Source organism: Maritimibacter sp. 55A14 (genome assembly GCF_003122205.1).
In the GTDB taxonomy this organism is placed as follows: domain Bacteria; phylum Pseudomonadota; class Alphaproteobacteria; order Rhodobacterales; family Rhodobacteraceae; genus QEYE01.
Genome location: NZ_QEYE01000012.1, coordinates 57,672 through 140,514 on the forward strand (window position 1 = coordinate 57,672; position 82,843 = coordinate 140,514).

The 82,843-nt window shown below is 66.4% G+C and carries 82 protein-coding genes and 2 tRNA genes; 29 read left to right on the forward strand and 55 right to left on the reverse strand.

What is annotated here, in order from left to right:
* Window positions 1-64 precede the first annotated feature (64 nt).
* From DDZ14_RS11755 to DDZ14_RS11780, 6 genes are read left to right on the forward strand one after another with little or no spacing between them, the layout of a single operon-like run.
* On the forward strand, window positions 65-1,102 hold the full coding sequence (locus DDZ14_RS11755) for a rod shape-determining protein (protein ID WP_109425177.1): 1,038 nt from the start codon (window positions 65-67) through the stop codon (window positions 1,100-1,102).
* Between the two features lie 51 nt (window positions 1,103-1,153).
* Window positions 1,154-2,092: a rod shape-determining protein MreC gene (gene mreC / locus DDZ14_RS11760; RefSeq protein WP_109425178.1), complete on the forward strand. Its 939-nt coding sequence runs from the start codon at window positions 1,154-1,156 to the stop codon at window positions 2,090-2,092.
* Window positions 2,085-2,624, forward strand: coding sequence for a rod shape-determining protein MreD (locus DDZ14_RS11765; protein ID WP_109425179.1), 540 nt, complete (start codon window positions 2,085-2,087; stop codon window positions 2,622-2,624). Before mreC ends, DDZ14_RS11765 begins: the two co-directional genes overlap by 8 nt.
* Complete coding sequence (gene mrdA, locus DDZ14_RS11770; protein WP_109425180.1) at window positions 2,621-4,567, forward strand: penicillin-binding protein 2; 1,947 nt, start codon at window positions 2,621-2,623, stop codon at window positions 4,565-4,567. The genes DDZ14_RS11765 and mrdA overlap by 4 nt, the downstream gene beginning before the upstream one ends.
* Window positions 4,564-5,715 (forward strand): rod shape-determining protein RodA, encoded by a 1,152-nt coding sequence (gene rodA / locus DDZ14_RS11775; RefSeq protein WP_109425181.1) that lies wholly within the window; start codon window positions 4,564-4,566, stop codon window positions 5,713-5,715. Before mrdA ends, rodA begins: the two co-directional genes overlap by 4 nt.
* Window positions 5,712-6,647 carry a glyoxylate/hydroxypyruvate reductase A gene (locus tag DDZ14_RS11780; protein WP_109425182.1) on the forward strand — a complete coding sequence of 312 codons (936 nt, stop codon included), beginning with the start codon at window positions 5,712-5,714 and terminating at the stop codon, window positions 6,645-6,647. The genes rodA and DDZ14_RS11780 overlap by 4 nt, the downstream gene beginning before the upstream one ends.
* A gap of 16 nt (window positions 6,648-6,663) precedes the next feature.
* On the opposite strand, the gene DDZ14_RS11785 is transcribed toward DDZ14_RS11780, so the two are convergent.
* Window positions 6,664-7,413 (reverse strand): alpha/beta fold hydrolase, encoded by a 750-nt coding sequence (locus tag DDZ14_RS11785; protein ID WP_109425183.1) that lies wholly within the window; start codon window positions 7,411-7,413, stop codon window positions 6,664-6,666.
* A 48-nt stretch (window positions 7,414-7,461) separates the two neighbouring features.
* Entirely contained in the window at window positions 7,462-8,289 is an 828-nt protein-coding gene (locus tag DDZ14_RS11790) for a DMT family transporter (RefSeq protein ID WP_109425184.1), read from the reverse strand.
* A 129-nt stretch (window positions 8,290-8,418) separates the two neighbouring features.
* Between DDZ14_RS11790 and DDZ14_RS11795 the strand changes: the two genes are divergently transcribed.
* A complete protein-coding gene (locus tag DDZ14_RS11795; protein WP_109425185.1) occupies window positions 8,419-8,928 on the forward strand; it encodes a GreA/GreB family elongation factor in 510 nt (169 codons plus the stop codon).
* A gap of 253 nt (window positions 8,929-9,181) precedes the next feature.
* Window positions 9,182-9,787, forward strand: coding sequence for a LysE family translocator (locus DDZ14_RS11800; protein WP_109425186.1), 606 nt, complete (start codon window positions 9,182-9,184; stop codon window positions 9,785-9,787).
* Window positions 9,788-9,870: 83 nt separating this feature from the next.
* Here DDZ14_RS11800 and groL read toward each other — a convergent pair whose 3' ends face one another.
* Together groL and DDZ14_RS11810 are read right to left on the reverse strand one after the other, a co-directional pair.
* Window positions 9,871-11,514, reverse strand: coding sequence for a chaperonin GroEL (groL, locus tag DDZ14_RS11805; RefSeq protein ID WP_109425187.1), 1,644 nt, complete (start codon window positions 11,512-11,514; stop codon window positions 9,871-9,873).
* A 48-nt stretch (window positions 11,515-11,562) separates the two neighbouring features.
* Window positions 11,563-11,850 carry a co-chaperone GroES gene (locus DDZ14_RS11810; protein ID WP_109425188.1) on the reverse strand — a complete coding sequence of 96 codons (288 nt, stop codon included), beginning with the start codon at window positions 11,848-11,850 and terminating at the stop codon, window positions 11,563-11,565.
* Between the two features lie 266 nt (window positions 11,851-12,116).
* Here DDZ14_RS11810 and DDZ14_RS11815 point away from each other — a divergent pair, with 266 nt between their 5' ends.
* The 3 genes from DDZ14_RS11815 to DDZ14_RS11825 all read left to right on the forward strand — a co-directional run bounded on the left by DDZ14_RS11815 (window position 12,117) and on the right by DDZ14_RS11825 (window position 14,571).
* Complete coding sequence (locus DDZ14_RS11815; RefSeq protein ID WP_109425189.1) at window positions 12,117-13,034, forward strand: manganese-dependent inorganic pyrophosphatase; 918 nt, start codon at window positions 12,117-12,119, stop codon at window positions 13,032-13,034.
* 70 nt (window positions 13,035-13,104) lie between these two features.
* Entirely contained in the window at window positions 13,105-13,989 is an 885-nt protein-coding gene (locus DDZ14_RS11820) for a TIGR01459 family HAD-type hydrolase (RefSeq protein ID WP_109425257.1), read from the forward strand.
* Window positions 13,990-14,127: 138 nt separating this feature from the next.
* A complete protein-coding gene (locus DDZ14_RS11825; protein WP_109425190.1) occupies window positions 14,128-14,571 on the forward strand; it encodes a MaoC family dehydratase in 444 nt (147 codons plus the stop codon).
* A gap of 2 nt (window positions 14,572-14,573) precedes the next feature.
* Here DDZ14_RS11825 and DDZ14_RS11830 read toward each other — a convergent pair whose 3' ends face one another.
* The gene (locus tag DDZ14_RS11830) at window positions 14,574-15,035 is read right to left on the reverse strand and encodes a YHS domain-containing (seleno)protein (protein WP_109425191.1); all 462 of its coding nucleotides are present in this window, start codon (window positions 15,033-15,035) and stop codon (window positions 14,574-14,576) included.
* A 208-nt stretch (window positions 15,036-15,243) separates the two neighbouring features.
* Between DDZ14_RS11830 and DDZ14_RS11835 the strand changes: the two genes are divergently transcribed.
* The 3 genes from DDZ14_RS11835 to DDZ14_RS11845 are packed head-to-tail and all read left to right on the forward strand — an operon-like array spanning window position 15,244 to window position 17,697.
* Window positions 15,244-16,185: a bifunctional riboflavin kinase/FAD synthetase gene (locus DDZ14_RS11835; protein ID WP_109425192.1), complete on the forward strand. Its 942-nt coding sequence runs from the start codon at window positions 15,244-15,246 to the stop codon at window positions 16,183-16,185.
* Window positions 16,178-16,642, forward strand: a complete 465-nt coding sequence (locus DDZ14_RS11840; RefSeq protein WP_109425193.1) for a YcgN family cysteine cluster protein — start codon at window positions 16,178-16,180, stop codon at window positions 16,640-16,642. The genes DDZ14_RS11835 and DDZ14_RS11840 overlap by 8 nt, the downstream gene beginning before the upstream one ends.
* Before the next feature lie 2 nt (window positions 16,643-16,644).
* A complete protein-coding gene (locus tag DDZ14_RS11845; RefSeq protein ID WP_109425194.1) occupies window positions 16,645-17,697 on the forward strand; it encodes a low specificity L-threonine aldolase in 1,053 nt (350 codons plus the stop codon).
* Between the two features lie 25 nt (window positions 17,698-17,722).
* Here DDZ14_RS11845 and DDZ14_RS11850 read toward each other — a convergent pair whose 3' ends face one another.
* Complete coding sequence (locus DDZ14_RS11850; RefSeq protein ID WP_199221336.1) at window positions 17,723-18,319, reverse strand: 2-hydroxychromene-2-carboxylate isomerase; 597 nt, start codon at window positions 18,317-18,319, stop codon at window positions 17,723-17,725.
* A gap of 139 nt (window positions 18,320-18,458) precedes the next feature.
* Here DDZ14_RS11850 and DDZ14_RS11855 point away from each other — a divergent pair, with 139 nt between their 5' ends.
* Window positions 18,459-19,490 carry a ribose-phosphate pyrophosphokinase gene (locus tag DDZ14_RS11855; RefSeq protein WP_109425196.1) on the forward strand — a complete coding sequence of 344 codons (1,032 nt, stop codon included), beginning with the start codon at window positions 18,459-18,461 and terminating at the stop codon, window positions 19,488-19,490.
* A 16-nt stretch (window positions 19,491-19,506) separates the two neighbouring features.
* On the opposite strand, the gene DDZ14_RS11860 is transcribed toward DDZ14_RS11855, so the two are convergent.
* From DDZ14_RS11860 to DDZ14_RS11890, 7 genes are all read right to left on the reverse strand, one after another.
* The gene (locus DDZ14_RS11860) at window positions 19,507-19,857 is read right to left on the reverse strand and encodes an H-type lectin domain-containing protein (RefSeq protein WP_109425197.1); all 351 of its coding nucleotides are present in this window, start codon (window positions 19,855-19,857) and stop codon (window positions 19,507-19,509) included.
* A 133-nt stretch (window positions 19,858-19,990) separates the two neighbouring features.
* Complete coding sequence (locus tag DDZ14_RS11865; protein WP_109425198.1) at window positions 19,991-20,389, reverse strand: F0F1 ATP synthase subunit epsilon; 399 nt, start codon at window positions 20,387-20,389, stop codon at window positions 19,991-19,993.
* Between the two features lie 18 nt (window positions 20,390-20,407).
* Complete coding sequence (gene atpD / locus DDZ14_RS11870) at window positions 20,408-21,838, reverse strand: F0F1 ATP synthase subunit beta (protein WP_109425199.1); 1,431 nt, start codon at window positions 21,836-21,838, stop codon at window positions 20,408-20,410.
* Between the two features lie 18 nt (window positions 21,839-21,856).
* The gene (locus DDZ14_RS11875; RefSeq protein ID WP_109425200.1) at window positions 21,857-22,726 is read right to left on the reverse strand and encodes a F0F1 ATP synthase subunit gamma; all 870 of its coding nucleotides are present in this window, start codon (window positions 22,724-22,726) and stop codon (window positions 21,857-21,859) included.
* A 26-nt stretch (window positions 22,727-22,752) separates the two neighbouring features.
* On the reverse strand, window positions 22,753-24,291 hold the full coding sequence (atpA, locus tag DDZ14_RS11880; protein ID WP_109425201.1) for a F0F1 ATP synthase subunit alpha: 1,539 nt from the start codon (window positions 24,289-24,291) through the stop codon (window positions 22,753-22,755).
* Window positions 24,292-24,852 (reverse strand): F0F1 ATP synthase subunit delta, encoded by a 561-nt coding sequence (locus tag DDZ14_RS11885; RefSeq protein ID WP_109425258.1) that lies wholly within the window; start codon window positions 24,850-24,852, stop codon window positions 24,292-24,294.
* A 285-nt stretch (window positions 24,853-25,137) separates the two neighbouring features.
* Window positions 25,138-25,899: a methyltransferase domain-containing protein gene (locus DDZ14_RS11890; protein WP_109425202.1), complete on the reverse strand. Its 762-nt coding sequence runs from the start codon at window positions 25,897-25,899 to the stop codon at window positions 25,138-25,140.
* 63 nt (window positions 25,900-25,962) lie between these two features.
* On the opposite strand from DDZ14_RS11890, the gene gloB reads away from it, so the two are divergent.
* Window positions 25,963-26,730 carry a hydroxyacylglutathione hydrolase gene (gene gloB / locus DDZ14_RS11895; protein ID WP_109425203.1) on the forward strand — a complete coding sequence of 256 codons (768 nt, stop codon included), beginning with the start codon at window positions 25,963-25,965 and terminating at the stop codon, window positions 26,728-26,730.
* A gap of 170 nt (window positions 26,731-26,900) precedes the next feature.
* On the forward strand, window positions 26,901-29,231 hold the full coding sequence (gene clpA, locus DDZ14_RS11900) for an ATP-dependent Clp protease ATP-binding subunit ClpA (RefSeq protein WP_109425204.1): 2,331 nt from the start codon (window positions 26,901-26,903) through the stop codon (window positions 29,229-29,231).
* 107 nt (window positions 29,232-29,338) lie between these two features.
* On the opposite strand, the gene DDZ14_RS11905 is transcribed toward clpA, so the two are convergent.
* The 3 genes from DDZ14_RS11905 to DDZ14_RS11915 all read right to left on the reverse strand — a co-directional run bounded on the left by DDZ14_RS11905 (window position 29,339) and on the right by DDZ14_RS11915 (window position 33,249).
* A complete protein-coding gene (locus tag DDZ14_RS11905; RefSeq protein WP_109425205.1) occupies window positions 29,339-31,369 on the reverse strand; it encodes a peptidoglycan -binding protein in 2,031 nt (676 codons plus the stop codon).
* A gap of 3 nt (window positions 31,370-31,372) precedes the next feature.
* Window positions 31,373-32,584 (reverse strand): biopolymer transporter ExbB, encoded by a 1,212-nt coding sequence (locus DDZ14_RS11910; protein ID WP_109425206.1) that lies wholly within the window; start codon window positions 32,582-32,584, stop codon window positions 31,373-31,375.
* Window positions 32,585-32,694: 110 nt separating this feature from the next.
* Window positions 32,695-33,249 (reverse strand): gamma-glutamylcyclotransferase, encoded by a 555-nt coding sequence (locus tag DDZ14_RS11915; RefSeq protein WP_109425207.1) that lies wholly within the window; start codon window positions 33,247-33,249, stop codon window positions 32,695-32,697.
* Window positions 33,250-33,319: 70 nt separating this feature from the next.
* On the opposite strand from DDZ14_RS11915, the gene DDZ14_RS11920 reads away from it, so the two are divergent.
* Window positions 33,320-34,321 carry a DUF2125 domain-containing protein gene (locus DDZ14_RS11920; RefSeq protein WP_109425208.1) on the forward strand — a complete coding sequence of 334 codons (1,002 nt, stop codon included), beginning with the start codon at window positions 33,320-33,322 and terminating at the stop codon, window positions 34,319-34,321.
* A gap of 8 nt (window positions 34,322-34,329) precedes the next feature.
* On the opposite strand, the gene DDZ14_RS11925 is transcribed toward DDZ14_RS11920, so the two are convergent.
* From DDZ14_RS11925 to DDZ14_RS11940, 4 genes are all read right to left on the reverse strand, one after another.
* The gene (locus tag DDZ14_RS11925) at window positions 34,330-35,226 is read right to left on the reverse strand and encodes an extensin family protein (RefSeq protein ID WP_109425209.1); all 897 of its coding nucleotides are present in this window, start codon (window positions 35,224-35,226) and stop codon (window positions 34,330-34,332) included.
* Between the two features lie 5 nt (window positions 35,227-35,231).
* The gene (locus DDZ14_RS11930; RefSeq protein ID WP_109425210.1) at window positions 35,232-36,155 is read right to left on the reverse strand and encodes a prephenate/arogenate dehydrogenase family protein; all 924 of its coding nucleotides are present in this window, start codon (window positions 36,153-36,155) and stop codon (window positions 35,232-35,234) included.
* On the reverse strand, window positions 36,152-37,240 hold the full coding sequence (hisC, locus tag DDZ14_RS11935) for a histidinol-phosphate transaminase (protein ID WP_109425211.1): 1,089 nt from the start codon (window positions 37,238-37,240) through the stop codon (window positions 36,152-36,154). The genes DDZ14_RS11930 and hisC overlap by 4 nt, the downstream gene beginning before the upstream one ends.
* 115 nt (window positions 37,241-37,355) lie before the next feature.
* Complete coding sequence (locus DDZ14_RS11940; protein ID WP_109425212.1) at window positions 37,356-39,551, reverse strand: primosomal protein N'; 2,196 nt, start codon at window positions 39,549-39,551, stop codon at window positions 37,356-37,358.
* A gap of 102 nt (window positions 39,552-39,653) precedes the next feature.
* Here DDZ14_RS11940 and fsa point away from each other — a divergent pair, with 102 nt between their 5' ends.
* From fsa to DDZ14_RS11965, 5 genes are all read left to right on the forward strand, one after another.
* Window positions 39,654-40,307: a fructose-6-phosphate aldolase gene (gene fsa / locus DDZ14_RS11945; RefSeq protein WP_109425213.1), complete on the forward strand. Its 654-nt coding sequence runs from the start codon at window positions 39,654-39,656 to the stop codon at window positions 40,305-40,307.
* Between the two features lie 39 nt (window positions 40,308-40,346).
* Window positions 40,347-41,063, forward strand: a complete 717-nt coding sequence (locus DDZ14_RS11950) for a DUF484 family protein (protein WP_109425214.1) — start codon at window positions 40,347-40,349, stop codon at window positions 41,061-41,063.
* Window positions 41,064-41,065: 2 nt separating this feature from the next.
* Entirely contained in the window at window positions 41,066-41,980 is a 915-nt protein-coding gene (locus DDZ14_RS11955) for a tyrosine recombinase XerC (protein WP_109425215.1), read from the forward strand.
* A gap of 123 nt (window positions 41,981-42,103) precedes the next feature.
* Window positions 42,104-42,700 (forward strand): cytochrome P460 family protein, encoded by a 597-nt coding sequence (locus DDZ14_RS11960; RefSeq protein ID WP_109425216.1) that lies wholly within the window; start codon window positions 42,104-42,106, stop codon window positions 42,698-42,700.
* A 117-nt stretch (window positions 42,701-42,817) separates the two neighbouring features.
* Window positions 42,818-43,516, forward strand: a complete 699-nt coding sequence (locus tag DDZ14_RS11965; protein WP_109425217.1) for a phosphatidylcholine/phosphatidylserine synthase — start codon at window positions 42,818-42,820, stop codon at window positions 43,514-43,516.
* Between the two features lie 12 nt (window positions 43,517-43,528).
* On the opposite strand, the gene DDZ14_RS11970 is transcribed toward DDZ14_RS11965, so the two are convergent.
* Together DDZ14_RS11970 and ileS are read right to left on the reverse strand one after the other, a co-directional pair.
* On the reverse strand, window positions 43,529-43,990 hold the full coding sequence (locus tag DDZ14_RS11970; RefSeq protein WP_369914943.1) for a methylated-DNA--[protein]-cysteine S-methyltransferase: 462 nt from the start codon (window positions 43,988-43,990) through the stop codon (window positions 43,529-43,531).
* A gap of 6 nt (window positions 43,991-43,996) precedes the next feature.
* Window positions 43,997-46,978 carry an isoleucine--tRNA ligase gene (gene ileS, locus DDZ14_RS11975; RefSeq protein ID WP_109425218.1) on the reverse strand — a complete coding sequence of 994 codons (2,982 nt, stop codon included), beginning with the start codon at window positions 46,976-46,978 and terminating at the stop codon, window positions 43,997-43,999.
* Window positions 46,979-47,195: 217 nt separating this feature from the next.
* On the opposite strand from ileS, the gene DDZ14_RS11980 reads away from it, so the two are divergent.
* The gene (locus tag DDZ14_RS11980) at window positions 47,196-47,606 is read left to right on the forward strand and encodes a group III truncated hemoglobin (RefSeq protein WP_109425219.1); all 411 of its coding nucleotides are present in this window, start codon (window positions 47,196-47,198) and stop codon (window positions 47,604-47,606) included.
* A 188-nt stretch (window positions 47,607-47,794) separates the two neighbouring features.
* Here the strand turns inward: DDZ14_RS11980 and DDZ14_RS11985 are convergent, their stop codons facing one another.
* On the reverse strand, window positions 47,795-48,796 hold the full coding sequence (locus DDZ14_RS11985; protein WP_233252563.1) for a YcjF family protein: 1,002 nt from the start codon (window positions 48,794-48,796) through the stop codon (window positions 47,795-47,797).
* Between the two features lie 44 nt (window positions 48,797-48,840).
* A complete protein-coding gene (locus tag DDZ14_RS11990; RefSeq protein ID WP_369914945.1) occupies window positions 48,841-50,268 on the reverse strand; it encodes a YcjX family protein in 1,428 nt (475 codons plus the stop codon).
* Between the two features lie 130 nt (window positions 50,269-50,398).
* Here DDZ14_RS11990 and truA point away from each other — a divergent pair, with 130 nt between their 5' ends.
* Window positions 50,399-51,166: a tRNA pseudouridine(38-40) synthase TruA gene (truA, locus tag DDZ14_RS11995; protein WP_109425222.1), complete on the forward strand. Its 768-nt coding sequence runs from the start codon at window positions 50,399-50,401 to the stop codon at window positions 51,164-51,166.
* 19 nt (window positions 51,167-51,185) lie between these two features.
* Here truA and DDZ14_RS12000 read toward each other — a convergent pair whose 3' ends face one another.
* The 8 genes from DDZ14_RS12000 to DDZ14_RS12035 form a co-directional block, all read right to left on the reverse strand.
* Window positions 51,186-52,667: an inorganic phosphate transporter gene (locus DDZ14_RS12000; protein WP_109425223.1), complete on the reverse strand. Its 1,482-nt coding sequence runs from the start codon at window positions 52,665-52,667 to the stop codon at window positions 51,186-51,188.
* 126 nt (window positions 52,668-52,793) lie between these two features.
* On the reverse strand, window positions 52,794-53,252 hold the full coding sequence (locus DDZ14_RS12005) for an NUDIX hydrolase (RefSeq protein WP_109425224.1): 459 nt from the start codon (window positions 53,250-53,252) through the stop codon (window positions 52,794-52,796).
* Between the two features lie 92 nt (window positions 53,253-53,344).
* On the reverse strand, window positions 53,345-54,601 hold the full coding sequence (locus DDZ14_RS12010) for a glycerate kinase (protein ID WP_109425225.1): 1,257 nt from the start codon (window positions 54,599-54,601) through the stop codon (window positions 53,345-53,347).
* A gap of 3 nt (window positions 54,602-54,604) precedes the next feature.
* On the reverse strand, window positions 54,605-55,585 hold the full coding sequence (locus tag DDZ14_RS12015) for a D-glycerate dehydrogenase (protein WP_109425226.1): 981 nt from the start codon (window positions 55,583-55,585) through the stop codon (window positions 54,605-54,607).
* Window positions 55,582-56,463, reverse strand: a complete 882-nt coding sequence (sucD, locus tag DDZ14_RS12020; RefSeq protein ID WP_109425227.1) for a succinate--CoA ligase subunit alpha — start codon at window positions 56,461-56,463, stop codon at window positions 55,582-55,584. The genes DDZ14_RS12015 and sucD overlap by 4 nt, the downstream gene beginning before the upstream one ends.
* Window positions 56,464-56,467: 4 nt before the next feature.
* Window positions 56,468-57,643, reverse strand: coding sequence for a malate--CoA ligase subunit beta (locus DDZ14_RS12025; protein ID WP_109425228.1), 1,176 nt, complete (start codon window positions 57,641-57,643; stop codon window positions 56,468-56,470).
* A gap of 10 nt (window positions 57,644-57,653) precedes the next feature.
* Window positions 57,654-58,598, reverse strand: a complete 945-nt coding sequence (locus tag DDZ14_RS12030; RefSeq protein ID WP_109425229.1) for a CoA ester lyase — start codon at window positions 58,596-58,598, stop codon at window positions 57,654-57,656.
* 11 nt (window positions 58,599-58,609) lie between these two features.
* Complete coding sequence (locus DDZ14_RS12035; RefSeq protein ID WP_109425230.1) at window positions 58,610-59,812, reverse strand: aminotransferase class V-fold PLP-dependent enzyme; 1,203 nt, start codon at window positions 59,810-59,812, stop codon at window positions 58,610-58,612.
* Window positions 59,813-60,193: 381 nt separating this feature from the next.
* On the opposite strand from DDZ14_RS12035, the gene DDZ14_RS12040 reads away from it, so the two are divergent.
* Complete coding sequence (locus tag DDZ14_RS12040; RefSeq protein ID WP_158275516.1) at window positions 60,194-60,796, forward strand: response regulator transcription factor; 603 nt, start codon at window positions 60,194-60,196, stop codon at window positions 60,794-60,796.
* 10 nt (window positions 60,797-60,806) lie between these two features.
* Here DDZ14_RS12040 and DDZ14_RS12045 read toward each other — a convergent pair whose 3' ends face one another.
* The 13 genes from DDZ14_RS12045 to DDZ14_RS19890 form a co-directional block, all read right to left on the reverse strand.
* Entirely contained in the window at window positions 60,807-60,992 is a 186-nt protein-coding gene (locus tag DDZ14_RS12045) for a DNA gyrase inhibitor YacG (protein WP_109425232.1), read from the reverse strand.
* On the reverse strand, window positions 60,989-62,035 hold the full coding sequence (locus DDZ14_RS12050) for a ribonuclease E/G (RefSeq protein WP_109425233.1): 1,047 nt from the start codon (window positions 62,033-62,035) through the stop codon (window positions 60,989-60,991). Before DDZ14_RS12050 ends, DDZ14_RS12045 begins: the two co-directional genes overlap by 4 nt.
* A complete protein-coding gene (locus tag DDZ14_RS12055) occupies window positions 62,032-62,613 on the reverse strand; it encodes a nucleoside triphosphate pyrophosphatase (protein ID WP_109425234.1) in 582 nt (193 codons plus the stop codon). Before DDZ14_RS12055 ends, DDZ14_RS12050 begins: the two co-directional genes overlap by 4 nt.
* A gap of 7 nt (window positions 62,614-62,620) precedes the next feature.
* Complete coding sequence (gene infA, locus DDZ14_RS12060) at window positions 62,621-62,839, reverse strand: translation initiation factor IF-1 (protein WP_007205486.1); 219 nt, start codon at window positions 62,837-62,839, stop codon at window positions 62,621-62,623.
* A 74-nt stretch (window positions 62,840-62,913) separates the two neighbouring features.
* Window positions 62,914-63,810 carry a carbon-nitrogen hydrolase family protein gene (locus DDZ14_RS12065; protein ID WP_109425235.1) on the reverse strand — a complete coding sequence of 299 codons (897 nt, stop codon included), beginning with the start codon at window positions 63,808-63,810 and terminating at the stop codon, window positions 62,914-62,916.
* A gap of 3 nt (window positions 63,811-63,813) precedes the next feature.
* Window positions 63,814-64,401, reverse strand: a complete 588-nt coding sequence (locus DDZ14_RS12070) for a GNAT family N-acetyltransferase (RefSeq protein ID WP_109425236.1) — start codon at window positions 64,399-64,401, stop codon at window positions 63,814-63,816.
* The gene (locus DDZ14_RS12075) at window positions 64,398-64,796 is read right to left on the reverse strand and encodes a ketosteroid isomerase-related protein (RefSeq protein WP_109425237.1); all 399 of its coding nucleotides are present in this window, start codon (window positions 64,794-64,796) and stop codon (window positions 64,398-64,400) included. Before DDZ14_RS12075 ends, DDZ14_RS12070 begins: the two co-directional genes overlap by 4 nt.
* A 23-nt stretch (window positions 64,797-64,819) precedes the next feature.
* Window positions 64,820-65,275 (reverse strand): low molecular weight phosphatase family protein, encoded by a 456-nt coding sequence (locus tag DDZ14_RS12080; RefSeq protein WP_109425238.1) that lies wholly within the window; start codon window positions 65,273-65,275, stop codon window positions 64,820-64,822.
* 13 nt (window positions 65,276-65,288) lie between these two features.
* Entirely contained in the window at window positions 65,289-65,777 is a 489-nt protein-coding gene (locus DDZ14_RS12085) for a UPF0262 family protein (protein WP_109425239.1), read from the reverse strand.
* Window positions 65,774-67,087, reverse strand: a complete 1,314-nt coding sequence (gene hisD, locus DDZ14_RS12090; RefSeq protein ID WP_109425260.1) for a histidinol dehydrogenase — start codon at window positions 67,085-67,087, stop codon at window positions 65,774-65,776. The genes DDZ14_RS12085 and hisD overlap by 4 nt, the downstream gene beginning before the upstream one ends.
* A gap of 389 nt (window positions 67,088-67,476) precedes the next feature.
* Window positions 67,477-67,962: a DUF2948 family protein gene (locus tag DDZ14_RS12095; protein ID WP_109425240.1), complete on the reverse strand. Its 486-nt coding sequence runs from the start codon at window positions 67,960-67,962 to the stop codon at window positions 67,477-67,479.
* Window positions 67,959-69,224, reverse strand: a complete 1,266-nt coding sequence (murA, locus tag DDZ14_RS12100; protein WP_109425241.1) for a UDP-N-acetylglucosamine 1-carboxyvinyltransferase — start codon at window positions 69,222-69,224, stop codon at window positions 67,959-67,961. Before murA ends, DDZ14_RS12095 begins: the two co-directional genes overlap by 4 nt.
* A gap of 15 nt (window positions 69,225-69,239) precedes the next feature.
* A complete protein-coding gene (locus DDZ14_RS19890; protein ID WP_199221338.1) occupies window positions 69,240-69,395 on the reverse strand; it encodes a hypothetical protein in 156 nt (51 codons plus the stop codon).
* An 88-nt stretch (window positions 69,396-69,483) separates the two neighbouring features.
* On the opposite strand from DDZ14_RS19890, the gene DDZ14_RS12105 reads away from it, so the two are divergent.
* A tRNA-Thr gene (locus DDZ14_RS12105) sits at window positions 69,484-69,558 on the forward strand.
* 46 nt (window positions 69,559-69,604) lie between these two features.
* On the opposite strand, the gene DDZ14_RS12110 is transcribed toward DDZ14_RS12105, so the two are convergent.
* Complete coding sequence (locus DDZ14_RS12110) at window positions 69,605-71,503, reverse strand: acyl-CoA synthetase (RefSeq protein WP_109425242.1); 1,899 nt, start codon at window positions 71,501-71,503, stop codon at window positions 69,605-69,607.
* Window positions 71,504-71,710: 207 nt separating this feature from the next.
* Here DDZ14_RS12110 and DDZ14_RS12115 point away from each other — a divergent pair, with 207 nt between their 5' ends.
* Complete coding sequence (locus tag DDZ14_RS12115) at window positions 71,711-73,180, forward strand: DASS family sodium-coupled anion symporter (RefSeq protein ID WP_109425243.1); 1,470 nt, start codon at window positions 71,711-71,713, stop codon at window positions 73,178-73,180.
* An 8-nt stretch (window positions 73,181-73,188) separates the two neighbouring features.
* Here DDZ14_RS12115 and DDZ14_RS12120 read toward each other — a convergent pair whose 3' ends face one another.
* Entirely contained in the window at window positions 73,189-74,982 is a 1,794-nt protein-coding gene (locus DDZ14_RS12120; RefSeq protein ID WP_109425244.1) for an ABC transporter transmembrane domain-containing protein, read from the reverse strand.
* Between the two features lie 263 nt (window positions 74,983-75,245).
* Window positions 75,246-75,319: transfer RNA gene (locus DDZ14_RS12125), tRNA-Gly, on the reverse strand.
* 240 nt (window positions 75,320-75,559) lie between these two features.
* Here DDZ14_RS12125 and DDZ14_RS12130 point away from each other — a divergent pair.
* Entirely contained in the window at window positions 75,560-76,186 is a 627-nt protein-coding gene (locus DDZ14_RS12130; protein WP_109425245.1) for a LysE family translocator, read from the forward strand.
* Between the two features lie 176 nt (window positions 76,187-76,362).
* Here DDZ14_RS12130 and DDZ14_RS12135 read toward each other — a convergent pair whose 3' ends face one another.
* The 7 genes from DDZ14_RS12135 to DDZ14_RS12170 form a co-directional block, all read right to left on the reverse strand.
* Window positions 76,363-77,220 carry a DUF5677 domain-containing protein gene (locus DDZ14_RS12135; RefSeq protein ID WP_146193131.1) on the reverse strand — a complete coding sequence of 286 codons (858 nt, stop codon included), beginning with the start codon at window positions 77,218-77,220 and terminating at the stop codon, window positions 76,363-76,365.
* Between the two features lie 364 nt (window positions 77,221-77,584).
* Window positions 77,585-78,634, reverse strand: coding sequence for a DUF4238 domain-containing protein (locus DDZ14_RS12145; protein WP_158275517.1), 1,050 nt, complete (start codon window positions 78,632-78,634; stop codon window positions 77,585-77,587).
* A gap of 487 nt (window positions 78,635-79,121) precedes the next feature.
* On the reverse strand, window positions 79,122-80,024 hold the full coding sequence (locus DDZ14_RS12155) for an EamA family transporter (protein ID WP_109425249.1): 903 nt from the start codon (window positions 80,022-80,024) through the stop codon (window positions 79,122-79,124).
* A 22-nt stretch (window positions 80,025-80,046) separates the two neighbouring features.
* Window positions 80,047-80,190, reverse strand: a complete 144-nt coding sequence (locus DDZ14_RS19705; protein ID WP_158275518.1) for a hypothetical protein — start codon at window positions 80,188-80,190, stop codon at window positions 80,047-80,049.
* Window positions 80,191-80,202: 12 nt separating this feature from the next.
* The gene (locus DDZ14_RS12160; RefSeq protein WP_109425250.1) at window positions 80,203-80,841 is read right to left on the reverse strand and encodes a DsbA family protein; all 639 of its coding nucleotides are present in this window, start codon (window positions 80,839-80,841) and stop codon (window positions 80,203-80,205) included.
* A complete protein-coding gene (gene wrbA / locus DDZ14_RS12165; RefSeq protein WP_109425251.1) occupies window positions 80,841-81,464 on the reverse strand; it encodes an NAD(P)H:quinone oxidoreductase in 624 nt (207 codons plus the stop codon). Before wrbA ends, DDZ14_RS12160 begins: the two co-directional genes overlap by 1 nt.
* A 106-nt stretch (window positions 81,465-81,570) precedes the next feature.
* A complete protein-coding gene (locus DDZ14_RS12170; protein WP_109425252.1) occupies window positions 81,571-82,458 on the reverse strand; it encodes a LysR family transcriptional regulator in 888 nt (295 codons plus the stop codon).
* Window positions 82,459-82,843 lie beyond the last annotated feature (385 nt).

An 82,843-nucleotide genomic window follows, 5' to 3' on the forward strand; every position in this document is an offset into this window, starting at 1 on the left:
CCCTGCGGCGCCGCTCCGGCGCCGCCGGATCGGCGACAGAATCGCATCAGGGACACCAGATCATATGTTCGGTTTATCAAGCCTTTTCTCGGCTGATATGTCTATCGACCTCGGAACGGCAAACACGCTGGTCTACGTCAAGGGCCAGGGCATAATCCTCAACGAACCGTCGGTCGTGGCCTACCATATCAAGAACGGCTCCAAGGAAGTGCTGGCCGTGGGCGAGGACGCCAAGCTGATGCTGGGCCGCACACCCGGCTCGATCCAGGCGATCCGGCCCATGCGCGAGGGCGTGATCGCGGATTTCGACGTCGCCGAGGAGATGATCAAGCACTTCATCCGCAAGGTCCATCGGCGCACCACCTTCACCAAGCCGAAGATCATCGTCTGCGTGCCGCATGGCGCCACCCCTGTGGAGAAACGCGCGATCCGCCAGTCGGTACTGAGCGCGGGTGCGCGCAAGGCCGGCCTGATCGCCGAACCCATCGCGGCGGCCATCGGCGCGGGCATGCCGATCACCGACCCGACCGGCAATATGGTCGTGGATATCGGCGGCGGCACCACCGAGGTCGCGGTACTGAGCCTGGGAGACATCGTCTATGCGCGCTCGGTCCGGGTGGGCGGCGACCGAATGGACGAGGCCATCGTATCCTATCTGCGGCGCCAGCAGAACCTGCTGATCGGCGAGGCCACGGCCGAACGCATCAAAACCTCCATCGGCACCGCGCGGATGCCCGATGATGGACGCGGCGCCAGCATGCAGATCCGCGGCCGCGACCTGCTCAACGGGGTCCCCAAGGAAACCGAGATCAACCAGGCGCAGGTTGCCGAGGCGCTGGCCGAGCCGGTCCAACAGATCTGTGAGGCGGTGATGATGGCGCTGGAAGCCACGCCCCCCGACCTTGCCGCCGATATCGTGGATCGCGGCGTGATGCTGACCGGCGGCGGCGCGCTGCTGGGCGAGCTTGACCTGGCGTTGCGCGAACAGACCGGGCTGGCGGTTTCCGTCGCGGACGAAAGCCTGAACTGCGTCGCGCTGGGCACCGGAAAGGCGCTGGAGTATGAAAAACAGCTTCGTCATGCGATAGATTACGAGAGCTGACGCATACGCCCGCGCGTGCGGCAGCGCGCGTAAGGCGAAAACGGATGGCTCATGGCCCGCGACCGTAACTCCGACGACATTTACACCCGCCCGATCCGGCGCCTGCTGATCGGTTTCCTGGTGGTGCTGCTGCTGGCGGTGTTTCTGGTCTGGCGCATCGACAGCCCGCGGGTGGAGCGGTTCCGCGCCGCGGTGGTGGACCGCATCGTGCCCAGCATGGACTGGGCGATGGTGCCGGTCACGCGGGTTGCGCGCATGGTCGAGAATTTCCAGTCCTACACCCGCATCTACGAACAGAACCAGGAATTGCGGCGCGAGTTGCAACAGATGAAGGCCTGGCGGGAGGCCGCGATCCAGCTCGAACAGCGCAACGCCAAGCTGCTCGATCTCAACAAGGTGCGGCTCAGCCCGCAGCTCACCTATGTCACGGGTGTGGTGCTGGCCGACAGTGGCTCGCCCTTCCGCCGCTCGGTGCTGCTCAATGTCGGGGCCCGCGACGGCATCCGCGACGGCTGGCCGGTGATGGACGGCCTGGGCGTCGTCGGCCGCATCTCGGGCGTCGGGCGCACCACTGCGCGGGTGATCCTGGCCACCGATTCAAACAGCCGTATCCCGGTGCGCATCCAGCCCTCCGGCCAGCGCGCGATGGCTGCCGGCGACAACAGCGACACGCCGCCGCTGGAGTTTCTGGAAGCCCCCGAACTTGTCCGGCCGGGCGACCGGGTGGTGACGTCGGGTGATGGCGGCATCTTTCCCGCGGGCCTGCTGCTGGGCCAGATCGCCACCGGCCCCGATCGCCGCCTGCGCGTGCGCCTGGCCGCCGATTATGAACGGCTGGAATTCCTGCGCGTGCTGCGCAGCCACCCGGCCCGGCACATCGACGAGCCCGGAAACCTGGTGGGGCTCGCCCCCGAGGAGGAGGAGGAGGAAGCGCCCGGTATCGAGGATCTGAGAGCGCCTGCTGCGGCGGGGACGGCACCCGATGATTGATCCCGCCGCGCTGCATGTCTGGAGCCACCGCGTCTATTTCGTGCTGGTCTGCCTGGCACTGATCTTCATCCGCCTGCTTCCCATTGATATCGGTTTCTTCGGCCTGCCCGGCCCCGACCTGATGCTCTGCGTCACCGCGGCCTGGATCATCCGGCGGCCGGACTTCGTGCCGCCCATCCTGATCGCGCTGCTTTTCCTGACGGCCGATCTGCTCTTCCAGCGACCGCCGGGACTGCACAGCGCGCTGGTCCTGATCACCGCCGAATTCCTGCGCCGCCGGGTCCAACGCTATGGCGACATGACGTTCGCGGTCGAATGGCTGCTCGTGTCCGGCGCCTTCCTGGCCCTGACCGTGGCCGAGCGCGTGGCGCTCGCCGTCAGTTTCACGCCCAAGCCCGGATTGGGACCGATGCTGCTGGTCGCGCTGCTGACTGTGCTGGCCTATCCGCTGGTTGTGCTCTTCTCCAACATGGTGTTTCGGGTTAGAAAGGCTGCACCACGCGAGGCCGGCATTCTGGGACACAGGCTGTGAGACAACCGGGCAAGGATACCGAGGAAAGTGTCCGCCGCATCACCCGGCGCGGGCTGATCCTGGGCAGTGCGCAGGCCGGTTTCATCGCGCTCCTGGCCGGGCGGATGCGTTACTTGCAGGTCAACCAGGCCGACGAGTTCCGCCTGCTCGCCGAGGACAACCGCATCCGTATCCGGCTGCTGGCCCCGGCGCGCGGACTGATCTTCGACCGCCAGGGCGTGCTGATCGCCGAGAACCAGCAGAATTACCGCATCGTCGTGGTGCGGGAGGAAACCGACGACCTTGAGGCGGTGCTGACCCGGCTGCGCAAGCTGGTCGATCTCGACGACGCGCTGGTGGACCGCGCGATCGAGGAGATGCGCGCGCGTAGCCCCTTCGTGCCATACACCCTGGTGGACCGCCTCGCTTGGGAAGAGGTCGCCGCGGTGGCGGTCAACGCGCCATCCCTGCCCGGCATCACCGCCGAGGTGGGGCTGTCGCGCCACTATCCGCTGGGGCCGGATTTCACCCATGTCGTGGGTTATGTCGGCCCGGTCAGCGACTACGATCTCGGCCGGATCGAGGATCCCGACCCGCTGCTCCAAATCCCGAATTTCCAGATCGGCAAATACGGCGCCGAAGCCCGGCTGGAGCCGCTTCTGCGCGGCAAGGCAGGCAACCGCAGGATCGAGGTGAACGCCGCCGGACGCGAGATGCGCGAGCTTGACCGGACGCCAGGCACGCCGGGCTCCGACGTCCAGCTCACGGTCGATTATGCGCTGCAAAACTTCGCCCAGGCGCGCATGGCGGGAGAGAGCGCCGCCGCCGTGGTGATTGATGTCCGGAACGGCGATCTGGTGGCTGTGGGCTCGGCCCCGACCTACGATCCCAACCTTTTCGTGCGCGGCATTTCCGTGGGCGACTACAAGGCGCTGACAGAAAACAAATTCCGCCCGCTGGCCAGCAAACCAGTGCAGGGCATCTATCCGCCGGGCTCGACCTTCAAGATGGTGGTCGCGCTGGCGGCGCTGGAAGCCGGTGTGATCTCGCCCGGCGAAACCGTCTGGTGCCCCGGCTTCAAGCAGACCTCCGGGCGGCGCTTCCATTGCTGGAAGCGCGGCGGCCACGGGCACATGAACATGCATAACAGCCTCAAGCAGTCCTGCGATGTCTACTACTACGAGGTCGCCGAGCGGGTGGGCATCGACCGGATTGCGGCGATGGCGCGGCGGCTGGGCATCGGCACACGCCACGCATTGCCGCTGTCGGGCATTGCCGAGGGGCTGGCGCCGGACAAGGCCTGGAAGCAGAGCCGCCACGGCGAGGCGTGGCTGCTCGGCGACACGCTCAATGTCGGGATCGGCCAGGGCTACGTGCTGGCCTCGCCTTTGCAACTGGCGGTGATGGCCGCGCGCATCGCCAGCGGCACGGCGGTCGCGCCGCGGCTGGTGAAATCCGTCGACGGCGTGGACACCGGCACCGAGGCCGAACCGCTGGGCATCTCAGCCGCCGCGCTCAACGCCGTTCGGCGCGGCATGTTCGGCGTTTCCAACGAGGTCGGTGGCACCGCGCGCCGGTCCCGCATCGCCGCCGCGGAGATGGAGATGGCGGGCAAGACCGGGACCAGTCAGGTGCGCAACATCACCGCCGACGAGCGCCGCCGCGGCGTCTTCCGCAACGAGGACCTGCCTTGGGAACGGCGGGACCACGCGCTCTTCGTCTGCTTCGCGCCCTTCGAGGCGCCGCGCTACGCCGTATCGGTGGTCGTGGAACATGGCGGCGGCGGATCGGTGGCGGCCGCGCCGATCGCGCGCGACGTGCTGCTCTATGCGTTGCATGGCGGGCTGCCGCCGCTGGAAGCCTATCCTGCCGAACAGCGCCGCGAAGTGGGCGAGCGGTTCGACGCGCTCGACCTGCGCGGGCCGCTGAAACCGCCACCGACCGATAGCCGGAGCCGCGCATGAGCTATCTGGAGTATCGCGTCACCACGGTTCCGCACGGCCTTCGCAAGGTGTTGCATTTCAACTGGGGCCTGCTTCTGCTGCTGGCCGCAGTGGCAGGATTCGGCTTCCTGATGCTCTATTCCGTCTCGGGCGGCAATATCGACCGCTGGAGCGCGCCGCAGATGCAGCGCTTCGGGCTGGGACTGGTGCTGATGATGATCGTGGCCTTCGTGCCGATCTGGTTCTGGCGCAACATGAGCGTGCTGGCCTATGGCGTGTCGATGCTGCTGCTGGTGCTCGTGGAGTTCATGGGCGCAACGGGCATGGGCGCAACCCGCTGGATCGACCTGGGCTTCATGCGCCTGCAACCCTCGGAACTGACCAAGATCACGCTGGTGATGGCGCTGGCCGCCTATTACGACTGGCTGGACATCCGGAAGGTCTCCCACCCGTTCCAGGTGTTGCTGCCGCTGATCCTGATCGCGCTGCCGATGGCTCTGGTCCTGCGCCAGCCGGACCTGGGCACCGCGCTCCTGCTGGCGATGGGCGGCGGCGCGGTGATGTGGCTGGCCGGCGTCCACTGGCTCTATTTCGCGATGGTCATGCTGGCGGGCGTGGGAACGGTCGGCGCGGTGATGGCATCGCGCGGCACGCCCTGGCAGCTTATCAAGGACTACCAGTTCCGCCGCATCGACACCTTCCTCGACCCGTCCACCGATCCGCTTGGGGCGGGCTATCACATCACCCAGTCGAAGATCGCGCTGGGTTCCGGAGGCTGGACCGGGCGGGGCTTCATGCAGGGCACGCAATCGCGGCTGAACTTCCTGCCCGAGAAGCACACCGATTTCATCTTCACCACCCTGGCCGAGGAATTCGGTTTCCTGGGCGGAATATCGCTGCTGTCGCTCTACGCGCTGATCATCCTGTTCTGCTTCGCCTCGGGGCTGCGCAATCGCGATCGTTTCGCCTCGCTCCTGACGCTGGGTATCGCCAGCGCCTTCTTCCTCTTCTTCGCGGTCAACATGTCGATGGTCATGGGTCTGGCGCCGGTCGTGGGCGTGCCGCTGCCGCTGGTCTCCTTCGGCGGATCGGCCATGCTGGTGCTGATGATCGCCTTCGGCCTGGTCCAGAGCGCGCATATCCACCGGCCGCGCCAGGGGGGAAGATGAGCACGGTCGCAATGTTCGCCGCCGGCGAGGAACGCTGGGCGCAATACGAGCGCCCGCTGCGCGACGCCTTCGCCGAGAAGCGACTCGAGGTGGAGCTAACCCGCGCGCCCGGCGATCCGGCGGAAGTCGATTACATGATCTTCGCGCCGGGCGGACCGCTTACGGACTTCACGCCGTTCACCGGGCTCAAGGCGGTGCTCAACCTCTGGGCCGGGGTCGAGGATATCGTCGACAACGAGACGCTGCGCGTGCCGCTGGCGCGGATGGTCGACGAGGGACTGACCGAAGGCATGGTGGAATGGGTGACAGGCCATGTGCTGCGCCACCATCTGGGCATGGATGCGCAAATCTGCCGGCAGGATGGGGTCTGGCGCCACAATGTGCCGCCGCTGGCGCGCGACAGGGCGGTGGGCATCCTGGGGCTGGGTGCACTGGGGCAGGCCTGCGCGGCGGCTCTGGCGGCGCTGAATTTCCGCGTCGGCGGCTGGAGCCGGAGCCCGAAGGCGTTCGACGGCATCACCAGCCACCATGGCGAGGATGGCCTGGCGGAGTTGCTGGCGGACTCGGATATCCTGGTGCTGCTCCTGCCGCTCACCCCGCAAACGGAGAACCTGCTGGACGCGCAGCGCCTGGCGCTGATGCCCGAAGGCGCGGTCCTGATCAATCCTGGCCGCGGACAGTTGATCGACGATGACGCGCTTCTGGCCGCGCTCGACCGCGGCCATCTGGGCCACGCGACACTCGATGTCTTCCGCGAAGAGCCCCTTCCCGCGGCGCATCCCTTCTGGGCGCATCCGCGGGTAACGGTGACCCCGCATATCGCCTCGGAGACGCGGCCGATGAGCGCCGCGCGCTTGATCGCCGAGAACATCCGGCGGGGCGAGGCGGGGGAGCCGTTCCTGCACCTCGTCGATCGCGCCAGGGGCTACTGAACCGCACCCGGAGCCGTTATTTCGCGATGCCCGGCATCCCCTCCTCCAGCAACTCGCCGAGCGTCAGGTCGTGATCGAAGGCGCCATCCCGCAGGAAGGCCAGCACCTGCGCGATGACCAGCGGGTTGTTCATCATAAAGGTATGCGTCACCGGCATCACGATATGGTCGGCCATCCCGTCGAGGCGGGTGCTCTCCACCGAGACCTTGCCGTCGTCGCGCCCCTCGATCAGGCTGGAATAGACCGGATTGAACGACACGCTGCCCGCGATCACGCCCAGTTCGACCTGCCGGACCGGGCCGAGGCTGTTGGGCAGGCTTTCCGCGCCGGTCCCCAGTTGCAGCCCGGCGGGCCCGTGCAGCATCCTGAAAAGCGCCAGGTCGCGCATCTCGTCGACCAGTTGCGATCCGTGATTGGGCGGGGCCAGCATCACGATGCGCCCCAGCCCGGCGATGGTGTTGGTCTGCAGGAAGGCGCGCACCAGGATGCCGCCCATCGAATGGGTGACGAAATGCACCGGCGTCTCGCCCCCGCAGGCCGCCAGCGCCTCGGGGACCGCCCGCGCGCCGAGTGCCCCGATCGGCCGCTCGGTCGAGGGGTAGGACCGGTTCACGGTGGTGTAGCCCGCCTCGCGCAGCGCCACTTCCATCAGGGTGAAGGACGCCGAACTGCGCGCCAGCCCGTGCAGCAGCACGACGCAATCCGCCCGCGCGGGTGCGGGCAGCGCCAGGCACAGGGTCACAACGAGGATCAGGCGGCGCAACATGGCATCCAGATAGGCAGGCGCGCGCGCGCCGTCCAGCGGATCGCTGCGTCAGCGCCTGAACGCCGAGAGCCCCACCCCGCCCAGCACCAGCGCCGCGGCGATCAGCATCGCGGGCGTCACCCGCTCGCCCAGCAGCACCGCGCCCCCGGCCATCGCGATGACCGGCACCGTGAGCTGCGCCACCGCGGCCATGGAAGAGGCGATGAGCGGTAGCACTTGATACCAGAGCGCATAGCCCAGCCCCGAGGTGACTACACCGGAAATGACGGCGAGCCCGGCCCCGGCTCCGGTCACAGGCAGTGCGTCGGGCCGTATCAGAACCGCGGTGAGCGCGACCGGCGTGGCCAGCGCGAAATTGGCCGCCGTGGCAGCCAGTGGGTCAGCCACCCGCCGTCCGATCAGCGAATAGACGCCCCAGCCCAGCGCCGCCGCAACCATCAGCGCCATGGCCAGCGGCGCGCCGGTGGAGGGCGCGCCGAAGAGCCAGACAAGCCCGCCGAATGCGAGCGCAGCACCCAGCCAGCGCCGCGGCGGCACAGGCTCGCGCATGGCCAGGGCGCCGGCAAACATCGTCACCTGCACGCCACCGAAAAGCAGTAGCGCCCCCAGCCCGGCATCGAGGCTGACATAGGCATAGGAGAAGCCCAGGACATAAAGCGCGAGCGCCGCGACGCTGACCGCCGTGACCTCGGCCAGCAGGACCGGACGCCCGTGCCGCCACCAGACCAGCGCCGCCAGCGCCAGCGCGCCCGAGGCCAGCCGGATCAGCCCGAATCCCGCCGGGCCGATCTGTCCCTCCGCCAGGGCGAGCCGGTTCAGCACGGAGTTCGCCGCGAAGGCGATCATGGTCAGCGCGATCAGCAGAAAGAGCCTCATGCCCACAGGCTTACCCGTCCCGCCGCGCGGTGGGAATGACAATCCCGTGTTCACGGCGCGCACAGCCCGATTGCATCGCCCCGCGGCCCGCGCGATACTGCCAGCCTGTCCTTTCAGCGGAGACCGGCGATGAACAAAGCCTTCACCAAGGAGGATGGCGGGCCGGAGGTCGAGCAACTGCCCGACCTGCCGCTCAGCCCGCATATCAACTACGTCACCCCCTGGGGGCTCGCGGATCTGCAGGCCCGGCTCGCCACCGCGAGGTCGGAACTGGCCCGGCTGCGCGCCAATCGCGACTTTCTGGAAGACACCCATCCGATCGCGGTGGCCGAGCGCGACATCCGCTATCTCGAATCGCGGGTGAAAAGCGCGGTGGTGATCGACCCCGCCGCACAATCCGCAGATACCGTTGAATTCGGCGCCGAGGTAACGGTGGAGGACGAGAACGGGCAACGCCGGGTCTTCCGCATCGTGGGCGAGGACGAGGCCGACCCCGGCAAGGGGTGCATCACCGCCCACTCGCCGCTTGCGCTCGCCCTGATCGGGGAACAACCGGGGCAGATGGTGGACTGGGACCGTCCCGGCGGCGCGCTGGAACTGGAAATCGTCGCGATCCGCTATCCCGCCGGTCCCGACTGACCCCATAGCGGGTTCAGCGGGCGCTGCCCCCTCGGCCTGCGGCCTCACCCCCGGAGTATTTCCGGAAAGATGAAGCCGCAAAGGCGCGAGCCTCTTCATCTTTCCCCAAATACTCCCCGCCGGAGGCGCGCGGCGAGCATCGCCGCGACCTGATCCGGCGTGCCGGGGGCGGCTCTATGCGCAGGATACGGGTCGCGCGGGCCGGGCAGCTTGCCGAAAGTCGCGGCATATACCGGAAATCCGAGTTGCCGCCATGACAGACACCCTGCCCGCCTTGCTTTTCTTCCTGGCTCCCCTGGCTTACAGCCCGGGCCCCGGAAACCTCTTCTTCGCCGCGCTCGGCGCGCGCTTCGGTCCCGGTGCAGCCGTCCCCGCACTGGCCGGCTATCACCTCGCGACCTTCGTGGTGACCCTGGCCATCGGGCTGGGATTTGCCAGGCTGATCGCGGCTGCCCCGGCCTTTCTGCCGACGATCCGCCTTGCAGGTGGCGCCTATGTCCTGTGGCTGGCCTGGCGCTTCGCGGGCGCGGGCGCGGCGGATGCGCAGGAGGCCGGAACCGCGGCGCGCCCTGCCAGTGCAGGGTCAGGCGCGCTGCTGCTGGTCGTCAACGCCAAGGCCTATCTGATCATCGGACTGATGTTCACGCAGTTCCTAGGCCTGCAGCCGGAACGGACGCTGGCGCCGGTTCTCTGGCTCGCCGCGGTCTTCACGGTCAATAACCTGCTGGCTTTCCTGATCTGGACCTATCTGGGCAGTCGGTTGGCGCGCGGTCTGCGCGACGCGCGCGCGGCGCGACGGCTCAACCTGGTGTGCGGGGCGATGCTGGCCGGAGTCGCCATATGGCTGATGGCGGGGTGACCGGGCGCCGCCGGTCTCCGTCCGGCAATGAGAAAAGGGGGCCGATCAGGCCCCCTTCCCCGGTTTTCCGATGCTGGGTAGGCTTACATCATGCCGCCCATGCCGCCCATATCGGGCATGCCGCCGCCGGCGTTCTGGCCTTTCGGCTCCGGTTTGTCGGCGATCATCGCCTCGGTGGTGATCAGCAGACCGGCGATGGAGGCCGCATCCTCGAGCGCGGTGCGCACGACCTTGGCCGGGTCGATCACGCCGAACTTGAACATGTCGCCATATTCCTCGGTCTGGGCGTTGAAGCCGTAGGTCAGATCCTCGCTCTCGCGGATCTTGCCGGCAACCACCGACCCGTCCACGCCCGCGTTCTCGGCGATCTGGCGCAGCGGCGCTTCGAGCGCGCGGCGCACGATGGCGATACCGGCCGTCTGGTCGTTGTTCTCGCCCTTCATGCCCTCGAGCGCCTTGGCAGCCTGGACCAGAGCGACCCCGCCGCCAACCACGATGCCTTCCTGGACCGCGGCGCGGGTGGCGTTGAGCGCGTCATCGACGCGGTCCTTGCGCTCCTTCACCTCGGTTTCGGTCGCACCACCGACGCGGATCACCGCGACGCCGCCAGCGAGCTTGGCCAGACGCTCCTGGAGCTTCTCACGGTCGTAATCGGAGGTGGTCTCCTCGATCTGCTGGCGGATCTGGTTGACGCGGGCCTCGATCTCGGCCTTGTCGCCGGCACCGTCGACGATCGTCGTCTCGTCCTTGGTCAACTCGATCTTCTTGGCAGAGCCGAGCATGTCCATCGTCACCGATTCGAGCTTCATGCCAAGATCTTCGGAGATCACCTGGCCGCCGGTCAGAACGGCGATGTCCTGCAGCATGGCCTTGCGGCGGTCGCCGAAGCCGGGAGCCTTGACCGCGGCGATCTTCAGGCCGCCGCGCAGCTTGTTGACCACAAGCGTGGCCAGCGCCTCGCCTTCCACGTCCTCGGCGATGATCAGCAGCGGCTTCTGCGACTGGATCACCTGCTCGAGCAGCGGCACCATCGCCTGCAGCGACGACAGTTTCTTCTCGTGCAGCAGCACCAGGCAGTCTTCCAGCTCGGCAATCATCTTGTCGGAGTTGGTGACAAAATAGGGCGACAGGTAGCCACGGTCGAACTGCATGCCCTCGACGACTTCGGTCTCGGTGTCGAGGCCCTTGTTCTCCTCGACGGTGATCACACCCTCGTTGCCGACCTTCTGCATCGCGTCGGCGATCTGGCGGCCGATCTCGGTCTCGCCGTTGGCGGAGATGGTGCCGACCTGCGCAACCTCGGCGCTGTCGTTGACCGGGCGCGCGGCTTCGGAGATCTTCTGCACGACGCGACTGACCGCCTGGTCGATGCCACGCTTGAGGTCCATCGGGTTCATGCCCGCGGTGACCGATTTCAGGCCTTCCTTGATGATGGCCTGCGCCAGCACGGTGGCGGTGGTGGTGCCGTCGCCGGCCTCGTCATTGGTGCGCGAGGCGACTTCCTTCACCATCTGCGCGCCCATGTTCTCGAACTTTTCTTCCAGTTCGATTTCCTTCGCCACGGTCACACCGTCTTTGGTGATGCGCGGTGCACCGAAGGATTTTTCGATAACCACGTTGCGGCCTTTCGGGCCCAGCGTCACCTTCACCGCATCGGCGAGGATGTTCACGCCTTTCAGCATGCGGTTACGGGCATCGATTTCGAATTTGACGTCCTTAGCAGCCATGTTGCTTGCTCCTGGTTGTCTTGAGTTTTATTGGGGGTGCGACGCGTCTCAGGCGATGATGCCGAGAATGTCGCTTTCCTTCATGATCAGCAGCTCTTCGCCGTCGATCTGCACCTCGGTGCCGGACCATTTGCCAAAGAGCACACGGTCGCCGGTCTTGACATCGGGCTTCACGCGGTCGCCATCGTCATCGCGGACCCCGGCGCCAACGGCGATGACCTCGCCCTCGGAGGGTTTCTCTTTCGCGCTTTCGGGAATAATCAGACCGCCTGCGGTCTTTTCCTCACCTTCGACACGGCGGACCAGTACACGGTCGTGCAGCGGTGTGAATGCCATCTTAGAACGCTCCTTCGTTCAAGGGTTCCAGTGTTCCGGCGGCGAGTCTGGCGTGATTATCACTCACCGCCGTTGAGTGCTAACGGATGTGAAATAGGGAAACCGCGACATACTGTCAACGGGGCAATCGCCTAAATTTCGCGCCCCCGCGCGACCGCCCGTGTAAAATCGCCTCAGCCCTGTTCGGAGCCGGGTGACATGCCCCCGCGGGCCTGCCTATAAGGGCGGCGAAATTCGAGTCCAAACTGACCACGGGAACGACATCCATGATCAAGGTATTCGGCCACAAGGCCCCCGACACCGATTCCACCGGCTCGCCGATCATCTGGGCCTGGTATCTGAGCGAGATCAAAGGCGCCTCTGCCGAGGCGAAGCTGCTGGGCGAGCCCAACACCGAGGCGAAATTCGTGCTCGATCGCTGGAACCTGGAGCAGCCCGAAATCATCGCGGATGTGGCCGAGGGCGACGAGGTGGTGATCGTGGACACCAACAACGTGGCCGAGTTGCCCGAACACATCAACGACGCCAACGTGCTGGAGGTTATCGACCATCACCTGCTTCAGGGTGGGCTGAAGACCAGGGGCCCGATCAACATCACCGTGCGCCCGGTCGCCTGCACCGCGACGATCATGCACGAGATGATGGGCGAGGACGCTGCGCGCATGCCCGAGGCGATCCGTGGCGCGATGCTGTCCTGCATCCTCAGCGACACGCTGGAATTCCGATCCCCCACAACGACGCCGGCCGACCGCCGGCTGGCCGAGACCCTGGCGGACGAACTGGGCCTCTCGATCCCCGATTACGCCGCCGAGATGTTCGCGGCGAAATCCGACGTGTCGGCCTTCTCGGACGCCGAATTGCTGCGCATGGACAGCAAGCAGTACGAGGTCGGCGGCAAAGCCTTCCGCGTCTCGGTGCTGGAGACGACCGCGCCGGCCATCGTGCTGGACCGCAAGGACAGCCTGATGGAAAGCATGAAATCCGTGGCGCAGGAAGACGGCGTGGATCAGGTCTTGCTCTTCGTGGTGGACATCCTGGAAGAGGCATCGACCCTGCTTGTGCCCAACGATCTGGTGAAGACGGTGGCCGAGAAGAGCTTCGGCGCGAGGGTCGAGGGCGACATGGTGAAACTGCCGGGCGTCGTGAGCCGCAAGAAACAGATCATTCCGAATCTCGCACTCTGAGTGGAAACCGGATATGCGAAAAGGGGCGCGCGCGGCGCCCCTTTTCTTGTTCACTCTGGAAACCGCATCCATGACCACGATCATCGACCGCCTCGACGACATCTCGAACCGCTACGACGCGCTCTATGTCGATCTCTGGGGCTGCGTGCATAACGGGCTCACGGCCTTTCCCGGCGCGACCGCGGCATTGCGGCGGTTCCGGGCCGGCGGCGGCACGGTGGTGCTGGTCACCAACTCCCCGCGCCCGCGCGCCAGTGTCGAGCGGCAGCTTGCCCGCATCGGTGTGCCCGAGGATTGCTGGGACGCGATCGCCACCTCCGGCGATAGTGCCCGCGCCGCGATGTTCCGCGGTCTCGTGGGCCGCAAGGTCTGGCATGTGGGCCAGCCGGGCGATTCCGGCTTTTTCGAGCCGCTTGCGCTGCTGGAAAATCCGGTGGAAATCGAACGGGTGGAGTTGGACGAGGCCGAGGGTATCGTCTGCACCGGTCCCTTCGACCCCGCCGCCGACCCCGCCGGGATGCGGCCGCAATTCCTGGCCGCCAAGAATCGCGGGCTGAAACTGCTCTGCGCCAATCCCGACATCCAGGTGGATCGCGGCACGGTGCGCGAATGGTGCGCCGGTGCGCTGGCGCGGCTCTATAGCGAGATGGGAGGTGAGAGCCTCTATTTCGGCAAACCGCATCCGCCGATCTACGATCTGGCGCGGCGGCGTCTCTCGGCACTCGGTCGCGACGTACATGTCTCGCGCATCCTGGCCATCGGCGACGGTCTTCATACCGACATCCAGGGCGCGATGGGCGAGGATATCGACAGCCTCTTCATCACCGGAGGACTGGCCGCCGGGGACACGGACACTGCCGCCAAAGATGGTGCGCAACCCGACCCGGAGCGGCTGCGCACGCTGCTGCAACGCGAGATGCTGAGCCCGACCGCGGCGATCGGGCACCTGCGCTGACGCGACAGAAACGCCTTGATTTTTCTGCAGCTGCAAAGTAATAAAATTACAAGGCAGGGCGTACACCCAGTCTATTATTACTGACTATGCGATGGCGCGCCGAAGGATTACGCGCCGCAGAAGGACCGAAGGACGATCATGTTGGACAACCTGCCCCGCGGCACGATCTGCATCGAGGATATCGAGATCGGAATGACCCGCTACCTTCAGAAGGTGGTGACCGACAAGGATATCGAGATGTTTGCCGAGGTCTCCACCGACCACAACCCGGTGCATCTGGACGAGTCATACGCGCAGGACACGATCTTCGAGGGCCGGATCGCCCACGGCATGCTTACCGCAGGGCTGGTGTCCGCCGTGATCGGCGAGCAGCTTCCGGGCCACGGCACGGTCTATCTGGGGCAGACGCTCAAATTCCTGGCCCCCGTGCGCCCCGGCGACACGGTAACCGCCGAGGTGGAGGTGACTGCCATCGACATGTCCAAGCGGTGGGTGACGATGGACACGCGCTGCCTGGTCGACGGCAAGCCGGTTCTCAAGGGCGAGGCTGTTGTGCTGGCGCCCAGCCGCAAGTTCGACTGACCCTAGTTTAGAACCCCCGGCCAGTTCGCCTCCGCCTTGCGGATATAGCCGGGAATGTCGGCCTCCCATTTGCGCTGCACGTCTTCGGTGATGTTCAGATAGAGCTTGCCGTCGCGGATCGTCCAGTACATCGGATCGCCCTTCACGGCGGCGTTCTGCGCCACGCCATAGGCGCAATATCCGCCGTATTGAGGAGCGTATTTCTCAGGCGCCGCACGGAAGGCGTCCAGGTTCTCGGCGCTGGCGAAATACCAGTCAGCACCCATCCATTCCATGCTGTGCGCGGCCTTGCCCTCCACCGGCATGCCCTCGCGGAAATAGGCGACCGGGTCATATCCACCCACGGCGGCGTTGGACAGAAAGCCGGTATAGATTCGGGCCTTCTCGGCCGCCGCGGGCGTGGCGGCGACCGGAACGAAAGCCAGTCCGGCGGCGAGTGCTGCGAAAAGCTGGCGGCGGTTCATCTGACGGAATTCCTTTGGTCTGCCGTGCGGCACGGCATGTGCGGCCTCAGCCCTGATCTGGGCCGTGCGCGCCGCAGGTAAAGACCCGCGGCAGGTCGCACTCCCTGAAACCCGCGTGAGGGATGTTTCAATGCAGTTGGATGCGGCCGTCGCGACCGCGGGTCAAGCAACGGCTTGCGCCCCGTATTTGCCAAGGCTATGCGGGGGCATGCGGATTGTTCGGGACTATCAGTATGTCGAGGCCGAGGATCGCGGCGCCGCCGTCGCGATCGGCAATTTCGACGGCGTGCATCGCGGCCATCAGGTGGTGATCGACTTGGCGCGCCAGGCCGCCGGGCGGATAGGCTGCCCGCTGGGCGTTCTGACATTCGAGCCGCATCCGCGCCGCTATTTCGCACCCGAGAGCCCGCCCTTCCGGCTGATGAACGCGGCCGCGCGCGCCCACCGGCTGGAAAAGCTGGGGGTCGATCTGCTTTACGAGCTGAACTTCAACGCCGCCCTGTCGGCGCTCGGCGCGGAGGCCTTCGCGCGCGATGTGATCTGCGGGGGGCTTGGGCTGACCCATGTGGTCGTCGGCGCCGATTTTCGCTTCGGCAAGGGCCGTGAGGGCGATGCCGAGATGCTCGGCGCGCTGGGCCGGCGCCTGGGCTTCGGCGTATCGGTGGCCGAACTCGTGGCCGACGAGAAGGGGGAGTTTTCCTCCACCTCCATCCGCAATGCGCTCAGCGACGGCCGGCCCGAGGACGCGGCGCGGATGCTGGGCCACTGGCACCGGATCGACGGGCAGGTGATCCGCGGCGATCAGCGCGGGCGCGAATTGGGCTATCCCACGACCAACATCTCCATCGCCGAACTGCATCCACCGAAATTCGGTGTCTACGCGGTGCTCGTCGATGTTCTGACCGGACCCTATGCGGGCCACTACCAGGGCGCAGCGTCGATCGGGGTGCGACCGATGTTCGGCGAGAATGCCGCCAACCTGGAAGTCTTTCTCTTCGATTTTTCCGGCGATCTCTATGGCGAGGAGCTGTCCGTCGCGCTTGTCGCCTACCAGCGGCCCGAGATGAAATTCGAGAGCCTCGACGCACTGGTGGCGCAGATGGATGCCGACTGCGAACGGGCGCGGGCCCTGCTGGCGCCCCATGTCTGACGGCAAGCCGGGCTTGCGGCCGCGTTTCTGGGAGCGCTTCCCCCTGACCCGCCTGCGCGACGCGGAATGGGAAGCGCTCTGCGACGGCTGCGGCAAGTGCTGCCTTTTGAAGCTGGAGGATGCCGAGACGGCGGAGGTGGCCTTCACCTGCGTGGGCTGCCGGTTGCTGGACGGCGAAACTTGCCGCTGCGGGCAATACGACATCCGCAAGCAGATCGTCCCCGATTGCGTGGTGCTGACCCCACAGAACATCGCCGAGATCGCCTATTGGATGCCCGCGACCTGCGCTTATCGTCGGCTCTACGAGGGCAAGCCGCTGGCGGCATGGCATCCGCTCGTCTCCGGCGATCCGGAGAGCGTGCACGAGGCGGGGATTTCCATGCGCGGACGGGTCGTGCCGGAATTCGAGGTCGATGAGGACGATCTGGAGGATTACGTGATCGAGGAGGACCTCTGAGGATGGACTTCATCTCTGACAATACCGGGCCGGTCCCGGATGCGATCCTCGCCTCCCTGCGCGACGCCAATGCAGGCCGCGCCATGCCCTACGGCGGCGACGCGCCGATGGAGCGTGTCACGGCGCGGTTGCGCGCGCTTTTCGAAGCGCCGGAGGCGGCGGTCTACCTGGTGGGGACCGGCACCGCGGCAAACGCGCTGGCGCTGGCGACGCTCTGCCAGCCCTGGCAGTCGATCTTCTGCCACCGCGCCTCGCATCTGGAGGAGGACGAGTGCGGTGCGCCGGAGTTCTTCAGCGCCGGGGCAAAGCTGGCGCTGGTCGATGGCGCGTCGGGCAAGATGACGCCCGAAACTCTGGAGGCGACGATCCTGACCAACGGGATCATGGGGGTGCACGGCACCCAGCGCGGTCCGGTCGCGCTGACCCAGATGACCGAGATGGGCACTGTTTACACGCCCGCCGAGATCGCCGCGCTGACCGGCCTGGCGCGGGCGCATGGCCTGCCCGTCTACATGGATGGCGCGCGCATCGCCAACGCCATCGCGGCGCTGGGGTGCGACCCGGCCGATATCACCTGGAAGGCGGGTGTGGACGCGGTCAGCTTCGGCGGTACCAAGAACGGCTGCCTGGGGGTGGAGGCGGTGATCTTCTTCGATCCCGCGCAGGGCTGGGAGTTCGAATTGCGGCGCAAGCGCGCAGGGCATCTCTTCTCCAAGCACCGCTACCTCGCAGCCCAGATGGCGGCCTATCTGGAAGGCGGTCTCTGGCGCGACCTGGCGCTCCGCGCGAATGCGGTGGCAGGGCGCCTCGCACGCGGGCTGGCGGCGCTACCGGACGCCGAACTGATCGCGCCCGCGGAGGGGAACATGGTCTTCGCTGCATGGCCCCGCGCCGGGCACCGCCGCGCGCGGGACGCCGGGGCGAGCTACCTGATGTGGCCACCCAGCCAGCGCCCCGACGGACCGGGCGGCGAGAGGCTGGCCGCCCGGCTGGTCTGCGACTGGTCTATGGACGAGGCCCGGATCGACCGCTTCCTCGATCTGCTCAACGGCTGAGAAAGGCCGCGATCGTCGAGCGGCATCAGATTCGGCCGGCGAGATGCAGATCCAGATCCTCCAACCGGTCCTGCCCCCAGAAGACCTCCTCGCCCACGACATAGCTCGGCGCGCCGAAGACGTTGCGCTTCACGGCCTCCTCCAGGTTGGCGGCATAGGTTTCCGCGCCGCTCAGCAGACCGCTATCGGCAAGATTTGGGTCGAAACCCGCCGCGGCCAGCGCCTCGCGGATCACGCCATCGTCGGCCACGTCCTTTTCCTCGGCCCAGCAGGCACGCAGGAGTCCGTGGACCAGCCCGCCCAGATCGCCGCCGCCGGCGTCCTGCGCGGCGATGATCGCATAGGCCGACGGCGCGGGATTGGTGGGCCAGTGCGCCGGTTGCAGATTGATCGGCATCGACAGCTTGGCGGCCTGACGGCGCATCTCCTGCATCCGGTAGGCGCGGCGCGCCTCGTGCCGGTCCTTGGGGGCCACCCCACCGGTGCGCCCGAAAAGCGCCATCAGATCCACCGGCTTGTAGGTGACGGTCGCGCCATGTTTCCCGGCGACATCCTCCAGCCCGGTGCCGGCCAGATAGCTGAATGGCGATATCGTCGTGAAGAAATAGTCGATATGGGCCAAGTTCCCCTCCTCGTTCCTGCGTTTTACGCAAGGGCGCATGCCCCTTCCGTCTTTGCAAGACGGTACTCCAATGCTAAGCGAAGACAACAGTCACGAAACCGTCAGACTACCTGATCAACGGAACCCTGGGGACACCTTCATGGCGCTCAACGACGAACCGAAACTGATTTCCGGCAATGCGAACCGGCCGCTTGCCGAACAGATCGCCCGGCGCATGACGATGCACCGCGGGAGGTCCATCAAGCTGGTGGACGCACGGGTGGAACGGTTCAACGACCAGGAAATTTTCGTCGAGGTGTTCGAGAATGTCCGCGGTGAGGACATGTTCATCATCCAGCCGACCTCGAACCCGGCCAATGACAACCTGATGGAATTGCTGATCATGTCCGATGCGCTGCGCCGCTCCTCGGCGGCGCGCATCACTGCGGTGATCCCCTATTTCGGCTATGCCCGCCAGGACCGGCGCACCAAGGCGCGCACGCCGATCACCGCCAAGCTGGTGGCGAATATGCTGACCGAGGCGGGGATCGAGCGGGTGCTGACGATGGACCTGCACGCCGCGCAGATCCAGGGCTTCTTCGATGCACCTGTGGACAACCTCTATGCCTCGCCCATTTTCGCGCTGGATGTCGAACACCAGTTCCGAGGCCGAAAGGAAGGCATCACGGTGGTCTCGCCCGATGTGGGCGGCGTGGCGCGGGCGCGCGAGCTGGCGCAGCGGATCGGCTGCGGGCTGGCCATCGTGGACAAGCGCCGCTCGAAGCCCGGCGAAGTGGCCGAGATGACCGTGATCGGCGAGGTCGAGGGACAGACCTGCATCATCGTGGACGACATCTGCGACACGGCCGGCACGCTCTGCAAGGCGGCCGAACTGCTGGTCGACACGGGCGCCAAGGAGGTGCATTCCTACATCACCCACGGCGTGCTGTCGGGCCCCGCGGTGGAGCGCATCACCAAGTCCAAGATGAAGAGCCTGGTCATCACTGACACGATCGAGCCCACCGAAGCGGTAAAAAAGGCCAAGAACATCCGCATCGTGCAGACCGCGCCGATCTTCGCTCAGGCGATCATGAACATCGCGCAAGGCAGTTCCGTCTCGTCGCTCTTCGAGACCGAAACGCTCGATCCGATCTACGAAGGGCTCTATCCCAAGGATTACGCCAAGACCTGAGCGCCCGCAGCCCGGTTCAGTAGAGATCCCAGTCGTCCTCGCCGGCGACCTCGCCCAGCGCCTGCCAGGCGGCGCGGATGCGCGCGATGCGGGTGTCACCCCAGGTCCGGAAGACCAGCTCGAACCCCTCGCAGGTGACGGATTCGGCCTGGATGTCGCCGCGCTGGTTCGTGCCGCGGTCGAAATCCCACATGTCGATGGAGACATAGACCACCGGCGGCGCGCGGAACCGGCCGCTGAAGCGGATTGGGGTGCGAAGCTCACGCGGGCCGGTGCCGGTCCACATCGGCCCGTCATGCTCATAATCCGAGAACAGGATCGACGAACCCCGGTCCAGTCCGATCAGATGATGCCTCAAACGCTGCATGCGTCTATCCAGTCCCGTATCTGAACCCAATCAGCCACGAAAAAGCGGCGAGATTGCGCAACAAAAACGGAAAATGGCCCCGAATTGTCTTCGGAGCCATTCCAGAATTGCGGCTTGTCCGGCGCGCAGACGGTCAATCCATCATGTCGATGAGATGCACCATTTCGCCGATGAACTTCTCGGTGCGGTCGATATTGTCTTCCGGCTTGGCCTTCGCGGCCTCTTCCCGTGCGGCTTCGAGAACCGCGTTGAGCTCCTCCTTAGAGACGCCCTCGCGGGTGAACGCCTTTTCGGCGATCACCGAGACCGAGGTCGCGGTCACTTCAACGAAGCCGTGGGTGACGACATAATCCGTCTGCCCCTTGTCGGAGGTCACGCGAACCAGTCCCGGCCGCAGCGTGGTCAGCACCGGCATGTGGCCGGGCATCGCGGTCATGTCGCCCTCGGAACCCGGCACCGTCACCGCGCTGGCCTCGAACGAGGCCAGCCGCTTTTCGGGCGAGACGAGATCGAACTGCATCATGTCGGCCATTTGGCCCTCCGCTGGTTATCAGGCCGCGTCGGCGGCCATTTTCTCGGCCTTGGCCACCACGTCGTCGATATCGCCGACCATGTAGAAGGCGCCTTCGGGCAGGTGGTCGTACTCGCCTGCGACCACGGCCTTGAACGAGGCGATTGTCTTCTCGAGCGGCACCTGGACCCCGTCGGAGCCTGTGAAGACCTTGGCCACGTCGAAGGGCTGCGACAGGAAGCGCTGGATCTTGCGGGCGCGCGACACGGTCAGCTTGTCCTCTTCGCTCAACTCGTCCATGCCGAGGATGGCGATGATGTCCTGCAACGACTTGTAGCGCTGCAGCACGCCCTGCACGTCGCGGGCCACCTGATAATGCTCTTCGCCCACGACCGCCGGGTCCATCAGGCGCGAGGTGCTGTCCAGCGGGTCCACCGCAGGATAGATGCCAAGCTCTGAGATGGCGCGCGACAGAACGGTTGTCGCGTCGAGGTGCGCAAACGAGGTCGCGGGCGCCGGGTCGGTCAGGTCGTCCGCGGGCACGTAGATGGCCTGCACCGAGGTGATCGAGCCCGCCTTGGTCGAGGTGATGCGTTCCTGCAGCGCCCCCATGTCGGTCGCGAGTGTCGGCTGGTAGCCCACCGCCGAGGGGATGCGGCCCAGAAGCGCCGACACCTCGGAGCCCGCCTGGGTGAAGCGGAAGATGTTGTCCACGAAGAAGAGCACGTCCGTCCCCGACTGGTCGCGGAACTGCTCGGCAAGCGTCAGGCCTGAAAGCGCGACGCGGGCGCGCGCTCCCGGAGGCTCGTTCATCTGGCCGTAGCAGAGCGCCACCTGGCTCTTGGTCAGATCGTCGGGGTTGATGACGCCCGATTCGATCATCTCGTGATAGAGGTCGTTGCCCTCGCGGGTCCGCTCGCCCACACCGGCGAAGACCGAGTAGCCCGAGTGCACCTTGGCGATGTTGTTGATCAGTTCCATGATGAGAACCGTCTTGCCCACGCCGGCGCCCCCGAACAGGCCGATCTTGCCGCCCTTGGCGTAGGGGGCGAGCAGGTCAACGACCTTGATGCCGGTCACCAGGATTTCGGATTCGGTGGACTGCGACTCGAAGTCCGGGGCCGGCTGGTGGATCGGACGGCGTTCATCGGTCTCGACCGGGCCCTTCTCGTCCACCGGCTCGCCCACGACGTTGAGGATGCGGCCCAGCGTGGCGTCGCCCACCGGCATGGTGATCGGTCCCTTGGTGTCGGTCACGTCCTGGCCGCGCACCAGACCCTCGGTGGCATCCATCGCGATGGTGCGCACCGTCGACTCGCCGAGGTGCTGGGCGACCTCGAGGACCAGACGCTTGCCGTGGTTGTCGGTTTCCAGCGCGTTCAGGATCGCGGGCAGATCGCCCTCGAACTGCACGTCCACGACGGCGCCGATCACCTGGGTGACCTTGCCGGTTGCTTTCGCTTTTGCCATGTCGTTTCTCCGGTTCCTCTAGAGCGCCTCGGCGCCCGAAATAATCTCGATAAGCTCGTTGGTGATGACCGCCTGACGCGTCCGGTTGTACTGGATCGTCAGCTTTTCGATCATCTCGCCGGCGTTGCGCGTGGCGTTGTCCATCGCGCTCATCCGGGCCCCTTGTTCGGAGGCGGCATTCTCCAGCAAGGCCGCGAAAATCTGCGTCGTCACGCCCTTGGGCAGCAGCTCGCGAAGGATCTCGCCCTCGTCGGGCTCGTAGTCGTAGAGCGTCGTGTCGGCGTTTTCCTCGTCGATAACGGCGGGGATGATCTGCTGTTCGGTCGGGATCTGGCTGATCACCGACTCGAACGTGTTGTAGAAGATCGTCGCCACGTCGAACTCGCCCGCGTCGAAACGCGCCAGCACGTCCCGGGCGATGTCCTGCGCATTGGCGTAGCCCAGGCGCTTGACCTCGCTCAGGTCCACATGGCCGACGAAAAGATCGCCATGCTCCCGCTTGAGCTGCTCGCGCCCCTTCTTGCCGACGGTCAGGATCTTGACCGTCTTGCCCTGGCCGCGCAGCTTCTCGATCCGGGCGCGCGCCAGACGCACGATGGAGGAGTTGAAGCCGCCGCAAAGCCCGCGCTCGGCGGTCATCACGATCAGCAGTTGCGTCTGGTCGGAGCCGGTGCCGGCCAGCAGTTTCGGACCGGCATCGGCGCCTGCGAAGGCACTGGCCAGGCCGCTCATCACGCCGTTCATGCGTTCCGCATAGGGCCGCGCGGCCTCGGCCGCATCCTGGGCGCGGCGGAGCTTGGCCGCCGCGACCATCTGCATGGCCTTGGTGATCTTGCGGGTCGACCTCACGCTGTCGATCCGCGTCTTCAGATCCTTAAGGTTTGGCATTCATCCAATCCTTCCTGAGGTCGGGGTCAAGCGAAGTCTTTCGCGTATGCGTCCAGCGCGGCTTTGATCTTCTCTTCCAGATCCCCGGCGACCTTGCGGTCGTTATTGGTGATATCCTCCAGAAGGTCCTGGTTGTTGGAGCGCAGGTGCTTGAGGAGCCCCTGCTCGAAACGCACCACGTCCCTGACCGCGACGCTGTCCAGATAGCCATGCGTACCGGCGTAGATGACGCAGACGATCTCGGCATTGGTCAGCGGCGAGTATTGCGGCTGCTTCATCAGCTCGGTCAGGCGCGCACCGCGGTTCAGCAGCTTCTGCGTCGCCGCGTCGAGGTCGGAGCCGAACTGCGCGAAGGCCGCCATTTCGCGATATTGCGCAAGCTCCAGCTTGACCGGGCCGGCCACCGATTTCATCGCCGCCGTCTGAGCCGAGGAGCCGACGCGGCTGACGCTGAGGCCGGTGTTCACGGCCGGGCGAATGCCCTGGTAGAAGAGTTCGGTTTCCAGGAAGATCTGCCCGTCGGTGATCGAAATCACGTTGGTCGGGATGAAGGCCGACACGTCGCCGCCCTGGGTTTCGATGATCGGCAGCGCGGTCAGCGAGCCGGCGCCGTTATCCTCGTTGAGCTTGGCCGAACGCTCCAGCAGGCGGGAGTGCAGGTAGAACACGTCGCCCGGATAGGCTTCGCGGCCCGGCGGGCGGCGCAGCAGCAGCGACATCTGGCGATAGGAGACGGCCTGCTTGGACAGGTCGTCATAGATGATCAGCGCGTGCCGGCCGTTGTCGCGGAAATGTTCGGCCATCGAGGTCGCCGCATAGGGCGCCAGGAACTGCATCGGCGCGGGGTCCGACGCGGTCGCGGCCACGATGATCGAATACTCGATGGCACCGCTTTCCTCGAGCTTCTTCACAAGCTGCGCCACGGTGGAGCGCTTCTGGCCGACGGCGACGTACACGCAGTAGAGCTTCTTGCTCTCGTCGTCGCCTGCGGCGTCGTTATAGGACTTCTGGTTCAGCACCGTGTCGAGTGCCACGGCGGTCTTGCCGGTCTGGCGGTCGCCGATGATCAGCTCGCGCTGGCCGCGGCCGATCGGGATCATCGCGTCCACCGATTTCAGACCGGTGGCCATCGGCTCATGCACCGATTTGCGCGGGATGATGCCCGGCGCCTTCACGTCCGCGACCGACCGGTTCTTGGTCTTGATCGGCCCCTTGCCGTCGATCGGGTTGCCCAGACCGTCCACGACGCGGCCGAGCAGTTCGTCCCCCACCGGCACGTCCACGATGGCCTTGGTGCGCTTGACGGTATCGCCTTCCTTGATGTCGCGGTCGGAGCCGAAGATCACGATACCGACATTGTCGGTCTCGAGGTTCAGCGCCATGCCCCGGATACCGCCGGGAAACTCGACCATTTCACCGGCCTGCACGTTGTCGAGGCCGTGGACACGGGCAATACCATCGCCGACCGACAGCACCCGGCCGACCTCGGCCACTTCGACGTCCTGACCAAAATTCTTGATCTGATCCTTGAGGATCGCCGAAATTTCAGCAGCTTGGATACCCATTTATCCGACCTCTTTCATTGCGTTCTGCAGTTTGGACAGCTTCGAGGAGATCGAGCTGTCGATCATTTTCGAGCCCACTTGGACGATAAGACCGCCGATGAGGCTTTCATCGACGGTCGCATTGATCTTCACATCCTTGCCGACCCGGCTCTTGAGCGTCTTGGCAAGTTTCTCGGACTGCGCCTTGGTCAGCGGTTTGGCGGAGCGGACCTCCGCCGTGACCTCGCCCTTGTGGGCGGCGATCGCGGCACGCACCTGCGAGACGAGCTGCGGCAGCACGAAGAGGCGGCCTTTCTCGGCCATCAGGGCCAGGGTGTTGGCGGTCAGCGGGCCGATCTCCATCTTGCCGGCCAGCGCCTTGATCGCGGATGCCTTGTCGTCCCGCGTGTAGGCGGGGGAAGCGATCATGTCCCGCAGGTCGGCGCTGCTGTCCATCGCTTCGGCGATGGCGGCGATGTCGGATTCGAGCGCGGGCAGTTTCTTGTCTTCCAGAGCCAGCTCAAACAGCGCCGTCGCATATCTGGAGGCGATACCGGTTGAAATCGAAGCAGATTCGGACACAGCCACCCTTCCAATTGAGGTACCCTGGGCAGGGCACGGATAATCATGCAGCAAAACAGGGCGCAGAGCCGCCGCGCCCCGAAGTCCCGCGGGGTCTAGCAAAGGTAATTTAACCTCGCAACTGCTTAGAGCGGCCCTAGCGGAACAAAAGAGTCGCACATGTTGTGCTTTTGTGGACGCTGCCGGACGCGGACGCCGCGTGGCGCCATCCGAAACGGCTGGATTCCAAGGGTTTTCCGGGACCTTCGCGGCGGACCGAACGCGCTTGCAGCATACTGTCGCATATCATTGCGTGTTGCGCCGGGCCGGTTCGGGCTTGGGCCGGGTGATCCCCTCCAGCACGCCGAGCGGGCCGCGCGCCTTTTTCCGCCGGCCATAGGCGCGCGGCGCATAGACCTGCTTGCTGGCCTCCACGAGCAGGACACCACCGGCCAGATAGGCCGGCAGCCGCCGGCCCAGACCTTCGAGCATCGGCGCGGTCCTCAGCCAGAAGGGTGTGCCCGAGGGCGGAGAGTAGAGCGCGGCGCGGTGGCGCTCGGGCTCGAAGCGGTGCTTGATGAGCTGGGTTTCGAGCTGACCCAGACTGTAGGGCCGCCCGAAACCGAAGGGCGTGCGGTCCCGCCGCGACCAGAGCCCGGCGCGGTTGGGCACGATGAAGACGGCGCGGCCGCCGGGGCCCAGCACGCGCCATGCCTCCTCGAGCAGTTCCGACGGCGTCTCCGAGGTCTCCAGCCCGTGCAGCATAACCAGCTTGTCGGCCATGCCGGTGGTCAGCGGCCAGCGGTGATCCTCGCACAGGACCGAGGTATTCGGCAGCCCTTCCGGCCATGCCATCACCCCCTGCTGTCCGGGCATCAGCCCGATCACCCGGCGGGCCTCCGTCAGGTAGGTACGCAGCAGCGGCGCTGCGAAACCGAAGCCCACGACCGACTGGCCCTGCGCCTCGGGCCAGAGTTCCAGCAGCTTGGCGCGGATCGCGCGCTGCGCGGTCCGTCCCAGCCGGGTCCGGTAATAGAAGGACTTGAGGTTCAGCACGTCCAGATGCATTGCAACGCCCCGCCCGTTGGGGAAGACTGGTCCCAAACCTAACCGCGGAAAAGGGAAATCTCCATGCCCATGACACTCGTGACCGTTCCCTGCCTCTCGGACAACTATGCCTATCTGCTGCATGACGGTGCCAGCGGCGAGACCGCGCTGGTGGACGCGCCCGAGGCCGTGCCGATCCGCGCCGCACTGGCGGAACGGGGCTGGACGCTGAACACGATACTGATCACGCACCACCACATGGACCATGTCGGAGCCGTGGAGGAACTGCGCTCCGAGACCGGCGCCGCCGTGCTCGGTGCCCGCGCCGATGCGCACCGCCTGCCCCCGCTGGACCGTGCGCTGGAAGAGGGCGACACGGTTGGGCTGGGCGGCGAATCCGGCCGGGTGATGGATGTCTCGGGCCACACGGTCGGCCATATCGCGTTCCACTTCCCCGAAAGCGGCTATGTCTTCACCGCCGACAGCCTGATGGCGCTGGGCTGCGGGCGGCTCTTCGAGGGCGACGCACCAATGATGTGGGCCAGCCTGTCGAAGCTGGCCGCGCTGCCGCGCGACACGATTGTCTGTTCGGGCCATGAATACACCGCCGCCAACGCAAAATTCGCGCTAACCATTGATCCCGACAATCCGGCGCTTAAATCTCGTGCAGCGGCGGTCGCCGCGGCCCGCGCGAAGGGGCAGCCGACGGTTCCCTCGAAGCTGTCCGAGGAATTGGAGACGAACCCGTTTCTGCGGGCCGCCGATGCCGGGATTCGCGCCCGGCTGGGCATGGAAAATGCCGACGATGCCGAAGTTTTAGCCGAGATTCGGCGTCGAAAAGACGAATTCTGACCCTAAACTATCCTTCCTGAACGGTCCGCATCTGGTGTACTGTGAGGTAAAGTGAAGGGAGATCACTTGAAGCCACCCGGATAAAACCGATCTTTAAACGAGAGGTGGCAAGGTAGGGCGCGACAGCCAAAGGCGTCGCGGTCGTGCAAAGCAGGAAAGGAGCGCTAGGGGTGCCCTCGTTCTCGAACACACTTGAAAAGGCGATCCATGCGGCTTTGGCCCAGGCCAATGCCCGTCGCCACGAACTCGCGACGCTGGAGCATCTGCTCCTGTCGCTGCTCGACGAACCCGATGCTGCGAAGGTCATGAAGGCCTGCGGCGTCGATATCGAGGATTTACGCCAGACCCTCATGACATTCATCGACGAGGATCTTTCGACACTGGTGACCGATATCGACGGCTCCGAGGCGGTGCCAACCGCGGCCTTCCAGCGCGTCATCCAGCGCGCCGCGATCCATGTGCAAAGCTCCGGGCGGACGGAAGTGACCGGCGCCAACGTGCTGGTCGCCATCTTCGCGGAGCGGGAGTCGAACGCCGCCTATTTCCTTCAGGAACAGGAGATGACGCGCTACGACGCGGTGAATTTCATCGCCCACGGCGTCGCCAAGGATCCCACCCAGGGCGAGCAGCGCTCGGTCACCGGCGCCGCCGATTTCGAGGAGGAACCGCAGGCCGCCGAAGTCGAGACAGAGGCCGACGACAAAGAATCCGCGCTGGGGAAATACTGCGTCGATCTGAACGCCAAGTCGCGCAAGGGCGACGTGGACCCGCTGATCGGCCGCGAGAACGAAGTGGAACGCTGCATCCAGGTGCTTTGCCGACGCCGCAAGAACAACCCGCTGCTGGTGGGCGATCCCGGCGTGGGCAAGACCGCCATCGCCGAGGGCCTGGCCTACAAGATCGTCCAGGGCGAAACGCCGGAGGTTCTGTCGGGCTCGACGATCTATTCGCTCGACATGGGCGCGCTGCTGGCGGGCACCCGCTATCGCGGCGATTTCGAGGAACGGCTCAAAGCCGTCGTCAGCGAGTTGGAGGATCACCCGGACGCGATCCTCTTCATCGACGAGATCCACACGGTAATCGGCGCGGGCGCGACCTCGGGCGGGGCGATGGACGCCTCCAACCTGCTGAAACCCGCGCTCCAGGGCGGCAAGCTGCGCTGCATGGGCTCCACCACTTACAAGGAGTTCCGCCAGCATTTCGAAAAGGACCGCGCATTGAGCCGCCGGTTCCAGAAGATCGACGTGAACGAGCCGTCGGTGGACGACTCGGTGAAGATCCTCAAGGGGCTTAAGCCCTATTTCGAGCGGCATCACGACATCCGTTACACCGCGGAGGCGCTGAAAACCGCGGTGGAACTGTCGGCGCGCTACATCCATGATCGCAAGCTGCCCGACAAGGCCATCGACGTGATCGACGAGGCCGGCGCGGCGCAGCACCTGCTCGTCGGCGCCAAGCGGCGCAAGACCATCGGCCCGAAGGAGATCGAGGCCGTGGTCGCCAAGATCGCGCGCATCCCACCCAAGAACGTCTCCAAGGACGATGCCGAGGTGCTGCGCGACCTGGAGCGCAACCTCAAACGCGTGGTCTTCGGCCAGGACAATGCGATCGAGGCGCTGTCCTCGGCCATCAAGCTCAGCCGCGCGGGCCTGCGCGAACCCGAGAAGCCGATCGGCAACTACCTCTTCGCCGGGCCCACAGGCGTCGGCAAGACGGAGGTGGCCAAGCAGCTTTCGGACACGCTGGGCGTGGAGATGCTGCGCTTCGACATGTCCGAATACATGGAGAAGCACGCCGTCTCGCGCCTGATCGGCGCGCCGCCGGGCTATGTCGGCTTCGACCAGGGCGGGCTGCTGACCGACGGGGTCGACCAGCACCCGCATTGCGTCCTGCTGCTCGACGAGATCGAGAAGGCGCATCCGGATGTCTACAACATCCTGTTGCAGGTGATGGACCACGGCAAGCTGACCGACCATAACGGCCGCACGGTGGATTTCCGCAACGTGATCCTGATCATGACCACCAACGCGGGCGCCATGGAACTGGCGAAATCCGCGATAGGCTTCGGCCGCGACCGGCGCGAGGGCGAGGACAAGGAAGCGATCGAGCGCACCTTCACGCCGGAATTCCGCAACCGGCTGGACGCGGTGATCAGCTTCGCGCCGCTGTCCAAGGCGGTCATCCTCCAGGTGGTGGAGAAATTCGTGCTGCAACTCGAAGCGCAGCTTCTCGACCGCAATGTGTCCTTTGAACTGACCAAGCCGGCGGCGGAATGGCTGGCCGACAAGGGCTATGACGACCGGATGGGCGCGCGGCCGCTGGCCCGTGTGATCCAGGAGGAGATCAAGAAACCGCTGGCCGAGGAACTGCTCTTCGGCAAGCTCGCCAAGGGCGGGCTGGTGCGGATCGGCGTCAAGGACGGCAAGCTGGATCTGAAGATCCAGTCGCCGGACAACCCGCGCATCTCGGGCGACCGCCCGCCGCTGCTGACCGCCGACTGATCCGAGCGGGGCGCGTTCCGTCTCCGCCAGAGCGACCAAAGACCCTGCGCGCTGCCCAGCGGCGCGCAGGATTTTTTTGCGCTGCCCGTCCCCGCGAGAACCCGCGCCTATTGTTCGGTCAGTTTCAGCTCGATCCGACGGTTCTGCGCCCGCGCCTGCGGCGTGTCCCCGGTGTTCACCGGCTGGAACTCCCCGAAGCCGGTGGCGGCCAGCCGCTCGGGTGGGATGCCCAGCGCGTCCTGCATGTAGCGCACCACCGACAGTGCCCGCGCCTGGCTGAGCTCCCAGTTGTCGGCATAGCGCGCGCCCGGCGCGATGGGCTGGCTGTCGGTATGGCCATCGACCCGGATGATCCAGTCAAGCTCCGCCGGGATCTGATCGGCCACATCGCGGATCACGCCCGCCACCTTGGCGATCTCCGCTCGGCCATCCGGGGATAGCTCCGCCGAACCGAGATCGAACAGTACCTCGGAGGAGAAGACGAACCGGTCGCCCACGATCCGGACCCCCTCGCGCTCGCCCAGCAGGTCGCGCAACTGCCCGAAGAAATCCGAGCGGTAGCGTTCGAGCTGCTTGTTCTCCGCCTCCAGCCGCTTGCGTTCGGCCTCTTCCAACTCGGCGCGGCGGCGCTGCTCGGACGCCACGCGGGCCAGCGCGGAGTTGAGCTGCGAGCCCAGCGCCTCGATGCGGACCTCCTGTTCGATATCCTTGGCCTCGGCGGCGTCCAGCAGCGATTGCAGGCTGGCGACCTGCCGGCGCAGCGCCGCCGTCTGCTCGTTGAGCACGGCCATGCGGCGCAAGCTTTCCGCCGACGCGGCCTCCTGTTCCCGCAGCTTCCGGTTGGCCTCGGCCAGAAGCGCCGCGCGTTCCTCGGCCTTGCTCAATGCCTCCGACGCCTTGCCCTCGGCGGCGCGGCGCGCGGCGATCAGGGCGGCAACCTGACGCTCCAGCTCGGCCCGGCTGTCCTCCGTCTCCTCAAGCCGTTCCGAAAGCTCGGCGCGCGTCTCGTCAACCGCGCGGGCCTCGGCCAGCTTCTGTTCCAACGCGTCGCGGTCCAGCTCGATCTGGGCGAGCTTGAGGCCAAGTTCCTCTTCTGCTTCGCGCGCCGCAGCCAGAAGCGTCAGCGTTTCTTCCGCCCGGCGGCGCTGCTCCTCCAGCGCCAGGGTCATCGCGGTCAGCTCATCGCGGGAATTGGCGAGCTTGCGGCGCAATTCCTCCGCCGCGGCGGCCTCGGCCAGGCGCTTCTTCTCCTCCCCGGTGAGCGCCGCCTGCGTGTCCTGGAGCCGCTCGCGCAGCGCCTCGGCGGCGGCGGCTTCGGCCAGCCGCGCCTGCTCGGCCTCCGAGAGTTCCGCCTGCAACTCTTCGGTCCGCGCGCCAGCGGCCTCGGCGCGGGCCTGCGCGGCCTCGGCGTTGCCCTCGGCCTCCTCAAGCGCCGCCAGAGTCTGTGCCAGCGTGGCGTCCTTTTGCGCGGCATCCGTCCGCAGCCGATCCACCAGCGCCTGCATCGCGTCGGCCTGCGCGGCGGCCAGGCGGGCCGCTTCGGCCTGCGCGTCGACCTCGTCGCGCGCCCGCGCCAGCGCCAGTTCCAGCTTCTCCTGCGCCGACATCGCGCGCGCGGCTTCGGCCTCGGCCTCCGAAACCGCGCCTTCCAGACGGGCGATCTCGGCCTCATTGGCGCTTTGCGTTTCCTCCAGCGACCGCTGCTCGGCCAGAAGCGAGGCGACCTGTTCCTCGAAGCTGGCGACCTGACCGCGATAGCCCTGGATTTCCTCGGCCTGCGCCTCGATCTGCTGGCGGGCGGAGATTGCCTCGCTGCGCAGCGTTTCGATCAGGCTGGCCTGCGCGGTGGTCGTGGCGCGCTCGCTCGCCAGGGCCTTGTCGAGAGAGCCGACCTCCTCCTCCAATTCGAAACTGCGCTGCTGCGCCATGCCCAGCGCCGCCGCCAGGCTGGCCACCTCCTCGCCCAGCGCGTCCAGTTCGGTGTCCTGATTGGTGATCGTTTCGCTGAGCACGAACTGCACGATCATGAAGATCGTCAGCACGAACATCAGCACCAGCAGAAGCGCGGTCATCGCATCCACGAAGCCGGGCCAGATATTTGCGCTGAAGCGCTGGCCTGACCGGCGGGAAAGCGCCATGGCTCAGCTCCTCTGCCGTCCGGCGTCGAGACCCTCGCGTTCGGCGCTGTCGCGATTGGCCCGGCGCAACGCCTTGGTAAGGGCCGCCAGATCGCCGCGCAGCTCGGCCATGCTTTCCTGCCGCCCGGCCGACATTTCTTCAAGGATGCGCAAGAGCTGCACGTCGATCGAGCGCAGGCGCATCCGCGATTCCGCGTCCACTTGCCCGTCGCCCTGCCCGCCATCGAGCGCCGCGGCGATCTTTTCCTGACCCTCCGCGATACGGGTGAGCGCCGCGCCGGTGCCGGACTCGCCCGATTTGCCGATCTGTTCGACCATCCGCTCCACCGCGTCCGTCAGCTGGCCGATCCGCGCGTCGGTTTCGGCACGGCTGCCGTCGGCGCGCTCGAAGAGCGTCTGCAGGCTGTCCATCTGAACCGCCATATGATCGAGCACGCCGGCCAGCGCGCCCTGATCGAACCCCGCCTCGCCATCGCCGCCGGCCAGCCCCAGCCGGGTGATGGTGGAGACCCATTCCTCCAACTCGCGGTAGAAGCGGTTCTGGCCGTGGCCCGCGAACAATTCCAGAAGGCCGACGACGAGCGACCCCGCCAGGCCCAGAAGCGACGAGGCGAAGGCCGTGCCCATGCCGCCGAGTTGTACCTCCAGCCCCGACATGAGCCGGCCGAAGACTGCGACGCCGCTCTCGCCGTCATGCAGGTTAAGCGACTGGATCGTGTCCACCACCGCCGGCACTGTCGTCGCCAGCCCGTAGAATGTGCCCAGAAGACCCAGGAAAATCAGCAGGTTGACGATATACCGCGTGATGTCGCGCGCCTCGTCGAGCCGGGTCGCCACCGAATCCAGCAGCGATTGCGCCGAGCTGGAGCTGATCTGCATCCGCGCCCCGCGCGAGCGCAGCAAGGCGGCGAGCGGTGCCAGCAGGCGGGGCGCGTGCGTGAACTCGCTGCCCGGCCGGTCCATCGCGAAACTCTCGATCCAGCTCACGCAGGATGTCAGTTGCAGCACCTGCCAGAAACAGGCCAGCACGCCGACCACGAAGACCCCGGCGATCACCCCGTTGAGCCACGGATTGGCCAGGAAAACGGGCGCGACGCGGGGATAGGCGATATAGGCCCCCGCGGCGACGAGGCCCAGGACGATCAGCATCAGCATGATCTGACGGACGGGCTGCGTGAAATGCGCCCTGGCGCCGCTCTGGGGGCCCGGCGCCATTCTTCTGGTTCCTGATGCGGTCGATCCTGTCATCGGCCATACCTTACGTCGTGTCTGTCTACCTGCCAACACGCAACTTCTTGAGGTACGCCACAACCAACGGCCATCCTCTAGCCCGCCGCACCCGCCTGCGTCAACGCGCGCACGCGGGTCGCGAGCCAACTCAGTTCGGCGTCCTCGATGCCAAGCTCGCGCAGGTGATCCGCCGTATTGTAGAGATATTCGGTGTTCGGGCCACGGCCACCCACCGCCCGCGCGATGATGCGTGCCTGCTCTTCGAGATCGAGCGCACCGCAATACTGATCGTGGTCCGGGTCGATCACATAGGCCACGGCCTCCACCCGGCGGCCGTCGCGCAGGTCGAGCGGGCGCACCACCTCCAGATAGGCCGCGGAAATCAGCTCGCGTTCTCGCAGATAATCCAACGTGGCGTCGTGCCGCTCGGGCCCGATCGAGAGCGCGATGCCGTCGCAGGCGGCGCCCTCGGCCGCGTCAAGCGCCAGCACAAGGCCAGGATCTTCCACCGTGCCGCGATGATGGATCGAGCGCATGCAGAAACTCCGGTGATAACCCGACAGCCTGGCGATCTGGCGCTCGGCATAGTCGAAGCCCGGATTCCACATCAGTGATCCGTATCCGAACACCCAGAGCGTTTCATCCGCCATGCGACTGGTCCTCCTGTCCTGCGCCCTATAAACACGACCCGGTGACAGGCTGCAAACGGGGAATCCCAGGATGCGATTTCTGATCGGTCTCGTGCTGGTGCTGACGGCGGGCTGGTGCGGCTACTGGTTCGTGGGTGCGGCGGCCAAGGAACGGGTGCTCTCCCGATGGTTCGAAGACCGCCGCGCCGAGGGCTGGGTGGCGGAACATGACAGGATCGTGGTGCGCGGCTTTCCCAACCGCTTCGACACGACGCTGACCGGCCTGATGCTGGCCGACCCGGAAACCGGCCTGGCCTGGCGCGCGCCCTTCTTCCAGATCCTCGCGCTCAGCTACCGGCCCAACCACATCATAGCGATCTGGCCCGACAGCCAGACCCTCGCCTCGCCGCAGGAGCGCCTGACGCTGGAGGCCACGCAAATGCGCGCCTCGGTCCGGTTCGAGCCCGGCACCGCGCTCACGCTCGACCGGGTGACGATGGAACTCGACGCGCTCGACGTGACCGGCGAGAACGGCTGGCAGAGCGGCGTGGGCTCGGCGATCTTCGCCACCCGCCAGAACGCGGCGCGCGCGGATTTCCACGACATCGCCATCAACGCCAAGGCGGTCCGGCCCAGCGATGCGCTGCGCCGCCGGTTGGATCCGACCGGATACCTGCCCGAAACGGTGGAGGTGATGTCCGCCGACCTGACGCTGGGCTTCGATTCGCCCTGGGACCGCCGCGCGATCGAAGAGGCGCGCCCGCAGATCACCCGGCTGGAACTCAACGACCTGAACGCCGTCTGGGGGCGGCTGGAACTGCGTGCGGCCGGTGAGCTTGACGTGGACCAAGCCGGCATTCCCGAGGGCACGATCACGGTCAAGGCGAAGAACTGGCGCGAGATGCTGCAGATGGCCGTGGATGGCGGCGTGCTTCCCGAAGGCCTGGCCGACACGATGGAGCGTGGCCTTGCGGTGATGTCCAACATGTCGGGAAATCCCCGGACGCTCGACGCGCCGATCAGCTTCTCCGGCGGCACCGTGAAATTCGGCCCGATCCCGCTGGGCCCCGCACCGCGGCTGCGCATCCGCTGATCGGGGGTCTAGCGGCAATAGGGCCCGCTGCGGTGACGGGCCACGTCGAGATGGAAATGATCCTGGTGATGACGGTCCGAATTGGGGCCGAGCACCGTGCCGAACGGGCCACACGCGGCGCGGTGGGCGCGTCTGAGCACATTCGATTCGCGCCGGTTGTGCCATCCGGTCAGGACCGTGATCTCGTATCCGTCGCGCAGGCCAACGCCGGAGATGTCGATGGCGTTGCCCCTGGCGTGTTCCGAGAGTTTCGCGCCCGGCCGGCTATTGCGCGTCCGGCAGGCGTAATGCGCCGCCACGCGCAGCCGCGCCACGCCGCCGCCCCGGTTGCCGACCGCGGGCTTCAGTCCCTTGCCGACCCAGTCGCGCAGGGCGCGCGCGGCCTCGCAATTCATCGTTGCGGGCTGCGACAGGTTGACCCCGTCCACCGACGTGACGCGGACCGGGTTGCGGATGCCGCAGCCCCGCAGGCGGCCCACGATGGGCGAGAGCGTTCTGCCGCGAATGCGGTGGTCGCCGCAAATCCGCCGGTCGGGCCCGGAGCGCCCCTGCACCGGCGCGGGCACCCGGAGCGCGGCCTGCCTGCGTTCGGGCAGCCCGTGCGGGCGCCAGAGCGGGCGGCGCGAGCGGACCACCGCCAGCGGGCTGACCGCCGCGGCGGTCGAGGCGAAGACCGTGGGGGCGGGTGCGGCTTCAAACGCGGAAACCTCTCCCGGACGCGGGCGCGGCCGCGTACCGGTGTGGTAGAAGACCGGCACCAGCACCATGCGCGGAGTGAACCCGGTCTCGACCACGCGGGCGGCGGGACGGGATTCGGGGCGCGGCGAGTGATCCGGCGCGGCGGCTCCGGCCGGCCCGGCCGCCAGCGCCAGCAGTAGCAACGCAATATTGCCCGCCCCGCGCATCGTGCCTAGCCCCTTGGCCTGTGCGCGCGGCCAAAATCGGGGGCGTCGGTGTCCTGACCGGCCTCGATGATGCCGCGGCGGATCGCGCGGGTGCGGGTGAAATAGTCGTGCAGCAGGTCGCCGTCGCCGGTGCGGATCGCGCGTTGCAGCGCGAAAAGCTCCTCCGTGAAGCGGCCCAGGATCTCCAGCGTGGCGTCGCGGTTGTTGAGGAACACGTCGCGCCACATGGTCGGGTCGGAGGCCGCGATCCGCGTGAAGTCGCGGAAACCGGCCGCGGAATACTTGATCACCTCGCTGTCGGTGACGCGCCGCAGGTCGTCGGCCACGCCCACCATCGTATAGGCGATGAGATGCGGCGCATGGCTCGTGACCGCCAGCACCAGGTCATGGTGGTCGGCCCCCATCACATCGACCTCGGCACCCAGCGCATGCCAGAATGCCATGTAGCGTTCCAGCGCGTGCCCGTCAGAGTCGGTCACGGGTGTCATCAGGCACCAGCGCCCGTCGAAAAGCTCGGCAAAGCCGGAGCGCGGCCCGGAATTCTCGGTGCCCGCGATCGGGTGGGCGGGGATGAAATGCACCCCCTCCGGCAGGTGTGGCCCGACAGCCGAGATCACTGCGCGTTTCACCGACCCGACATCGGAAAGGGTGGCGCCGGCGGCCAGATGCGGGCCGATTTCGGCGGCGACATCGCCCATCGCACCGACCGGCACACAGAGGATCACCAGATCGGCCCCGGCGACGGCTTCGGCGGCGGTCTCGTGCACGCTGTCGCAAAATCCGATTTCGGCCGCCACGGCGCGCGTTTCAGCGGAGCGCGCGTGCCCCGCAATATGTGACGTCATCCCGGCGCGGCGCATGGCATGCGCGATGGAGGAGGCAATGAGCCCCAGGCCGATCAACGCGACGCGGGCATAAGGCGGGGTCATTCGGCGGTCTCCATGAATTCTGCCATCGCCGCGGCGACGCGGCGACAGGCGCTTTCGTCGCCCACTGTGATGCGCAGCGCCGCCGGCAAGCCGTAGGCCGCCACCTTGCGCACGATCAGCCCGCGGGATTTCAGATGCGCGTCGCAGGCCTCGGCCCGCGCGGGATTGCGCAGCCGGGCGAGGATGAAATTCGCGTGGCTCGGGTCCGAAGGTACGCCGATGCGGGCCAGTTCCGCCGCCAGCCAGGCCCGCCACTTGGCATTCTCGGCCCGGCAATGCGCGGTATAGTCCCGGTCGCGCACCGCGGCGGTGGCCGCCGCGAGCGCCGGGGTAGAGAGGTTGAAGGGGCCGCGGACGCGGTTGAGCACGTCGATCACGGCGCGCGGGCCATAGCCCCAGCCCACCCGCAGCGCGCCCAGCCCGTAGATCTTGGAGAAGGTGCGCGTCATCACGACATTCTCGCGGGTTTCCACCAGTTCCGCGCCCGCGTCGTAGTCAGCCACGTATTCCGCATAGGCCCCGTCGAGCACCAGGAGCGCCTGCGGCGGCAGCCCGTCGGCCAGCCGGGCCAGCGCGTTGCCGCCGATCATCGTGCCGGTGGGGTTGTTGGGATTGGCGATGAAGACCAGCCGTGTGCGTTCCGTGCAGGCCGCCAGGATCGCGTCTACATGGGTGGTGCGGTTCGTCTCGGCCACCTCGACGGGCGTGGCGCCGGCGGCCAGCGCGGAGATGCGGTACATCGCGAAGCCGTGCTCGGTGTGGATCACCTCGTCGCCGGGACCGGCATAGGCCTGGCAGAGGAAGGCGATCACCTCGTCGGAGCCGGCGCCGCAGATGATCCGGCCGGCGTCGAGCGCGTGGGTCTCGGCGATGGCCGCGCGCAATTCGGCATGGTCGGAGGACGGGTAGCGCGCCAGGCTCGCCGCCGAGGCGCGGAACGCCTCCAGCGCGGCGGGGCCGGGCCCCAGCGGGTTCTCGTTCGACGAGAGCTTCACCACGTCCTCGACACCTTCGATATGGGCGCTGCCGCCCTCGTAAAGGGCGATGTCCATGATGCCGGGCTGTGGCGTGATCTGGGCGGTCATAGCGAAGATTTCCTGCGGTTCCTGTGCGGTTCTAGCGCCGGGCGCCGGGCTTGGCCAGTGGGGCAAGAAGAAGGTTTCATGCCTCCGGCGGGGATATTTGGAGCAAGAAGAAGGCTCAGTAGAAGCTCTGCGGGTCGATGTCGATGGACATCCGGACATTGGCGGGCAGCCGGATCTGCGCGGCCCAGGCGGCCAGCGCGGGCTGGAGCGCCGCACCCTTGGCCGCCTTGACCAGCAGCCGGACGCGGTGGCGGCCGCGAATGCGGGCTATGGGGGCGGGCGCCGGCCCGAAGACCTGCGCGCCGATCCGGCGCAGCGGCGCATCCGCCCGCGCGAGCCGGCCCGCGAGGTCGAAGACCGCCGGCGCGTCGGGCCCCGAGAGCACGATGCCCGCCATGCGCCCGTAGGGCGGCACGCCGGCGGCCTGGCGTTCCGCAGCCTCGGCGCGCCAGAAGCCTTCCTCGTCGCCCGACAGGATCGCCCGGATCACCGGATGCTCGGGCTGGAAGCTCTGCAGGAGCGCGGCGCCGGGTTTTTCCGCCCGGCCCGCACGCCCGGCCACCTGGCGCATGAGCTGGAAGGTGCGTTCTGCGGCGCGCAGGTCGCTGCCCTGGAGCCCGAGATCGGCGTCGATCACGCCGACCAGCGTCAGGAGCGGGAAATTATGCCCCTTGGCCACGAGCTGGGTGCCGATGACGATATCCGCATCGCCCGCCGCGATTTCGCGGATTCGGGTCTTGAGCGCACGCGCCGAACCGAAGAGATCGGAGGACAGGACCGCGATGCGGGCCTCCGGAAAGAGCGTCGCGGCCTCTTCCGAGAGCCGCTCCACCCCCGGTCCGATCGGGGCGAGCCGGTCCTCCGCGCCGCAGGCGGGGCAGACCGAGGGCACCGGCTTCGTCTCGCCGCACTGGTGGCACATGAGCTGTTTGCGAAACCGGTGTTCCACCATGCGGGCATCGCACTGGTCGCAGCCGATCTGGTGGCCGCAGGCCCGGCAGATCGTCACCGGCGCGAAGCCGCGGCGGTTGAGGAAGAGCAGCGCCTGCTCGCCGGCCGCCAGCCGCGCCTCCACCGCCTTGCGCAGCGTCGGCGATATCCAGCGGTCGGAGGGCAGCGTCTCGGCCCGCATGTCGATGGCGGCAAGCTCCGGCATCACCGCGGCGCCGAAACGCTGCGGCAGGTCGAGCCGCGCGTATTTCCCCGCCTGCGCGTTGGCCCAGCTTTCCAGCGACGGCGTGGCCGAGGCCAGTACCACCTGCGCCCCGGCGATGGAGGCGCGCAGGACCGCCATGTCGCGGGCGTTGTAGAGCGCGCCGTCCTCCTGCTTGTAGGAGCTGTCATGTTCCTCGTCGACGACGATCAGCCCCAGGTCGCGGAACGGCAGGAAGAGCGCCGAGCGCGCGCCCACCACGAGCTGCGCGCCGCCCTCGCCCACCATGCGCCAGGCCCGGCGGCGTTCGGTCATGGTCACGCCGGAATGCCATTCGGCAGGGCGCGCGCCGAACCGCGCTTCCACGCGGGTCAGGAACTCCGCCGTCAGCGCGATCTCGGGCAGCAGCACCAGCGCCTGGCGACCTTGCGCCAGGCATTCGGCCACCGCTTCCAGGTAGACCTCGGTCTTGCCGGACCCGGTCACGCCCTTTAGGAGCGTCGTCGCGTAGCCGCCCGCGCTGAGCCCGGTGCGCAGTGCCGCCGCGGCCTCGGCCTGCTCGCCGGTCAGCGCCTTGCCCGCGCGCCCCGGATCGAGCCGTGGATAGGGCAGATCGCGCGGCGTGTCCTCCTCGACCACCACACCCTGCCGGGCCAGTCCCTTGACGACCGAGGCGCTGACCCCGGCCAGGCCGGACAACTCGCCCAGGGTGAAACGCTGGGTGCTGTCCTCCTCAAGCAACGCGATCACCCGCTCGCGCGCGGATGTCATGCGGTCGGGCTCGGCCCCGCCCAGCCGGTAGACGCGGCGCATCGAGGGCGGATCGCCCAGGCCCGGCGCGCGGGTGGCCAGGCGCAGCATGGCGCTGAGCGGCGTCAGCGTATAATCGGCGGCGCGGGTCAGAAAATCCTGCATCTCGGCGCGCATCGGGGCCACGTCGAGCACCCGGTGGACGGCGCGCAGCTTCGCGGTATCGAACCCGCCCTGCCCCGGCCCCCAGACCACGCCCGCCACCCGCCGCGGCCCCAGCGGCACCTCGACGAAGGCGCCGGCATGGCAGCCGCCCTCGGGCGCGGTATAGTCCAGCAGCCGGTCGAGCGGCTGGGCCGTCAGCACCGCCACGCGCGCGCCGGCAGGAAAAAAGCCCGGCCCGCTCATCGCGCCGCCACGGCAGGGTATTCCCAGCGCGCCCCGGCTGCGTTAGAACGGCCCGCGAAGCAGCGCCCCAACCGGCGCCCCAGAAACAGCGGACGGGCCCCCATGAAATTCTTCGTAGACACCGCCGATACCGACGCCATTGCCGAACTCAACGATCTGGGCATGGTCGATGGCGTGACGACCAACCCCTCGCTCATCCTGAAGGCGGGGCGCGATATCCTGGAGGTGACGAAGGAGATCTGCGAGATGGTCGCGGGCCCGGTCAGCGCCGAGGTGGTCGCGACCGAGGCGGACGCGATGATCGCCGAGGGGCGGAAACTGGCCAGGATCGCGCCGAACATCGCGGTGAAGGTTCCTCTGACATGGGACGGGCTGAAAGCCTGCAAGACACTCACCGATGAGGGCAGCATGGTCAATGTCACGCTGTGCTTTTCCGCCAATCAGGCGCTGCTGGCGGCCAAGGCGGGCGCGACCTTCATCAGCCCGTTCATCGGGCGGCTCGACGATATCAATCTCGACGGGATGGAGCTGATCGCCGATATCCGCACCATCTACGACAATTACGACTTCCAGACCGAGATCCTGGCGGCCTCGATCCGCTCGCCCAACCACGTGCTGGACGCAGCGCGCATCGGCGCCGATGTCGCCACGGTGCCGCCGGGCGTACTGAAGAAACTGGCGGACCACCCGCTGACCGAGAAGGGCCTGGAAACCTTCCTCAGCGACTGGGCAAAAACGGGGCAGAAAATTCTGTAACCCTGCGCTATACTTGCCGAAGCTGCTGAGGAGAGAGGCATGAGTCAGACCGCCATGGAGATGGGCGATTTCCGGGATCAGATCATAGCGGACCCCGATATGGTGCTTGAGGATCCGGAGGTCATGAAGGCGCTGATCGCGGCGAACGAAAAGCATCTGGGCAACAATATCGTCGATCTGCGCGGCATCGCGATGGAACGGCTGGAGGCGCGGCTCGACCGGCTGGAGGACACGCATCGCAGCGTGATCGCCGCCGCCTACGAGAACCTCGCCGGGACGAACCAGGTGCATCGCGCGATTCTGACGATGCTCGATCCGGTGGAATTCGAGGCCTTCATCGCCAATCTCGCGGGCAACGTGGCCGAGACGCTGTGCGTCGAGAAGGTGCGGCTGGTGCTGGAATCGGCGCATCTCGACAGCGACGAGACCCGCCCGGTGGAACGCAGCCTGGGCGATGTCGTGGCGCTGGTGCCGCCGGGCTGGACCGCCGAGTACGCGAGTTCCGGCCGCACACCGAGCACAAGGCAGGTCACGCTGCGGCAGGTCTCGGCCGCCAGCGCGGAACTGTATGGCGACAAGGCTGGCTGGGTCGGGTCGGAGGCGCTGCTCCGGCTCGATTTCGGCGAGGGGCGCCTGCCCGGTATGCTTGTGATGGGCGCCGAGGATCCGCACCAGTTCCGGTCCAACCAGGGCACCGACCTGCTGACCTTCTTTGGCGGTGTCTTCGAGAGGGTCATGCGCCGCTGGCTGGCGTAACCATGCTGACCGAGGGCGCTCGCGACCTGCTGGAAGCCTGGCTGACCGGGTTGCGCGGGGTGGAGGGCATGGCCGAGAACACGGTCGAGGCCTACCGCGCCGACGTAACCTCGTGCCTGTCCTTTCTCAGCCTGCATCTGGGCGGCGAGACCGGCACCGGGCCCCTGTGCCGCATCACCCAGGCCGACATGCGCGCGTGGATGGCGCATGAGCGCCGGCGCGGCCTGTCCGCCCGGTCGCTGGCCCGCGCACTCTCGGCGGTCAAGAATTTCTACCGATGGTGGGCGGAACGCGAGGAGTTCGAGCCCACGGCGGTGCTGGCCGCGCGGGCGCCGCGTTTCCAGGCCAAACTCCCCCGCCCGCTGCCCGAACAGGCCGCCCGCGACATGATCGAGACGGTGGGCAGCCAGGCGCGTTCCGACTGGATCGCGGCGCGGGACATGGCGGTGCTGACACTTCTCTACGGCTGCGGGCTGCGAATATCCGAAGCGCTGTCGCTGACCCGCGGCGCGGTACCGCTGGGCGAGGTGCTGCGCATCCGCGGCAAGGGCGGGAAGGAGCGCGTGGTCCCGGTGATCGACGCGGCGCGACGCGCCGTGGACCGCTACGCCGCACTCTGCCCGTTCGAACGCGCGCCCGGCGACCCGCTCTTCCTTGGGGCGCGGGGCGGCGCGCTTGGGCCACGCGCCGTCGCCAAGGCGATGGAGACCGCGCGCATGCAGCTTGGCCTGCCCGCCACGGCGACGCCGCACGCGATGCGCCATTCCTTCGCCACGCATCTGCTCGCCGCGGGCGGTGATTTGCGGGCGATCCAGGAATTGCTGGGGCATGCCTCGCTCTCCTCCACCCAGGCCTATACCGGGGTGGATGCAGAGCGGCTCATGGCGGTCTATTCCCGCGCGCATCCGCGGAGTTGACCGCCCCCCAAGCTGAAACAGACGTAACGAGGCTGTGTAATGATTTCAACAGCCTTTGGGTCCAGAATGTCGCATAGCTGGTCGCGGAACGATCCAGTGATTACGGACAAGAAGGACTGATCCATGACCCCCAAGTTTCTGATAGCCGCCGCCACGCTTGCCGGGGGACTTGCCTGGGCCAATGCCGGCGCCGCGCAGGTCGTCGAGGGCTGCGTGGCCAAGGGCGATCCCTACGAGATGAGCGATGCCGAGGTCAAAGAGCTTTACGATTGCGTCAAGGCCACGCTGGAGCGCTGCTACGCGTTGCGCGGCGACGAAATCGCCTCGACCTATCGCGAGTGGAAGGCGACGGCGACCCGCCCCGGCGTGGCCGGCGTGCATGGCGAACGCTTCCTGATGACCTATGTCAACGACACGGGCTACGACGAATACACCAAGTTCGGCAGCGACGGCGTCGAAATGCCGGTGGGTACGCTCATCGCCAAGGAGAGCTTCAAGGTCGATCCGGACTCCGGTGCGACCTCGGTCGGCCCGCTCTTCCTCATGGAAAAGGTGGCCGCCGGCACGGCCGACGAATACGGCAACTGGATCTATTCCGCGGTGCAGCCCAGCGGCGCGGAAATGAAGGTGTCGCAAGCGTATTGCAGCGGCTGCCACGCGGCCTTTGAAGGCCAGGACCATCTGGGCTACCCGCTGGAAGAAGTGCGCGTCAGCCACTGATCCCGCACAGCACCACCCCAAATCACGAAACCCGGCAGGCGACTGCCGGGTTTTTTCGTGCCCTGCGGTGCAGGCTGCAACATTGATCTCGGCCCACATTTGCGCCATGACACGGCGATGACACCTGAAATGCGCGCCCTCTCCGTCCACCTGCTGACCGCGACCGGCGCGGTCTTCGCGATGCTGGCGATGCTGGCCGCCGTCAAGTCGGACTGGGCGATGATGTATGTCTGGCTGGTGGTCTCCTTCGCTGTGGACGGTCTCGACGGACCGCTGGCGCGCAAATACGAGGTCACGAAATACGCGCCGCAATTCGACGGCGTTCTCCTCGATCTCATCATCGACTACCTGACCTATGTCTTCATCCCGGCCTTCGCGCTTTTCGAGAGCGAACTCTTGCCGGGCTGGACGGGCTGGATCTGCATCATTGTCATCACCTTCGCCTCGGCCATGTATTTCGCCGATACCCGCATGAAGACGCCCAATAACAGCTTCTCGGGCTTTCCGGGCTGCTGGAACATGGTCGTGCTGGTCTTCTTCGCGCTGGAGCCCAGCTTCTGGGTGATCCTTGCGCTGGTGGTGCTGATATCGGGCCTGATGTTCACGCCGGTCGAGTTCGTCCACCCGTTCCGCACCCGCCGCTGGCGCCAGGTGACGCTGCCGGTGGCCTTCGCCTGGACCGCCTTTGCCGGTGCCGCGGCGTGGGAGGGCTTCGATCCCGGCCCGATCGTGCTGACCGGGCTCACCGCCACCACCATCTATCTCTTCTTCGCCGGCGCGCTCCAGCAGCTCATCCCCGTCCGCCGCCGGGCCTGAACGTCGCCGCGCTCAGATCAGCAGCCCCGCCGCGCCCTCGTGGCGCAGCAGCGCGATTTTCGTTTCCACCCCGCCGGCGCCGGAATAGCCCCCCAACCCGCCATCGGAGGCCAGCACGCGATGGCAGGGGATCAGGATCGGGATCGGGTTCGCGCCGCAGGCCTGGCCCACCGCCTGTGGGCTCGCGTCGAGCATCCGCGCGATGCGCCCATAACTGCGCGTCTCGCCGAAGCGGATCGCCATCAGCGCCTCGAAGAGCAGATGCTGGAACGGGCTGGAGCGCGGCGCCATCGGCAGCGTGAAGGCGCGCCGCGTGCCGCCGAAATAGGCGTCGATCTGGCGCCGCGCCTCGTCCAGAAGCGGGCTGGCGTCATCGGCCAGCGCACCACCCCAGTCCAGCGCGGTGATATGACCGTCCTCCTCGGTCAGCACGATGCGCCCCACGGGCGTCTCAAGACCCGCGCGCCGCATCATGCCGCATCATCCCAGCGCGTCATTGCACCGCTTGCAGGTCGCGGGATGCGCGTGGCTGCCCACATCCGGCAGGATCTTCCAGCAGCGCTGGCATTTCTCGCCCTCCGCACGCTCGAAGACGACGCCTACGCCCTCGATCTCGGGCAGGCGGAACGCCTCGCCCGGTATCGGATCGCCGGTCAGCCAGATGCCGGAGGTGATGCAGATATCCGCGAAATCCACGGTCCGGAGCGCGGCCAGCACCTCCGCGTCGCGGACATGCACGACCGGCGCGGCCTCCAGCGAGGCGCCGATCACTTTGTCACGGCGCTGCACCTCCAGCGCGGCGGTGACCACGCGCCGGACCTTGCGGATACCGGCCCATTTCTGCGCCAGCGGCTCGTCACGCCAGTCGGCCGGGGTCTCGGGGAAATCCGCCAGATGGACCGAACTGTCCTCGCCTGGAAAGCGCTCCAGCCAGACCTCCTCCATCGTGAAGACGAGGATCGGCGCCAGCCAGGTGGTCAGCCGGTGAAAGAGGATGTCGAGCACGCTGCGCGCCGCGCGCCGCCCGGTGCTGTCCGCGGCATTGCAATAAAGCGCGTCCTTGCGGATGTCGAAATAGATCGCCGAAAGGTCCACTGTGGCAAAGGTGAAGAGCGCCTGGAAGACGCCCTGGAAATCGTATTTCGCATAGCCCGCGCGCACCGTGTGGTCGAGTTCCGCCAACCGGTGCAGCACCCAGCGCTCCAGCTCCGGCATCTCGGCGGGCTCCAGCCGCTCGACCTCGGTGAAACCGTCGAGATTGCCCAGCATGAAGCGCATCGTGTTGCGCAGCCGGCGATAGCTGTCGGCCACGCCTTTCAGGATCTCCGGCCCGATGCGCAGATCGGCGGTATAGTCCGACTGCGCCACCCAGAGCCGCAGGATATCCGCGCCATACTGCTTGGTCACATCCTCCGGCGCGACCGTGTTGCCGAGCGACTTGGACATCTTCATGCCCTTCTCGTCCAGCGTGAACCCATGCGTCAGTACCCCGCGATAGGGCGCGCGCCCCTTGGTGCCGCAGGCCTGGAGCATCGAGGAATGGAACCAGCCGCGATGCTGGTCGGTGCCTTCGAGATAGAGATCGGCGATGCCGTCCTCGGCCCCGTCCGCGCGGTCGCGCAACACGAAGGCATGGGTCGAACCGCTGTCGAACCACACGTCGAGGATGTCGGTGACCTTCTCCCACTCCGCCGGGTCGTACTCGGGCTTCAGGAACCGCTCCGTCGCGTCGTCGCGGAACCACGCATCCGCGCCCTCGGTCTCGAACGCTTCGACGATGCGCGCATTCACAGCCGCGTCGCGCAGCAGGAAACCGTCATCGGTGGGCCTGGCCCCCTTGCGGACAAAACAGGTCAGCGGCACCCCCCAGGCGCGCTGGCGCGAGAGCACCCAGTCCGGCCGGTTCTCGATCATCGAATAAAGCCGGTTGCGCCCGGTCGCGGGCGTCCATTTCACCAGCTTGTCGATCGAGGCGAGCGCCCGCGCGCGGATCGTGCGGCCGTACTCGTCCTGTCCGTCGCCCACCTCGCGGTCGATGGCGGCGAACCATTGCGGCGTGTTGCGATAGATGACAGGGGCCTTGGAACGCCATGAATGCGGGTAGCTGTGCTTGATCTTGCCGCGTGCGAGCAGCCCGCCGACCTCGGCCAGCTTGTCGATCACCGCCGTGTTGGCGTCTCCCTCCTTGCCGTTCTGCTTGAGAATCGCCTTGCCGCCGAAAAGCGGCAGGTCGTCGCGGAAACGGCCGTCTTCCATGACGTTGTAGGTGATGACCCGGTCGAGCATGCCGAGCCCGCGGTAAAGTTCGTACTCCTCCATCCCGTGCGACGGCGCACAATGCACGAACCCGGTGCCTTCCTCGTCGGTGACGAAATCGGCGGCGCGGAAATCGCGCAGGTCATCCCATTCGCCGTTCGATCCTTCGGCGTCGGCGAGGGGGTGTTGCAAGGACAAACCGGAAAGCTCCTCCGCAGTGACATCGCGCAGGCGGGTCCATTGATCGTCCTTGAGTCGCGCACGGCCCAGTACATCGCCCGCCAGCTTGTCGGCGAGGATGTATTTCTCGCCCACCTTCGCCCAGCATTCCTCCGGCACGCCGGTCACCTCGTAGAGGCCATAGGAGATGTCCTCGCCATAGACCACCGCCTTGTTCGAGGGGATGGTCCAGGGGGTCGTGGTCCAGATGACGACATAGATTGGTTGTTCGTTATGTTCCTCTATAACTGCAGCGATTGGCGGCAACATTGGAATATCTTCGCCGGGGCTCGTAACCTGCGCAGGAAAAACCTTGGGAACCGTTCTAAACTTCACCCAGATGGTGAAGCTTTCCTTGTCGTGATACTCCACCTCCGCCTCGGCCAGCGCGGTCTTCTCCACCGGCGACCACATCACCGGCTTGGAGCCCTGGTAGAGCGTCCCGTTCATCAGGAATTTCTGGAACTCCGCCGCGATCACCGCCTCGGCGTGGAAATCCATCGTCAGGTAGGGGTCGTCCCAGTTGCCGGTCACGCCCAGCCGCTTGAACTCGTCGCGCTGGATGTCGATCCAGCCCTCGGCGAAGCGGCGGCACTCCTGCCGGAAATCAACCACGTCGACCTTGTCCTTGTCGAGCCCCTTGGCGCGATACTGCTCCTCGATCTTCCATTCGATTGGCAGGCCGTGGCAGTCCCAGCCCGGCACGTAGCGCGCGTCGCGCCCCATCATCTGCTGGCTGCGCACCACCATATCCTTGAGGATCTTGTTGAGCGCGTGGCCGATATGCAGGTGCCCGTTGGCGTAGGGCGGGCCGTCATGCAGGATGAAGGGCTTGCGGTTTTCCTTACCGCGCAGCCGGTCGTAGACGCCGATCCGCGCCCATTTCGCCAGCCAGTCTGGCTCCCGCCTGGGCAGGCCTGCGCGCATCGGAAAGTCGGTCTTCGGCAGAAAGAGCGTGTCTTTGTAATCGGGCGTCTCGGCGCACATGGGGCGTGGTCCTTGGCAGATCGTATCCTGGGGGTGCGAGGGGCGGCGCGAAGGCTCAAACGCCTGTATCCCGGCGGCTCATCTGGGTCAGAGCGCCGGGCCGGTAATTCGAATGATGATCGCGTGCGGATGCGTCATGGCGCGGTTATACGCGGCAGGTGCAGGGCCGTCCAGAGGGGCGCTTGCGCGCGGGACCCGCAGGGTCCAGATAGGGGGCATGACCTCCGCCCTGCCACCCCGTTTCGACATCACCCGGCCCGAGATCGAGCGCGTCGTCACAGCCTTCTACGCGGCGGTGCGGCGCCATCCCGGCCTGGGGCCGGTCTTCGCCATACACATCGCCGACTGGCCCGCGCACGAGGCCCGCGTCACGGCCTTCTGGGCCGATTCCATCCTGCACGAACGCGGCTATGACGGCAGCCCGATGGTCGCTCACCTTGGCGCGGGAAATGTCCGGCCGGGCATGTTCGCGACCTGGCTCGCGCTTTTCGACACCGTGCTGGCGACCGAGTTGCGCGCCGATCAGGCCGCGGCCTGGTCGGCGCTCGCCCACCGCATCGGCAGAAGCCTTCGCGCCGGCGTAGTGGAACGCGACACGCTGCCGGGCGGCGTGCCGAAACTGCGCTAGCAGGCAAGGCCCCGCCAAAACCGCCACCCGCACCGCTGCGTCTGGAGCAGGAGCCTCCGGCGGGAGTATTTTCGGGAAAGATGAAGACGCACCACTTGCTGCTTCATCTTTCGAAAAATACTCCAAGGGGGTCCGGGGGGCAGCGCCCCCCGGCTCCGAACAAATGAACCTGCGCCGCAGGCGCGCATTCAGCTTCGGTCGAAAAGCCCTGTGAGCGCGCGTTGCACCAGCGAGGTGACGCGCGGGCGCGGCGCGGCGCGGAAGGGCAGCGGGCGGCAGACTTCCATCGCGGCGATGCCCACGCGCGCGGTCAGCGCGCCGTTGACCACACCTTCGCCGAAGCGCCGGGATATCTTCGAGACCAGTCCGCCGCCCGCGACCGACCCAATCAGGTCGTCGCCCACCGCAACGGCGCCGGTGGCGACCAGATGGGTCAGCACCGCGCGCATCACCCGCCAGGAGCCGAACAGCCCGGCGCGCCCGCCATATATCTCTGCCAGCCGGCGCACCATGCGCAGATTGGCCGTCAGCGCAGCGACGACATCAGCCAGCGCCAGCGGAACGATCGCGGTGATCGTGGCGACCTGGCGCGCGGCGGCCTCCACCTCCAGCCGGGCCTGCGCATCGAGCGGGGCCAGCAGTTCCGCCTCCGCCAGGTCCAGCAGGGCGTCCGCATCCAGCAGTTCCTCGCCGCGGGTCTTCACCCGCGCGCGCGCCTCGGCCAGGTCGGGTCGGCCGTCATAGAGCACCGAGAGCCGAGCGGTGACGGCCCGCGCCTCGGCCAGCACGCCACCGGCGCGCGCCGCCTCGGCGGCCCGGCGCAGGCCGTCGAGGCGCCGTAGCCGGGCCAGCGCCATCCATTCGCGCAGCGCGAGCCCGAGAGCGAGCGCAAGCACCGCCAGGCACAGCCCCAGCGCCGCGCGCCCCAGCCAGATGTTGCGTGCCATCAGCCCGTCCACGAAATCCCAGGCCGCGACGGTCAGGATGAAGAGCAGCAGCGCGCCCCCCGCTCGCCAGAGCCAGCGCACCAGCGGCGAACCCCGCCGCGCCGTCAGCGCGGCCATCGCGCGCATCCCGCGCCCTTCCGGCGCCGCGGCGGCATCACGATCGGGCACCGGAGCCGCCGTGGCGGGGGTTTCCGCGGCAGGAGCATCCTCGTCCAGCTCGATGAGCACCGGGGAGCGGCTCATGGGCGTCTCCTTCTCTGGTCGTCGGCCGGGTCCGGGGCGGCGGGTCATCGCAACCGGTCCCCGAAAAGGAACTCCGCCGCCCGGTCCAGCCGGATATGCGGCGGCCCTTCGCCGGGGCGCATCGACAGGCGGGCGGGCGCGAAATCCATCACCCGGTAGTCGCCATCGAGCCAGCGTTTCGCGCCCTCGCGCGCCGGGCCGAGCAGCAGGGCGGGATCTTCCGGCAGGTCGCCGGGGTGGAGCGCCGCCTGCCGGCCGCCCTCCAGCAGCCGGCCGCGCACGCAATCCAGGCTGCGGCCCTCGTGGCGCACCGTCTCCTCCACCGTGGCGCGCAGGGCCGCGATCGACATGGCCGCGGTCGCGGCGCCGGCGAAATCGGCGCGCCGCCGGGCATCCGCCAGCAGCGCCTCCATGATCGCGGTCAGGCGCGGATGCTGCGAATGGTGCAGGTGGTCGGCCTTGGTGGCGGCGAAGAGGATCCGCTCCACCCGCTTGCCGAGAATGCCCGAGAGCCAGGTATTCCGGCCGGGCCGGAAGGCGCGCAGGATATCGGTCATGGCGCCGCGCAATTCTTCCACCGCGCGCGGGCCGGCATGGATGGCGCCAAGCGTGTCGGTCAGCACGATCTGCCGGTCGATCCGGGCGAAGTGGTCGCGGAAGAACGGCTTGACGACCTGCCCCTTGTAGGCCTCGTAGCGGCGCTCCATCTCGCGCCAGAGGCTACGCCGCCCCGCGCCGGGCGCGGGCGGCAGCGGCGCGAAGGTCAGCACCGGGGAGCCCGCCATCTCGCCGGGCAGCAGGAACCGGCCCGGCGTGCAGTCCGACAGGCCCAGGGACCGCGCCGTGCGCAACCAATCCGTGTAGGCCGAGGCGAGCGTCTGTGCCTGCGGTTCAGCGAAATCGGCGGCCGGGTCCGCCGCCTCCAGCGCCGCGAGAAGCACGCCGGCATCCGCGCCTGCGCCGCGCGCGCGCGCCCGGCCGAGTACATGCGCGGACCAGTCGGAATAGCTGCGCTCCAGAAGTCCCAGATCGAGCAGCCATTCGCCCGGATAGTCGACGATATCGAGATGCACGGTGCGCGGCCCGGAGAGCCCGGCGATCAGGCCCGATGGCTGCACCTTGAGCGACAGGCGCAACTGGCTGACATGGCGCGTGCCGTCGGGCCAGTGCGGCTCGGGACCGGTCAGCGCGGCAAGGTGGCGTTCATAGTCGAAGCGCGGCACCGTGTCGTCGGGCTGCGGCTGCAGCCACACCGCGCGGATCGCGCCCGAGGCCGCGGCCTGAAGCTGCGGCATCCGGCCCCGGTCCATAAGATTGGCGACGAGCGAGGTGATGAAGACGGTCTTGCCCGCCCGCGAAAGCCCGGTCACGCCCAGCCGGATCACCGGCTCGAAGAGCAGCCCGCCCAGTTCGGCACCGGCGCGTTCGATCCGCCGGGTCACGCCATCCGCGATATCTGCCAGTCCAACCAAGAACGCCTGCTCCATCCTGCCCGCCGGGCAAAGATAGGCGCGATCCGCGCGGGTTCCTAGAGACGAGAGACGCCCGGACGCCACGGCACGCCCCCTTGCGGGCCGCGCGGGCGCGCGCTATCGCCACGCCATGCCCCGCTATGCACTCCAGATCGAATACGACGGCACGCCCTTCGCGGGCTGGCAACGGCAGGCCGACCAGCCCTCGGTGCAGGCTGCGCTGGAGGCGGCGCTCGCGCGGCTGGACCCCGGCCCGCATGGCGTCGCGGCGGCGGGGCGCACCGATTCCGGCGTGCATGCGCTGGCACAGGTCGCGCATTGCGAGCTGGCCCGCGATTGGGAGCCGTTCCGCCTGATGGAGGCGCTCAACCACCACCTGAAGCCCGCGCCGGTGGCGGTGATGCGCGCCGCGCGGGCTGCAGAAGACTTCCACGCCCGGTTCTCGGCCATTGAGCGGCGCTACCTCTTCCGGCTGGTCAGCCGCCGCGCACCCGTCACCCATGACCGCGGCCGGGTCTGGCAGGTGCGCAACGCGCTGGCGCCGGAGCCGATGCGGGAGGCGGCGCGGCATCTCGTGGGTCGGCACGATTTCACGACCTTCCGCGCCACGCTCTGCCAGGCAAAATCGCCGGTGAAGACGCTCGACGCGCTGGAGATCGAGGCGCTTGCCTATCCGGGCGGGCAGGAGTTCCGTTTCCGTCTGCGGGCGCGCAGCTTCCTGCACAACCAGGTACGTAGCGTCGTGGGCACGTTGGAACGGGTCGGTGCAGGGGCGTGGACGCCCGAGGATGTGCGCGCGGCGCTAATGGCACGCGACCGCGCTGCCTGCGGGCCGGTCTGCCCGCCACAGGGACTCTACCTTGCTGGCGTGGGCTACCCCGAGGATCCGTTCGGCTGAGCGGCGCGCGGGCGGCGGCTCAGACCACGGCGGCGCTGATGATCATGTAGATCAGCCCGGACATCGCGGCGGCCGCGGGCACGGTGATGACCCAGGCCGCGATCACTGTCATGAAATGCGACCGGCGCACCAGTTTGCGGCGCTTTCGCTCGGCCGCGGCGACGCGCATCCCCATGCTGCCGCCCACGCTGTTCTGCCGGGCGCGGCGCTCCATGTACCACTCGCGGAAGAACCCCACGCCAAAGACGCCGCCCACCGCGATATGGGTGGAACTGACGGGCAGGCCCAGCCAGGACGCAATGATCACCGTAATCGCCGCCGACAGCGCCACGCAATAGGCGCGCATCGGGTTGAGCTTGGTGATCTGGCTGCCGACCAGACGGATCAGCTTGGGACCGAAGAGCAGCAGACCGAAGGAGATGCCCAGCGCGCCGATCACCATGACCCAGACGGGAATAGCGACCTTGGCAGCGGCGTCGCCCTGCTCGACCGCATGGACTATGGCCGCGAGCGGCCCCACCGCGTTGGCCACGTCATTGGCGCCGTGGGCGAAGGACAGCAACGCCGCCGAGAACACCAGCGGAAGGCCGAAAAGCGTCTTGAGCGAGCGGTTTCGGTTCTCCATCCCCTCCGACTGGCGGTGGATCAGCGGCGCGGTCAGGACATAGCTCACGGCCCCGACCACCGCGCCGATCAGGAGCGCCGCGCCGATGTCTATCGAGACGATGCGCTTGAGGCCCTTGAGCGCCAGATAGGTTGCGAAAGCCCCCGCCATCACGCCGATCAGCACCGGCACCCAGCGCCGGGCGGCGGCGATCTTGTCGTCCTGGTAGATGATATTGGCCTTGATGAAAGCCAGGCAGGCGGCGGCGATGGCACCGCCCAGCACCGGCGAGATCACCCAGCTTGCCGCGATCGCGCCCATCGTGGGCCAGCTTACAGCGCTCATCCCCGCCGCGGCGATGCCCGCGCCCATGACGCCGCCCACAACGGAATGCGTGGTGGAGACGGGCGCGCCCACATAGGTCGCCAGGTTGACCCAGAGCGCCGAGGAGATCAGTGCCGCCATCATCGCCCAGATGAAGATGCGGGGGTCGGCGACGCTGGCCGGGTCGATGATGCCCTTCGAGATGGTGGAGACCACGTCGCCGCCGGCCAGGAGCGCGCCGGCGCTCTCGAAAAGCGCCGCGATCACCAGAGCGCCGCCCATGGTCAGCGCCCGTGCACCCACGGCGGGGCCCATGTTGTTGGCCACGTCGTTGGCGCCTATATTGAGCGCCATATAGGCCCCGAATGCCGAGGCCGCGACGACGATCAGCGACGCGGGCTGCTGTCCGAAGAAGAAGGAGACCGCCAGCATCGCCAGAACGATGAAGGCCAGCGAGATGCCTGGAGCCACGAGCGGACGGGCAATGTACTGCGTCGCCGTCTCGACCTGGCTGATCCGGTTCAGATCCTTGTCCAGCGTGCGCCACTGGTTGCCTTTCGGCCCGTCGCTCATTGCATCCCCCCGGACTGTCACAAGACTTTCACAATGCCGGGTTCCGGCTAAGCCAGGTCGCGCACCGGATCAAGCGCCAAGACGGTTTATACGAGCGGGAACGCGCCCCGGCCGGGGCGCGTCGGCTCAGAATGCGGCCAGAATGTCACGCAATTCGGGTTCGTCGACCATGTTCGCGGCTTCCTTGGGTGCCACCCATTTCAGCCGCCGTTCCGTCTGTTCGGGGAAATCGCTGGTCATGTCCTGTACTTCCATGGGGAAGACATCGACCTCGCAGACCTGGTTCATGCCGTCCTCGCCCTGTTTGACATAGGTGAAGCGGCCCAGCGGGCGGCGGTCGATCCGGCCGGTTTTCACGCCGGCCTCTTCCCAGGCTTCCTGCATCGCGGTGCCGGGGGCGTCATAGCCTTCCATTGGCCAGCCCTTGGGAAGGATCCAGCGGCCGGTATCGCGGCTGGTGATCATCAAGACCTGTTTTCCGTCGTCTGTCCTGCGATAGCATAGCGCGGCGACCTGAACCCGCGGGGGGCGGCGCAGCAGCGGTTTCACGACCTCGGACCAGGCCCTCTCAAAAAGCGTTCCCATGACAAATCCTGCCTTGTCTTTTTTTGTTATGTGGGAAACATATATATGGGAAAATTTCGTGAATTCAACGTTAAAGCGGTTCGCGGCGCGGTTCAGCCGGCCAGCACCGCGACCTGAAGGTCGGCGACATTGGTTCCCGTCGCCCCCGTCACGAGCAGCGCGTCGGCGGCCCTCAGCAGGGCATTGCTGTTGTTCTCGGCCAGTTCCACATCCAGGTCCAGCCCGCTGGACGCGATCCGCGCGAGGGTGTCCGGCGTGACCAGCCCGCCCGCGGCATCGGTCGGGCCGTCGCGGCCGTCCGTGCCGCCGCTCAGGAAGGCCCAGTCGCTGGACGGGCCTTCGCGGTCGAGCGCGCGCGCCACATGCAGGCAAAGCTCCTGATTGCGCCCGCCCAGCCCCTCGCCCCGGACCCGCACGGTCGTCTCGCCTCCGAAAAGCAGCACCGCCGGCCCCTGCCCCACGGCCTTGCGCATGGCCGCCGCGATCTCCTGCGCGGCCGCCTCCACATCGCCCACGAGCGGCGCCTCCCGCAGATTAGCCGCGAAACCCTCCGGCACCGCGCCGGCCATGGCCCGCAGGCTGACCGCGTTGGAACCGATGATGCGGTTACGGGCGGCGCTGTCGGTGCGGCGATCCGGCGGCGGGCCTGACAGAGCGCGGCGCACGCTCTCGGGCGCGCGGTCCCACAGGCGGTGGGCGCGCAGCAGGCGTTCCGCGGCGTCGGGCGCGTCACCGGGTTGCACCATCGGCCCCGACGCGATGGCCGAGAGGTCGTCGCCCGGCACGTCCGACAGGATCAGCGCCGTGACCTTGGCCGGGTCGGCGAGCCATGTCAGCCCGCCGCCCTTGAGGAGCGACAGGCGGCGGCGCACCGTGTTGATCTCGCCGATCGCCAAGCCTGAGTGCACCAGAAGGTCGTTGAGCGCGATCTTGTCCTCCAGCGGCACGCCCGGAACCGGTGCGGGCAACAGCGCCGATCCGCCCCCCGAGAGCAGCACGACGATCCGGTCCCCCGACCAGGCGGTGGAAAGTTTGCGGATCAGCAACTTCGCGGCCCGCGCACCGTTCTCGTCCGGTGTCGGGTGGCCGGCGGAATGGCATTCGCAGCCCTCCAGCGTCGCGGCGTTCTCGTAATTCGTGACCAGGAAGGCCTTGTCCGGCTTCTTCGCCGCCATCGCCGCGCGCATCATCGGCACCGCGGCCTTGCCGATGGCGACATAGGTCAGGAAGCCGCGGGCGCGCACGATACCCGGATCCTCCGCCAGCGCCTGCGCCACGGCGCGTTCGGGATCGGCGGCGGCGAGGCCCGCGTCGAAACAGGCCCGCGCGATCGCGCTCGGCTCGGCCATCGCTCAGACCACCCTGTTGGGCAGGTCCCGGCCGGCGAAGAACGCCTCGGCATTGTCGATGGCGCGCATGCCCATCGCCAGCCGCGTGGTGGCGGTGGCGCTGCCCAGATGCGGGGCCAGCACGACATTCTCGAGCCCGCGCAACTCGTCCCCGACATGCGGCTCGGCCTCGTAGACATCGAGCCCCGCCCCCGCGATCCGCCGCTCCGTCAAAGCCGCCGTCAGCGCGGCCTCGTCCACCACGTCGCCGCGCGCGGTGTTGATGAGATAGCCCGTGGGCTTCATCCGCGCGAGCGCCGCCGCATCGACGATATGCCGTGTCTCCGCCCCGCCCGGACAGTGGAGCGAGACAAAATCCGCAGCTTCCATGACATCGCCCACACTGTCCAGTTGCCGCGCGCCGTAGCGTGCGGCCTCGGCGTCGTCCACCTTCGAGCGGTTGTGGAAGACCACGTCCATGCCGAAGCCGTGATGGCCGCGCTGCGCCATCGCCTTGCCAATGCGCCCGAATCCGATGATCCCCAGCGTGGCACCCGCGACCTGCGCGCCGATCATATGGGTCGGCCGCCAGCCGGCCCAGTTGCCGGACCGCAATTCGCGCTCTCCCTCGCCGATGCGCCTTGCGGCGGCCAGCAGCAGACCCATCGCCAGGTCGGCGGTGGCGTCGGTCAGCACGCCGGGCGTGTTCGTCACCGCGATGCCGGCCTCCCGCGCGGCGGCGGTGTCGATATGGTTGTGACCAACGCCGTAATTGGCCAGCAGCCGCACCCGACGGTCCGGCACCGTGTAGAAATCCGGCGGGATCCGATCCGACACCGTGGGCAGCACCGCGTCATAGTCCTGCGCGGCGGCGATCATTGCGTCCGGACCCAGCGGCGTGTCGTCCTCGTTCAGCGTAACGTCGAAGAGCGCCCGCAGGCGGTCCTCTGCCTTGTCCGGCCAGCGCCGGGTGACGAGTACCCTGGGCCGTTCCGTATCGCTCATGCCACCATGGCCTCCACCGTCTTGCCGAAGGACGAGGGCGTCGGCACGATATGAACCCCCGCCTGCTTGAGGATGTCCACCTTTTCCTGCGCGCTTTCCCCGAAGGCCGAGACGATGGCCCCCGCATGGCCCATCCGCCGGCCCTTGGGCGCCGAAAGCCCCGCGATATAGGCCGCCACCGGCTTCTTCATGCGGTCGCGGATATATTCGGCCGCCTCGGCCTCCTGCGGGCCACCGATCTCGCCCACCAGGACCACCGCGTCGGTGTCCGGGTCCTTCTCGAACATCTCCAGGATGTCGCGGAAGGAAGAGCCGTTGATCGGATCGCCGCCGATGCCCACCGAGGTCGATACGCCGATGCCGTGGTCCTTCATCTGGCTCGCAGCCTCGTAGCCTAGCGTGCCCGACCGGCCGATGATGCCCACCCGTCCAGGCAGGTAGATATGCGGCGGCATCAGCCCTGCGAAAGCCTGGCCGGGACTGATGATGCCTGCGCAGTTCGGGCCGATGAGCCGCATCCGCTTCTCCGCCTTGTAGCGGCGCATGAAGCGTTTCACCCGGATCATGTCCTGGGTGGGGATGCCGTCTGCCACGCAGACGCAGGTGCGGATGCCGCTGTCGGCGCATTCCATGATCGCGTCCGACGCGAAAGGCGGCGGGACAAAACAGATCGCCACCTCGGCGCCGGTCTCGGACACTGCGCCCTTCACCGTGTTGAAGACCGGCAGGCCCAGATGCTTGGTGCCGCCCTTGCCCGGCGTGACCCCGCCGACGACCCGGGTGCCGTACTTGATCATCTCCTCGCTGTGGAAGCTGCCGATCCGGCCGGTCAGCCCCAGCACCAGCACGGGTGTGTTCTTGTTGATGATGATGGCCATGGCGTTATCCTTGCGCGTTCGATTTCCAGGCCGCAACCACCTTTTCGGCGGCCTCGGCAAGCGTGTCGGCGGTGGTGATGTCGAGTTTCGAGTCGGCGAGGATTTTCCGGCCCTCCTCGACATTGGTGCCCGAGAGCCGCACCACCAGCGGGATTTTCAGCTCCAGTTCCCGCACCGCGCGCACCACGCCCTCGGCGATCCAGTCGCAGCGGTTGATGCCGGCGAAGATGTTGACGAGGATTGCCTCCACATTCGGGTCGTTGAGCACCGCCCGGAAGGACTTGAGCACCCGGTCGGGCGACGCCCCGCCGCCGACATCGAGAAAGTTCGCAGGCTCGCCGCCAGCCATCTTGATCATGTCGAGCGTCGCCATCGCCAGCCCGGCACCGTTGACTACGCAGCCGATCTGCCCGTCGAGCCCGATATAGTTCAGGCCGCGGTCGCTGGCATAGGTCTCGCGCGAATCCTCCTGGCTCTTGTCGCGCAGTTCGGAAATTTGCGGACGGCGGAAAAGCGCGTTCTCGTCGAAGGACAGCTTCGCGTCGAGCGCCACGATCTCGCCGGCGCCGGTGACGACCAGCGGATTGATTTCCACCATCGCGGCGTCAAGTTCCTGGAACGCCTTGTAGCAGGCGATCAGCGTCTTGACCGCCTGCGGGATCAGCGCCGGGTCGAGCCCCAGCGAGAACGCGATCTCGCGCGCCTGGAACGCCTCCATCCCCACGGCGGGATCGACCACCGAGCGGATGATGCTGTCGGGCTTCTCGGCCGAGATGTCCTCGATCTCCATCCCGCCCTCGGCGGAGGCCACGACCACGATCCGCTCATCCTTGCGGTCCATGACGAAGCCCAGGTAGATCTCCTGCTGGATATCCGTCGCTTCCTCGACATAGAGTCGGCCCACCAGCTTGCCCTGCGGGCCGGTCTGGTGGGTCACGAGCCGCTTGCCCAGCATCGAGTCCGCGGCCTCCAGCACCTCGCGCTCGGTCGCGCAGATCTTCACACCGCCGGCCTTGCCGCGCGCGCCGGAATGGATCTGCGCCTTGACGACCCAACGCTCGCCCGAAAGCTCCTGCGTGCGGTAGACGGCCTGTTCGGGACTGTAGGCGATGCCGCCGCGCGGCACGTTGACGCCGAAGCCACGCAGCAATTCCTTGGCCTGGTATTCGTGAATGTCCATTCCTGCCCCCTCAGCCCTGTTGCGCCGCGATGGCGTCAGCCACCGCCAGCACGTTCTGCGCCATGCGTTCGCTGGCCGCGTCGATCATCTTGCCATCGAGGCTGGCCGCGCCCTTGCCCTCGGCCTCGGCCGTCTTCAGCTCCTCGATGATACGCCGGGCACGGGTGACTTCCGCCTCGGGCGGCGAGAAGACATCGTTGGCCAGCCCGATCTGGCTGGGATGGATGGCCCATTTCCCCTCGATCCCGAGGGCGGCGGCGCGTTTGGCTGAAGCCACGTATGCGTCGGGATCGGAGAAATCGCCGAACGGCCCGTCGATGGCGCGCAGCCCATAAGCCCGGCAGGCCACGGTCATGCGGCTCAGCGCGAAATGCCACTGGTCACCGGGATAGTCGGGGTTGAGCCCGCCAATCACCACGGTGCGCGCCCGGTTCGAGGCGGCGTAATCCGCGACGCCGAAATGCAGCGCCTCAAGCCGTCCGGGAGCCGCGGCAATCGCCTCGACATTGGCCATGCCGAGCGCGGTCTCGATCAGCGCCTCCAGTCCGATCCGGTGTTCGAACCCCATCGCCTCTTCGATCTGGGAGACCATCGTCTCCACCGTGTAAAGATCGGCCGGCACCCCCACCTTGGGCACCAGAATGGTATCCAGATGCTGGCCCGCCTGTTCGACGATCTCGACCACGTCGCGATACATGTAATGCGTATCCAGCCCGTTGATGCGGATCGACATGGTCTTGCCCTTGGCCTTCCAGTCGATATCGTTCAGCGCCTGGATGATGTTGGCGCGGGCCTTCACTTTATCGGGCGGCGCGACGGCGTCTTCCAGATCGAGGAAGATGTAATCGACGTCCGAGTCGGCAGCCTTTTCGATCATCGACGGGTTCGAGCCCGGCACGGCCAGTTCCGACCGTTGCAGGCGTTGCTTCTTCAGCGGGTGCAGCGTGTAGCTCATGTCAGGGCCTTTCAGGCGGATTTGCGAAAGGGGAGGACTTCGGCGGGGGCCGTGGCGCGGAAATGCTCGATCGCGGCAGCGACGCCCGAGCCCGGCGCGATCCGCGCGCCATTGTCCAGCAGAGCCATCTCCGCGGCCGAGACCGCGGCGCAGAGCATCACCGGGTTGAGCGAGCCCAGATGGCCGATCCGGAAGGCCCGGCCCGCAAGCTGCGCCAGCCCGGTGCCGAGCGAGGTCTGGTATTTCTCATAGGCGGTGCGGATCACGGCAGCGGCGTCCACCCCGTCGGGCGCGTAGATCGCGCTGACCGTGTCGGAGCGCCATTCCGGCCCGCGCGAGACCAGCTCGCACCCATCCCAGGCGGCGACCGCGGCGCGCACGCCTTCGGCCAGGCGCCGGTGCCGGGCCCAGACGTTTTCCATGCCCTCCGCCAGCAGCATGTCTACCGAAACGCGCAGCCCGCGCAGAAGCTGCGTGGCCGGCGTGTAGGGGAAATAGCCCGTGTCGTTGAGCTTGATCATGTCGTCGAAGCTGAAGAAGCAGCGCGGCAGTTTCGCCGTGCGCGACGCCTCCAGCGCCTTCTGGCTGACGCCGAGAACCCCGAGACCGGCGGGCAGCATCAACCCTTTCTGCGAGCCGGAGACCGCGCAATCCACGCCCCAGTCCTCCATCTCGAATTCGATCGAGGCGATGGAGCTGACCCCGTCGACGAAGAGCAGCGCCGGGTGGCCGGCCGCGTCGAGCGCCGCGCGCACAGCGCGCACATCGGACGTCACGCCGGTGGCGGTCTCGTTATGGGTCACGCAGACGGCCTTGATCCGGTGCTCCGTGTCGGCCTTCAGCCGCGCGGCATATTCCTCCACCGGGACGCCCTTGCCCCATTCGACCTCGCAGAGATCGACCTCCAGCCCAAGCCGCTCGGCCATGTCCACCCAGAGATGGGAGAACTGCCCGAAGCGGGACATCAGCACGCGGTCGCCGGGGCTCAGCGTGTTCGACAGGGCCGATTCCCACATGCCCGTGCCCGAGGACGGGAACACGAAGACCCGGCCGCTGCGCGTGCGGAAGACCGGTTTGAGATCCTCCAGTAGCTGAGTGACAAAACCGCCGAAATCCGGCGCGCGCATGTCCTCCATCGGGATGTTCATGGCTTGGCGGACAGGCTCGGGGATGTTGGTGGGGCCGGGAATGAAAAGATGCGTGTATCCGTGCACGGGTCGGGCTCCTTGGCTTGACGTTTCGTCAATTCGACCCCGGCGGAGGCGCGCGCACCACCCCCCGACGGATAGGAAAATGGCCCCATCGGGGGGCCGGATGCACCCCGGCGGGTGGGATGTCCTACCCATGCGGGTGGGCCAAGGCGCGGCTTCGGAAAGTATGCAAATGTATTCCGGTAAAATCTTGAAATTGCGCACTTTTGAATACCGGAACTTCTGTTTCACATAATGGACTTTTCGCCGAATCACCGCGCGCGGAAGGCGGGATTCACGCGGATTCCGCGCGGGTTGCGTCGTTTTTGGCGTTTGGGATCAGGCCGCGGCGTGTTCAAATCGGCGCTCAGCATGGCACCGGGCCGTGCGCCACCGGGGAGACCCATGAAGATCGTCATCGCCTGCAGCCGGAAGCTGATCTGCGACAGTGTGCAACTGATCGTCGCGTCGCTGGACGGCTGCGAGGTGCTGGGCCAGGCAGCGCGGCTCGACGAGGCGCAGGCGCTGATCGCGCGCGCCGGCGGGCCGGTGACGCTGATCGCCGCCGCCCGGCTGGAGGATGGCGACGTCTGCGACCTGATGCGCGCCTGCCGGAAGGCCGGGCATCGGATGCGTACCGTGGTTCTGACCAACGCCAACGAACTGAATTTCGCGCGCGATGCGCTGAAGGCGGGGGCGGCGGCCGTCTGCCTCGTTGATGACATCCATTCCGGCCTGCCGCCGATCCTTCAGACGGTGGAGGAGAACGTCGTCACCATGTCGGCGCCGCTTCTGGCCAGGATCCTTCAGCAGGATGCCGACCGGCTGACAAAGCGCGAGCACGAGATCATGGAGCTGCTGGCCGAGGGGCTGACGAATTTCCAGATATCCGCGCGGCTGGGCCTGTCGCAGAACACGGTGAAGTATTACCTCAAGGCGATCTACCAGAAGCTCGACGTGACCTCGCGCGGGGCGGCGATCGCGAGTTATCTGGCCGGCGAGTACTGAGGCGCGCGCCTCAATGCAGCCGCCCGGCGGCGCGCGGCACCTCGTCTTCTGCCTCCGCCTCGGCGTCGTCCTCTGCCACCGCGGGCACCGCATAGCCCCCGGTCAGCCAGCGGCCCAGGTCCACATCCGCGCAGCGGCGCGAACAGAAGGGCCGGTATTTCGGGTCGGTTTGCTTGGCACAGATCGGGCAGGTCACAGGGGCAGCTCCGTCAGAGGCAGGCGTTCACGTTTCCGTTGCAACTCAAAATGGCCCAGCGGGGTCCAGCCGACAAGGGCGGTCTCCACCGGATCGTCGCGGAAGGCCGCGCGCAGCGCCGCCTCGATGGCGCGCCGGTCCTTGCGGGACGCGGGGGCCATGTCCACCACGATCTGACCGCCCAACCCGCGCAGCCGCAGCGCGCGCGGCAGGGCCTTCGCGGCCGCCAGATCGGCCTTCAGGCCCGCGGCGGGCGAGGTATCGCCGCCGGTATCCACATCCACCGCCACAAGCGCACGCGTGGGCTCCACCGCCATCGAGCCGCCGCCTTGCAGCGGCTCCGGCGCAGCCAGCGCGGCCAGCGCATCGAGCACGCCCTCAGTAGCGAAGGCGCCGGCACGGTCGATCACCGTGTCGGGGTCGGGGTCCACCCAGTCGCGCCAGGCCAGCGTCTCGGCCCCCGGCGCGTCGAGCAGCGCCTCGGGCTCGCGCCCCGCGGCCTCGGCCGCAACCCGCGCGGCCAGCCCCGCCATGGCGGCAATGTCGCCGGCTATGGCCGCCTCCGCCACCTCCGCCGCCGCAGAACGCAGGATCAGCCCGTGACCTTCCGCCGACTCCGCCATCGCCTCATCCGCGATGGCACGAAGGCGCACGCGCTCCTCCTCGTCGTGAATCCTCCGGGCGATATTGAGGCCCGGTGCACCGGGAGTGACGATGGCGTAGCGGCTCTTGAACAGAAGCCGCGTGGTGACCGGCGCGGCCTTGCCCGGCTCGGCCCAGGAATTGACCTGGACCAGCAGCGCGGTGCCGGGCGAAAGCCCCTTGGCCTGCCTCAGATAGCCGCGCTGCCCGCCCGGCAGCCGCAGCGTGACGCCACCCTGCCCCTTCATCTGCCGGTCCGCCACCGCACGGAAGATCGCACCGGGCGCCGGCCCCGCCCCGTCCGGGGGATCGATCAGGAAATCCTCCAGCCGGCCATCGACCATGAGCGCGGCGGCCCGCCGACCGGCGATATGGTCGAGGATGACCGCGCGTCCCTTCAAGACGCCGCCTCGCCCGGCATCGGATAGCCCGCGCCGCGCAACAAATTGGCGGTCTCCGCCAGCGGCAGCCCCACCACCCCGGTGAACGAGCCGCTGATCCAGGGGATGAACGCACCCGCCGCACCCTGTATGCCATAGGCCCCGGCCTTACCCTGCCAGTCGCCAGCGCGCAGATAGGCCGAAAGCTCCTCGTCGGAGAGGCGTTTCATCTTGACCGTGGTCACGACATCGCGCTGCCAGAGCCGGCCGCCCAGTCTCAGCGCGACCGCCGTGATCACCTTGTGGCGGCGGCCGGAGAGTTTCAGCAGGAATTCCGCGGCCTCGCCCGCATCGGCGGGTTTGCCGAGGATGCGCCGGCCCATCGCCACGGTGGTATCCGCGGCCAGCACGAGCTCATCGCCGCCGGCGGCCACCGCCTGCGCCTTCTCTCGCGCAATGCGGATACAATAGGGGCGCGGCAGTTCGTCCGGCTGCGGCGTCTCGTCTATATCGACGGGGCGGATCGCATCGGGCACAATCCCGATCTGGCCCAGCAGCGCGCCGCGCCGCGGGCTGGCAGAACCGAGGACAAGACGCATCCCCGGCTTACTTGAATCGATAGTTGATACGACCCTTCGTGAGGTCGTAGGGCGTCATTTCCACCTGAACCTTGTCGCCTGCCAGAACCCGGATGCGGTTCTTGCGCATCTTGCCTGCCGTGTGCGCGATGATCTCATGGCCGTTCTCAAGCTCGACCCGGAATGTCGCGTTCGGCAGGAGTTCCTTCACGACACCGGGGAATTCGAGCAATTCTTCCTTGGCCATGGTCACTCCATTCTTGATTCCAAACACGCCCCGCGAACGGAGCGCCTGTTAAATGCGCTCATGAGCCGTGTTTTTCAAGGCTTTATCGTCTCGAAATGCGCAACTGTGACGTTGTGGACGCGGGCGGGCTGCGCCGCCCAGTCGCGATGCGTCAGCACCATTCCGTCGCGGCGCGCCAACGCCACCGCAGCCAGATCCACATCGCCATAGACCCAGCCCGGCGCGTCCGGCGCGCCTTCCGCGATCACGCCCGTGGGCGGGAAGCCACGATCGGGCGGGCCGTAGATCGCGGCGGCTCCATGATTGTCATCCACTGCCGGGCACCAGGGCGCAGCGCCCACGGTGGGCGAATGGACGACGACGCATTGACCTTCGAGCGCGCGCGCCATCGCGCCGATGCGCACCCGCCAGTAGCCCGCCAGCGTGTCGGTGCAGGAAGGCACAAGCAGCAGGTCGGCGCCCGCCTCCACCAGCGCGCGGGCTAGAAGCGGAAACTCGCTGTCGTAGCAGATCAGCACGCCGATCCGGCCAAGGTCGGTCTCGAAGAGCGTCAGCGGCCCGCCCGGCACCACCTTCCAGGGATCGGTCTCGAACCGGGTCATGATCTGCTTGTCCTGCGCGGCGCGACGGCCCGCGGGGGTGAAGAGCCGGGCGCGGTTCACCGGCCGGGCCTGCCCGTCGAAGACCGGTGCGCTGGCCGCCAGGATATGGACGCCATGCGCGGCGGCCAGCCGGGCATGGAGCGCATCGGCCGCCGGAACATGACGCGCGACCGCATGCAGCGCGGCCTCCAGATCCGCCGCCGCTTCCGGCCCGTCGAGATGCGCCAGTTCCATCGCGCCGTATTCGGGAAAGACCAGCAGTTCGGCGCCCTGCCCCGCCGCCTCGGCCACCCAGTCGGTGATCTTGGCCTCATACGCGGCCCAGTCGGCCAGCGGATCCATAGGATAGGCGGCGGTCGCGATGCGCATGGCTCAGAGCTTTCTCATCCAGAATTGAAGGGGTTTCTCCGTCTCTGCGGGCTGGTCCACGTCCTTCCAGGAGAACCTCGCCACCGCGCCGTCGAGCGGGGCATAGCCGCGTGCGCGCCAGAACCCGTCGAGCGGCCGGTAGGCAGCCGGGCGCAGCGGGTGATCGGCCGGGCGGACGACGCCGCAGAAGCAGCAATATGTCCGGCCCAGTTCGCGGGCATGGGCCTCGCGCAGGTCGAAGAAGCGGTGGCCCGCGCCCCGGCCACGATACTCCGGCAGCAGGACCGACTCGGCGCAGTAGAAGATATCCTCCAGCACCAGGCCGGTTGCGGCGAAGGCGGCGGCGAAATCCCCGGCGTGATCCTCCAGCGGCGTGCCGGTGGAGGCGCCGACCAGCCGCGCGCCGTCGAAGGCGCCCACCAAAACTGCGCCGGGGCTGTCCCGATAGGTCTCCAGATAGCGCCGCTCATAACCCGTATCGCCGTCATAGAGATAGGGCCAGTCGCGAAACACCGCGATCCTGAGTCCCGCCACATCGTCCAGCGCTGCGTCGAGCGCCGGGCCGGTCAGCCGCCGGAATTCCAGCGTCATAGTGAAACCTGTGCGATCCAGTCTTCGAGGTTGTAATAGGTCGTCACCCGGCTGATCTGCCCGTCGCGCAACTCGAAAAACGCGCCCGCCGGCAGCACATAGGTCTGGCCGCGCGCCTCCGGCAGGTCCTCGTCGGTAGCGAGGTAGGCGCCGTTGACGGTGAATTCCGCCGCCGCGCGCCGGCCCGTGGGTTCGGTCAGGATCACCATATCCGTCAATTCCTCGCGATAGGTTGCGGCCATATGCGCACAGAAATCGCTGAATGCGGATTTCCCGCGGCGGATGCCGCCCTGGTTGACATGGTGTTCCACATCGTCGGTCAACAACGCCAGCATTGCGTCGGTATCGCCTGCGTTGAAGGCGGCGTAATACCGTTCGATCACGTCGCGGCTCATGGCGTCTCCTCCTCGCCGTTACTTTATCTTACTGGCGGGCCGAATCGGGCCAGCATCCGGGTCTTGATCTGGTCGCGTGCCTGCCGATAGGCCGCCAGCTTGTCCTCGCGCCGCTCGCCCAGCCCCGCGGGGTCGATGATCGGCCAGTATTCCACCTCGAGCGCCGAATAGCGGGTCAGTTCCAGCGCCCGGCGCTGCGAGGCCGGGCTGAGCGCAACGATCAGGTCGAACCCGGTCAGGTCGTCACCCCATTCCTGCATCTCGTCAAAGCTGCGCGAGCGGTGGCGCGACAGCTCCACCCCGATCTCGTCGCAGACCGCGACCGCGAAACCGTCCACCTCCATGTCGTTCTTCACCCCGGCGGACTGGACATAGGCGCGATGGCCGTAGAGCGCCTTCATCAGCCCCTCCGCCATCGGCGACCGGATCGCATTGTGGTCGCAACAGAACAGCACCGAGGAGGGGAAGTCTTCCGCCACGCGTCAGCCTCCCTCAGCCGCCGAAATGCAACACGCAGATCAGCGTGAACAACCGCCGCGCAGTGTCGATATCCACATCCACCTTGCCCTCCAGCCGCTCCTGCAGGATGCGCGCACCTTCATTGTGGATGCCCCTGCGGCCCATGTCGATGGCCTCGATCTGGCTGGGCGGCAGTTTCTTCACCGCGTCGAAATAGCTCTCGCAGATCTGGAAGTAGTCCTTCACCACCTGCCGGAAGGGTCCGAGCGACAGGTGGAACTCCGCCGCGGGCGCATCGGCCCCGGTCCGGATGTCGAAGACCAGCCGCCGGTCGCGGATCGCCAGCAAGAGCTTGTAGGGCGGCTGCGGCACCTCGCGCCCGTCGCGGGCGGGCAGCACGAAGCTGTTGTCCTCAAGCAGGTCGAAGATCGCGACCTTGCGCTCCTGCTCGATCTCGGGCGTGGGCACGGGAAGTCCGGCATCGTCGATCTCGACGGAAACCAGATGGGGCGCATCGCTCATGACCCGTCTCCCGCGTTGAGCCGGTCGAGCCGGGCGCGCAGGCTCAGCCCATGCGCCTCCAGGCTCTCCGATTTCGCCAGCCGCTCCGCAGCGGGGCCGATGGCGCCCAGCGCCTCCGGTGTCATCCGCGCGAGCGTCGTGCGCTTCATGAAATCGAGCACCGAGAGACCGGAGGAGAACCGCGCCGAACGCGCGGTCGGCAGGACATGGTTCGGACCGCCCACGTAATCGCCGATCGCCTCCGGCGTCCATTGCCCCAGGAAGATCGCGCCGGCATGGCGAACCTTCGCGGCCAGCGCGTCCGCATCGGCCACCATGATCTCCAGATGCTCGGGCGCGATCCGGTCCGACAGTGCCGCCGCCTCGTCCATGTCGCGCACCGTGATGACTGCGCCATGCGCGGCCCAGCTTGCCCCCGCGATGGTGCGCCGCTCCAGCGTCTCCAGCCGTGCCTCGACCGCCCGCACCACGGACTGGCCGAAAGCCGCGTCGTCGGTAATCAGGATCGACTGCGCGCTTTCGTCGTGTTCCGCCTGGCTGAGCAGGTCGAGAGCGATCCAGTCCGGGTCATTCGCCGCATCGGCGATCACCAGCACCTCGGAAGGGCCCGCGATCATGTCGATCCCCACCTGCCCGAAGACCCGCCGCTTGGCCGCCGCGACATAGGCGTTGCCGGGACCGGTGATCTTGTCAACCGGCGCGATTGTGGCGGTGCCATAGGCCATCGCCGCGATGGCCTGCGCCCCGCCGATGCGATAGATCGTCTCCACCCCTGCGAGCCGCGCCGCCAGCAACACCAGCGGATTGGCCTTTCCGTCGGGCGTCGGCGCGCAAATCACCAGCCGCTCGACACCCGCAACCTGCGCGGGGATCGCGTTCATCAGCACTGAGGACGGGTAGGAAGCCAGCCCGCCGGGCACATAGAGCCCGGCCGCGGAAACCGGCGTCCAGCGCCAGCCCAGCGTTGCGCCCACATCATCCGTCCAGCGCGCGTCCTGCGGCCTCTGGCGTTCGTGATAGGCGCGGATGCGCCGGGCGGCCTCTTCCAGCGCGGCGCGCTCGTCGGCGGGCACCTTCGCCACTTCCGCCTCGATCTCCTCGGGCGTGAAGGCCATGTGCTCCGGCGTCAGCTCCAGCCGGTCGAATCGCGCCGTCAGTTCCAGCACGGCGGCGTCGCCGCGGCGCCGCACATCCTCGATGATCCCGGCGACCGCGGCATCGACGTCGGACTCGGCATCGCGGCGGGCGGCGAGGAAGGCGTCGAACCGGGACGCGAAGTTCGGGCCGGATGTATCCAGAAAATGGGGCATCGGCATGCTTTCTGCGGTGTTTTCGTCGGTCTAGAGAGATTTCGCGCCGGAATAAACCACCCAGATGCCGCGGCTGCAATATTGCGCAGCAGCGGTTTGCCCCGTTTGCCCTGGATTAAAGCATGTTGCACAATCGAAACCACCACGCCCCGACCCCAGAGCCGGAGGGCAGAGAAATCCAAATGGCGCTACACGCTTGCCTTATCCTGATCCCGCCACTTGCGCGAAGAAAGAGCCACTGGGCGCCACGCCATTCATGGCGTGCAGTGGCGGTGGCTGGATCGTCACGGGCTTGGTCGTCGGGGACCGTTTCAGAGTGTAATCAGCCATCGTCTTCGCATGGGGCCTGAACGGATCGCAGCGCACCGCGGCCCCGCGCCGGCGCAGGATCATGTGTCAGGATGGTCCGGGGCGCGGCCCGAAGGCGCCACGTAGGGCCGCGTCACGTCGCGCAGGGTCACGTCGATACATTCCACGTCCAGCGCCACCGCGCCGTCGCCCGCCAGCGTCAGGACCAACCGCCCGGTGCCGTCGGCACCGGGCTCGAAACCGATCGACAGAAGCGACAGGACCAGGTCGGCATCGCGCCGGTCCACGCCCTGCACGGCGACCTTGAGCACATCCTCGACCACCAGAAGGCTCTGCACCCGCTCGAACTTGCGGTGCTGCTTCTCGGCGCGCTCGCGGTCTTCCCAGCGGAACCGGTTTATCAGAACGGCGAAACGGCGCGCGCCGCTCTGCCAGGTCATTTCCGAGACCGGGAAAACGGCATCCTGCGCGAGGCTGGAAATCACCGTCAGGTCGTCGGTGTCCAGCGCCTTGAGGTTGAGCGGCGCCTCTGTCCCGTCCTCGAACCGCGCATCCTTGCCGGTCATTCGGCCACCCTCTCGATCGTGGCGCCCACCGCGCCCAGCTTCTGCTCCACGCTCTCGTAGCCGCGGTCGAGGTGATAGACCCGGCGCACCACGGTCTCGCCCTCGGCCGCAAGCGCCGCGAGGATCAGCGACACCGAGGCCCGCAGGTCCGTGGCCATCACCGGCGCCCCCTTCAGTCGCTCCACCCCGGTCACGCGCGCGGTGCCGCCATGCACGTCGATCCGCGCGCCCATCCGCATCAGTTCGGGCGCGTGCATGAAACGGTTCTCGAAGATCGTCTCCTCCAGCGTACTCACGCCCTCGGCGGTGCACAGAAGCGCCATCATCTGCGCCTGAAGGTCGGTCGGGAAGCCCGGAAACGGCTCGGTCGTCACATCGACCGCCGAAACGCGGCCGTTGCGGCGGCTCACTTTCAGGCCGCGCTCCGTCGTCTCGACCCCGATGCCTGCGGCGTCCAGGCGTTCGGCGAACGCGCCAACCAGGTCGAGCCGGCCGCCCAGGCATTCGACCTCGCCCCCGGTGATCGCGGGCGCCAGCATGTAGGTGCCCAATTCGATCCGGTCGACGACCACCGGATGCGTGGCGCCGCCCAGGCTTTCCACGCCCTGAACGGTGATCGTGTCGGTGCCCGCGCCCTCGATCTGCGCGCCCATCGCGTTGAGGCAGGACGCGAGATCGGCGATTTCGGGCTCCCGCGCGGCGTTGCGCAAAACGGTCGTGCCGCGCGCCAGTGTGGCGGCCATCAGCACGTTCTCCGTCGCCCCGACCGAGACCAGCGGAAACTCGAACTCCGCCCCTTTCAGCCCGCCGGGTGCCTTCGCGTGAACATAGCCGTCGCGCAGCTCCAGCTCGGCGCCCAGCGCCTCCAGTCCCCGGAGATGCAGATCCACCGGCCGCGCCCCGATGGCGCAGCCGCCGGGCAGCGACACCTCGGCATGGCCGTAACGCGCCAGCAGCGGCCCCAGCACCAGGATCGAGGCCCGCATCTTGCGCACGATGTCGTAATCCGCGCGCATGCTGGAAATTTCATGCGAGCTAAGAGCCAGCACCTTGCCGCCCTGAAGCGCCGAAACCTCCGCCCCCAGCGATTGCAGCAGCGTCGTCATTGTGCCGATGTCCGAGAGCCGCGGCGCGTTGGTCAGCGTCAGCGGCCCGTCGGTGAGAAGGGTCGCGGGCATCAGGGTCAGACAGGCGTTCTTGGCGCCCGCGATGGGGATCGACCCCGACAGGGGCGCGCCGCCCCGGATGACGATGGAATCCATATGTGCTGTCCTGCCTCAGTCCTTGTCGCCGGCGGATTTCCGGACCCGCGCCTGTGCCTTGCGCCGTCCCAGATTGGCCTTGAGCGCCGCCTTCAGCCGCTCCTCGCGCGTTTCCGCGGGCTTCGGCCGGCCCTTGCCGCGATCATCCGGTTTCAGGGGTTTGCTGTCCATGCGCCCTTCCTAGCGCAGGGCGCGCAAAGGGTCCAGATTGCGCTTGCATAGGGGCCTGATTGCACTTAAACGCACCGGCACGAAAAGGGCTGCCGTAGCTCAGGGGTAGAGCACTCCCTTGGTAAGGGAGAGGTCGAGAGTTCAAATCTCTCCGGCAGCACCATCTCAGCCAAGGCCCTGACGCCCCGTATGGGGAAGTAAAGCAGCGCCTAATCCCCCCATTCCCAAGGCCGAACGAAATTGCCCAGGCAGTGCGACACGGCCTCCTCATCGACATCCGGCGACGTGCGGCGCAGCCGCGCGACCAGGCCGCGTTTCTTGCTCTCGTAGACTTCAGTGACCTCGGCGGCGAGGCCGGCTTCAGCCAGGGCGGCGTTGTAGACGCGGCGCACCGCCAGCTTGCGCAGCTCGTTCTTGAGGATCTTGCCCACCGCGGTCTTGGGCAATTCGTCCAGGATCTCCACATGCTTGGGTACCGCGGCGCGTTCGGGCACGTGCTCCTCGGCGAATGTCTGCAACTCGGCGGCATCTGCAGTGGCCCCCGTCACCATCTCCACATACGCGCAGGGCAATTCGCCCGCGAAGGCGTCGGGCTGGCCGATGGCGCCGACGAAGGCCACCTGCGGATGGGCCGCCAGCGCTTCCTCGATGATCGCCGGGTCGATATTGTGGCCGCTGCGGATGATCAGGTCCTTCGCGCGGCCGGTGATCCAGATATAGCCGTCCTCGTCGATGCGTCCCAGGTCGCCGGTGCGCAGCCATTTACCGTCGGCATAGAGCCCTTTGTTCTTGTCTGGCTCCATATAGGTATTGCCGACATAGACGCCGGGATTGGAGACGCAGATCTCCGCCACTTCGTCGACGCCCGCCTCGCGCTTCACGTTCCCGTCCGCGTCGCAATCGAGGATGCGCACATCGGTATAGGGGAAGGGCAACCCGACCGAGCCGACCTTCTTCTGCCCGTCATAGGGGTTGATGGAGACCAGGCAGGTCGCCTCGGTCATGCCGTAGCCTTCGAGGATCGCAACCCCGGTGGCGTCTTGGAAGCGGTTGAAAAGTTCCACCGGCAGTGCCGCCGACCCGCAGAGCGCGGTCTTCAGGCTCGACACGTCCGCATCCACCTTGCGCTGCATCAGCGCCGAGACCGCGGTGGGAACGGTGACCATGAAGGTCGCGCCCCAGCGCTCGATCAGCTTCCAGAAATTATCGAACACGCCCTCGCCGCGATAACCGGCCGGCGTCGGCAGCACCAGATGCGCACCGGAGGCGACGCAGGTCATCAGGATCGGATAGGCGGCGAAGACATGAAAAAGCGGCAGCGGGCAGAGCATCACATCGTCGGGGCCGATGATGATCTCCGAGGCGCACCAGCCGTTGTAGATCATGCCGGAATATTTGTGCTGCGCCACCTTCGGAATGCCGGTCGTGCCGCCGGTATGGAAACAGGCCGCAACGCGGTCCTCGTAGGCATCCGTGAAGTCCAGAACATCCGCCCTGTGCTTGGCGAGCTCGGTGTTGAAGCCCAGTACGCGGGCCTTGTGCGTGGCCTCGACCTTCGGTCGGATGAGCGGCACGATCCAGGATTTCGGCGGGCTGAGATAGCGGTTGAGGTCGATTTCCAGGATGGTCTCGACATCGGGCGCGAGCGCGGCGGCCTCGGCGGCCTTCTGCGCCACGTCGGTCTTGGGAAAGCCCTTGAGCGTGACCAGAACCTTGGCCTTGGTCTCACGCAACACGCCGGCGATGTGCTTTGCCTCCAGAAGCGGGTTGATCGGGTTGACGATCCCGGCCACCGCGCCGCCCAGAAGGGTGATCACGGTCTCGTTGCAATTGGGCAGCATGTAGGCCACCACATCCGTCTCGCCGATGCCAAGGCTGCGGAACATGTTGGCGGCCTGCGTGACCTTGCCCTGCAACTGCCGCCAGGTCAGCGTCTCGGCCCGGTCGCCGGAGCCCGAGAGGATCTGGAAAGAGACGGCCTTGTTGTCGGGATGCCGGTCAGCGATGCGGCCGACGAACTGATACATCGTCGTGGCAAGCTGGCGCTCCTCCCAGGGCACATCGCCCTCGATCGCGCGCTTGTCCGCCAGCGTGGCAAATTTCGCCATTTCGTCCTCCCCTAGTGCCGTCTGTCTCCGCGGCATTCTTCACCTGGTTCAGCCGAAAATGCGTAGAAAGCGCGCGCCGCGCAAGTGTTACGCTGCGAAACCGCTCGCATGGCGCGGCATCGGCGCCCTTGTGCCCCGAAATCCCACCGGGCAGGCTGGGGCCGGGCGCAGGCCGCGCCCGATGCGACAGCCGGGGAACGCCGCAACATGCCGCCCAGCGAAAACGGACGGAGAGATCATGGCGGGCTCAGCCGCGCGGGCCTTCTGGCCGGGCCGGTCTGCGCCGGGCTGATGCTGCTGGCCGGTCCGCCCGGCGCGCTCGACCTCGCCGCCTGGCGCATGGCCGCACTCACCGCCTGGATGGTGATCTGGTGGTTGACCGAAGCGGTGCCGCTGCCCGCCACGGCACTGCTGCCGCTGGTGCTGCTGCCGCTCCTGGGCATCCGCGGCGCGGCCGCAACCGCGGAAAGCTATGCCAGCCCGTTGCTCTTTCTTTTCCTGGGCGGTTTCATGCTGGCCGCGGCGGTACAGCGGGTGGGCCTGCACCGCCGCATCGCGCTGCGCATCGTGGGTGTCGTCGGCACCTCGCCCGCACGGATCGTGCTGGGCTTCATGCTGGCCACGGCCTTCCTGTCGATGTGGATATCCAACACCGCCACGGCGATCATGATGTATGCGGTGGCGCTCTCTGTGATCGGCTTCGTCGGGCGGCGGACGCCGGATCCGCGCGCGCGCCGCAATTTCGGCGTCGCGCTGATGCTCGGCGTGGCCTACAGCGCCTCGATCGGCGGGGTGGGCACGCTGATCGGCACGCCGCCCAACGCCATGCTCGCCAGCTTCCTGCAGGCCGGGCACGGCATCGAGATCGGCTTCGCACGCTGGATGCTGATCGGCCTGCCCGTCGTGGTTGTCATGCTGCCCGCCGCCTGGCTGTTGCTGACGCGGGTGGCTTTTCCACTGGGCGCGTTGCACCTCGAAGACCCCGGCGCCATGCTGGCCGAGGAGACGCGCGCGCTGGGGCCGCCCGGCGCGGGCGAACGGTTGGTCGGCGCGGTCTTCCTGCTGGCCGCGGCGGGATGGATGCTGCGCGCCCCGATTGCCGACCTGACCGGCCTGCCCATCGACGACACGATGATCGCCATCGCCGCCGCGCTGCTTCTCTTCGCATTACCGATCCCCGGCGGGGAGGGGCTGCGCGCGCTCGACTGGGAGGCCGCGCGGACGCTGCCCTGGGGTATCCTGATCCTCTTCGGGGGCGGGCTCGCGCTGGCCGACGGGTTCGACGCCTCAGGCCTGGCCGCAGCCATCGGCGGTGCGGCGAGCGGGCTCGATGCCAGCCCGCTTTTCCTGATGCTCGCGGTGCTGGCGACCATCGTCTTCCTGACCGAGATCACCTCCAACACCGCCTCCACCGCGACCTTCCTGCCGATCCTTGCCGCCGTCGCCGCCGGCTTGCAGATCGACGTTCTGGCGCTGACTGTCCCGGTCGCGCTGGGGGCCTCGATGGCCTTCATGATGCCGATTGCGACCCCGCCCAATGCCATCGTCTTCGCCTATAAGGAGATGGAGATCCGCGACATGGTCCATGCCGGTTTCGCGCTGAACCTCGCCGCGATCGCGATCGCCTATGCCGCCATCGGGGCGCTGGGCGGTCCGGTGCTGGGGATCGCGTTCTGAGCGCGCGGCTATTCCGCCGCGAGCCCCTCGGTAAACTGGAGCCGCGCCAGCCGCGCATAGAGCCCGCCATCGGCCACCAACGCGTCATGGGTGCCTTCGGCGACGATCCGGCCCTGGTCGAAGACGACGATCCGGTCGGCCTTCTTCACCGTGGCCAGCCGGTGCGCGACAATGAGCGTCGTGCGCTCGCGCGCCAGCCGTTCCACCGCGTTCTGGACCGCGCGTTCCGATTCCGCGTCGAGCGCCGATGTCGCCTCGTCCAGCAGCAGCACGGGCGCGTCGCGCAGGATCGCGCGGGCAATCGCAATGCGCTGCTTCTGCCCGCCCGAGAGCATCACGCCGCGCTCGCCCACGTAGCTGTCATAGCCCTCCGGCAGCGTCGTCAGGAAATCATGCGCGGCGGCGGCGCGCGCGGCTTCCTCCACCTCGGCGTCGCTGGCATCGGGGCGGCCGAAACGGATATTCTCGCGCGCCGAGGCCGCGAAGATCACCGGATCCTGCGGGACCAGCGCCATGTGGCGGCGGAACGTGTCGCGTGTCACGTCGCGCAGATCGGTCCCGTCGAGTGTCACGCGCCCTGAAACCGGATCGTAGAAGCGCAGCAGAAGCTGGATGATTGTCGTCTTGCCCGCGCCCGACGGGCCGACCAGTGCCACGGTCTCGCCCGGCGCGACGGTCAGGCTGATGCCGTGCAGCGCGGGCGCGTCGGGGCGCGAGGGGTAGTGGAAGGTGACGTCCTCGAAGGCGATTGCGCCGGCCACGGGCGTGGGCAGCGCGCGCGGCGCTTCCGGGTCGCGCACGCTATCGCGGACGCGCAGCAGTTCGGCCAGTCGCTCGGTCGCGCCGGCGGCGCGCTGCAACTCGCCCCAGATTTCCGAGAGCGCGGCTACCCCGCCCGCCACCATCACCGCGTAGATGACGAACTGCACCAATTCGCCCGGCGACATCACCCCGGCCTGCACGTCGCGCGCGCCCATCCAGAGCACCCCCACCACGCCCGAGAAGACCAGGAAGATCACGATCGCGGTCATCGCCGCGCGGGTCCGCACCCGGCGCAGTGCCACGTCGAAGGATTTCTCGGTCACCGCGTCGAACTGCGCGCGGCTGGGCGCCTCGTGCGTGAAAGCCTGCACGGTCTGCACCGACAGAAGCGCCTCCGACGCGTTGCCGGAGCTTTGCGCGATCCAGTCCTGATTCTCGCGGCTCAGCACCCGCAGGCGGCGGCCCAGCAGGATGATAGGCACGATCACCAGCGGCACGATCAGAAGCACCATGCCGGTCAGTTTGGCGCTGGTCACAAGCATCAGCGCGAGCCCGCCCAGGAAGATCAGCAGGTTGCGCAGCGCGATCGAGACCGACGAGCCAATCACCGACAGGATCAGCGTGGTGTCGGTGGTGATCCGCGAGAGCACCTCGCCGGTCATCAGGCGCTCGTAGAAGGCGGGACTCATGAAGACCATCCGCGCGAAGACCGCCTTGCGGATATCGGCCACCACCCGTTCGCCCAGGCGCGTCACCAGGTAGTAGCGCAGCGCCGTGCCCAGCGCGAGCAAGCCCGCGATGCCCAGCGCCGCGGCGAAATACTGGTCGAGCAGGACCGCCTCGCCGGCGCCGAACCCGTCCACCACGCGGCGCACCGCCATCGGCAGCACCAAAGATACCGTAGCGGTCAGCACCAGCGCCGCCAGTGCCGCTGCGACCAGTCCGCGATAGGGCGCGATGAACGGCATCAGCGCCGCGAGCGCACCGATCCTTCGGGAACTCTCGCGCTCATCGATTGCGGATTGCGTCCGTCTGACCATGTGCTGCCCCTTGCGCGTTTGGCCCCAATTAGGCCAGCAGGCGACCGCGCACAAGCCCGCGGTGGCTCGAAGCGGCGGCGCGCCCCGGCCGGGGCCGAGTACGGGGACAGGGACGCAAGCGGAAGATGGAGCGGGTAGCGGGAATCGAACCCGCACGACTAGCTTGGAAGACACGTGTGCTTACCTTGAAAAAGGTATGATTATCAATCATATATCCAAGATATATTTGCGCTTCTGCAGGTAATGTGTCGGAAATTAATTCTTGGAGCGGGTAGCGGGAATCGAACCCGCACGACTAGCTTGGAAGGCTAGGGCGCTACCATTACACCATACCCGCGCACAGCCCTGAACTGATATGACAGACGAAATCTGAGGTCAAGTAAACGCCCATTACGGTCACTTGAGCTTCGACGCACGCCGCATCGCAGTTCCTCTGGACCGGCCGTACGCGCTTGCCGCAGCGAAAATCTTCGCCAATGTCGGCATCGCGCAGACGAAGTTGCCATGCCGCCACCCGGTTGGCGGTGGTAATTCTCGAAGTTGGTGGTAGCTTGCGTGGGCAAACGGAGAACTGCCCATGACATTGGAAATCTGGACGATTTACGCCGCAACGGTGCTTGCGTTGATGAGCACACCCGGGCCGAGCCAGCTTCTTATGTTGTCCAATAGCAGTGCGCACGGGCTTCGAAGGTCATTCTCAACAGCGGCAGGCGATCTCTCAGCAAATGCTCTGCAAATGCTGGCAGCAGGTTTGGGTTTGGCCGCGATCATCGCGACTTCGGGTGCCGCACTAGCAATCATTAAGTGGGCTGGCGTAGCTTACCTGATTTGGCTTGGTATCCGCATGATAAGAAAAGCAAAACCAGATGACCCCGGGGGCAGAGTTGCGCAACGCAACGTGCCGCTCGGCAATCTCTGGGCGCAAGGATTTCTTACGTCGGCAGCCAACCCAAAAGCTGTTGTCTTCTTCGCAGCCCTTTTCCCGCAGTTCATATCTGCTGACCACTCGTTCTGGCCTCAGTTTCTCATTCTGTCCGCGACCTACATCATCATGGATGGTCTGTTTCTTTCGGCCTACGGGGCCGGAGCAAGTTGGATCGCGGCTCGTTTCAAAGGAACGGCGAAAGTCTGGCTCGAACGCATCGGGGGCAGCTTCATGATCTTTGCGGCGATCTTGTTGGGTTTAAAGTCGGTCTCGCGATAGTAGTCAGTTTGAGCTCGGAGCGGGTCTGCGGCGGTACGGAAAGCCGTTTGCCCCCTCCCAGGCCGCACCACTGACGCGCCCGGCCCAAAGCGGACACTGGCCATGTGGTCGGACGCCGCGTTGCAGCTTCACTGAAGTTGATACTGGCGAAGAACCGCAGGCGTTTGGTAAGCGGTTTAAGCATTCTTCTTGTTTTGACTTTTCATCGCTATCTCGGACATTTCATCTGAGAGCTTCAGTAAAACACTTGAGTGCACAACGCGGTCGAGATTTGGCGTCACTGAAAGATATGTGCTTGTAATCTGTGCCAGCGATATGGCGGTCATCATGAAGGGGTCTGCAAACCCCGAATTACTCGCCCCTACCAAGTTCACGGCCTTTTCACTCTCGGACATACCCAGTAAGTTGCCAACAGGTTTGAGGTCTGCGTGGGTATGCTGTGACGCCCATTTATACCGTGGGCGCCAGTGATCCATATCGACACGCTTTTCGATTGCCGCAAAGTCACGGTGCTTTAAATTAATGGCTGGCCACTCACCATCTTTGTCCTTCTCGATCTTCCGCCCAAGTACCTTTTCAGCTTCATTGCGGCGGGTATCAAAGCCTTCTAAATCACTCTTAGAAAACTTCTCCAAGCGAGCAAGCTCGGCATGCTCATTTATCTGCAAAGCAGCCCGCCGCGCTGCAAAATGAAAACTCAGTATATATGCGATAGCAGGCTCGCGGCCTTCTTGCAGAATGTACATGGCGGTTACGGTTAGCTCATGGAGTGAACGCCATCTCGCCAATGCACCATCGGGAAAACCCCCTTTCAAAAGGCAAATAATTTCATTTGTAACAAGTAGAGCTTTGGGGAAAATATTTGAAAGAGCGGCCATAACAACTTGCGTGCTCTCGTCCGCATCTTGATCAAACTCATTCGCGTTTGCTTCACCCAGTTCCTGAGCTATTGCCAACATCATTTCAAGGTGATCAAATGCAGGCTTCCAACGTTCAAAAGAGCGTTCTTCAAACCCCTTAGCTGCTTCACGCATATCAGGCAGAACTTTAATTGCGGTATCTCGGTAAGATTTGAGACTTTCGGCTTCACAATCCTCTCTGGATTGCTTGATGACTTCATCGAGGCGCCTCTGAAACAGCTCTTAGTCAAACTCCCCGTCATCGCTAATATCCACAAGCTCTAGCGCAGCCTCCTCAATTGCATTTTGCAAAACGTTAAGTGTTTTTTTTGCTCAACCACAATCTGATCTAACCTCGTCTAGAATGATGGATACTGCTAGCAACGTGGAAGTCCGTTTCGGCCTTTGCCCCTATGTAAGCACCGCACCCGCAGCGGATGCCAGCAATTCCGCCGTTTCTTACCAAGGCCTCAATCAGCCAAACTTTTAAAGGTAGACACTAGTCCATTCTGAAACTCACACCGCCGCCAGGATTATCTTTATACATTCGCGCTGCTAACACAAAGTCATCATTTTTGCTGGCAATAAAACGCAGCGACCAATTGAATTGCAGGGAATTGAAGTGATCCATATTTTCCGAACTTGAGGGAATTGCGGTACCGATATCAAGATTATCTAGAAGAAAGTCCAAGCTTCTAAACTTCTTTTCCGTCTCTAAAATTAGGGCTTCGGCTTCTAGAGAGACTGTCATAGGTGCCAACGCTTGCTTAATTTTCAAATGTTTGAAAGTCTTTAGCCGCTCATCGTAGTCCTTTGTCAAATCGTGGACTACTTTGGGATGCCAGATTGATAGCGCAAAATCGGAGCTTAACGGCATTGTTAACTGTATGCCTGGCACACCAAAACCCAAGCTACCGTAAGGTCCAAAGTCTTCTTGGCTATGCATCACGACGGGGCAGTCAGATATCCAAAAGCTCTGTTGAGGGGTCGCACGATGTAAGAGCCACCGATAGGAATATACAATCTCAGCAAGATTTCCGGTTAAGTCTTCGATCAGTCGAATGGAGCTAAGCTTGACCCCATCTTCGGAAGCGTGAGCTTCAATTTCACTCAGGTTAGAAGCTTCCGGTGCGATACGTCTACTCTTGGCTGCTAACGTCTCTGAAAAGGTTTTCTGACTAGCTCTAATTTTGGGGGATCGAAGCCACTGTGCGGTAATGAAAGTGCTTAACTTTGCACGATCTTTGTCGGACAAGCACTCGAGCGACTCATTGGTAATTATCTTGGATATGATTGGTGATGTGGCATCTTCTAGCGCGGTTAGCCCTTCTTCAATTGAGTAGATGCTTTCGCCAAGTTTGACTGAGTAGAAATTTCTCTGACCAAGTACATTGTTTACGCTAGGCTGGCTTGGAATCAGCTTTCCTTTTAGCCTATCGAAGAGAAACACATGACGCGATTTTCCATTTGGTTTTTCGAAGGAAAAGTTCTTAAGCAACGCCGCCTTCGGTACGTGATGTTGCATCTCTGCTTTAGCGTCATTTCTCAATATACTTCCCTTCCTAAATTCCATACATCATGGAAAACCTTCAAACGGATCAGCGAAAAGTTGATTAAACCTGATCCGCTCAAACATAGGGTTTAGACCCTATTTTGTGGTCATTTCGGATCAGACGCAAGTGCGCGATCTGAGATCGATGCCGTCTATGATACTGCGGAAGAACCGGTGCAAACTGGAAATACCTTCTGGATATGGCAGTCGGACCGGTCATACTGTGCGCTTGCAGCTAATGTCTCCTTTCCGCCCGTTTTACCGAAACCGAACCCGTGTCTCGACCTTGTCCAGACGTTCCTGCAGTGGGACGGGACCCTTTGCAATCCCACTCTCCTGTCAGGTCACGCGCCGTTGCAAGAGCAGCCGGAAGCAAAAAGCCGTCTCGACAAGGACGGTCAGGCCATACGCCGGGACAAAGGACGTAGAGAGTTCGGGGGTCAGAGTGAGATCAGTCAAGTCTTTCTCCTTTCTGGCATAGGTTTCAGGCGGCGGCCTTCGCCGGCGGTGCTACTGGAGGCGCAAGGGTGCCGTCGGCGCGTTGACGGTTCGCGCGCTGACCCGCCCAGACTGAGCCGAGGACGATGACAGCCCCGATACCCTGCAGCGGCGAAAGGGACTGTCCGAGCCAGACCCAGCCAAGGAAAACTGCCGTTACCGGACTCATCATGCCGAGCATTGAGACCGCCCCGGGTTCCAGGCGTGCGATGCCCCGGAACCAGATCGCGTAGGTCGCGGCGGCGCCGGCAATGCCAAGCCAGGCGAGACCACCGAGGTTGGTGGCCGAGAGCGGCGGCAGCGGTGGCTCGACGATCAGGGCAAGCGGCAGCAGGATCAGGCCGCCGGCCGTCAGTTGCCACGCGGTGAAGCTGAGTGCCGAGACGGGCGGCTGCCATTTCCGGCTGAGCACGGTACCCGCCGCCATGGACGCGGCGCCGCCCAGGCCCGCCGCAACGCCGACGGGATCGAGTCGCGCCTCCGGACCGACAAGCAAGAGCGCCACGCCCACAGCACCGGTCGCCGCCGCGGCGACGGCGCCCGCCCGGATCGGCGCGCCGAGCCAGCCGCGCGCCATGACGATGACCATCATCGCCTGTAACGCGCCCAGTGTCGCCGCGACCCCGCCGGGAAGCCGGTAGGCGGCCACGAACAGCAGCACCCAGAAAAGCGCAAAGTTGAAGCTGCCCAGCAGGAAGGCCCGGCCGAGCCAAGCACGCGGCGGCAGGCAGCGCGTGACCGCGAGCAGCAACAGTCCCGCAGGCAGGGCGCGGAGCGCGGCGAGGGTCACGGGGTAGCCGGCCGGGAGCGCCTCGGTCGTCACGAGATAGGTGCTGCCCCAGACCGCCGGGGCGAGCGCCGTCAGGAGGATATCGGTGGTGCGTGACATGGTGTCTCTCCTGGTCAGGGGCTCACCAGAGCAGGTGCAGGGGGAGGAGCGGGCGCTCAGGCCAGGGCTCGAGGCCGATGTCGCGCATCAGGTGGGGCGAGAGGTCGCGCGGCACGCCGCGCAGGCGCCACCGCTCGCGAAGGGAACGGAAGAACGGGAAGGTCATCGAAATTTCCTTTCAAGCGACGAGGCGGAGGGCGGGGCGCAGCTGCGCGGCCAGATCCTCGCGCGGTCCATTGACGAGGCTAGCGCCTGTCTCGCGGACGATGAGGGTCGGGATTGAGCGGACCTGAAGCATGCGTGCGTGCTGCCGGTCGGCTTCGACGGCCCGGGCGGTGGTCGGGTCGTCGAAAGTCGCGGCGAAGGCCGCTGCCTCAAAGCCGAACTCCCGGGCGACCGCGAGCACGACGGCGGGGTCGGCAATGTTCCGTGCCTCACCGAGATGGGCGTGTTGAAGGCGGTCGAACATGTTCCAGTGCGCAGTCTGGCCGCCGATCCGTTCCGCCGCCTTGCATCCCAGCGCTGCGGTCATCCCGTGCGGGTAATCGAACGGTGCCGACCGCATGGCGTCGATATCGATGCGCTCGGGGTAGTCGCTGACCTCACGGCAAACTGACCAGTGCCCAAGGATCGTTTCGCGGGCAACTTCGGGCGTGCCCCAGCGCGCTGCCATCTCGGTGCAATCGGCCTGCAGCACGAAGGTGCGGTGGCGGATGTCGAGGTCGAACTCGGCTGCAAGGCTGCGCATCCGTGACGAGATGTTGAAGCACCAGCAACAGACGACGTCGTGGAAGAAGTCGATGGTGAGGGACGGCATCACGCGGCCTCCTCATGCAAGTTGGCCCCGGCGAGGCGCGCGGCAATCCGGGCCACATGCGCGCCCTGGAAGCGCGCGCCGGCAAGGTCGGTCCGGGAGGGCGCACGCGCACCGTCAGCGCCGGCGATGGTGCCGGCGCCATAGGGCGCGCCGCCGACAATGCCCTCGGCGGTCGTCTGCCCGGTGAAGGTGTAGGGCATGCCCGCGATCAGCATCCCGAAATGCTGTAGCGGGATCTGGGTGGAGAGAAGCGTCGCCTCGTGACCGCCGTGTTGCGAGCCGGTGGAGGTGAAGACGGCCGCGACCTTGCCCACTAGTGCATTGCGGGCCCACAGCCCACCGGCCTGGTCCAGGAATGACTTCATCTGCCCGGCCATCATGCCGAAAAGCGTCGGCGTTCCGAAGATGATCGCGTCGTAGGTCTCGAGATCGGCAGGCGTTGCAACGGGCGTATCATCCGCAGCGAAACCGGCTTTCTTCCGAAACTCAACGGGGACGGTTTCCGGAACGCGGCGCAGGTCGACATTCGTGCCGGGCACGCTGCGGGCCCCGTCGGCCTCAGCCTGTGCAAGAACTCGGACATGGCCATAGCTGGAGTAATAGAGAACAAGAACACGGGTCATTGGAGCCTCTCAGGTTTCGGGTTTCGTTGTCTGAGAAGATCGGAGATGCGGCCCGCCGGATTAACCACCTGGCTCTCACATCATTCTTTACGGTCGTTGAAGAATGTCAGTTCCGGAGTGCCACGCGGAGATGGTCGAGAAACGCCGTGACCTTGGCGTCCATGCCCAGCCGCGAAGCTGTCACCGCGAAGATTTCCGGCGCGGGTAGCTCGTATTCCGGAAGGACGCGCACCAAGTCGCCGCGCGCCTCGGGGGCGTTCGAGACGAAATCCGGCAATGTCCCGACCCCGTAGCCCGCGATCAGAAGATCGCGCAGGACGAGGCTGTTGCCGACCCGGACGGGCGGATCGAGATCGAGAGTGGTCTTCCCGGATGGTCCCTGCAGGGTCCAGGATGACAGGTGATCGGCCAGCAGGAAACCGATCACCCGGTGATGCGGGATGTCCTCTGGCTTCTCCGGGACGCCTGCCTGCTCCAGATAGGCGGGCGAGGCGAAGATCCTTTGCCGAGTGGTGCCAAGTTTCCGCGCCACCAGAACCGAGTCCGGCATGGAGGCCCGGATGCGGATCGAGACGTCGAACCCGCCTTCGACCATGTCGACCACCTTGTCATCGAGTGAGAGCGTGAGCCTTAGATCGGGATAGGCACTGAGAAACCCCGGAAGGAAGGGAGCGATGACCGTCTGCGCAAAGGAACTGGGGGCGTTCACCTTGAGATGCCCGCGCATCTCGCCGGCGCCGTCGCGGATGCGGTTCTCTACATTGCTGACAGCGCCAAGAATGCTGAGCGCTTCCTCGTAGTAGAGCCGCCCGGCATCGGTGAGCGACATGGCCCGCGTTGTCCGTGTCAGGAGCATGCTGCCAAGGCTCTCCTCGAGCAGCTTGATTTCTCGGCTTAACAGCGCCGGAGAGACGCCGAGATCTTCTGCCGCCCGCGCGAAGCTGCCGCGTTCGACGATGCGGCGGAAGGCGTGCATGACAGAAAGTTTGTCCATCGCGGCAGGAACTCGTTCGGGTTGCCCCGCGGCCATCGCAAGACCGCTCACGTGATCAAGTAACACGGATTTCAGAGCGTCGCCAACGGCTTGGCATATTGGCCTTGTCGTGTTTGGCCTTGCAAAGAAATCACGGGCGACGGCGATCCTAAAATCGGCATCCATCTCTGGGCAAAGTCGATCTCGCCAAGCAAGCCCCTCGCCTGCTCCGGGTCTGGACCCGTATATCCATGACGGGATTGCTGCTGAGAGGTCCGGCCTAGGGTCAGGACCCATTGATTTCAGCCGAGCATCGTGATTCACCGCCTGAAAACAGAGCGGTGACATGTCTGATCTTTACTGGCTGAGCGACGCGCAGATGGCGCGTCTGGAACCCTATTTTCCG

Bases quoted from the DNA above. Each gene is read 5' to 3' on its own strand.
- DDZ14_RS11755 (WP_109425177.1), top strand. From the start codon at position 65: ATGTTCGGTTTATCAAGCCTTTTCTCGGCTGATATGTCTATCGACCTC.
- mreC (WP_109425178.1), top strand. From the start codon at position 1,154: ATGGCCCGCGACCGTAACTCCGACGACATTTACACCCGCCCGATCCGG.
- DDZ14_RS11765 (WP_109425179.1), top strand. From the start codon at position 2,085: ATGATTGATCCCGCCGCGCTGCATGTCTGGAGCCACCGCGTCTATTTC.
- rodA (WP_109425181.1), top strand. From the start codon at position 4,564: ATGAGCTATCTGGAGTATCGCGTCACCACGGTTCCGCACGGCCTTCGC.
- DDZ14_RS11780 (WP_109425182.1), top strand. From the start codon at position 5,712: ATGAGCACGGTCGCAATGTTCGCCGCCGGCGAGGAACGCTGGGCGCAA.
- DDZ14_RS11785 (WP_109425183.1), bottom strand. From the start codon at position 7,413: ATGTTGCGCCGCCTGATCCTCGTTGTGACCCTGTGCCTGGCGCTGCCC.
- DDZ14_RS11790 (WP_109425184.1), bottom strand. From the start codon at position 8,289: ATGAGGCTCTTTCTGCTGATCGCGCTGACCATGATCGCCTTCGCGGCG.
- DDZ14_RS11795 (WP_109425185.1), top strand. From the start codon at position 8,419: ATGAACAAAGCCTTCACCAAGGAGGATGGCGGGCCGGAGGTCGAGCAA.
- DDZ14_RS11800 (WP_109425186.1), top strand. From the start codon at position 9,182: ATGACAGACACCCTGCCCGCCTTGCTTTTCTTCCTGGCTCCCCTGGCT.
- groL (WP_109425187.1), bottom strand. From the start codon at position 11,514: ATGGCTGCTAAGGACGTCAAATTCGAAATCGATGCCCGTAACCGCATG.
- DDZ14_RS11810 (WP_109425188.1), bottom strand. From the start codon at position 11,850: ATGGCATTCACACCGCTGCACGACCGTGTACTGGTCCGCCGTGTCGAA.
- DDZ14_RS11815 (WP_109425189.1), top strand. From the start codon at position 12,117: ATGATCAAGGTATTCGGCCACAAGGCCCCCGACACCGATTCCACCGGC.
- DDZ14_RS11820 (WP_109425257.1), top strand. From the start codon at position 13,105: ATGACCACGATCATCGACCGCCTCGACGACATCTCGAACCGCTACGAC.
- DDZ14_RS11825 (WP_109425190.1), top strand. From the start codon at position 14,128: ATGTTGGACAACCTGCCCCGCGGCACGATCTGCATCGAGGATATCGAG.
- DDZ14_RS11830 (WP_109425191.1), bottom strand. From the start codon at position 15,035: ATGAACCGCCGCCAGCTTTTCGCAGCACTCGCCGCCGGACTGGCTTTC.
- DDZ14_RS11835 (WP_109425192.1), top strand. From the start codon at position 15,244: ATGCGGATTGTTCGGGACTATCAGTATGTCGAGGCCGAGGATCGCGGC.
- DDZ14_RS11840 (WP_109425193.1), top strand. From the start codon at position 16,178: ATGTCTGACGGCAAGCCGGGCTTGCGGCCGCGTTTCTGGGAGCGCTTC.
- DDZ14_RS11845 (WP_109425194.1), top strand. From the start codon at position 16,645: ATGGACTTCATCTCTGACAATACCGGGCCGGTCCCGGATGCGATCCTC.
- DDZ14_RS11855 (WP_109425196.1), top strand. From the start codon at position 18,459: ATGGCGCTCAACGACGAACCGAAACTGATTTCCGGCAATGCGAACCGG.
- DDZ14_RS11860 (WP_109425197.1), bottom strand. From the start codon at position 19,857: ATGCAGCGTTTGAGGCATCATCTGATCGGACTGGACCGGGGTTCGTCG.
- DDZ14_RS11865 (WP_109425198.1), bottom strand. From the start codon at position 20,389: ATGGCCGACATGATGCAGTTCGATCTCGTCTCGCCCGAAAAGCGGCTG.
- atpD (WP_109425199.1), bottom strand. From the start codon at position 21,838: ATGGCAAAAGCGAAAGCAACCGGCAAGGTCACCCAGGTGATCGGCGCC.
- DDZ14_RS11875 (WP_109425200.1), bottom strand. From the start codon at position 22,726: ATGCCAAACCTTAAGGATCTGAAGACGCGGATCGACAGCGTGAGGTCG.
- atpA (WP_109425201.1), bottom strand. From the start codon at position 24,291: ATGGGTATCCAAGCTGCTGAAATTTCGGCGATCCTCAAGGATCAGATC.
- DDZ14_RS11890 (WP_109425202.1), bottom strand. From the start codon at position 25,899: ATGCATCTGGACGTGCTGAACCTCAAGTCCTTCTATTACCGGACCCGG.
- gloB (WP_109425203.1), top strand. From the start codon at position 25,963: ATGCCCATGACACTCGTGACCGTTCCCTGCCTCTCGGACAACTATGCC.
- DDZ14_RS11905 (WP_109425205.1), bottom strand. From the start codon at position 31,369: ATGGCGCTTTCCCGCCGGTCAGGCCAGCGCTTCAGCGCAAATATCTGG.
- DDZ14_RS11910 (WP_109425206.1), bottom strand. From the start codon at position 32,584: ATGGCGCCGGGCCCCCAGAGCGGCGCCAGGGCGCATTTCACGCAGCCC.
- DDZ14_RS11915 (WP_109425207.1), bottom strand. From the start codon at position 33,249: ATGGCGGATGAAACGCTCTGGGTGTTCGGATACGGATCACTGATGTGG.
- DDZ14_RS11920 (WP_109425208.1), top strand. From the start codon at position 33,320: ATGCGATTTCTGATCGGTCTCGTGCTGGTGCTGACGGCGGGCTGGTGC.
- DDZ14_RS11925 (WP_109425209.1), bottom strand. From the start codon at position 35,226: ATGCGCGGGGCGGGCAATATTGCGTTGCTACTGCTGGCGCTGGCGGCC.
- DDZ14_RS11930 (WP_109425210.1), bottom strand. From the start codon at position 36,155: ATGACCCCGCCTTATGCCCGCGTCGCGTTGATCGGCCTGGGGCTCATT.
- hisC (WP_109425211.1), bottom strand. From the start codon at position 37,240: ATGACCGCCCAGATCACGCCACAGCCCGGCATCATGGACATCGCCCTT.
- DDZ14_RS11940 (WP_109425212.1), bottom strand. From the start codon at position 39,551: ATGAGCGGGCCGGGCTTTTTTCCTGCCGGCGCGCGCGTGGCGGTGCTG.
- fsa (WP_109425213.1), top strand. From the start codon at position 39,654: ATGAAATTCTTCGTAGACACCGCCGATACCGACGCCATTGCCGAACTC.
- DDZ14_RS11950 (WP_109425214.1), top strand. From the start codon at position 40,347: ATGAGTCAGACCGCCATGGAGATGGGCGATTTCCGGGATCAGATCATA.
- DDZ14_RS11955 (WP_109425215.1), top strand. From the start codon at position 41,066: ATGCTGACCGAGGGCGCTCGCGACCTGCTGGAAGCCTGGCTGACCGGG.
- DDZ14_RS11960 (WP_109425216.1), top strand. From the start codon at position 42,104: ATGACCCCCAAGTTTCTGATAGCCGCCGCCACGCTTGCCGGGGGACTT.
- DDZ14_RS11965 (WP_109425217.1), top strand. From the start codon at position 42,818: ATGACACCTGAAATGCGCGCCCTCTCCGTCCACCTGCTGACCGCGACC.
- DDZ14_RS11970 (WP_369914943.1), bottom strand. From the start codon at position 43,990: ATGATGCGGCGCGCGGGTCTTGAGACGCCCGTGGGGCGCATCGTGCTG.
- ileS (WP_109425218.1), bottom strand. From the start codon at position 46,978: ATGTGCGCCGAGACGCCCGATTACAAAGACACGCTCTTTCTGCCGAAG.
- DDZ14_RS11980 (WP_109425219.1), top strand. From the start codon at position 47,196: ATGACCTCCGCCCTGCCACCCCGTTTCGACATCACCCGGCCCGAGATC.
- DDZ14_RS11985 (WP_233252563.1), bottom strand. From the start codon at position 48,796: ATGAGCCGCTCCCCGGTGCTCATCGAGCTGGACGAGGATGCTCCTGCC.
- truA (WP_109425222.1), top strand. From the start codon at position 50,399: ATGCCCCGCTATGCACTCCAGATCGAATACGACGGCACGCCCTTCGCG.
- DDZ14_RS12000 (WP_109425223.1), bottom strand. From the start codon at position 52,667: ATGAGCGACGGGCCGAAAGGCAACCAGTGGCGCACGCTGGACAAGGAT.
- DDZ14_RS12005 (WP_109425224.1), bottom strand. From the start codon at position 53,252: ATGGGAACGCTTTTTGAGAGGGCCTGGTCCGAGGTCGTGAAACCGCTG.
- DDZ14_RS12010 (WP_109425225.1), bottom strand. From the start codon at position 54,601: ATGGCCGAGCCGAGCGCGATCGCGCGGGCCTGTTTCGACGCGGGCCTC.
- DDZ14_RS12015 (WP_109425226.1), bottom strand. From the start codon at position 55,585: ATGAGCGATACGGAACGGCCCAGGGTACTCGTCACCCGGCGCTGGCCG.
- sucD (WP_109425227.1), bottom strand. From the start codon at position 56,463: ATGGCCATCATCATCAACAAGAACACACCCGTGCTGGTGCTGGGGCTG.
- DDZ14_RS12025 (WP_109425228.1), bottom strand. From the start codon at position 57,643: ATGGACATTCACGAATACCAGGCCAAGGAATTGCTGCGTGGCTTCGGC.
- DDZ14_RS12030 (WP_109425229.1), bottom strand. From the start codon at position 58,598: ATGAGCTACACGCTGCACCCGCTGAAGAAGCAACGCCTGCAACGGTCG.
- DDZ14_RS12040 (WP_158275516.1), top strand. From the start codon at position 60,194: ATGAAGATCGTCATCGCCTGCAGCCGGAAGCTGATCTGCGACAGTGTG.
- DDZ14_RS12055 (WP_109425234.1), bottom strand. From the start codon at position 62,613: ATGCGTCTTGTCCTCGGTTCTGCCAGCCCGCGGCGCGGCGCGCTGCTG.
- infA (WP_007205486.1), bottom strand. From the start codon at position 62,839: ATGGCCAAGGAAGAATTGCTCGAATTCCCCGGTGTCGTGAAGGAACTC.
- DDZ14_RS12065 (WP_109425235.1), bottom strand. From the start codon at position 63,810: ATGCGCATCGCGACCGCCGCCTATCCTATGGATCCGCTGGCCGACTGG.
- DDZ14_RS12070 (WP_109425236.1), bottom strand. From the start codon at position 64,401: ATGACGCTGGAATTCCGGCGGCTGACCGGCCCGGCGCTCGACGCAGCG.
- DDZ14_RS12075 (WP_109425237.1), bottom strand. From the start codon at position 64,796: ATGAGCCGCGACGTGATCGAACGGTATTACGCCGCCTTCAACGCAGGC.
- DDZ14_RS12085 (WP_109425239.1), bottom strand. From the start codon at position 65,777: ATGAGCGATGCGCCCCATCTGGTTTCCGTCGAGATCGACGATGCCGGA.
- hisD (WP_109425260.1), bottom strand. From the start codon at position 67,087: ATGCCCCATTTTCTGGATACATCCGGCCCGAACTTCGCGTCCCGGTTC.
- DDZ14_RS12095 (WP_109425240.1), bottom strand. From the start codon at position 67,962: ATGACCGGCAAGGATGCGCGGTTCGAGGACGGGACAGAGGCGCCGCTC.
- murA (WP_109425241.1), bottom strand. From the start codon at position 69,224: ATGGATTCCATCGTCATCCGGGGCGGCGCGCCCCTGTCGGGGTCGATC.
- DDZ14_RS19890 (WP_199221338.1), bottom strand. From the start codon at position 69,395: ATGGACAGCAAACCCCTGAAACCGGATGATCGCGGCAAGGGCCGGCCG.
- DDZ14_RS12110 (WP_109425242.1), bottom strand. From the start codon at position 71,503: ATGGCGAAATTTGCCACGCTGGCGGACAAGCGCGCGATCGAGGGCGAT.
- DDZ14_RS12115 (WP_109425243.1), top strand. From the start codon at position 71,711: ATGCCGCCCAGCGAAAACGGACGGAGAGATCATGGCGGGCTCAGCCGC.
- DDZ14_RS12120 (WP_109425244.1), bottom strand. From the start codon at position 74,982: ATGGTCAGACGGACGCAATCCGCAATCGATGAGCGCGAGAGTTCCCGA.
- DDZ14_RS12130 (WP_109425245.1), top strand. From the start codon at position 75,560: ATGACATTGGAAATCTGGACGATTTACGCCGCAACGGTGCTTGCGTTG.
- DDZ14_RS12135 (WP_146193131.1), bottom strand. From the start codon at position 77,220: ATGCGTGAAGCAGCTAAGGGGTTTGAAGAACGCTCTTTTGAACGTTGG.
- DDZ14_RS12155 (WP_109425249.1), bottom strand. From the start codon at position 80,024: ATGTCACGCACCACCGATATCCTCCTGACGGCGCTCGCCCCGGCGGTC.
- DDZ14_RS19705 (WP_158275518.1), bottom strand. From the start codon at position 80,190: ATGACCTTCCCGTTCTTCCGTTCCCTTCGCGAGCGGTGGCGCCTGCGC.
- DDZ14_RS12160 (WP_109425250.1), bottom strand. From the start codon at position 80,841: ATGCCGTCCCTCACCATCGACTTCTTCCACGACGTCGTCTGTTGCTGG.
- wrbA (WP_109425251.1), bottom strand. From the start codon at position 81,464: ATGACCCGTGTTCTTGTTCTCTATTACTCCAGCTATGGCCATGTCCGA.
- DDZ14_RS12170 (WP_109425252.1), bottom strand. From the start codon at position 82,458: ATGGACAAACTTTCTGTCATGCACGCCTTCCGCCGCATCGTCGAACGC.